This window comes from Variovorax sp. VNK109 (genome assembly GCF_049445855.1).
Lineage (GTDB): Bacteria > Pseudomonadota > Gammaproteobacteria > Burkholderiales > Burkholderiaceae_C > JAGOCV01.
The window spans coordinates 54,572-165,309 of sequence record NZ_JBMSDV010000007.1 but is presented as its reverse complement, the minus strand read 5'-3'; the positions used below and the strand labels follow the sequence as shown (position 1 = coordinate 165,309).

At 66.4% G+C, this 110,738-nt stretch carries 109 protein-coding genes (2 of these 109 running past the window's edge); 50 read left to right on the top strand and 59 right to left on the bottom strand.

What is annotated here, in order from left to right; translation table 11 throughout:
- The 5 genes from ACO2Q9_RS20150 to ACO2Q9_RS20130 form a co-directional block, all read right to left on the bottom strand.
- On the bottom strand, window positions 1–356 hold the 5' portion of the coding sequence (locus ACO2Q9_RS20150) for an ABC-type transport auxiliary lipoprotein family protein (protein ID WP_423314084.1). The gene continues 346 nt to the left of window position 1, outside the view; 356 of the gene's 702 nt are visible here — the first part of the coding sequence; the start codon lies at window positions 354–356; its stop codon lies off the left edge, out of view.
- A gap of 7 nt (window positions 357–363) precedes the next feature.
- On the bottom strand, window positions 364–1,338 hold the full coding sequence (locus ACO2Q9_RS20145) for an MlaD family protein (RefSeq protein WP_423314083.1): 975 nt from the start codon (window positions 1,336–1,338) through the stop codon (window positions 364–366).
- 11 nt (window positions 1,339–1,349) lie between these two features.
- The gene (locus ACO2Q9_RS20140) at window positions 1,350–2,183 is read right to left on the bottom strand and encodes an ABC transporter ATP-binding protein (protein ID WP_423314081.1); all 834 of its coding nucleotides are present in this window, start codon (window positions 2,181–2,183) and stop codon (window positions 1,350–1,352) included.
- 2 nt (window positions 2,184–2,185) lie between these two features.
- The gene (locus tag ACO2Q9_RS20135) at window positions 2,186–3,313 is read right to left on the bottom strand and encodes an MlaE family ABC transporter permease (protein WP_423314080.1); all 1,128 of its coding nucleotides are present in this window, start codon (window positions 3,311–3,313) and stop codon (window positions 2,186–2,188) included.
- Between the two features lie 153 nt (window positions 3,314–3,466).
- Window positions 3,467–4,408 (bottom strand): LysR family transcriptional regulator, encoded by a 942-nt coding sequence (locus ACO2Q9_RS20130; protein ID WP_423314077.1) that lies wholly within the window; start codon window positions 4,406–4,408, stop codon window positions 3,467–3,469.
- Between the two features lie 174 nt (window positions 4,409–4,582).
- Here ACO2Q9_RS20130 and ACO2Q9_RS20125 point away from each other — a divergent pair, with 174 nt between their 5' ends.
- On the top strand, window positions 4,583–6,121 hold the full coding sequence (locus tag ACO2Q9_RS20125; protein WP_423314076.1) for a CoA-acylating methylmalonate-semialdehyde dehydrogenase: 1,539 nt from the start codon (window positions 4,583–4,585) through the stop codon (window positions 6,119–6,121).
- Between the two features lie 133 nt (window positions 6,122–6,254).
- Window positions 6,255–7,952: a GMC family oxidoreductase gene (locus ACO2Q9_RS20120; protein ID WP_423314074.1), complete on the top strand. Its 1,698-nt coding sequence runs from the start codon at window positions 6,255–6,257 to the stop codon at window positions 7,950–7,952.
- Here the strand turns inward: ACO2Q9_RS20120 and ACO2Q9_RS20115 are convergent.
- Both ACO2Q9_RS20115 and ACO2Q9_RS20110 read right to left on the bottom strand, forming a co-directional pair.
- Window positions 7,926–8,336 (bottom strand): hypothetical protein, encoded by a 411-nt coding sequence (locus tag ACO2Q9_RS20115; RefSeq protein WP_423314072.1) that lies wholly within the window; start codon window positions 8,334–8,336, stop codon window positions 7,926–7,928. The two genes, ACO2Q9_RS20120 and ACO2Q9_RS20115, sit on opposite strands and share 27 nt — an antisense overlap.
- A 12-nt stretch (window positions 8,337–8,348) precedes the next feature.
- Window positions 8,349–9,719 (bottom strand): ammonium transporter, encoded by a 1,371-nt coding sequence (locus ACO2Q9_RS20110; protein ID WP_423314070.1) that lies wholly within the window; start codon window positions 9,717–9,719, stop codon window positions 8,349–8,351.
- A 416-nt stretch (window positions 9,720–10,135) separates the two neighbouring features.
- On the opposite strand from ACO2Q9_RS20110, the gene ACO2Q9_RS20105 reads away from it, so the two are divergent.
- The gene (locus tag ACO2Q9_RS20105; protein ID WP_423314068.1) at window positions 10,136–10,894 is read left to right on the top strand and encodes a sulfite exporter TauE/SafE family protein; all 759 of its coding nucleotides are present in this window, start codon (window positions 10,136–10,138) and stop codon (window positions 10,892–10,894) included.
- Here the strand turns inward: ACO2Q9_RS20105 and mrdA are convergent, their stop codons facing one another.
- Genes mrdA through ACO2Q9_RS20085 form a run of 4 tightly spaced genes read right to left on the bottom strand, consistent with a single transcriptional unit; the run spans window position 10,895 to window position 15,443 of the window.
- Window positions 10,895–12,865, bottom strand: a complete 1,971-nt coding sequence (gene mrdA, locus ACO2Q9_RS20100) for a penicillin-binding protein 2 (RefSeq protein ID WP_423314066.1) — start codon at window positions 12,863–12,865, stop codon at window positions 10,895–10,897.
- Window positions 12,866–12,922: 57 nt separating this feature from the next.
- Window positions 12,923–13,441, bottom strand: a complete 519-nt coding sequence (mreD, locus tag ACO2Q9_RS20095; protein WP_423314064.1) for a rod shape-determining protein MreD — start codon at window positions 13,439–13,441, stop codon at window positions 12,923–12,925.
- The gene (gene mreC / locus ACO2Q9_RS20090; RefSeq protein WP_423314063.1) at window positions 13,438–14,376 is read right to left on the bottom strand and encodes a rod shape-determining protein MreC; all 939 of its coding nucleotides are present in this window, start codon (window positions 14,374–14,376) and stop codon (window positions 13,438–13,440) included. Before mreC ends, mreD begins: the two co-directional genes overlap by 4 nt.
- 23 nt (window positions 14,377–14,399) lie before the next feature.
- The gene (locus ACO2Q9_RS20085; protein ID WP_423314061.1) at window positions 14,400–15,443 is read right to left on the bottom strand and encodes a rod shape-determining protein; all 1,044 of its coding nucleotides are present in this window, start codon (window positions 15,441–15,443) and stop codon (window positions 14,400–14,402) included.
- 225 nt (window positions 15,444–15,668) lie between these two features.
- On the opposite strand from ACO2Q9_RS20085, the gene gatC reads away from it, so the two are divergent.
- From gatC to gatB, 3 genes are read left to right on the top strand one after another with little or no spacing between them, the layout of a single operon-like run.
- Complete coding sequence (gatC, locus tag ACO2Q9_RS20080) at window positions 15,669–15,968, top strand: Asp-tRNA(Asn)/Glu-tRNA(Gln) amidotransferase subunit GatC (RefSeq protein WP_423314059.1); 300 nt, start codon at window positions 15,669–15,671, stop codon at window positions 15,966–15,968.
- Window positions 15,965–17,443, top strand: a complete 1,479-nt coding sequence (gatA, locus tag ACO2Q9_RS20075; protein WP_423314057.1) for an Asp-tRNA(Asn)/Glu-tRNA(Gln) amidotransferase subunit GatA — start codon at window positions 15,965–15,967, stop codon at window positions 17,441–17,443. The genes gatC and gatA overlap by 4 nt, the downstream gene beginning before the upstream one ends.
- A gap of 1 nt (window position 17,444) precedes the next feature.
- A complete protein-coding gene (gatB, locus tag ACO2Q9_RS20070) occupies window positions 17,445–18,920 on the top strand; it encodes an Asp-tRNA(Asn)/Glu-tRNA(Gln) amidotransferase subunit GatB (protein ID WP_423314055.1) in 1,476 nt (491 codons plus the stop codon).
- Between the two features lie 3 nt (window positions 18,921–18,923).
- On the opposite strand, the gene ACO2Q9_RS20065 is transcribed toward gatB, so the two are convergent.
- Window positions 18,924–19,589 (bottom strand): DUF4124 domain-containing protein, encoded by a 666-nt coding sequence (locus tag ACO2Q9_RS20065; RefSeq protein ID WP_423314053.1) that lies wholly within the window; start codon window positions 19,587–19,589, stop codon window positions 18,924–18,926.
- Between the two features lie 19 nt (window positions 19,590–19,608).
- Complete coding sequence (pyrE, locus tag ACO2Q9_RS20060; RefSeq protein ID WP_423314051.1) at window positions 19,609–20,301, bottom strand: orotate phosphoribosyltransferase; 693 nt, start codon at window positions 20,299–20,301, stop codon at window positions 19,609–19,611.
- Between the two features lie 10 nt (window positions 20,302–20,311).
- Between pyrE and ACO2Q9_RS20055 the strand changes: the two genes are divergently transcribed.
- Entirely contained in the window at window positions 20,312–21,115 is an 804-nt protein-coding gene (locus ACO2Q9_RS20055; protein WP_423314050.1) for an exodeoxyribonuclease III, read from the top strand.
- A gap of 69 nt (window positions 21,116–21,184) precedes the next feature.
- Here the strand turns inward: ACO2Q9_RS20055 and ACO2Q9_RS20050 are convergent, their stop codons facing one another.
- Window positions 21,185–22,195 (bottom strand): virulence RhuM family protein, encoded by a 1,011-nt coding sequence (locus ACO2Q9_RS20050; protein WP_423314048.1) that lies wholly within the window; start codon window positions 22,193–22,195, stop codon window positions 21,185–21,187.
- The gene (locus ACO2Q9_RS20045; RefSeq protein WP_423314047.1) at window positions 22,192–22,347 is read right to left on the bottom strand and encodes a hypothetical protein; all 156 of its coding nucleotides are present in this window, start codon (window positions 22,345–22,347) and stop codon (window positions 22,192–22,194) included. Before ACO2Q9_RS20045 ends, ACO2Q9_RS20050 begins: the two co-directional genes overlap by 4 nt.
- Before the next feature lie 107 nt (window positions 22,348–22,454).
- Between ACO2Q9_RS20045 and ACO2Q9_RS20040 the strand changes: the two genes are divergently transcribed.
- Window positions 22,455–23,165, top strand: coding sequence for a glutathione S-transferase N-terminal domain-containing protein (locus ACO2Q9_RS20040; protein ID WP_423314045.1), 711 nt, complete (start codon window positions 22,455–22,457; stop codon window positions 23,163–23,165).
- A gap of 9 nt (window positions 23,166–23,174) precedes the next feature.
- Here ACO2Q9_RS20040 and ACO2Q9_RS20035 read toward each other — a convergent pair whose 3' ends face one another.
- The 12 genes from ACO2Q9_RS20035 to atzF form a co-directional block, all read right to left on the bottom strand.
- Complete coding sequence (locus ACO2Q9_RS20035) at window positions 23,175–23,615, bottom strand: helix-turn-helix domain-containing protein (protein ID WP_423314044.1); 441 nt, start codon at window positions 23,613–23,615, stop codon at window positions 23,175–23,177.
- A 138-nt stretch (window positions 23,616–23,753) separates the two neighbouring features.
- Window positions 23,754–24,494 carry a GntR family transcriptional regulator gene (locus ACO2Q9_RS20030; RefSeq protein ID WP_423314042.1) on the bottom strand — a complete coding sequence of 247 codons (741 nt, stop codon included), beginning with the start codon at window positions 24,492–24,494 and terminating at the stop codon, window positions 23,754–23,756.
- A 26-nt stretch (window positions 24,495–24,520) separates the two neighbouring features.
- The gene (locus ACO2Q9_RS20025; RefSeq protein ID WP_423314041.1) at window positions 24,521–25,186 is read right to left on the bottom strand and encodes a cysteine hydrolase family protein; all 666 of its coding nucleotides are present in this window, start codon (window positions 25,184–25,186) and stop codon (window positions 24,521–24,523) included.
- A 63-nt stretch (window positions 25,187–25,249) separates the two neighbouring features.
- Entirely contained in the window at window positions 25,250–26,827 is a 1,578-nt protein-coding gene (locus ACO2Q9_RS20020) for an ABC transporter ATP-binding protein (protein WP_423314039.1), read from the bottom strand.
- 22 nt (window positions 26,828–26,849) lie between these two features.
- The gene (locus ACO2Q9_RS20015) at window positions 26,850–27,566 is read right to left on the bottom strand and encodes a cysteine hydrolase family protein (RefSeq protein WP_423314037.1); all 717 of its coding nucleotides are present in this window, start codon (window positions 27,564–27,566) and stop codon (window positions 26,850–26,852) included.
- Window positions 27,567–27,588: 22 nt separating this feature from the next.
- Complete coding sequence (locus ACO2Q9_RS20010; RefSeq protein ID WP_423314035.1) at window positions 27,589–28,509, bottom strand: ABC transporter permease; 921 nt, start codon at window positions 28,507–28,509, stop codon at window positions 27,589–27,591.
- A 13-nt stretch (window positions 28,510–28,522) separates the two neighbouring features.
- Window positions 28,523–29,617: an ABC transporter permease gene (locus ACO2Q9_RS20005; RefSeq protein ID WP_423314033.1), complete on the bottom strand. Its 1,095-nt coding sequence runs from the start codon at window positions 29,615–29,617 to the stop codon at window positions 28,523–28,525.
- Window positions 29,618–29,732: 115 nt separating this feature from the next.
- Window positions 29,733–30,845 (bottom strand): BMP family ABC transporter substrate-binding protein, encoded by a 1,113-nt coding sequence (locus ACO2Q9_RS20000; protein ID WP_423314031.1) that lies wholly within the window; start codon window positions 30,843–30,845, stop codon window positions 29,733–29,735.
- Between the two features lie 125 nt (window positions 30,846–30,970).
- The gene (gene hpxZ, locus ACO2Q9_RS19995) at window positions 30,971–31,363 is read right to left on the bottom strand and encodes an oxalurate catabolism protein HpxZ (protein WP_423314029.1); all 393 of its coding nucleotides are present in this window, start codon (window positions 31,361–31,363) and stop codon (window positions 30,971–30,973) included.
- Window positions 31,364–31,371: 8 nt separating this feature from the next.
- Window positions 31,372–32,793, bottom strand: coding sequence for an AtzE family amidohydrolase (locus ACO2Q9_RS19990; protein ID WP_423314027.1), 1,422 nt, complete (start codon window positions 32,791–32,793; stop codon window positions 31,372–31,374).
- Window positions 32,790–33,002 carry a DUF4089 domain-containing protein gene (locus tag ACO2Q9_RS19985; protein ID WP_423314025.1) on the bottom strand — a complete coding sequence of 71 codons (213 nt, stop codon included), beginning with the start codon at window positions 33,000–33,002 and terminating at the stop codon, window positions 32,790–32,792. Before ACO2Q9_RS19985 ends, ACO2Q9_RS19990 begins: the two co-directional genes overlap by 4 nt.
- An 18-nt stretch (window positions 33,003–33,020) precedes the next feature.
- Window positions 33,021–34,757: an allophanate hydrolase gene (gene atzF, locus ACO2Q9_RS19980; RefSeq protein WP_423314023.1), complete on the bottom strand. Its 1,737-nt coding sequence runs from the start codon at window positions 34,755–34,757 to the stop codon at window positions 33,021–33,023.
- A gap of 131 nt (window positions 34,758–34,888) precedes the next feature.
- Between atzF and ACO2Q9_RS19975 the strand changes: the two genes are divergently transcribed.
- Entirely contained in the window at window positions 34,889–36,139 is a 1,251-nt protein-coding gene (locus tag ACO2Q9_RS19975) for an ABC transporter substrate-binding protein (RefSeq protein WP_423314021.1), read from the top strand.
- 25 nt (window positions 36,140–36,164) lie between these two features.
- Here ACO2Q9_RS19975 and ACO2Q9_RS19970 read toward each other — a convergent pair whose 3' ends face one another.
- Window positions 36,165–37,010 carry a M48 family metallopeptidase gene (locus ACO2Q9_RS19970; protein ID WP_423314019.1) on the bottom strand — a complete coding sequence of 282 codons (846 nt, stop codon included), beginning with the start codon at window positions 37,008–37,010 and terminating at the stop codon, window positions 36,165–36,167.
- A 31-nt stretch (window positions 37,011–37,041) separates the two neighbouring features.
- Here ACO2Q9_RS19970 and ACO2Q9_RS19965 point away from each other — a divergent pair, with 31 nt between their 5' ends.
- From ACO2Q9_RS19965 to ACO2Q9_RS19950, 4 genes are all read left to right on the top strand, one after another.
- Window positions 37,042–38,394: an AmpG family muropeptide MFS transporter gene (locus ACO2Q9_RS19965; protein ID WP_423314017.1), complete on the top strand. Its 1,353-nt coding sequence runs from the start codon at window positions 37,042–37,044 to the stop codon at window positions 38,392–38,394.
- Between the two features lie 82 nt (window positions 38,395–38,476).
- Window positions 38,477–39,181: a response regulator gene (locus tag ACO2Q9_RS19960; protein WP_423314015.1), complete on the top strand. Its 705-nt coding sequence runs from the start codon at window positions 38,477–38,479 to the stop codon at window positions 39,179–39,181.
- 13 nt (window positions 39,182–39,194) lie between these two features.
- Complete coding sequence (locus ACO2Q9_RS19955; RefSeq protein ID WP_423314013.1) at window positions 39,195–40,394, top strand: sensor histidine kinase; 1,200 nt, start codon at window positions 39,195–39,197, stop codon at window positions 40,392–40,394.
- 289 nt (window positions 40,395–40,683) lie between these two features.
- A complete protein-coding gene (locus ACO2Q9_RS19950) occupies window positions 40,684–41,967 on the top strand; it encodes an O-antigen ligase family protein (protein WP_423314011.1) in 1,284 nt (427 codons plus the stop codon).
- Here the strand turns inward: ACO2Q9_RS19950 and ACO2Q9_RS19945 are convergent.
- Genes ACO2Q9_RS19945 through ACO2Q9_RS19935 form a run of 3 tightly spaced genes read right to left on the bottom strand, consistent with a single transcriptional unit; the run spans window position 41,881 to window position 43,941 of the window.
- The gene (locus ACO2Q9_RS19945) at window positions 41,881–42,756 is read right to left on the bottom strand and encodes a glycosyltransferase family 2 protein (RefSeq protein WP_423314009.1); all 876 of its coding nucleotides are present in this window, start codon (window positions 42,754–42,756) and stop codon (window positions 41,881–41,883) included. The genes ACO2Q9_RS19950 and ACO2Q9_RS19945 overlap by 87 nt on opposite strands.
- On the bottom strand, window positions 42,756–43,001 hold the full coding sequence (locus ACO2Q9_RS19940; protein WP_423314007.1) for a zinc-finger domain-containing protein: 246 nt from the start codon (window positions 42,999–43,001) through the stop codon (window positions 42,756–42,758). The genes ACO2Q9_RS19945 and ACO2Q9_RS19940 overlap by 1 nt, the downstream gene beginning before the upstream one ends.
- Before the next feature lie 4 nt (window positions 43,002–43,005).
- On the bottom strand, window positions 43,006–43,941 hold the full coding sequence (locus tag ACO2Q9_RS19935; protein ID WP_423314005.1) for a branched-chain amino acid transaminase: 936 nt from the start codon (window positions 43,939–43,941) through the stop codon (window positions 43,006–43,008).
- Window positions 43,942–44,063: 122 nt separating this feature from the next.
- On the opposite strand from ACO2Q9_RS19935, the gene ACO2Q9_RS19930 reads away from it, so the two are divergent.
- On the top strand, window positions 44,064–44,837 hold the full coding sequence (locus tag ACO2Q9_RS19930; RefSeq protein WP_423314003.1) for a glycosyltransferase family 2 protein: 774 nt from the start codon (window positions 44,064–44,066) through the stop codon (window positions 44,835–44,837).
- A 21-nt stretch (window positions 44,838–44,858) separates the two neighbouring features.
- On the opposite strand, the gene ACO2Q9_RS19925 is transcribed toward ACO2Q9_RS19930, so the two are convergent.
- The 3 genes from ACO2Q9_RS19925 to ACO2Q9_RS19915 form a co-directional block, all read right to left on the bottom strand.
- Window positions 44,859–45,275, bottom strand: coding sequence for a glycerate kinase (locus tag ACO2Q9_RS19925; protein ID WP_423314001.1), 417 nt, complete (start codon window positions 45,273–45,275; stop codon window positions 44,859–44,861).
- A gap of 62 nt (window positions 45,276–45,337) precedes the next feature.
- Entirely contained in the window at window positions 45,338–46,729 is a 1,392-nt protein-coding gene (gene radA / locus ACO2Q9_RS19920) for a DNA repair protein RadA (RefSeq protein WP_423313999.1), read from the bottom strand.
- An 11-nt stretch (window positions 46,730–46,740) separates the two neighbouring features.
- The gene (locus tag ACO2Q9_RS19915) at window positions 46,741–47,412 is read right to left on the bottom strand and encodes a hypothetical protein (RefSeq protein WP_423313997.1); all 672 of its coding nucleotides are present in this window, start codon (window positions 47,410–47,412) and stop codon (window positions 46,741–46,743) included.
- Between the two features lie 144 nt (window positions 47,413–47,556).
- Here ACO2Q9_RS19915 and hpaR point away from each other — a divergent pair, with 144 nt between their 5' ends.
- Genes hpaR through ACO2Q9_RS19835 form a run of 16 tightly spaced genes read left to right on the top strand, consistent with a single transcriptional unit; the run spans window position 47,557 to window position 61,847 of the window.
- A complete protein-coding gene (gene hpaR, locus ACO2Q9_RS19910; protein ID WP_423313995.1) occupies window positions 47,557–47,994 on the top strand; it encodes a homoprotocatechuate degradation operon regulator HpaR in 438 nt (145 codons plus the stop codon).
- Entirely contained in the window at window positions 47,991–48,656 is a 666-nt protein-coding gene (locus tag ACO2Q9_RS19905) for a fumarylacetoacetate hydrolase family protein (protein WP_423313993.1), read from the top strand. Before hpaR ends, ACO2Q9_RS19905 begins: the two co-directional genes overlap by 4 nt.
- Window positions 48,653–49,420, top strand: a complete 768-nt coding sequence (locus ACO2Q9_RS19900; protein WP_423313991.1) for a fumarylacetoacetate hydrolase family protein — start codon at window positions 48,653–48,655, stop codon at window positions 49,418–49,420. The genes ACO2Q9_RS19905 and ACO2Q9_RS19900 overlap by 4 nt, the downstream gene beginning before the upstream one ends.
- Complete coding sequence (gene hpaE / locus ACO2Q9_RS19895; RefSeq protein ID WP_423313989.1) at window positions 49,417–50,877, top strand: 5-carboxymethyl-2-hydroxymuconate semialdehyde dehydrogenase; 1,461 nt, start codon at window positions 49,417–49,419, stop codon at window positions 50,875–50,877. The genes ACO2Q9_RS19900 and hpaE overlap by 4 nt, the downstream gene beginning before the upstream one ends.
- Before the next feature lie 28 nt (window positions 50,878–50,905).
- Window positions 50,906–51,232: an aromatic ring-opening dioxygenase subunit LigA gene (locus ACO2Q9_RS19890; RefSeq protein ID WP_423313987.1), complete on the top strand. Its 327-nt coding sequence runs from the start codon at window positions 50,906–50,908 to the stop codon at window positions 51,230–51,232.
- Between the two features lie 25 nt (window positions 51,233–51,257).
- Window positions 51,258–52,085 (top strand): extradiol ring-cleavage dioxygenase, encoded by an 828-nt coding sequence (locus tag ACO2Q9_RS19885; RefSeq protein WP_423313985.1) that lies wholly within the window; start codon window positions 51,258–51,260, stop codon window positions 52,083–52,085.
- 14 nt (window positions 52,086–52,099) lie between these two features.
- A complete protein-coding gene (locus tag ACO2Q9_RS19880; RefSeq protein ID WP_423313983.1) occupies window positions 52,100–52,552 on the top strand; it encodes a 5-carboxymethyl-2-hydroxymuconate isomerase in 453 nt (150 codons plus the stop codon).
- A 4-nt stretch (window positions 52,553–52,556) separates the two neighbouring features.
- A complete protein-coding gene (hpaH, locus tag ACO2Q9_RS19875; protein WP_423313981.1) occupies window positions 52,557–53,357 on the top strand; it encodes a 2-oxo-hept-4-ene-1,7-dioate hydratase in 801 nt (266 codons plus the stop codon).
- 41 nt (window positions 53,358–53,398) lie between these two features.
- Window positions 53,399–54,232: an aldolase/citrate lyase family protein gene (locus tag ACO2Q9_RS19870; protein ID WP_423313979.1), complete on the top strand. Its 834-nt coding sequence runs from the start codon at window positions 53,399–53,401 to the stop codon at window positions 54,230–54,232.
- Between the two features lie 21 nt (window positions 54,233–54,253).
- Complete coding sequence (locus ACO2Q9_RS19865; protein ID WP_423313977.1) at window positions 54,254–55,078, top strand: SDR family NAD(P)-dependent oxidoreductase; 825 nt, start codon at window positions 54,254–54,256, stop codon at window positions 55,076–55,078.
- A 21-nt stretch (window positions 55,079–55,099) separates the two neighbouring features.
- A complete protein-coding gene (gene ilvD, locus ACO2Q9_RS19860; protein WP_423313975.1) occupies window positions 55,100–56,842 on the top strand; it encodes a dihydroxy-acid dehydratase in 1,743 nt (580 codons plus the stop codon).
- Window positions 56,843–56,871: 29 nt separating this feature from the next.
- Window positions 56,872–57,861, top strand: a complete 990-nt coding sequence (locus tag ACO2Q9_RS19855; protein WP_423313973.1) for a Bug family tripartite tricarboxylate transporter substrate binding protein — start codon at window positions 56,872–56,874, stop codon at window positions 57,859–57,861.
- 15 nt (window positions 57,862–57,876) lie between these two features.
- Entirely contained in the window at window positions 57,877–58,674 is a 798-nt protein-coding gene (locus tag ACO2Q9_RS19850) for a class II aldolase/adducin family protein (protein ID WP_423313970.1), read from the top strand.
- Between the two features lie 23 nt (window positions 58,675–58,697).
- Window positions 58,698–59,672, top strand: a complete 975-nt coding sequence (locus ACO2Q9_RS19845; RefSeq protein ID WP_423313968.1) for a 2-dehydropantoate 2-reductase — start codon at window positions 58,698–58,700, stop codon at window positions 59,670–59,672.
- Between the two features lie 46 nt (window positions 59,673–59,718).
- Window positions 59,719–60,630 carry a DMT family transporter gene (locus ACO2Q9_RS19840; RefSeq protein WP_423313966.1) on the top strand — a complete coding sequence of 304 codons (912 nt, stop codon included), beginning with the start codon at window positions 59,719–59,721 and terminating at the stop codon, window positions 60,628–60,630.
- A gap of 20 nt (window positions 60,631–60,650) precedes the next feature.
- A complete protein-coding gene (locus ACO2Q9_RS19835; RefSeq protein ID WP_423313964.1) occupies window positions 60,651–61,847 on the top strand; it encodes an MFS transporter in 1,197 nt (398 codons plus the stop codon).
- A 6-nt stretch (window positions 61,848–61,853) separates the two neighbouring features.
- Here the strand turns inward: ACO2Q9_RS19835 and alr are convergent, their stop codons facing one another.
- On the bottom strand, window positions 61,854–62,969 hold the full coding sequence (gene alr, locus ACO2Q9_RS19830) for an alanine racemase (RefSeq protein WP_423313963.1): 1,116 nt from the start codon (window positions 62,967–62,969) through the stop codon (window positions 61,854–61,856).
- 133 nt (window positions 62,970–63,102) lie between these two features.
- On the opposite strand from alr, the gene lplT reads away from it, so the two are divergent.
- Both lplT and ACO2Q9_RS19820 read left to right on the top strand, forming a co-directional pair.
- A complete protein-coding gene (gene lplT, locus ACO2Q9_RS19825) occupies window positions 63,103–64,386 on the top strand; it encodes a lysophospholipid transporter LplT (RefSeq protein ID WP_423314118.1) in 1,284 nt (427 codons plus the stop codon).
- Between the two features lie 11 nt (window positions 64,387–64,397).
- Complete coding sequence (locus tag ACO2Q9_RS19820) at window positions 64,398–64,892, top strand: glutathione peroxidase (protein ID WP_423313961.1); 495 nt, start codon at window positions 64,398–64,400, stop codon at window positions 64,890–64,892.
- Here the strand turns inward: ACO2Q9_RS19820 and ACO2Q9_RS19815 are convergent.
- Window positions 64,810–66,078 carry an acyltransferase family protein gene (locus ACO2Q9_RS19815; RefSeq protein WP_423313959.1) on the bottom strand — a complete coding sequence of 423 codons (1,269 nt, stop codon included), beginning with the start codon at window positions 66,076–66,078 and terminating at the stop codon, window positions 64,810–64,812. The genes ACO2Q9_RS19820 and ACO2Q9_RS19815 overlap by 83 nt on opposite strands.
- Window positions 66,079–66,219: 141 nt before the next feature.
- On the opposite strand from ACO2Q9_RS19815, the gene ACO2Q9_RS19810 reads away from it, so the two are divergent.
- Entirely contained in the window at window positions 66,220–67,173 is a 954-nt protein-coding gene (locus tag ACO2Q9_RS19810; protein ID WP_423313957.1) for a LytTR family DNA-binding domain-containing protein, read from the top strand.
- On the opposite strand, the gene ACO2Q9_RS19805 is transcribed toward ACO2Q9_RS19810, so the two are convergent.
- From ACO2Q9_RS19805 to ACO2Q9_RS19775, 7 genes are all read right to left on the bottom strand, one after another.
- Window positions 67,146–67,850 (bottom strand): helix-turn-helix transcriptional regulator, encoded by a 705-nt coding sequence (locus ACO2Q9_RS19805; RefSeq protein ID WP_423313955.1) that lies wholly within the window; start codon window positions 67,848–67,850, stop codon window positions 67,146–67,148. The genes ACO2Q9_RS19810 and ACO2Q9_RS19805 overlap by 28 nt on opposite strands.
- 56 nt (window positions 67,851–67,906) lie before the next feature.
- Window positions 67,907–69,148: a glycolate oxidase subunit GlcF gene (glcF, locus tag ACO2Q9_RS19800; protein WP_423313953.1), complete on the bottom strand. Its 1,242-nt coding sequence runs from the start codon at window positions 69,146–69,148 to the stop codon at window positions 67,907–67,909.
- Between the two features lie 17 nt (window positions 69,149–69,165).
- Complete coding sequence (glcE, locus tag ACO2Q9_RS19795; RefSeq protein WP_423313952.1) at window positions 69,166–70,248, bottom strand: glycolate oxidase subunit GlcE; 1,083 nt, start codon at window positions 70,246–70,248, stop codon at window positions 69,166–69,168.
- Between the two features lie 72 nt (window positions 70,249–70,320).
- Window positions 70,321–71,259, bottom strand: a complete 939-nt coding sequence (locus ACO2Q9_RS19790; RefSeq protein WP_423313950.1) for an SMP-30/gluconolactonase/LRE family protein — start codon at window positions 71,257–71,259, stop codon at window positions 70,321–70,323.
- Window positions 71,260–71,430: 171 nt separating this feature from the next.
- On the bottom strand, window positions 71,431–72,933 hold the full coding sequence (locus tag ACO2Q9_RS19785; RefSeq protein ID WP_423313948.1) for an ammonium transporter: 1,503 nt from the start codon (window positions 72,931–72,933) through the stop codon (window positions 71,431–71,433).
- A gap of 24 nt (window positions 72,934–72,957) precedes the next feature.
- The gene (gene glnK, locus ACO2Q9_RS19780) at window positions 72,958–73,296 is read right to left on the bottom strand and encodes a P-II family nitrogen regulator (RefSeq protein WP_423313946.1); all 339 of its coding nucleotides are present in this window, start codon (window positions 73,294–73,296) and stop codon (window positions 72,958–72,960) included.
- Window positions 73,297–73,351: 55 nt separating this feature from the next.
- Window positions 73,352–74,053, bottom strand: a complete 702-nt coding sequence (locus ACO2Q9_RS19775) for a TorF family putative porin (RefSeq protein WP_423313945.1) — start codon at window positions 74,051–74,053, stop codon at window positions 73,352–73,354.
- Between the two features lie 204 nt (window positions 74,054–74,257).
- Between ACO2Q9_RS19775 and ACO2Q9_RS19770 the strand changes: the two genes are divergently transcribed.
- On the top strand, window positions 74,258–75,796 hold the full coding sequence (locus tag ACO2Q9_RS19770) for a YifB family Mg chelatase-like AAA ATPase (protein ID WP_423313943.1): 1,539 nt from the start codon (window positions 74,258–74,260) through the stop codon (window positions 75,794–75,796).
- Here the strand turns inward: ACO2Q9_RS19770 and ACO2Q9_RS19765 are convergent, their stop codons facing one another.
- Window positions 75,797–76,549, bottom strand: coding sequence for an SDR family NAD(P)-dependent oxidoreductase (locus ACO2Q9_RS19765; protein WP_423313941.1), 753 nt, complete (start codon window positions 76,547–76,549; stop codon window positions 75,797–75,799).
- A gap of 106 nt (window positions 76,550–76,655) precedes the next feature.
- Here ACO2Q9_RS19765 and ACO2Q9_RS19760 point away from each other — a divergent pair, with 106 nt between their 5' ends.
- On the top strand, window positions 76,656–77,957 hold the full coding sequence (locus ACO2Q9_RS19760; protein WP_423313939.1) for a Rieske 2Fe-2S domain-containing protein: 1,302 nt from the start codon (window positions 76,656–76,658) through the stop codon (window positions 77,955–77,957).
- A gap of 65 nt (window positions 77,958–78,022) precedes the next feature.
- Window positions 78,023–78,655, top strand: coding sequence for a MarR family winged helix-turn-helix transcriptional regulator (locus tag ACO2Q9_RS19755; RefSeq protein ID WP_423313937.1), 633 nt, complete (start codon window positions 78,023–78,025; stop codon window positions 78,653–78,655).
- 16 nt (window positions 78,656–78,671) lie between these two features.
- Here ACO2Q9_RS19755 and ACO2Q9_RS19750 read toward each other — a convergent pair whose 3' ends face one another.
- Together ACO2Q9_RS19750 and ACO2Q9_RS19745 are read right to left on the bottom strand one after the other, a co-directional pair.
- Complete coding sequence (locus ACO2Q9_RS19750; RefSeq protein WP_423313935.1) at window positions 78,672–79,604, bottom strand: polysaccharide deacetylase family protein; 933 nt, start codon at window positions 79,602–79,604, stop codon at window positions 78,672–78,674.
- Window positions 79,601–80,587, bottom strand: coding sequence for a polysaccharide deacetylase (locus ACO2Q9_RS19745; RefSeq protein WP_423313933.1), 987 nt, complete (start codon window positions 80,585–80,587; stop codon window positions 79,601–79,603). Before ACO2Q9_RS19745 ends, ACO2Q9_RS19750 begins: the two co-directional genes overlap by 4 nt.
- Before the next feature lie 78 nt (window positions 80,588–80,665).
- Here ACO2Q9_RS19745 and ACO2Q9_RS19740 point away from each other — a divergent pair, with 78 nt between their 5' ends.
- The 4 genes from ACO2Q9_RS19740 to ACO2Q9_RS19725 are packed head-to-tail and all read left to right on the top strand — an operon-like array spanning window position 80,666 to window position 84,964.
- Entirely contained in the window at window positions 80,666–81,979 is a 1,314-nt protein-coding gene (locus ACO2Q9_RS19740; protein WP_423313931.1) for a Rieske 2Fe-2S domain-containing protein, read from the top strand.
- Window positions 81,979–82,302 (top strand): 2Fe-2S iron-sulfur cluster-binding protein, encoded by a 324-nt coding sequence (locus ACO2Q9_RS19735; protein ID WP_423313929.1) that lies wholly within the window; start codon window positions 81,979–81,981, stop codon window positions 82,300–82,302. The genes ACO2Q9_RS19740 and ACO2Q9_RS19735 overlap by 1 nt, the downstream gene beginning before the upstream one ends.
- Entirely contained in the window at window positions 82,299–83,522 is a 1,224-nt protein-coding gene (locus ACO2Q9_RS19730) for an NAD(P)/FAD-dependent oxidoreductase (RefSeq protein ID WP_423313928.1), read from the top strand. The genes ACO2Q9_RS19735 and ACO2Q9_RS19730 overlap by 4 nt, the downstream gene beginning before the upstream one ends.
- The gene (locus ACO2Q9_RS19725) at window positions 83,519–84,964 is read left to right on the top strand and encodes an amidase family protein (protein ID WP_423313926.1); all 1,446 of its coding nucleotides are present in this window, start codon (window positions 83,519–83,521) and stop codon (window positions 84,962–84,964) included. Before ACO2Q9_RS19730 ends, ACO2Q9_RS19725 begins: the two co-directional genes overlap by 4 nt.
- 10 nt (window positions 84,965–84,974) lie before the next feature.
- Here ACO2Q9_RS19725 and ACO2Q9_RS19720 read toward each other — a convergent pair whose 3' ends face one another.
- From ACO2Q9_RS19720 to ACO2Q9_RS19710, 3 genes are read right to left on the bottom strand one after another with little or no spacing between them, the layout of a single operon-like run.
- Entirely contained in the window at window positions 84,975–85,481 is a 507-nt protein-coding gene (locus tag ACO2Q9_RS19720) for an aromatic-ring-hydroxylating dioxygenase subunit beta (protein ID WP_423313924.1), read from the bottom strand.
- Complete coding sequence (locus ACO2Q9_RS19715) at window positions 85,478–86,887, bottom strand: aromatic ring-hydroxylating oxygenase subunit alpha (RefSeq protein ID WP_423313922.1); 1,410 nt, start codon at window positions 86,885–86,887, stop codon at window positions 85,478–85,480. Before ACO2Q9_RS19715 ends, ACO2Q9_RS19720 begins: the two co-directional genes overlap by 4 nt.
- A gap of 47 nt (window positions 86,888–86,934) precedes the next feature.
- Complete coding sequence (locus ACO2Q9_RS19710; protein WP_423313920.1) at window positions 86,935–87,924, bottom strand: LysR family transcriptional regulator; 990 nt, start codon at window positions 87,922–87,924, stop codon at window positions 86,935–86,937.
- Between the two features lie 143 nt (window positions 87,925–88,067).
- Here ACO2Q9_RS19710 and ACO2Q9_RS19705 point away from each other — a divergent pair, with 143 nt between their 5' ends.
- Window positions 88,068–88,886: an SDR family oxidoreductase gene (locus ACO2Q9_RS19705; RefSeq protein ID WP_423313918.1), complete on the top strand. Its 819-nt coding sequence runs from the start codon at window positions 88,068–88,070 to the stop codon at window positions 88,884–88,886.
- On the opposite strand, the gene ACO2Q9_RS19700 is transcribed toward ACO2Q9_RS19705, so the two are convergent.
- From ACO2Q9_RS19700 to ACO2Q9_RS19690, 3 genes are all read right to left on the bottom strand, one after another.
- Window positions 88,883–89,854, bottom strand: a complete 972-nt coding sequence (locus tag ACO2Q9_RS19700) for a Bug family tripartite tricarboxylate transporter substrate binding protein (protein ID WP_423313916.1) — start codon at window positions 89,852–89,854, stop codon at window positions 88,883–88,885. The two genes, ACO2Q9_RS19705 and ACO2Q9_RS19700, sit on opposite strands and share 4 nt — an antisense overlap.
- A 227-nt stretch (window positions 89,855–90,081) precedes the next feature.
- Window positions 90,082–92,853: a methionine synthase gene (gene metH / locus ACO2Q9_RS19695; RefSeq protein ID WP_423313914.1), complete on the bottom strand. Its 2,772-nt coding sequence runs from the start codon at window positions 92,851–92,853 to the stop codon at window positions 90,082–90,084.
- A 93-nt stretch (window positions 92,854–92,946) separates the two neighbouring features.
- Window positions 92,947–93,411, bottom strand: coding sequence for a PACE efflux transporter (locus tag ACO2Q9_RS19690; protein WP_423313912.1), 465 nt, complete (start codon window positions 93,409–93,411; stop codon window positions 92,947–92,949).
- A 126-nt stretch (window positions 93,412–93,537) separates the two neighbouring features.
- On the opposite strand from ACO2Q9_RS19690, the gene ACO2Q9_RS19685 reads away from it, so the two are divergent.
- On the top strand, window positions 93,538–94,449 hold the full coding sequence (locus ACO2Q9_RS19685) for a LysR family transcriptional regulator (RefSeq protein WP_423313910.1): 912 nt from the start codon (window positions 93,538–93,540) through the stop codon (window positions 94,447–94,449).
- Here ACO2Q9_RS19685 and ACO2Q9_RS19680 read toward each other — a convergent pair.
- Both ACO2Q9_RS19680 and ACO2Q9_RS19675 read right to left on the bottom strand, forming a co-directional pair.
- Window positions 94,446–95,213: a hypothetical protein gene (locus tag ACO2Q9_RS19680; RefSeq protein ID WP_423313909.1), complete on the bottom strand. Its 768-nt coding sequence runs from the start codon at window positions 95,211–95,213 to the stop codon at window positions 94,446–94,448. The genes ACO2Q9_RS19685 and ACO2Q9_RS19680 overlap by 4 nt on opposite strands.
- A 42-nt stretch (window positions 95,214–95,255) precedes the next feature.
- Entirely contained in the window at window positions 95,256–96,302 is a 1,047-nt protein-coding gene (locus tag ACO2Q9_RS19675) for a homocysteine S-methyltransferase family protein (RefSeq protein WP_423313907.1), read from the bottom strand.
- Between the two features lie 54 nt (window positions 96,303–96,356).
- Between ACO2Q9_RS19675 and recQ the strand changes: the two genes are divergently transcribed.
- Window positions 96,357–98,309, top strand: coding sequence for a DNA helicase RecQ (recQ, locus tag ACO2Q9_RS19670; protein WP_423313905.1), 1,953 nt, complete (start codon window positions 96,357–96,359; stop codon window positions 98,307–98,309).
- A 9-nt stretch (window positions 98,310–98,318) separates the two neighbouring features.
- On the opposite strand, the gene ACO2Q9_RS19665 is transcribed toward recQ, so the two are convergent.
- Window positions 98,319–100,664: an ATP-binding protein gene (locus tag ACO2Q9_RS19665; protein WP_423313903.1), complete on the bottom strand. Its 2,346-nt coding sequence runs from the start codon at window positions 100,662–100,664 to the stop codon at window positions 98,319–98,321.
- A gap of 146 nt (window positions 100,665–100,810) precedes the next feature.
- On the opposite strand from ACO2Q9_RS19665, the gene ACO2Q9_RS19660 reads away from it, so the two are divergent.
- From ACO2Q9_RS19660 to ACO2Q9_RS19645, 4 genes are all read left to right on the top strand, one after another.
- A complete protein-coding gene (locus ACO2Q9_RS19660) occupies window positions 100,811–102,013 on the top strand; it encodes a threonine ammonia-lyase (RefSeq protein ID WP_423313901.1) in 1,203 nt (400 codons plus the stop codon).
- Complete coding sequence (locus ACO2Q9_RS19655) at window positions 102,010–102,441, top strand: PaaI family thioesterase (RefSeq protein ID WP_423313899.1); 432 nt, start codon at window positions 102,010–102,012, stop codon at window positions 102,439–102,441. Before ACO2Q9_RS19660 ends, ACO2Q9_RS19655 begins: the two co-directional genes overlap by 4 nt.
- Window positions 102,442–102,512: 71 nt before the next feature.
- Window positions 102,513–102,662 (top strand): hypothetical protein, encoded by a 150-nt coding sequence (locus ACO2Q9_RS19650; protein ID WP_423313898.1) that lies wholly within the window; start codon window positions 102,513–102,515, stop codon window positions 102,660–102,662.
- A 293-nt stretch (window positions 102,663–102,955) separates the two neighbouring features.
- The gene (locus tag ACO2Q9_RS19645) at window positions 102,956–104,887 is read left to right on the top strand and encodes a phosphoenolpyruvate carboxykinase (GTP) (RefSeq protein WP_423313896.1); all 1,932 of its coding nucleotides are present in this window, start codon (window positions 102,956–102,958) and stop codon (window positions 104,885–104,887) included.
- A 188-nt stretch (window positions 104,888–105,075) separates the two neighbouring features.
- Here the strand turns inward: ACO2Q9_RS19645 and ACO2Q9_RS19640 are convergent, their stop codons facing one another.
- Window positions 105,076–105,354: a hypothetical protein gene (locus ACO2Q9_RS19640; RefSeq protein ID WP_423313894.1), complete on the bottom strand. Its 279-nt coding sequence runs from the start codon at window positions 105,352–105,354 to the stop codon at window positions 105,076–105,078.
- 127 nt (window positions 105,355–105,481) lie between these two features.
- Between ACO2Q9_RS19640 and ACO2Q9_RS19635 the strand changes: the two genes are divergently transcribed.
- The gene (locus ACO2Q9_RS19635) at window positions 105,482–106,450 is read left to right on the top strand and encodes a LysR family transcriptional regulator (RefSeq protein WP_423313892.1); all 969 of its coding nucleotides are present in this window, start codon (window positions 105,482–105,484) and stop codon (window positions 106,448–106,450) included.
- Here the strand turns inward: ACO2Q9_RS19635 and ACO2Q9_RS19630 are convergent.
- Window positions 106,443–107,426 carry a LysR family transcriptional regulator gene (locus ACO2Q9_RS19630; protein ID WP_423313891.1) on the bottom strand — a complete coding sequence of 328 codons (984 nt, stop codon included), beginning with the start codon at window positions 107,424–107,426 and terminating at the stop codon, window positions 106,443–106,445. The genes ACO2Q9_RS19635 and ACO2Q9_RS19630 overlap by 8 nt on opposite strands.
- A gap of 154 nt (window positions 107,427–107,580) precedes the next feature.
- On the opposite strand from ACO2Q9_RS19630, the gene ACO2Q9_RS19625 reads away from it, so the two are divergent.
- On the top strand, window positions 107,581–108,564 hold the full coding sequence (locus ACO2Q9_RS19625; protein ID WP_423313889.1) for a Bug family tripartite tricarboxylate transporter substrate binding protein: 984 nt from the start codon (window positions 107,581–107,583) through the stop codon (window positions 108,562–108,564).
- A gap of 9 nt (window positions 108,565–108,573) precedes the next feature.
- Here ACO2Q9_RS19625 and ACO2Q9_RS19620 read toward each other — a convergent pair whose 3' ends face one another.
- Complete coding sequence (locus ACO2Q9_RS19620) at window positions 108,574–109,554, bottom strand: ABC transporter substrate-binding protein (protein WP_423313887.1); 981 nt, start codon at window positions 109,552–109,554, stop codon at window positions 108,574–108,576.
- A gap of 87 nt (window positions 109,555–109,641) precedes the next feature.
- Window positions 109,642–109,812, bottom strand: coding sequence for a hypothetical protein (locus ACO2Q9_RS19615; protein WP_423313885.1), 171 nt, complete (start codon window positions 109,810–109,812; stop codon window positions 109,642–109,644).
- Between the two features lie 168 nt (window positions 109,813–109,980).
- Here ACO2Q9_RS19615 and ACO2Q9_RS19610 point away from each other — a divergent pair, with 168 nt between their 5' ends.
- On the top strand, window positions 109,981–110,738 hold the 5' portion of the coding sequence (locus ACO2Q9_RS19610; RefSeq protein ID WP_423313883.1) for a metallophosphoesterase. The gene runs 76 nt beyond the window's last position; only the first 758 of its 834 coding nucleotides appear in the window; the start codon lies at window positions 109,981–109,983; its stop codon lies beyond the right edge, outside the window.

Here is a 110,738-nt window from a genome sequence, read left to right as displayed (position 1 = left end):
GCGCGTCGCTGGCCCAGCGTCTCGCGCAGCCGCTGGCGGATCAGCTGGCCCGGCGACATGCTCCAGCGTGCCAGCGCATACGGGCGCAGCTGGTGCGGATCGTCGTAGCCCAGCCGGTACAGCACGGCCGTACTGTCGAGCAGGCCGTTGGCATCGATCTCGGCCAGCGCGAGCGCCGGCAGCGGCGCCATGCGGTTCGTTGGTTGAGGTGTCAGCGTGCCTGGGCCGAAGTCGAACAGCGCGGGGCGCGTCGGCTTGTCGGGCAGGGCGCAACCGGCAAGCGCCAGGGCAGCGGTCACGACCATCAGGGCCCTGGTGTGACGGCGCGGGAGGACGTTGTCTGGGTGGTTCTTCATGGCATGCTCACTTCGCGGCCGGAGCCTTGAATCCCTGCTCGCCCGGGCCGGGTGGCACCTGGCCATTGCCGAACAGCAGCGATTGCGGGTTGTCGTTGATGGAATTCGCAGCACGGCTGAGCTGGCGCGCCGCGCGCGAGGTTTCTTCCGTCACGCGGTTGATGCGCGGCAGCGTGGCGGAGTTGAACGAATCCGCCGCATGCGAGAGCGCCTGCGTTCCTTCCGCCAGGCGGTCGATCGGGCCGTCCTTCTCGTTCAGGCGCTGCGCGGTCTTGGCGATCTCGTCGGCGCTTTTCTCCACCGAGCTGGATGCCTCCTGCAGGGCCTTCATCGCGCTGCTGGTGTCGCGTGCGGCCGGCGCAAACGCATCGAGCGCCGGATCGAGCTTCTTCGTGATGGTGGCATCGAGGCGCTGCGTCAGCTGGTGCACGCCACCGGCGGCATCGCCGATGTTCTGCATCGCGCCGCTGAAGAGCTTCTGGTTGTCCTCGCCCAGGATCTGGTTGATGCGCTGCGTGGTCTGCTCCACCTGCACCAGGATCGCCTCGCCGCGATCGGTCAGGCGCGACAACAGCGAAGGTTTGAGGGGAATGCGCGCCGACTGACCTGCGCCTGGCGGCAATGCCTCGCTCGACTTGCCGTCGTCGTCGAGCTGGATGAAGGCCAGGCCCGTCACCCCCTGGTAGCTGAGCGTTGCGAAAGTGGAGCGCGTGATCGGCGTTTCGTCGTCCACCGAAATGCGCACGAGCACATTGCCTTTGGTCTGCGGGTCGAAGCCGATCTCCGTCACGCGCCCGACCGAGATGCCGCGGAAACGCACCGCGGCCTGCGGCTGCAGCCCGGCCACCGATTCGCGCGTGGACATCTCGTACACGTTACGCACTTCGGTATCGCGCATCAGCCAGAGGGCCAGCGCCACCATCAGCGCCGCGACGCCGAGGACGAAGGCGCCGGCTGCAAGGGCATGGGCTTTGTTTTCCATGTGAGGCCTTTCTACACTGCAAACGGATATTCGCGCAGCAGCTCCATGGCGCGCTGCCCGCGTTCTCCGAGGAAGAATTCGCGAATGAACGGGTGCGGGAAGGCGATGACGTCCTTCGGCGGCCCGTTGACGATGACTTTCTGCTGCGCCAGCACGGCGATGCGCGTGCTCAGCTCGTAAAGCGTATCGAGGTCGTGCGTGACCATCACCACAGTGAGGTCGAGTTCGCGGTGCAGCGACCGCAGCAGCGTGCAGAAGCCGTCGGAGCTTTCGGGGTCGAGGCCGGCGGTCGGCTCGTCCAGCAACAGCAACGGCGGGTCCATGATGAGCGCGCGAGCCAGGGCCACGCGCTTGATCATGCCGCCCGACAGATCGGCCGGCATCTTGTGCGCGTGCTTCACGTCCAGGCCCACCATCTGCAGCTTCACCAGCGCGGCGTCGCGGATCAGGTCTTCGGGCAGCGTGCGCAACTCGCGCAACGGGAATGAAATGTTCTCGAGCACGCTGAAGGCAGAGAACAGCGCGCCCTGCTGGAACAGCATGCCCACACGGCTGGCCGCGCCCTTGTCGCCCATCCGATCCACCGGTTGCCCGAGCACGGTGACGCTGCCGCGCGCCGGATGCTCCAGCCCGAGGATTTGCCGCAGCAACACCGTTTTGCCGGTGCCCGAGCCGCCGACGAGCGACACGACCTCGCCGCGCGCGATGGACAGATCGAGGTCGCGGTGGATCACGACTTCGCCGTCGTGTCCGTCGAACACGGTCCACAGGCCGCGGATGTCGACCATGGACGTCACATCGTCGAGCGGGACGGGGACGGCGCGCGGTGCGTGTGGTGGTCGCATGGTCAGACCCCCACGCCCTTGAACACCACGGCGAACAGCGCGTCCACCAGGATCACCACCGTGATCGACGTCACCACCGACGCCGTCGTGCCCTGGCCCAGGCTCTCGGTATTGGGCTCCACGCGCAGGCCGTAGTGGCAGCCGATGAGTGCGATCAGCACGCCGAACACCACCGACTTGGACAGCGCGAGCGCGAGATTGGAGAACTCCACCGCCTTCGGAAGCGCCGTGAAGAAGAAATTCGGTGTGATGCCCAGCGACAGGTCGGCCGCGAGCATGCCGCCCATCAGCGCCGCCAGCGTGGTCCACACGGTGATGAGCGGCATCGCCACCGCGAGCGCCATCGCGCGCGGCATGACGAGGCGGAAGCCATGCGGGATACCCATCACGCGCATGGCGTCGAGTTCTTCGGTGACGCGCATCACGCCGATCTGCGCGGTGATGGCCGAACCGGAACGCCCTGCGATGAGCACGGCGGCGAGCACCGGCCCGAGCTCGCGGATGAGCGAAAGGCCCAGGATGTCCACGATGAATGCGTCCGCGCCGAACTGCCGCAACTGCTGCGAGGTCAGGTACGCCAGCACCACGCCGATGAGGAAGCCCACGAGCGCGGTGATCGGCATCGCGGTCGCGCCGATGTGGTACAGGTGCCCCGACACGTCCCGCCACGGGCCTTCGTGCGGCGCGCGCGCGAGCTTCAGCAGGTCCAGGAAAAGCTGGCCGACGAGGCGCACGAGGTCTTTCAGGTGGTCGACCAGAAGCATCAAGCGCGCGCCGAGCGCAAGGTAGTGCGACTTCCAGCTGGGGCGCTGTTCTGCGGGCTGCTCCACGCTGTACTGCTCGACGTGTTTGAGCACCGCGCGCTGCGGCGCTTCGGCTTCGAGCTTCGCGGGCCAGCGACGACCCCAGTGGTTCCAGAGCAATTGCGCGCCGACGTGGTCCAGCCGCGTGATGCCGCGAAGGTCCCATGTCTCTGGCGCGCCGCCCTTGGGCGAAGCAGAAAGCGCATCGCGCAGGGGCTTCCACGCCGCGACCGCTGTCAGGCTCGCCGCCGTCCAGTCGCCCGTGGCCACGACGCTGCCGCCTTGCGGCGTGTCGTCACGGCGGATGCTCGGTGTTGATTCCCCCATTGAGTCTGTCGATGTGGCAGTCGCTATGGCCATGGTTACGGCTGTCGTTGCACTGGGAACAGGCAATCGTGCATCCTAACGTCTCCACAGGCGTGCGGTGTAGGCAAAAGACGGAATTTCCGCCGCCTCCCTGAAATGCGGTAGGCGGTCCGGTCAGGCAAAGCCGCCCGCCATGCTTTCGCGCAGATGGTCCACCAGCGCCTGCACCGCGCGTGGCACCTGGGGAGACCACGGGCGGATCGCATGGATGTTGCCGCCAAAGAAGCCTTGCGGACGCCAGTCGGGCAGCACGACCTGCAGGCCTTTTGCCAGCGTCCATGCCGGTGTCGTCGCGCCCTGCTGCACCATGGCGCTGAAGTCCGGCAGCAAGCCGATGCCGAGCCCGGCGACCACGGCATCGCGCAGTGCTTCGCTGTTGTTCGCCTTGAGCGGCCCGGTCACGGGAACGGTGACCGCCGGCACCCTGCGGCCCGTCGCCCGCTCGAACGACCAGTTCTGCCCCGCCCCGTCGCGCAGGTACAGCAGGCAGTCGTGTCCCGCGAGGTCGAGTGGCTGTTGCGGCGAACCTCGCCGGCGCAGGTAGTCGCTGCTGGCCACCAGCAGCGAGCGCGTCTCGCACAGCGTCCAGGCGACATGCGTGTCGGGCGGCACCTGGGTGTGGCGGATCGCGAGATCGAAGCCTTCCTGCGCGAGGTTGACGAAGCGGTCAGTCAGGTCGAGCTCGATGCGGATTTCCGGATAGCGGCGAAGGAACTTCGCCAGCAGCGGCGTGATGTGCTGGCGGCCCAGCGCCACCGGCGCCGTCACGCGCACCAGACCGCGGGGCGTGCTCGCCAGGTCGCGCACCGCGGCGAAGCTCTGCTCGATGCGGGTGAACGGCAACTCGGTGTCCGCCACGAGCTGCTGACCGGCGGCCGTGAGCGCGACGGAGCGCGTCGTGCGCCGCACCAGCGGCACGCCGGCCGCGCGCTCCAGCTCGCTGATGCGCAGGCTGACCGTCGCCTTCGACAGGCCGAGCCGACGCGCGGCCTGGGTGTAGCTGCGCGTCTGGCCAAGCACCACCAGCAGGTGCAGGTCGGCGATGACCGGGGCCATCCGGGTGATTCGGCTGTGCGTACTCATTCGGGTTTACCCTCTTATCCGGCCTTGGATTGTTCGGCGAATCGAACAATGTAGTCAGGTTTTCCGTATTTTCAAAGCGGGGCTTCGCGCCTAGACTTCCTGCGGAGTCCAGCACATCAACCGTCCCTCCCTCCAAAGGCCCGCACCGTGAACGCACCCGTTTCCAACCTTGCCAACAGCGCACCCGTCATCGCCCACTGGATCGGCGGCGCACCCGCCCTGCCCGCGGGCGGCCGTCATGCCGACGTGTTCAACCCCGCCACCGGCGCCGTGTCGGGCCGTGTCGCACTGGCCAGCAGCGCCGAGGTGGACAAGGCCGTGGCCACCGCGCAGGCTGCCTTCCCCGCCTGGGCCGACCTTCCGCCGCTGCGCCGCGCCCGCGTGATGTTCAAGTTCCTCGAGCTGCTCAACCAGAACCGCGACGCGCTCGCGAAGATGATCACGCTCGAACACGGCAAGGTGTTCACCGATGCGCAGGGCGAAGTGACGCGCGGCATCGACATCGTCGAGTTCGCCACTGGCATCCCGCAACTGCTCAAGGGCGACTACACCGAGCAGGTCTCCACCGGCATCGACAACTGGACCATGCGCCAGCCGCTGGGCGTGGTGGCCGGCATCACACCGTTCAACTTCCCGGTCATGGTGCCGATGTGGATGTTTCCCGTGGCCATCGCCTGCGGCAACACCTTCGTGCTCAAGCCCAGCCCGACGGACCCGAGCGCGTCGCTGTTCATGGCCGAGCTGCTCAAGAAGGCGGGCCTGCCCGACGGCGTGTTCAACGTCGTGCAGGGCGACAAGGAGGCGGTCGATGCGCTGCTGGTGCACCCCGATGTAAAGGCGGTGTCGTTCGTCGGCTCCACGCCGATCGCCAACTACATCTACGAAACCGGCGCGCACCACGGCAAGCGCGTGCAGGCACTCGGCGGTGCGAAGAACCACATGGTGGTGATGCCCGACGCCGACCTCGACCAGGCCGTGGACGCGCTGATCGGCTCTGCCTACGGCTCGGCCGGCGAGCGCTGCATGGCGATCAGCGTCGCGGTGCTGGTCGGCGACGTGGCGGACAAGGTGATCCCCAAGCTCATCGAGCGCACCAAGACGCTCAAGGTGCTGGACGGCATGAATCTGGACGCGGAGATGGGCCCGATCGTCACCGGCGCGGCGCACGCGCGCATCTCGGGCTACATCGACGTAGGCCAGAAGGAAGGCGCGAAGCTGCTGGTGGATGGCCGGGGCTTTGCGGGCAAGGTGGCAGGCAAGGGTTGCGACAACGGCTTCTGGATGGGCGGCACGCTGTTCGACCACGTGACCACCGACATGCGCATCTACAAGGAAGAAATCTTCGGCCCCGTGCTCTCGTGCGTGCGCGTGAAGGACTTCGCCGAAGCGGTGAAGATCATCAACGACCACGAGTTCGGCAACGGCGTGAGCTGCTTCACGCGCGACGGCCACGTGGCGCGCGAGTTCTCGCGCCGCATCCAGGTCGGCATGGTCGGCATCAACGTGCCGATCCCGGTGCCGATGGCCTGGCACGGCTTCGGCGGCTGGAAGCGCTCGCTTTTCGGCGACATGCACGCCTACGGCGAAGAAGGCGTGCGCTTCTACACGAAGCAAAAGAGCGTGATGCAACGCTGGCCCGAAAGCATCGGGAAGGGTGCGGAGTTCGTCATGCCTGTGAGCAAGTAATCCCCCCGAAGCGGCCTTTGGCCGCCTCCCCCCAAAGGGGGGCGCACCCGACGGCCCGACGGCCCGGCGGAGCCGGTTCCGTGGGTGCACTGGCCTTGAATCCCGGCGTGCGACCGGGGATGGAGACAAAGAAGTGAGTGAGACAACGTTTGACTACATCGTCATCGGCGGTGGCACGGCGGGCAGTCTGCTGGCGAACCGGCTGTCGGCGGACCGCCGGGTGCGGGTGCTGCTGATCGAGGCGGGGCGCAAGGACGACTACCACTGGATCCACATCCCGGTCGGTTATCTGTATTGCATCGGCAATCCGCGCACGGACTGGCTGTACCAGACGGAGCCGGACGCGGGTCTGAACGGCCGTGCGCTGCGCTATCCGCGGGGCAAGACGCTGGGTGGCTGTTCGAGCATCAACGGGATGATCTACATGCGCGGGCAGTCGCGCGACTACGAACAGTGGGCGCAGATCACCGGTGACGACACCTGGCGCTGGAACCAGGTGCTGCCTGCCTTCAAGGAGCACGAGGACTACTACCTCGGCGCCGACGAAATGCACGGCGCGGGTGGCGAATGGCGCGTGGAAAAGCAGCGCCTGCGCTGGGACATCCTCGACGCATTCGCACAGGCCGCGCAAGAAGCCGGCATTCCGCATTCCACCGATTTCAACCGCGGCAGCAACGAAGGCGTGGGCTACTTCCAGGTGAACCAGAAGAACGGCTTCCGCTGGAACACGGCCAAGGCCTTCCTGCGTCCCACCTGCTATGGCCGCAGCAACTTCGTGATGTGGACCACCGCGCAGGCCACGCGGCTCGTGCTGGAAAAGCAGCCGGACGGCAGCCAGCGCTGTACCGGCGTGCAGGTGTGGGACGGCCAGCAGATGGTGACGGCACATGCCACGCGCGAAGTGCTGCTGTCCGGCGGCAGCATCGGCTCGCCGCAGTTGCTGCAGCTCTCGGGCATCGGCCCGGCCGACCTGTTGCAGCAACACGGTATCGCGCCGGTGGTGGACCTGCCCGGCGTGGGTGCGAACCTGCAGGACCACCTGCAGATCCGTGCCGTCTTCAAGATCAACGGCGCGCCCACGCTCAACGTGCTGGCGTCCTCGTTGTTCGGCAAGGCGCGCATCGGCCTCGAATACGCGTTCAAGCGCACCGGGCCGATGAGCATGGCGCCATCGCAGCTGGGCGCGTTCACACGCTCTTCGGCCGACCATGAATGGCCCAACCTCGAATACCACGTGCAGCCGCTGTCGCTGGACGCATTCGGCGAGCCGCTGCACAGCTTCCCCGCATTCACCGCGAGCGTGTGCAACCTGAACCCGACGAGCCGCGGCACGGTGCGCATCCGCAGTGCGCGCTTCGGAGATGCGCCGGCCATTGCACCGAATTACCTGAGCACCGAGGAGGACCGTAAGGTCGCGGCTGATTCGCTGCGCGTGACGCGCCGCATCGCCGCACAACCGGCACTGGCGAAGTACAAGCCTGAAGAATGGAAACCGGGCCCGCAGTACGAGAGCGATGAAGACCTCGCGCGACTGGCCGGTGACATCGCAACGACCATCTTCCACCCGGTGGGCACGACGCGCATGGGCGCTGACGGCGACCGGATGGCCGTGCTCGACTCGCGCCTGCGCGTGCGCGACGGGCGCGGCGGACTGATCGCCGGCTTGCGCGTGGTCGATGCGGGCGCGATGCCCACCATCACCAGCGGCAACACCAACAGCCCGACGCTCATGATGGCCGAGAAGGCTGCGGGCTGGATTGCGGAGGACGGTGCTGCAGCGGCAACCGCTGCCGAAGTTCCTGCTTCAGCGCAGACCGCCGACGTAGCGTGAGCCACCCGCCGGTGGCGGCGGTGGCGGCCCCCCTGGCGGCTTGGGTGGCGGCGCGCCGGGAGATCCGGGCGGCGCCGGAGGCGGGGACGGTGCGTCCGCCGTCGGGTTCACGCGCATGCTCACCGTGCGAACCGCTGCCTCCATGAACGTGGCCCGCGCCTGCTCGATGGGTGCCGCCCAGGCGCGTTCGAGACGCGTGGCCCACTCCTCGAGCTCGGGCGCCTTGTCCTCCACGGCACGCTGGCGCGCGAACTTGATCATGGCCTGCGCATATTCGCTGTTGGTGGCCATCCACTCGGTATCGGTCACGCGGCCCGTGCGACGGCGCAGCAGCACGTGCAGGTGCGCTGCAACCGCGACACGATCGTTGGGCATCACGGACATGGACGCGCCTGGTCAGTGGCCGATGCGTTCGCGGTGCTGTGCGATGTCCAGGCCGGTCTGCTCGGCCTGTTCGTCAGCACGCAGGCCCACGATCACGATGGTCAACCCCAGCAACACCGCCGTGCCGATGGCACTGTAGGCAGCCACGGCCCCGACGCTGATGAGCTGTGTGAGGAAGTTGCCCTCCACGCCCGACACTGTCTTGCTGGCCAGCAGGCCGGTGAGCAGCGAGCCCACGATGCCACCGATGCCATGCACGCCGAACACGTCGAGCGAATCGTCCGCGCGCAGCAGGCGTTTGAGACCCGTGGCGCCCCAGTAGCAGGCCAGGCCCGCCACCACGCCGATGATCACCGCCGAGCCCGGCGTGATGAACCCTGCGGCAGGTGTCACCGCGACCAGTCCGGCCACCAGGCCCGAACACAGACCCAGCAATGAAGGCCTGCCACGCACCGTCCATTCACCCGCCATCCACGCCAGCGCGCCGGCCGATGCCGCCAGATGCGTGACCAGCATGGCCAGCCCTGCGCGACCATCGGCCGCCACGGCAGAGCCCGCATTGAAGCCGAACCAGCCGACCCACAGCATGCCGGCGCCGGCCATCGTCAGACCGAGGTTGAAAGGCTCGAAAGGTTCGCGCCCGTAACCCAGGCGCGGGCCGAGCATGTAAGCACACACCAGCCCCGATACGCCTGCGTTGATGTGCACCACCGCACCACCCGCAAAGTCCAGCGCTCCCATCTGGGCGAGCCAGCCGCCCGGCTCCCAGACCCAGTGCGCGATCGGCGCATAAACCAGCAGCGACCACATGCCGATGAACCACAACATGGCCGAGAAGCGCATGCGCTCCACGAATGCGCCGACGATCAGGGCGGCCGTGATGATCGCAAAGGTCAGTTGGAACATCGCGTAGACCGACTCGGGAATGTTCGGCGCCACATGACTCACCGACACCTTGCCGGCCTCCTTCATGTAGTCCATACCGGCGAACCACATGCGCGAGGTGTCGCCGATGAATCCGCTACCCGGCGTGAACGCCCACGAATAACCCGCCGCAAACCAGAGGATGGACACCAGCGCCGCGATGCCGACGACGCAGGCCATGGTGTTGAGCACGCTTTTCTTGCGCACCATGCCGGCGTAGAAGAGCGCGATGCCGGGCAGCGTCATGAGCAGGACCAGCGCCGTGGACACCAGCATCCAGGCGGTGTCTGCACCGTTGAGGGAACTCTGATCCACGAGACCGGGGCGTGTGACCGGTGCCGGTGCAGTTTCGGCCACCGCGGGCGCTGCAGCGACGACCACGGCAGGCGCGGCGGTTGCCGATGGCGCAGCGGGAGCAGAAGGTGCCTGCGCATGCGAGTGCCCCGTTCCTCCCAACATCCCCAATCCCAAGACCACGGTTCCCAACCCGACCGCCATACGGCGTATGGCTTTTTGCGCGAAATTCATGTCTGGCGCCTTTGTTATGACTACTTTGGTGCATGGAGCACAAGTCGTGCCAAAGCGGCCCAACCCCGCGCCAGTCCGCGACTTTTCTCACATCGCGGACAAAACGCACGCCGCGCCGACGCACGGGTAAGTCCTAATGCACAGACTCGGTGCAGCCGTTACAGTCATTCCACTCGCAAACGGGCCGACACGCTCGTGAGGACGAGGGACTGAGGAGACATTCCAAGAATTCGTCCAAAAATATTCCGGGCACTCCCATCGGGTTGCCCTTCAAAGGCGCCGTGACCGGCGCCTTTTTGTTTTCCGCGACAATCCCGGCTGCCTTTCTCCGCAGCACTTTCTCTCCCATGGAACTGATCATCGTCACCCTGGCCTCGCTGCTGGCCGGGTTTGTGGACTCCATCGTCGGCGGCGGCGGCCTCGTTCTGGTCCCCGCGCTCTTCGCAGTCTTTCCCAACACGCACCCGGCGACGCTGTTCGGCATCAACAAGAGCGCGTCGGTCTGGGGCACCGCCACGGCCGCGTGGCAGTACAGCCGCCGCGTCGAGATGCGCTGGACTGCGTTGCTGCCCGCCGCGGCGGCAGGCTTCATCGGGTCGTTCGCCGGCGCCTGGCTCGTGACGGTCATCTCTGCGGACTACCTGCGCAAGCTGCTGCCCTTCATCCTTGCCGCCGTGCTGGCGTACACCCTCGCCCGCAAGGACATGGGTCGCGTGCATGCACCGCGCTTTGCCGGCCGCACCGAGACCCTCGCGGCCGGCACCATCGGCCTGCTCATCGGTTTCTATGACGGCTTCTTCGGCCCGGGCACCGGCAGCTTCTTCGTGTTCCTGTTCGTGCGCTGGCTCGGTTACGACTTCCTCAATGCCTCGGCATCGGCCAAGCTCCTCAACACGGCCACCAACCTCGCCGCGCTCATCCTGTTCGCGGTGAAGGGACACGTGTGGTGGCACTACGCACTGGCGTTGGCCATCGCCAACGTCATCGGCAGCGTGCTGGGCACACGCATGGCGCTGAAGCACGGTGCGGGCTTCGTCCGCGGTGTGTTCGTGTTCGTGGTGAGTGCGCTGATCCTGAAGACGGGCTACGACGCGTTCTTCAGGTAATCACTGGGGCGCGGCCGTGCCCGCAGCCACTGGCCAGGCGGCCTCGGCGCCCTTGCGGGGCTTGCCGATGGGTGGGCCGCCCTGCCCGCGACGCACGGCGGCCATGTCTTCTTCGCTCGGGTACTGGTCCAGCAGCCAGTAGTCGAACACGCGCCGCGCGATCGGTGCCGCTGCTTCCGCGCCCCAGCCCGCGTTCTCGACGATGAGTGCGAGCGCGATCTTCGGGTTGTCGGCCGGCGCGAATGCCATGTAGAGCGCGTGGTCGCGCTGGTGCTCCTCCAGCCGCGCGGCGTTGTACTTGTCCTTCTGTCCGATCGTCACCGCCTGCGCCGTGCCGGTCTTGCCACCGGACACGTAGCCCGCGCCGCTGAAGACGCGCGTGGATGTGCCTTCCTGGGTCACGCCGACGAGCGCACGCTTGACGATGGCGACGTTCTCCGGCTTGTAGCCGAGGTCTTCCGCCGGCGAAGGCGGGGCCGGTACGCGCGTGTGCGAGAGCGAATCCTGCGTGGCGATGACGAGCTGCGGCTTGTGCTTGATGCCGTCGTTCGCAACGATGGCGGTGGCCTGCGCAAGCTGCAGCATGGTGAAGGTGTTGTAGCCCTGGCCGATGCCCAGCGAGATTGTCTCCCCCGCATACCAGCGCTTCTGCTCCGGCTTGCGGTAGGCATTGCGCTTCCATTCTTGGCTGGGCAGCACGCCGCGCACTTCGCCGTTGATGTCGATGCCGGTGATCTGCCCGAAGCCCAAGGGCTTCATGAAGTCGTGCATCGCATCCACGCCCATCTCGTTGGCGAGCGAGTAGTAATACACGTTGCTGGACTTCACGATGCTGCGGTACATGTCCACCGGGCCGAGCGCGGTGTCGCCATGACTGCGGAACGTATGACCCCCGAAGGTCCACGACGCGTTGTCCTGCACGATGACGTTGGCCGCGCGCGTGCCGGTCTGCAGTGCCGCGAGCGCCATGAAGGGCTTGTAGGTCGAGCCCGGCGGGTAAGTGCCGCGCAGCGCGCGGTTGAGCAGCGGCCGGTCGATCGACTCGTTGAGCGCGGTCCAGTTCTCCACGTCGATGCCGTCCACGAACAGGTTCGGGTCGAACGTCGGCTTGCTCACGAAGGCCAGCACCTGACCGGTCTTCGGGTCGATGGCGACCAATGCGCCGCGCCGGTCACCGTACAGGTCTTCCACCAGTTTCTGCAGCTTGATGTCGATCGACAACATGACCGTGTTGCCCGGTGTGGACGGGCTGCTGGCCAGGCGGCGCACCGCGCGGCCGCCCGCCGAGGTCTCCATCTGCTCGACGCCCGTGATGCCGTGCAGTTGCGACTCGAAACTCTGCTCCACGCCGAGCTTGCCGATGTATTCGGTGCCCTTGTAGTTGGCCTGCTCCTCGTCGCCCCACTCCTCCATTGCCTTCTTCTCCGCCTGGTTGATGCGGCCGATGTAGCCGATCACGTGGCTGGCAAGTTCACCATACGGATAGTTGCGGAACAGGCGTGCCTTGATCTCCACACCCGGGAAGCGGTAGCGCTGCGCAGTGAAGCGCGCGACCTCTTCGTCGGTCAGCTTGGTGCGGATGGGCACGGACTCGAAGTTGCGCGACTCCTCCATGAGCCGCTTGAAGCGTCGCAGGTCACGCGGCTGGATGTCGACGAGCTCGCCCAACTGTTCGATGGTGGCCTGCACGTCGCCGGCTTTGGATGGCGTGATCTCCAGCGTGTAGGCCGAGTAGTTCGTGGCCAGCACGATGCCGTTGCGATCGAGGATGAGGCCGCGGTTGGGCACGATGGGCACCACCGCCGTGCGGTTGCTTTCGGCCTGCGCGGCCAGATCGTCATGGCGCACCACCTGCAGGTAGATGAGCCGCGAGAGCAGCAACGCGAACGCGAACAGCACGACCGCGCCGATCACCAGCACCCGCGTGCGGAACCGCATCAGGTCGGCTTCGACATTGCGCAACTCGGTCATGGCAGTGGGACGGATTCGGGGGATGTTATCGCTGCGATGCGCGGATCACAACCGGCGTTACAGCGGACGATTCTCGTCCGGGTCCGGCGCGCGGCGCTGCGGTGCAAGCAGCAGCACCGACACGACGGGCCAGAGCAAGGCCTCGAACACGGGCGACAGCAGCAGCGAGAACCCCGGGAACGAATCGCCCGCGGCCAGGCGCACCATCCATTCGATGAAGCGCGCCGCCACGAACAGTGGCAACACCTGCAGCGCCTGCGAAGGCACGGTGAACCACAGCAGACGCCGGTGCACGGTGATCGCGAAGAATGACAACACGGTGTAGGCCAGTGCATGCTGACCGAGCAGCGCGGACTGGTGCACGTCCATCGCCATCCCGAAGATGAAGGCCGCACCGATGCCCACGCGCAGCGGCTGGTGCACGCTCCAGAACACGATGACGAGCGCGAGCACGTCGGGCATCCAGGGTGCGCGGCCCAGCGGCAGCATGTTCACGAACAGCGCGAAGACCAGGCTGCCCCAGATGAAAAGAGGGTTGGCAGGCAACAGCAGTTGCTGACCGGGGCGCATGATCATGGCGCGGGACCTTTCTTCGCGGGTGCCCTTGACTTTGCTGCACCTGCTGTACTTGCGGGCTCATCCTTCGGCAGCTCGATCTTGCCCACCGGGTCGAGCACGACCACGTAGCGTGCACCGCCCACCAGCGCGAGCGGCGTGCAGTAAATGCGCGCAAAGGCCGACTCGGCACGCCGCTCCACCTTGTCCACGCGCGCCACCGGCAAACCGCCGGGGTACACGCCATCCACACCGCTGGTGACGAGCAGGTCGCCTTCCTTCACATCGGCATTGGCGGCGATGAAACGCAACTCCAGCGCGCCGCCGTCGCGGCTGGGTTCACCGAAGGCGACGTTGCGCGCGTTGGTGCGCGTGTTGAGCACGGGAATGGAAAGATCGCGGTCGATGACGAGCGTCACCTCGCTCAGCAGCGGGTACACGCGCGTCACTTGCCCGAGCACACCGAATTCGTCGATGACCGCCGAGCCCGGCTGCACGCCCTGGCCGAGGCCCTTGTCGATGATCACCTTGCGGGAATACGGATCGGCTGCTTCGTGCAGCACCTCGGCTGCGCGGCCGGGTGCGGTCACGCGCTCGCGCAGACCCAGCAGGCGGCGCAGGCGCTCGTTCTCGCCGGCGAGTTCTTCGACCTGGTTGGCGCGCTGGGCCTGCTTTGCGAGGCGTTCGCGCGATTGCGCGTCGCTCTGCTGCGCCTGCTGCAGGTCGGCGAAATACTGGCCGCCCCCGCGCAGCAGCAGCACGGGACGCAAGGCGAGCCACTGCACGGGATAAAGCACCGTGGCCACCGCCGTGCGGATGGGTTGGGAAATGTTCAGGCGCGTGTCCGCGACCATCAGGAACAGCGCGAGCGCGCTGAATACGATCAGTTTGGACAGCGCCGAGGGCCCCTGCTTGAAGAAGGGGGGAGGCGTGCGGTCCAGGGTCCCCAGTGGCATGGCTCAGGACTGCAACGCGGGCGTCATTCGCTCGTGAAGATGCTTCCCAGTCGCTCCATGCGCTGCAGGGCAATGCCACATCCGCGGACCACGCAGGTCAGCGGGTCTTCGGCCACCAGCACGGGCAGGCCGGTCTCTTCGGCGAGCAGGCGGTCCAGATCGCGCAGCAGCGCGCCGCCGCCGGTGAGCATCATGCCGCGCTCGGCGATGTCGGCGCCCAGTTCGGGCGGCGTCTGTTCCAGCGCGTTCTTCACTGCCGACACGATGTTGTTCAGCGGATCGGTCAGCGCTTCGAGGATTTCGTTGGACGAGATCGTGAAGCTGCGCGGCACACCCTCGGAGAGGTTGCGGCCCTTCACTTCCATTTCCTTCACCTCGGAACCGGGGAAGGCCGAGCCGATGCTCTTCTTGATGGCTTCTGCCGTCGGCTCGCCGATCAGCATGCCGTAGTTGCGGCGGATGTAGTTGATGATCGCGTCGTCGAAGCGGTCGCCGCCCACGCGGACGCTGCCCTTGTAGACCATGCCACCCAGCGAGATCACGCCCACCTCGGTCGTGCCGCCACCGATGTCCACGACCATCGAGCCGGACGCTTCAGAGACCGGCAGGCCGGCCCCGATCGCGGCAGCCATCGGCTCCTCGATCAGGTACACCTCGGAAGCACCGGCACCGAGTGCCGATTCACGGATGGCGCGGCGCTCGACCTGGGTGGAGCCGCAGGGCACGCAGATGATGATGCGCGGGCTCGGCCTGAGCACCGAGCGCGGGTGGACCATCTTGATGAACTGCTTGAGCATCTGCTCGGTGACGGTGAAGTCGGCGATCACGCCGTCCTTCATGGGGCGGATGGCCTCGATGTTGCCGGGCACCTTGCCCAGCATGGCCTTGGCTTCGTGGCCGACGGCCTGGATGGTTTTCTTGCCCTGCGGGCCGCCTTCGTGGCGGATGGCGACGACGGAAGGTTCGTCGAGGACGATGCCCTTGTCGCGCACGAAGATCAGGGTGTTGGCGGTGCCAAGGTCAATCGCCAGGTCGGTGGAAAAGTACCGACGGAAAGCTCCAAACATTACAGTCCTCTCAGGCACAGACAGCACTTCGGCGGCCCATCGCCAGTATTCAGTGATCGAAAATCCGGTTTTTGGATGCGTAAACCCGTGTTTTGGCGGCATTTCCGCCATTCGAACCGAGCCATTGCACCAAAGGCGGGATAATACCCGATCCCCTGTGAATAACTTGGCTGCGCAGCCCCTTTCCGAGGGTGTTTCTGCCCGTGGCCCGACGTTTTCCCGATCATGTCCCTGACCTCTTCCGACATCGCACGCATCGCCAACCTTGCGCGGCTCGAACTGAGCCCCGACGAAAGCGAGCGCATGCTCACACAGATCAACGGCTTCTTCGACATCGTCGGGAAGATGCAGGCTGTGGATACCTCGGGTGTGGAGCCCCTGTCCCACCCCGTGGCAGCCATCCAGGATGTAACTCTTCGTCTGCGTGACGACGTCGCCTCCGAACCCGACATGCGCGAAGCCAACCAGCAAAGCGCGCCTGCTGTCGAACGTGGCCTCTTCCTCGTGCCGAAGGTGATCGAATGAGCGCGCTCAACAGCAAGGACCTGCACGTCCAGGGCGTCGCGCAGCTCGCGAAGATGCTGCGCGAGAAAGATGTCTCGGCCGTCGAAGCCACACAGCACTTCATCGCCCGCATCCGGCAGAACGACGGCCTCGGCGCATTCCTCTCGGTGAACGAGGACGCAGCGCTCGACGCGGCGCGCGCCGCCGACGCGCGCATCGCTTCCGGCAATGCCGGCGCACTCGAAGGCGTGCCGATCGCGCACAAGGACATCTTCGTCACGAAAGATGCGCCGACCACCGCCGGCTCGAAGATGCTCGAAGGCTATCGCTCGCCCTTCGACGCCACCGTGGTGACGAAGCTCGCGCAGGCTGGCGCGGTGTCGCTCGGCAAGCTCAACTGCGACGAGTTCGCGATGGGCTCTTCCAACGAGAACTCCGCGTACAAGCCGGTGAAGAACCCGTGGGATGTCTCGCGCATTCCGGGCGGTTCGTCGGGCGGCAGCGCAGCGGCCGTGGCCGCACGCCTGCTGCCCGCCGTGACCGGTACCGACACCGGCGGATCGATCCGCCAACCCGCGTCGTTCTGCGGCATCACCGGCATCAAGCCCACGTACGGACGCGCGTCGCGCTACGGCATGATCGCCTTCGCTTCGTCACTCGACCAGGCCGGGCCGATGGCGGTGTCGGCCGAAGACTGCGCGCTGCTGTTGTCGCAGATGTGCGGGCCCGATCCCGATCGCGACTCGACCTCGCTCGATGTGCCCGCTGAAGATTTTTCGTTGCGCCTGAACGATTCACTCGAAGGTTTGCGCATCGGCATTCCGAAAGAATTTTTCGGTGAAGGCCTGGCGCCCGACGTGCGCGCCGCCATCGATGCCGCGCTTGCCGAGTACAGGAAGCTCGGCGCGACGCTGGTGGACATCACGCTGCCGCGCACCGAGCTCTCGATTCCCGTGTACTACATCATCGCGCCCGCCGAAGCGAGTTCCAACCTGAGCCGCTTCGACGGCGTGAAGTTCGGCCATCGCGCGAAGGCCTACGACGACCTCACCGACATGTACAGGAAGACGCGCGCCGAAGGCTTCGGCGACGAAGTGAAGCGCCGCATCATGATCGGCACCTATGTGCTCTCGCACGGCTACTACGACGCGTACTACCTGCAGGCGCAAAAGATCCGCCGCATGATCGCGAACGATTTCCAGAGTGCGTTCGAGCAATGCGACGTGATCGCCGGCCCCGTCGCACCGACGGTGGCATGGAAGCTCGGCGACAAGGCCGACGACCCGGTCGCCAACTACCTTGCGGACATCTTCACGCTGCCCGGCTCGCTCGCGGGCCTGCCCGGCATGAGCGTGCCCTGTGGCTTCGGCGAAGGCGGCATGCCGGTGGGCCTGCAACTCATCGGCAACTACTTCGGCGAAGCGCGCCTGCTCAACGCGGCGCACCGCTTCCAGCAGGCCACCGATTTCCACCTCCGCCGCCCGGAGGGCTTCTGACATGACCGCCAAACTCGTCCAGGGCTATGAAGTCGTGATCGGCTTCGAGACACATACCCAGCTTTCCACCGCGAGCAAGATCTTCAGCCGGTCGTCCACCGGATTCGGCGCCGAGCCGAACACGCAGGCATCGCCGGTGGATCTCGCGCTGCCGGGCACGCTGCCGGTGATGAATATCGGCGCTGTGGAGCGCGCAATCCGCTTCGGCCTGGCCATCGGCGCGCACGTGGCACCGCGCAGCGTCTTTGCGCGCAAGAACTATTTCTACCCCGACCTGCCCAAGGGCTACCAGATCAGCCAGTTCGAAATCCCCGTCGTGCAGGGCGGCGAGATTTCGTTCTTCGTCGGCGACGAGAAGAAGACCGTGCAACTGGAACGCGCGCACCTCGAAGAAGACGCGGGCAAATCGCTGCACGAGGACTTCGTCGGCCAGTCGGGCATCGATCTCAACCGCGCAGGCACGCCACTGCTGGAGATCGTCACCAAGCCCGACATGCGTTCGTCGGAAGAAGCCGTCGCGTACGCAAAGGAGCTGCACAAGATCGTGACGTGGATCGGCATCTGCGACGGCAACATGCAGGAAGGCAGCTTCCGCTGCGACGCCAACGTGTCGGTGCGCAAACCCGGCCAGCCGTTCGGCACGCGCCGCGAGATCAAGAACCTCAACAGCTTCCGCTTCATGCAGCAGGCCATCGACTTCGAGGTCCGCTGGCAGATCGAGCAGATCGAAGACGGCCACGAGATCCAGCAGGCCACGGTGCTGTTCGACCCCGACACCGGCGAGACGCGCGCGATGCGCACCAAGGAAGACGCGGCCGATTACCGCTACTTCCCCGATCCGGATCTGCCGCCGCTGGCCATCTCGCGCGAATGGGTGGAGCGGGTGCGTGGCGACATGCCCGAACTGCCGCGTGTGATGGTGCAACGCTTCGTGGGCGACTACGGCCTGCCCGAGTACGACGCCGAAACGCTCACGCAGACCAAGGCGATGGCGGGCTACTTCGAGGCCACGGTCGCAGCCGCCGGCAAGGACAAGGCCAAGCTCGCGAGCAACTGGATCATGGGTGAGGTCTCGCGCCGTCTCAACGCCGAAGAGATCGGCGTCGATGCGGCAAAGGTCAGCGCCGCGCAACTCGCGCAACTCATTGTGCGAATTGCCGACGGAACCATTTCCAACAATGCTGCAAAACAGGTGTTGGATCTGCTTTGGGCCGCTGGCTCAATCGCCGGCGAACCCTTGCATGTCGACTATGTTGATCGCACGATCGAGGAACAGGGCCTCAAGCAGATGAACGACTCCGGCGCGCTGGAGAAAATCATCGACGAGGTGATTGCCGCCAATCCCGACAACGTCGCGCAGTTCAAGGCCGGCAAGGACAAGGCGTTCAACGCGCTGGTCGGGCAGGCCATGAAGGCCAGCAAGGGCAAGGCGAATCCGCAGCAGGTGAACGACCTGTTGCGCAGGAAACTCGGCTGAACCCTATTTCTTCGCTGGCGCAGCGGCGGCCGCGCGCGCTGCGGCCTGCGCGCCCCACAGTTCCTTGAGCTTGACCAGCTCTTCGTCGAAGCGCGCGTTCACGCGGGCCTTTTCGCCGTCCTGGTCGGAGATGAACTTGGCCTGGATGACGCGGCTGCGGTCGTTGTCGTCGCGCTGGCGCTTGAGCGAGTTCGGCGCCTTGGTCGGGTCCTTCTTGTAGAACTCGTACTCGGCGTCGATCTGGCCCTTCTGCTGGTTCAGTTCATCGGTGCGCTTCTTCGCGGCAGCGATGACGGCGTCAATCTGCGCAATCGCCTCGGCGCGTTCCTTCACGTGGACTTCGATGGTCGGATACCGCACGAGCAGTGCGCGGTCGCGCCGGCGCTCCTCGCGCACCCGCGCTTCCTCGGCAGCACGCTGCTTGGCCAGCTCTTCACGTTCGGCCTGCTCATGCGCGGTGAACGACGGATCGACCGTGCGGCGGATCGTGCCGGACGGGTTGAGTTCCTTCTGCTCGCGGTCGATGCACTCGATGATCGGGCGGTCGGAGGTGATCTTGCGGCCCCGGCTGTCGGTGCAGGTGTAGATGCCGGACTGCGCCCAGACGGGGACCATGCTTGCGCCCAGCATGAGGCCGAAAAATCGTCCCAAGGCGCCCAGGCGCAGCATGCGTTGCACAAGAATCCTTTCAATCCACGCCGTAGCGTTCCCTGTAAGCCAGCACGTTCTGGTGATGGATTCCGAGACCGCCGGAACCCTGATTCGCCAGATACTGCAATAAATCTGCCAGTCTCGCAATCGCGCAGACCTGTAACCCGAGCTGGGACCGGACATATTGCACTGCACTATGGGAAACATCCTGCCCGTTCTCGGTCGCCTTCTCCTGCCGGTCCAGCGCGATGGCCACCGCGTGCGGCACCGCACCTGCAGCCTGGATGATGCCGATGGACTCGCGCACCGCAGTGCCTGCAGACATCACGTCATCGACGATCAGCACGCGGCCCTTGAGTGGCGCACCCACCAGCGTGCCGCCTTCGCCGTGGTCCTTGGCTTCCTTGCGGTTGTAGGCGAAGGGCACGTTGCGACCCAGTCGCGCAAGCTCGATGGCGACCGCCGCGCCCAGCGGGATGCCCTTGTAGGCCGGGCCGAACAGCATGTCGAACTCGATGCCGCTGGCCGTGATGCGCTCGGCGTAGAACCGGGCCAGCCGGCCGAGCTTCGCGCCATCGTCGAACAGCCCGGCGTTGAAGAAATACGGCGACAGGCGGCCGGCTTTGGTTTTGAACTCACCGAAGCGCAAAACCCCCGATTCGACGGAGAATTGCACGAAATCCTGGGCCAGCCGGTCCATTTGTGCCGAACCTGCGCCTTCAACCGTCATGGGAAATTCCTTGTTCAGATTAACCAGCCTCAACCTCAACGGCATCCGTTCCGCGTCCACCAAGGGCGTCGCGCAATGGGTCGAAAGCCAGCGTCCCGATTGTATTTGCGTGCAGGAAGTGAAGGCCCAGGCGGCCGATCTGGCCGGCAAGTTCGAGGACATGGCCGGCATGAAGGGCCACTTCCACCTCGCGCAGAAGAAGGGCTATTCGGGCGTGGGCATCTACAGCCGCCACACGCCAAGCGACGTGGTCATCGGATGGGGCGACGAGGAGTTCGATGCCGAAGGCCGCTATGTCGAGTTGCGCTTCGACTCGCCCAAACGCAAGCTGTCCATCGTGAGTTGTTACTTCCCCAGCGGCTCTTCGGGCGAAGAACGGCAACTGGCGAAGTTCCGTTTCCTGGCCGGCTTCTTTCCTTATCTGCTGAAACTCAAGGCCAGCCGCGAGTTCATCCTGTGCGGTGACATCAACATCGCGCACCAGGAAATCGACCTGAAAAACTGGAAGAGCAACCAGAAGAACAGCGGCTTCCTGCCCGAAGAGCGGGCGTGGATGACAAAACTGTTAGACAAGTCTGGCGAAGGCGGCGGTCTGGTTGACGTTTATCGCCACCTCGAACCCACCGCGACCGACACCAGTTACACATGGTGGAGCAACCGCGGCCAGGCCTATGCGAAGAATGTGGGCTGGCGGCTGGACTACCACCTGGCCACGCCCACCATCGCCGACACCGCGCGCTCCGCGTCCATCTACAAGGACGTGAAGTTCAGCGACCACGCACCCCTGACCATCGACTACGACTGGAAACTCTGAGAACCGGATTGAAGCCGCCCGAGGCAGAAGATCCAGTCCCCGCTCTTTCAATATCCAAGGAAAACTCCGTCATTTTCTCGGGCGATTCCTGAGTGCGTTTTCCAGCGTCTTCAGCTCGGCTTCGTCCTGCTGATCAGCCTGGGCAGCTTCCTGTTGCTTGCGACGCTGGTCAAAGTCCAGATACAGCGCGTGAGTGCTGCTTTCCATCTGCGTATGGCTGATCGTGCCTGCATGTGTGAGAACTGGAAAGCCATTGCTGCCGATGATCTGGTCCACGTTCTGGCGCCAGAAGTGCATGCGGATTTCCTGGCGGTTCTTGGTGCGCAACTCTGCCGTTTCGAGAAAGATCACCACCAGCCGGTTCAGCGTGTCGATCTCGTCAGCATTCAGGTAATTCTTGGCGACAACGATGTCCTGCTTGCGAACCTGCGCACCTTTCCAATGCAGCAAGCCCAAGTGCGGGTCATCGGGATTGGCCCGCGCTGTGATGAGTTCGGCCGCGGTCTTCTGGGTCACCGCGTACAGCAGCAGGTTCTGGACGGTAGCAAAGAAGGTCTGAGTCGCCTGGTCCGTCTTGTCGTAGTCGCTGGAGAGCGCAAACAGATCGCGCACCTTCTGATAGAACCGCTTTTCCGAAGCTCGTATGTCCCGGATGCGCGCCAGCATCTCGTCAAAGTAGTCCGGGCGGCCGTCCGGGTTCTTCAGTCGCTCGTCGTCCATCACGAAGCCCTTGAGCAGGTACTCCTTGAGCGCAGTGGACGCCCAGCGGCGGAACTGCACGCCGCGAGGCGAGCGCACCCGGTAGCCCACAGCGAGGATGGCATCGAGGTTGTAGAGGGTCACGGGGCGATTGACCTGTCGGCTTCCCTCCGTTTGAACTACCGAGGATTCCTCGGTAGTTGCCTCCCGGCCCAGTTCACCGTCCTCATAGACATTTTTGAGGTGCAAGCCCACGTTGTCCGTACTGACATCAAACAATTCCGCCATTTCGCGCTGGGAAAGCCAGACGGTTTCATCTCTGGCTCGCAGCTTGATCTGACTGCGGCCGTCTTCTGTGGTGTAGAGAATCAATTCGCTCATGGCGCTGGCCCAATTGCTTGCTTGGCAGCAGGCTGGGCAAAAATGCCAAGGGGCTCGAATTTGTACCGCGTCAGGAACGCGTCCTGAATCTGCTTGAGCAATTGCTTATTGATCTTTGATCCGGACATTAAGGCGAAATGGATGGTTTTCACTTATTGTCGCCGCCCGCACACGCCGTGCCCAGCGCCATAAGCAGCTTGCTGCCAGAATGCGGACTTTCCCGAACACCTGCACGCATCTCCCCCTGAAGGACACGACCATGGCCGATCTCAAGAAATTCCCCATCACCCGCAAGTGGCCCGCAACGAAGCCCGACGTGCTGCAGCTTTATTCACTGCCCACGCCCAACGGCGTGAAGGTGTCGATCATGCTGGAGGAGCTCGGCCTGCCCTACGAAGTGCATCGCGTGGCGTTCGACACGAACGACCAGATGACGCCCGAGTTCCTCTCGCTCAGCCCGAACAACAAGATCCCGGCGATCCTCGACCCCAACGGGCCGGACGGCAAGCCCTTTGCGCTGTTCGAGTCGGGCGCGATCCTCGTGTACCTGTCGGGCAAGACCGGCAAGCTCATGCCGAAGACCGACACCGGCCGCTACGAGGCGTTGCAGTGGGTGATGTTCCAGATGGGCGGCATCGGCCCGATGTTCGGCCAGCTCGGCTTCTTCCACAAGTTCGCGGGCAAGGCGTACGAAGACAAGCGTCCGCGCGACCGTTACGTCGCCGAATCGAAGCGCCTGCTCGGCGTGCTGGACAAGCACCTCGCAGGAAAGAAATGGATTCTCGGCAACGAGTACAGCATCGCCGACATCGCGACGTTCCCGTGGATCCGCAACCTCGTGGGCTTCTACGAGGCGGGCGATCTGGTCGGCTTCGACGATTTCTCCAACGTCAAGCGCGTGCTCGCCGAATTCGTGAAGCGGCCCGCCGTGCAGCGGGGCCTGCTCATCCCCGCCACACCGAAGAATTGAGGAACCGGATTACTCGCCGCCGAGCTTGGCGGTGACTTCGCGCTTGCCGAGCTTGCGGGCAGCGGCCAGCGCGGTCAGTTGCGCGGCACGCGGACGCGCCTTGCCGGTTTCCCAGTTGTAGATGGTCTGGGACGAAACGCCCACGAGCTTGCCCATTTCGGCAGCCGACAGGCCCAACCGCTCGCGGCGCGTGCGCAGGCGGTCAGCGCTGAAGCGCAGGCGCGGGCCTTCCTCGTCCTCGCTGGCCTTGGCGGCCGTGCCGGCACTGCGTGCGGTGGTCTTCGCCAGCTTCTTGATCTGCGCTTCCAGCGCGGCGAGCCGGCGCTTGAGCGCTGCGATTTCCGAACGGTAATTGGCCGATGACTTTTTCAGCGCCGTGGTTTCGGTGCGCTGCTCCTTGCGGGCGACACGCGAGATTTCATCCTTGAGGAGCTTGGCGAAATTGGGCATAGGGTCTTCTTTGGGAACGAAGGCCCGATCTTAGCCGCCCGCCATGCAGCCACTTATAAACTTTGGTTCACGCTTACAAAGTCCGGGAATGCCGCACACCGCTACCAAAGGGCCCCGACCGGTGCCGTTCCACACAAATCAACGGCTGCGGTAATCGCCCTGGCGTGCCAGATGTACCTGGTGCAAAGTGATCTTGCGCACTTCGGCCTGGCTCGTCTCGATGTGCGCGCGCAGCAGCATCGCCGCCTGGTCCCCGCGCTTGGCACGGACAGCCTTGAGGATCTTCCCGTGCTCGTCGTAGGTCGCGTCGATGCGCGGCTGCTTGGTGAAATCCAGCCGGCGGATGATGCGGATGCGGTCGGTCACGTCGCGGTGCACGCGCGTCATCTCGGCATTGCCGGCGGCGGCGACCAGCGAGCAGTGGAAGGCTTCGTCCCACTGCGCGACCTGCACGGTGTCGGCACTGCGCGCTGCCACGGGCACGAGCCAGATCGACACCAGCTCGTCCAGCAGGGCCCGGTCCACGCGGCGACCGTGCAGGCCTTCCTCGCACAGGCGATGCACCGCCGTCGTCTCCAGCACCATGCGCAGGTCGTAGAGCTGCTCGAACTGCTCGAAGTCGAACGGCAGCACGCGCCAGCCGCTCCTGAACAGCACTTCGACGAAGCCCTCCTGCTGCAACCTGAACAGCGCCTGGCGCACGGGCGTTCGCGACACGCCCAGACGTTCGCTGATCTCGTTCTCGGTGAAACGGTCACCGGGCACGAGTTTGAACTCGGCCACGTCCTGCTTGAGCTGGTCGTACACCTCGTCCGCGCGCGAACGGAATGTCGTCGCGTCGGTCGCGGGGGCGGAGGGGCGTCGGATGGTGGTCTGCACGGGGAAATATTAGCCTGATTGCGGAATCAACCCGATTGCAGGGCCGCAAGAAGCGGGCCGCTCGGCGCGGTCCAGCCCACGATGCCGCCCTGCGCGCGCATCATGTCGATGGCCGACGCCTTGAAGTGCGGGAAGTAGCTTTCGGTGCAGTCCTCCAGCAGCAGGCAGTCGTAGCCACGGTCATTGGCCTCGCGCATGCTGGTCTGCACGCACACCTCGGTGGTCACGCCCATGAAGAGCAGGTGCGTGATGCCGCCCTGCTGCATGAGGTTGTGCATCGGCGTGGCATAGAACGCGCCCTTGCCCGGCTTGTCGATCACCACCTCGCCCGGCAGCGGCGCAAGCTCGGGAATGATCTGGTTCCCCGGCTCGCCCGCAATGAGGATGCGGCCCATCGGTCCTTCGTCGCCGATGCGCAGGCTCGGGTTGCCGCGGTTGCGCTTGGCCGGCGGACAGTCGAGCAGGTCGGCGCGATGCGCCTCGCGCGTGTGGACCACGAGCCCGCCCGCCGTGCGCCACGCCTCCAGCACCGACTTGCAGGCCGGCACGATGGCCGACAGCAACGCGACGTTGTTGCCCAGCGTCTCGCCGAAGCCGCCGGGCTCGATGAAGTCGCGCTGCATGTCGATGATCACGAGCGCGGTCTTGTCGACTTCGAATTCATAGGCGAAAGGACTTGCATCGATCTTCATTGCATCTCTCCAATTCCAGGTAGCCACGGAACCGGCTTTGCCGGGCTGCTTCAGGGGTGTTCATCAATGCCCTCCACCCATGTGGGCACCCAGCTCATGGCGTTGCGCGGTGGCGGCCTCCGTCTCGAACACGATGCGCCCCTCGCTCATCACGACGATGCGGTCGGCCAGTTCGAGCAACTCGTCCAGGTCTTCACTGATGAGCAGCACTGCACCGCCCTTGTCGCGTACCTGCACGATGCGCTGGTGGATTTCGCTCACCGCCTGGAAGTCGAGACCGAACACCGGGTTCGCCGCGATCAGCACGTTGATGTCGCCCGCGAGTTCGCGTGCGAGCACCGCGCGCTGCACGTTGCCACCCGACAGGCTGCGGATCGGCGCACCCTCGCCCTGCGTCTTCACGCCGTATTCCGCGATCCATTCGCGCGCACGCTGTTTCCAGGCACCGAACTTCAGCAGGCCGCCCTGCGCGAGCGGGGGCTGGTCGAAATCGCGCAGCGCCATGTTCTCGGCCACGCTCAGGTCGCCGACGCAGGCGTTGCGCAACGGCTCTTCGGGCAGGCTGCGCACCTTGAGGCTGCGGTTCTCCGCGCGCGTGGCGGCATAGGGTTCGCCCATGACTTCGACGCGGCCGGACGCGCGTGCACGCTGGCCGACCAACGCTTCCACCAGCTCGCGCTGTCCGTTGCCCGACACGCCCGCGACGCCGAGGATCTCGCCCGACTTCACCGCGAGATCCACGCCATGCAACGCAAGCGTGCCGCGGTCGCCCTGTGCGGTGAGCGCGCTCACCTTCAGCGCCACGCGCGCATCGGCTGCAGCGGGCGCACGCGATTGTTGGGGCTTGCCCTCGTCAGCCAGCGCCGAAGCGGACTCGCCCATCATCGCCTGCGCCAGCAGTTGCGGGTTGGTATCGGGCACGCGCGTGTGATGCACGGCCTTGCCACGGCGCAGTACCGTCACGCCGTCGGCATAAGCCATCACTTCCCGGAACTTGTGCGTGATGATGAGCACGGTGCACTGGCCGCTCCTGGCGAACTCGCGCACGTGGCCGAGCACTTCGTCGGCTTCCTGCGGCGTGAGCACCGAAGTCGGTTCGTCCAGGATCAGCAAGCGCGGCTTCAGGTACAGCTGCTTGAGCAGTTCGAGCTTCTGCTTCTCACCCGCTGCGAGTTCGGACGGGCGTGCATCGAGGTCGAGCGTGAATGGCGTGGTCGCCAGGAATGCCTTCAGTTCGGCGCGCTTGGCCGTCCAGTCGATGATGGCCGGCGTCTTGCCGCCCGCCATGAGCAGGTTCTCCGCCACCGTCATGCCGGGTGCGAGCGTGAAGTGCTGGTACACCATGCCGATGCCGAGCGCACGCGCGACGATGGGATTGGCGATGTCCTGCTCTCGCCCGTCGATGAGGATGCTGCCTTCTTCCGCACGCTGGAAGCCCGCCACGCACTTCACCAGCGTGCTCTTGCCTGCGCCGTTCTCGCCGAGCAGCGCATGCACCGTGCCGGGCTCCACGCGCATGGTCACGCGGTCCATCGCGGTGAAGCTGCCGAAGCGCTTGGTGAGTTCGTAGGTGTCGAGCGCGAGCGCGCCGGTGCCCGGCGGCAGGGCGCCGATGGGGCGGTCAAGGGTTTCTTCGGACATGGCGTCTTCCGGTTTCAGGACTTCACATCACCGACAGCGCATCGAGCAGCGCCTTCGATGTCGAATGCGCGCCGAACACGCCACCCTGCATGGTGATCATGTTGAGCGCGGCCTGGTGGTTGGCCGGGTCGGTAGCGGCGGTGCAGTCGGACAGCAGCAGGCATTCAAAGCCGCGATCGTTGGCGTCGCGCATGGTCGTGTGCACGCACACGTCGGTCGTGATGCCCGCGAGGATGATGTTCTCGATACCGCGCGTGCGCAGGATCATCTCCAGGTCCGTCGCATAGAACGAGCCCTTGCCCGGTTTGTCGATGACGACCTCGCCTTCGAGCGGCGCGAGTTCGGGGATCAGCTCCCAGCCCGGCTCGCCGCGCACGAGGATGCGGCCGCACGGCCCCGCGTCGCCGATGCCCGTGCCGTTGGCGCCGATCTGCCGCGAGCGCCAGCGCTTGTTGGCCGGCAGGTCCGACAGGTCGGGCCGGTGGCCTTCACGCGTGTGGATGATGTGGAAGCCCAGCGCGCGCATGCGCTCGAGCACCTTCGAGATCGGCCCGATCGGCGCGCGTGTGAGCGAGATGTCGTAGCCCATCACGTCGACATAGCCGCCTTTGCCACAGAAGTCGGTCTGCATGTCGATCACGATGATGCAGGTGTTGGCCGGATGCAGCGCGCCGTTGTAGGGCCACGCGTAAGGATTGGCCTGCACATAGAGCGCGGAAGAGAGCGTGACAGCGTTCATGGTCATCTCCTGATCTGTTTGTTCATCGCGTGGAAGACAGCTCGCCCGGCGTGCCGGCCGCCACACTGCCCGGCTTGCAGGTGAGCACGAGGATCACCAACGTGAGCACGTAGGGCACGGTGTTGAAGAGGTGGTAGCCCCAGCCGACGCCGATGGACTGCAGCGCCGGCCCGATCGCACCTGCTCCGCCGAACAGCAGCGCAGCCCCCACGCAGCGCAGCGGGCTCCAGCGCGCAAAGATGACCAGTGCCACGGCGATGAGCCCCTGGCCACTGGAGATGCCTTCGTTCCAGCTGCCCGGATAGAACAGCGTGAGCGACGCGCCGCCCAGGCCTGCGATGAAGCCGCCCGCCGCCGTCGCAGCGATGCGGATGCCCGACACCGAATAGCCGAGCGCGCGCGTCGCATTGGCGGAGTCGCCCGCCATGCGTACCAGAAGACCTGCGCGCGTCCTCGCAAAGCCCCACCACATCGCCACGGCCAGCAGCACGCCGATGGGCACCAGCGCGTTGATCTGCAGCGCCGCACGCACGGCGGAGATGTCGCTCCAGTTGCCCAGCGGGATCGACGGGATCTGCGGCGCCTGCGGCTGGATCAGCGGCTTGCCGAGGTAGAACGCGAGCCCGGTGCCCAGCAGCATCAGCGCGATGCCGGTCGCCACGTCGTTCACGCGGTTGAGTGAACACAGCACACCGTGCAATGCAGCGAGCAGCGCGCCCGCCAACGCACCGACGAGCACACCGATCCACGGCGAGCCGCTCAGGTACGCGCCGCCGAACGACGCCATGGCGGAAAGCACGAGCACGCCTTCCAGCCCGAGGTTGATGCGGCCTGATTTTTCGGTGAGGCATTCACCCAGGCTCACGAAGAGGAAAGGTGTGCCCACACGCAGCGCACCGCCGACGATGGCGGCGAAGAAGGCAATCCATTGATCGGGTGTCATGTGCACGGTCCTTTCACGACAGTTTGTCGCCCATGGCGGCCTGCACGGGCGTCGGGCCGGATTCCACGCGCTTGAACTTCCCAGCGAGCGCCTTCCAGTCCACATCGCGCAGCGCTTCGCTCGCGAGGATGAACACGAACGCGATGCCCTGCAGCACCAGCACCGATGCGTCGGGCAAGCCCACGCGCCGCTGCAGCAGGCTGCCCGCCGCGCCGAAGCCGCCGAAGAGGATGGCCACCGGGATGATCGCCACCGGGTTGTGCCGCGCGATGAACGCGACCAGGATGCCCGCGTAGCCGTAGCTCGCGATCAGCGACGCATTGGCGCTGGTGTGCACCGCCGCCACTTCCACCGCGCCCGCAAGGCCGGCACATGCGCCACCCAGACCGCAAGCAAGAAGGATGAGCTTCGACGCCGGTAACCCCACCAGCTGCGCCGTGCGCGGATTGCCGCCCACCACGCGGATGGAGAAACCCGAAGCCGTGAGCCTGAGCCACAAGCCCAGCCCGATGCAAGCCAGCACGCCGAGCGCCAGACCCCAATGCACGTCCGAACCGAACATCCCGCCGATGCGGATGCCCTCGGTCAGCGGCAGGGTAGAAGGCTTGTTGAGGCTCGACGGATCGCGCAGCGCCCCTTCCACCCAATGCTTGAAGAGGCCGATGGCCACGTACGCGAGAAGCAGGCTGCTGATGGTTTCGTTGATGCCGCGGAATTGCCGCAGCCAGCCAGCCGCCATGATCCAGAGACCACCGGCCATCGCTCCCGCAATGCACACGGCGAACGACCCCGCGATGCTGTCCGGCAAAGTCACCGCATAAGGCAGCGCCGCAGCCGCCAGTCCGCCGAGAACCAGTGCGCCCTCACCGCCGATGATCACCAGCCCCGCGCGCGCAGGTATGGCGACACACAGCGCAGTAAGCATCAGCGGTGCCGCGCGCTGCAACGTGTTCTGCCACGAGAACCAGTCCCCGAAAGCCCCACGGAACAACAGGAACCACACCTCGACCGGATCGACGCCGGCAAAGGCGACGAAGATGCCAAAGACACCCAGCGCAGCAAGAATTGCCGCGACAGGAAGAGCCACTTCACCAACAACGCTTCGCATACCACGCTCCAATTCCAGAGCGGTCACGGAACCGGCTTCGCCGGGCCGTAGACCGCGCCCCCTTGCAAAGGGGGGAGGCGTAGCGCGCAAAGCGCGCGCAGCCTGGGGGATGTCGTCAGATACTTCCGACGACGCCTTCCACGAGGTAGTTCATGCCCTCGAGCTTCAGGTCCGTCTGTTTGAGCGTCGTGCCCGCGGCGATGACGGTGTTGCCCTTGTTGTCCTTGAGCGGGCCCTTGAAGATGTCGAACGTGCCCGCGAGCATCTTGGCCTTGATGTCGTCGGCCTGCTTCTTGGCAGCGTCGGTCACGGCCGGGCCGTAGGCGGACATCTTCACGTAGCCTTCCTTCAGGCCACCGCGCAGGAAGTTGGGGTGCGGCTTGCCGGTCTGCGCGGCGTCCACGATCGTCTTGTACGCGGTGAGCCAGTTCCACTCCGCACCCGTCAGGTAGGCCTGCGGTGCGAGCTTGGCCTGGCTGGCGTGGTAGCCACAGACCATCTTGCCGCGCTTGGCTGCGGTTTCCACGACGACCTTCGGGCCGTCCACGTGCATGGTGAACACATCGACGCCCTGGTCGGCCAGGCTGTTGGTGGCTTCGGCTTCCTTCACCGCCATCGACCAGTCACCGGTGAAGATGACGTGGCAGGTGATGCCGGGCTTGACCGAGCGCGCCCCCATCAGGAATGCGTTGATGTTGCGCAGCACCTGGGGGATCGGCTTGGCGGCCACGAAGCCGATCTTTCCGCTCTTGCTCATGTGGCCGGCGACCACGCCGTTGAGGTACTGGCACTCGTCGATGTAGCCGAAGAAGCTGCTCACGTTCTTCGGGTGCTTGCCTTCGGTCCACATGCCGCCGCAATGCGAGAAGCGCACGTCGGGGTTCTTGGGGGCGAGTGCGAGGATGTGCGGATCGAAGTAGCCGAACGACGTGGGGAACAGCAGTTTCGCGCCGTCCTGCGCGATCATGCCGGTCATGGTTTTCTGCACGGCTGCGGTTTCGGGCACGTTCTCTTCTTCCACCACCTTGATGCCGGGCAGCTTCTTCAGTTCGGCCGCGGCCTGCGCGTGCGCCTGGTTGTAGCCGTAGTCGTCGCGCGGGCCGACGTAGATGACGCCCACGGTGAGCGGCTTCTGCGCGTGCGCGAACTGGCTGAGCGAGCCCAGCGAGGTGGCCGCCCCCAGCGCGGCGATGGTCTTGATCGAGTCCCGACGATTGATGCTGTTCATGATGAGCCCTCCGGCGAATTCACGAGGTGGTTGGAAGCAACACGCTCGTCCTGACCACCCCGGTCATCAAGACAGCGACGCAGGCGACATGCCGTGTTCGTTGGTTGTCTGCTTTCATGCGGGCCTCAGCCGAGCAGGCTCACATGGGCCGCGACGACGCGCCAGCCGTCTGCGGTGCGCAGCCAGGTCTGGCTCTGGCGGCCCGTCTTCGGGCTGCCTTCGCGGCGGAATTCGATGTTGGCCGTGGCGAAGTCGCGGCCGTACGTGGTGATGACGGTCTTCAGCACTTCACGCGCAAGGCCCTGCGAAGGCCGGGCTGCACGGAAGGCCTGGATCTCGTCGTAACCGTAGAGGTTTTCCGTTGCGCCATAACGCAACGTGTGCGGGCTCTTCCAGAAGAGCTCATCGAGCACGTCCACGTCGTTGGTCACGAGTGCGCGTTCATAACGCTCGAACTGCACCTTCACCTGCGCCAGCACTTCGGGCAGGTTGATCTGGGTATCGGGCAATGGACTCATGGTCGTGTTCATGCAAGGGCTCTCGGTGCACGCACGGCGGCGGCGCCGGCTTCTGCCAGCGCAAGCCCGGCACGCAGGACGACGTCTTCACGCCACGGCGCGGCAATGAGCTGAACACCCAGCGGCAAGCCGGGGATCGCGCCTTCGCCAGCGGGCCACATCGGCGCGGCGACCACCGGGCAACCGGCAAACGAGACGGGCTGTGTGAGCAGGCCCATCGATGGCCGCGTGGGCAGCGTCATGCCATTGATGTCGATCGTCTCCGCACCGATCACCGTCGCCTGCACGGGCGTGGCGGGCGCGATGAGCAGGTCCCAGTCCCTGAACAGCGCGTTGACACGGTCGCGGTAGACGCGGCGGAAGCGCTGGGCGCGCAGGTACCACGCCGTCGGCTGCAGCACGCCGGAGATGAAGCGGTCCACCGACAGCGGCTCGAAATCGTCCGCACGCGTGCGCAGATCGTCCAGATGCAGGTTGCCGCCCTCGCTGGCGGTGATGATGAACGCGGCGGCGCGACCGAGCGCGGCGTCGGGCCAGATGGCCTCGCCCTGCGCCCCCAGCGCGGCTGCGGCCTGCGCGACCACCTCGCGTGCCGCCGGCGTGGCGTTGTCGTGGAAGTAACCGCCGAGAACGCCGATGCGCAAGCCCTTCACGCCCTGCGTGAGTGTGGGCATCGCGGCCTGCACATCGAGCGCATGGCAACCGGGGTCAAGCGCATCGGGGCCTTGCATCGCGTCGTAGGAAAGCGCCAGTCCCTGCACGCTGTCCGCAAAAGGCCCCAGGTGGTCGATGCTGTGCACGAACGGATAGCTGCCGCGCCGCGTCAGCCGGCCGAAGGTGGGCTTGAGCCCCCAGACGCCGCACAGTGACGACGGGACGCGGATGGACCCGTTGGTATCCGAGCCCAGCGCAATCGGCACCTGTCCGGCCGCGACAGCTGCACCGGACCCGCCCGACGAACCGCCCGCGATGCGCGAGAGGTCGTGCGGGTTGTGGCACGGGCCTTCGTGGCTGTTCTCGGTGGTGAAGCCGTAGGCGTACTCGTCCATGTTGAGCGCGCCCACGAGCACCGCGCCCGCCGCCTGCATGCGCTGCACGAGCACCGCATCGGCCGTGGCTGGCGGATGCGTGCGGTTGATCCTGGAACCGGCCAGCGTGGTGATGCCCTGCACGTCGAACAGGTTCTTCACCGCATAGGGCACGCCCGCGAGAGGTGCCAGCTTCTCGCCGCGATGGCGCGCCTGGTCGACTGCACCGGCATCGGCCAGAGCGCGTTCGCGCAGCACGTCGGTGAACGCGTTTACACGTTCGTCTGTGGCGGTAATGCGCTCGATGGCCGCCGTGGCGAGCTCGACAGCGCTGACCTCGCCGCGCGCGACGGCATCGGCCATCTGCGTGGTGTTCATGCGCAGGCTGTTCTTCATCGTCATGCCTTGCTCTCCGGCGCCGGGTAAGGCGCAGGCCGGTAGATTTCGGCGAGCTCGTCTTCCGGTGTCAGCGGCTCTTTCTCGAGCGAGGCGGCCAGTGCCTGCGTGCGCTCGAAGTGTTCGGCCACGCGCTGCGCGCGCTCATCGTCCAGGTTGAGGCCCAAGGCCTTCGAAGCGGCCTTGACGTACTGCAGTGTGTCGGCTTTGCTCATGATGGTCTGTGTGCCTGCTCATTCCTTCGGTGCCAGCGAAGCGATGTACGCGCGCCAGCCACCGAAATGCGTGATGTCGAGTGCGCCCTCGAGCGCGAGCGGCTCGCACAGGAAGCCCTGCACACTCGCGCCGTCAGCCAGCTTCAGCGTGCCGATGCCCAGCGGACCGGGGATGAGCGCGACGAAGGACCCATAGTTCTCGACGGGCATCTCCCAGATTTCGAGCGCGATGCGCGCACCTTGCCCGGGCGCGACCCGTACGAGGCCCGGCTTGGGCGGCACGGTGCCGGCGAGTGCATAAAAGCGATAGTCCGGCGCGGTTTCCGTGGTGGCCACGAGCGTCGCGTTGCGTTCGGTGAGCTGTATGTTCAGCGGCATGCCCGACAGGTGCGCGCCAACCACGGCCACCCGCACGGTGGCGCTGGCATCCAGCCCGGGAATCGACACGGGCGCGGGCATGGGTTCGCCTGTCGCGCCGAGCGTGAGCCCTGTCGCATGGTGATAGCGCTGGCCCAGTTCCGCGAGCTGCAGATCGCTCCCGCAAGGGCCGATGAGCGTGATGCCGAACGGCAGGCCGTCCGGTCGCAGGCTGCTGGGCACGGCGATGGCGGCGTAGTCCAGCAGGTTGACGAAGTTGGTGTAGATGCCGAGGTTGCGGTTGAGCGCCACCGGGTCGGCCTGCATCTGCGCGATGGTGTAGTGCGTGGGTGCCGTGGGCACCAGCAGCACGTCGATGTCGGCCCACATGCCTTGTGCCTGCTGGCCGAGGCGACGCAACTGGGTCTGCGCCTCGTACAGGTCTGCCGCGCCGTATTTGCGGCCCTGCGCGATGATGCCGCGCACCGGCTCCATCACCTTGTCTTCATACGCGTCGAAGAACGCGCGCACGGCGGTATAGCGCTCCGCAACCAGCGCGCTTTCATACAGCAGCGTGGCAGCAGCACCGAGCGGCGCGTAGTCCACCGGCACGGCAACGCCGCCGAGTTTCTCCATCGCGCGGATGCCCTTTGCGAATTCGGCTTCGGCCACGCCGTCACCACAGAACTGCAGCGCAGCCGGTACGCCGAACCGGAAGCGCGCGCCGAACGGCGTGCGCGCCAGCGCGATGTCGCGCGAATACGGATCGAGCGGGTCGTATCCCATCGCGGCAGTGAGTGCCCTGACCGCCATGCCGACGGTGCGCGCGAAGATGGACACGCAATCCACGCTCTGCGCGGCCGGCACGACGCCACGGGCACTGATGAGACCCTTGGTCGGCTTGATGCCCACGATGTTGTTGAACCCCGCCGGCACGCGGCCCGAGCCCGCCGTGTCGGTGCCGAGCGAGAAGTCCACCTGCCCGGTGGCGACCACGTAGGCCGAGCCCGAGCTCGATCCGCCCGACACATAGTCAGGGTTGATGGCATTGGGCACCGCGCCGTAGGGCGAGCGCGTGCCGTTGAGTCCGCAGGCGAACTGGTCGAGGTTGGTCTTGCCTTCAAGGCGTGCACCAGCATCGAGCAGGCGCTGCACCGAGGCCGCGTTGTGCACGGGCGAGTAGGCAAACTCCGGACAGGCAGCCGTGGTCGGCAGGCCGGCCGCGTCGATGTTGTCCTTGGCCGCAAAGCGCAGGCCGGCAAGCGGGCCGACACTGGAGGGCACTGCCGGACCGGTAGCGGGCACGCGCGAAATCCAGGCCTGCGGCGCCCACGCAGCCCCGACGACGTGCGCGCCGTCTGACGATTGCTTTTCCGGACCTGCTGCCAAACGCACCATGTTGAAGCATCCAAACTTGTACACAACATGAGATGCAAAGGGCGTGCCACGGGAAACTACCCGATGCGGCAGCGGCGTTGTTCGATACGATGCCCCGGATCGCGCGGTACAGCGCCCCCTGGAGGAAACATATGCGGTTCGTTCCCGCCATCGCGGCACTCGGCGCTTCCCTTCTCGTTGCACAACTGCTCGCGGGCCCCGCCATGGCGCAGGCCCCCGCTCCGGCCCAGGCGCCGACGGCACCCGCCCCTGTGACCAATGCCATCAAGGTCGGCGTGATCGGCCCCATGTCGGGCGGCTCGGCGGACTTCGGCCGCGCGATGGTCAACGGCGTCGAACTCGCCGTGGCCGAGATCAACCCGCTCGGCGGCTACCTCGGCCGGCCGATCGAACTCGTGGTGAAGGACGACAAGGGCGACCCGGAAACCGGCCTCAAGCTCAGCGAAGAGCTGGTCACCAAGGACAAGGTCATCGCCACCATCGGGTTTTGCAACACGGGCGTGGCCATCAAGTCCATCCCGGTGTTCCAGAAGGCGCAGAGCCCGCTCATCGTGCCGTGCGCGGCCGGATCGCCTGTCACGAAAGTCGTGCCGCCTGCGGAAAGCTTCGTCTTCCGCGTGTCGCCCAGCGAGGAAATCAAGGCGCCCTTCATCGTGCAGGACCTGCTCAGGCGCGGGTGGAACAAGGTGGCGATCTTCGCGGACAGTACGCCGTATGGCGAGTCCGGCAAGAGCGACGTGACCAAGGCGCTGGAAGCCGCCGGCATCAAACCCGTGCACGTGACGAGCTTCGCGCTGGGCGTGCAGTCGCTGAATGCAGAGATGGAGAAGGCACGTGCCGCCGGAGCCAACGTCGTGTTCGCCTACACCGTCGGGCCGGAGAACGCGGTCATCGCGAAGAGCCGCACTGCCATCAACTGGAAAGTGCCGATGGTCGGGCCGTGGACGCTTTCCTTCCCCAACTTCATCCAGGGCGCGGGCGAAGCCGCCGAAGGCGCGCTGATGGCGCAGACCTTCATCGCAGAGCCCAGCAACGAGCGGCGCGCTTCATTCCTTGCGGCGTACTCGCGCAAGTACAACGCGCAGCGCATCCCGGTTCCGATGGCCGCGGCGCAGGCGTATGACGCCACCTACCTGCTGATGTATTCACTGTTCGGCATCCGCGACGGCAACCTGTCCGGCCCCCGCATCAAGCAGAGCCTGGAGAACATGCCGCGCATCTATTACGGCGTGGTGTCCACGTATGAAAAGCCGTTCACCGCCACGAGCAAGGATGCCGTCTCACCCAACATGCTGGTGATGGGCATGGTGAAGAACGGCGCGGTGACGTTCGCGTACCCGTCGGATGCGAAGCGCAACCTGATCGTGCAGCGCAAGCAGTAGGGGCAGGCGGAAAGGGGCCGGCGGCTCAGCGACGCCGTGCGGCCTGGTACAGGCCTTCCACGCGCGGCACGTTGGCCTTGAGCTGTGCGATGCGCTCGGGCCCGCTCGGGTGGGTCGACAGGAAGCTCGAGCCGTTGTTGCCCGAGGCCTTGCCCATCTTCTCCCACAGCGACACGGACGAATCCGGGTCGTAGCCGCCACGTGCGGCGAGCTCGAGACCCACCAGATCGGCTTCGCTCTCGTCTTGGCGGCTGAATTTCAGCGAGAGGAGCTGCGTGCCGATGTTGGCCGCCGCCTCGCCCAGGTTGCCCAGGCCGAGCAGTTGCGCACCGATGGACAGGCCGATGCCCGTGGCCTGCGTCTTGGCGATGCGAGCACGCGCGTGCTCGCGCAGCGCGTGGGCCATTTCGTGGCCCATGATCATGGCGGCCTCGTCATCGGTCAGCTGCAGCTGGTCGAGGATGCCGGTGTAAAAGGCGATCTTGCCGCCAGGCATGCAGAAGGCGTTGATCTGCTTGCTGCCGATGAGGTTGACTTCCCAGCGCCAGTTGGCCGCGCGGCTGTTCCAGGGCGGCGCAAACGGGATGAGCCGCTGGGAGATGACACGCAGCCGCTGCAGCTGCGGGTGGTTGTCGGGTGCCAGCGCCTTCTGCGCCTTGGCCTGCGCCATCATCTGCGAATACTGCTGCGTGGCCGACTTTTCGAGATCTTCCGCCGGCACGAGCTTGCGGATGCCGGACGAATTGCCGACATCCACCTGCGCGAGTACCGGTTCGGCCAGCGCCGCGCCGCTTGCGAGCAGGAAGCCCCGGCGCGCCTGCCAGGCCGAGTTCCTGGCAATGGATTGTTTGGCGTCGCAGAGAAAACACATGCGCCAATAATAGTCAGAATTCGAGTCATCCATGTCAGACAACATCCCAGCAGCAGCATCCCCCCCCGAACGCCGCCGTTCCTGGCGCGAGGCCATGCGGGTCTACCTCGAGCCGGCCAGCCTGCGCATGCTGGCGCTGGGCTTCGCTGCCGGCCTGCCGCTTTTGCTGGTGCTGGGCACGCTCAGCTTCCGCCTGCGTGAGGCGGGCCTGGACCGCTCGACGATCGGCCATCTCAGCTGGGTGGGCCTGGCCTACGGTTTCAAATGGTGCTGGGCGCCGCTCGTGGACCGCATGCCGCTGCCGGGCCTCACGAACACGCTCGGCCGCCGGCGCGGCTGGCTGCTGCTGGCGCAGGTCGCGGTGATGGCCGGCATCGCCGGCATGGCAGTGACCGACCCGAAGACGGCGCTGGGCACCATGGTCGCTTTTGCTCTGCTGACCGCCTTCGGCTCGGCCACGCAGGACATCGCGCTGGACGCCTACCGCATCGAATCCGCCGTGGCCGACAAGCAGGCCGCGCTGGCCGCCACGTACCAGACCGGCTACCGGCTCGCGATGATCTGGTCGGGTGCCGGCGTGCTCTGGCTCGCGGCGCGCGCCGAAGTGGCCAGCGCGGCGAACTACCAGCACGGCGCGTGGCAGGTGGCCTATCTGGCCATGGCCGCCTCGATGCTCGTCGGTGTGCTGACCGTGCTGCTCAGCCCCGAGCCCGCGCGGCGCGAACTGCCCCCCGCGCGCAATCCGCGCGAATGGCTGCAGTCGGCGCTGATCGAGCCCTTTGCCGACTTCGTCCGCCGCTACCGCTGGCAGGCGGCACTGGTGCTCGCGCTGATCGCGGTCTACCGCATCAGCGATGTGGTGATGGGCATCATGGCCAACCCGTTCTATGTGGACATGGGCTTCACCAAGGACGAAGTCGCCGCCGTGAGCAAGCTCTACGGCGTGGTGATGACGCTGGTGGGTGCCTTCGTCGGCGGTGTGCTGTCGATGCGGGTGGGCGTGATGCGCATCCTCATGCTGGGCGCGATGCTGAGTGCCGCCAGCAACCTGCTGTTCGCGTGGCTGGCCATGCGCGGGCACGACGTGACGGCACTGATCTTCGTCATCTCGGCCGACAACCTGGCGAGCGGCATCGCGTCGGCGGCGTTCATCGCCTATCTTTCCTCGCTCACCAACATCCAGTACTCGGCCACGCAGTACGCACTCTTCAGCTCGATGATGCTGCTTGCCCCCAAGTGGATCGCCGGCTTCTCGGGCGAGTATGTCGATGCCTTCGGCTACACGCAGTTCTTCGTCTCGACGGCCCTGCTGGGCGTGCCGGTACTGCTGCTGGTCTGGCTGGCCTCGCGCGTGCACGCCAGCCCCGTCAAGCCCGGGCCATGAGCGGTTTCCTTTCGATCGTTTACTTTTCTTTACCGGCGGTTCAAGCGGGGCTGATCGCCAGGCCCCAACATGCAGGAACACCATGACCACCCGACTCCTGATGATCGAAGACGACGCCCGCCTCGCGCAGATGGTGGGCGAATATTTGGGCCAGTCCGGCTTTGCGTTTTCGCACGCCGGCGACGGACAGGGCGGTCTCGCGCAGCTGCAGGAAGCGCCGCCCGACCTGGTCATCCTGGACCTGATGCTGCCCGATATGGACGGCCTGGAAGTCTGCCGCCGCCTGCGTTCGCTGCCCGGCGACCTGTCGCGCACACCGGTGCTGATGCTCACCGCCAAGGGCGACCCGATGGACCGCATCATCGGCCTCGAACTCGGTGCCGACGACTACCTGCCCAAGCCCTTCGAGCCGCGCGAGCTGCTGGCGCGCATCCGCGCCGTGCTGCGCCGCCGCACCGACGACCCGGCCGCGCCGGTGAAGAGCATGCGTTTCGGCTCGCTCGAGATCGACCGCGATGCACGCGTCGTCTCCGTGGCGGGCGCAGACGCCGACCTCACGTCCTACCAGTTCGACCTGCTGGTCGCGCTGGCCGAGCGTGCGGGCCGCGTCCTCTCGCGCGACCAGATCATGGAAGCCGTGCGCGGACGCGAACTCGAAGCATTCGATCGGTCGATCGACGTGCACATGGGTCGCATCCGTGCGGCCATCGAGGTGGATCCGAAGAACCCCAAACGCATCCTGACGGTGCGTGGCGTGGGCTACGTCTTTGCCAAGCAGCAGGACTGAAGGCCCGGCGCGCATGTTCGCCTCCAACCCCTTCACCCGGCGCCTGTATGTGCGCATCTGGCTGGCCATCGCCGGTGGCCTGCTGGTGCTCACGCTCGTGATCGGCTGGGCCTGGCGGGTGACCGCGGACGCCAACCGCCCGCCGCCGCAATCCGCGCCGCGCGACGTGGTGGTGCGCGATGCCAATGGGCACATCCTGAGCACAGGTTCGGCCCGCACGGTGCGGCCGCCCAACGCCACCGAAGGCATCGAGTTCGTGGTCAACCTGACCGACGGCGAAACACTGACACTCACGCTGCCGCCGCGGCCCTCACGCCGCCCGCCACCCCCGTTCTGGGCGCGGGAGCCCTTCGGATTCGCCTGGCTGCTGGCGCTGGTGGGCGTGGCTGTCACCGTTGGCGTCTACCCGGTCGTGCGCCGCCTGACCAAGGGGCTGGAGGGGCTGCAACGCGGCGTGCAACGCTGGGGCGAAGGTGATCTTTCGGTGCGCGTGCCGGTGACGGGCAAGGACGAAGTGGCCGATCTGTCGGCGCGCTTCAACGAGTCTGCCGAACGCATCGAGCGGCTGGTCAATTCGCACAAGGCACTGCTGGCCAATGCCTCGCACGAGTTGCGCTCACCGCTGGCGCGCATCCGCATGGGGCTCGAGCTCATGGGCTCGCAACCCTCGTCCGCGTTCAAGGACGAGATTTCACGCAACATCGCCGAGCTCGACCAGCTGATCGGCGAAATCCTTCTGGCCAGCCGCCTGGACGTGAAGGAAGCCGACATGGGTCCGCTGGAAACGGTGGACCTCACCGGTCTGGCTGCCGAAGAATGCGCACACAACGGTGCCGAGCTCGAAGCCGGCACGCATGGGCTGAGCGTGCAGGGCGTGTCACGCCTGCTGCGCCGTGTGATCCGCAACCTGCTGGAGAACGCACGCCGCTACGGCGGCGCGGGTGACGTGACCCTGACGCTGCTGCAGACGGGCCGCTTTGCCGAAGTCCGCGTGGCGGATCACGGTCCCGGTGTGCCCGCGGACCAGCGTACCCGGATCTTCGAGCCGTTCTACCGCCTGCCGGGCGCGAGCGAGCGCGAAGGCGGCGTGGGCCTGGGCCTGGCGCTGGTCAAATCCATCGTCGAGCGCCATGGCGGAACCGTGCATTGCGAAGACAACCCGGGCGGCGGCGCCTGCTTCGTCGTGCGGTTGCCGCTGCCGGACGTGGCCTGATCCGACCCGCATCCGGCGGTGTGACAAAGATCACGCCCCGCCCCACCAAAACACCCATTTGTGTTGCGCGGTCCCGCATATGGGGGATGCGCACTGCAGGGAGTCGGTCTAAAGTTCGCTTATCTGCTGTCACAGACATCAAAGCGCCGCACCAAGACGGCTGCAAGAACTCGAATCTTCAGTCTCCCAACGACGTCCTGCAAAGGACTTTCAAAGCCGCCGAAAGGCGGTTTTTTTTGTGTTTGTTCACCATCAAGCCTCGATAATCGGAGCAAACATTTCCGAACGCATGCAGTTCCGATTCAGTCTGGACACGCCCTCGCCTCGCCTCGATCTCTGGGCACGCTGGCTTCTCGTCGCCATGATTTTCATGGTACCTATCTCCACCGCTGGCACCAATCTTTTCAAGTTTGCGATGTTGCTTTGCTGGCTGCTCGCAGGGGGCTATCGTGCTCGTTGGGACGTCTTGCGGAGACACCCCCTGGCGTGGGCTGGGGTAGCCCTGTACGTGGTGATTCTTTTCAGCAGCACCTACTCCCCTGCGCCATTCGACGCGATTTTGTTCCAGTGGAGCAAGTACAACAAGATCCTGTTCCTGCTCCCCGCCATCACGCTGCTTCAGGACAGTTTGTGGCGCCGCCGGGCACTTCTGGCCTTCCTGGCTGCCATGGGTGTCACCCTGCTCGCGTCCTATCTGCACGTCTTCTGGGCTTTCCCCGGCGCGCAGGCGACACAGGCCGGCGTGCATGGAAACCACTACGTTTTCAAGAATCACATCGAGCAAAACATCATGATGTCGTTCTTCGTCCTGGCCTGTCTGCATGGTGCGGTCATGGCGAGCGACCTGCGCCACAGGTGGAGTCTGGCCGGGCTCGGGGCTGCAGGTGCAGTCAATATCCTCTTCTTCGTCAACGGACGGACGGGATATCTCACGCTCGCGGCCTGCTTTATCGTGCTGGTGATTTTCGGCATCCCGGCACGGTGGCGCTGGCGCGCACTTTCTGCCATCGTTGTGGCGGGTGTCCTGGCCGTCGCATCGTCCAGCAACTTGCAGAATCGTGTCGAAAGCGTGGTCCGGGAGGTGCAGACACACGAAATCAACGGGCTCGATACCTCCAGCGGACAACGCATCGAATTCTGGAGAAACTCGATCGAACTGCTCAGGGAGAAACCGCTGCTCGGCTGGGGCACCGGTGCCTATGGCCGGGCTTTCTGCAGCGTTGCCGACAACCCGCAATGGTGTCGCATCGGCGCTGAATCTCACCCACACAACCAGACGCTTTACCTCGGCGTGGAATCAGGCCTTTTGGGAATCATCGCCTTCTGGATTTTCCAGTGTGTGCCCCTCTGGTTGGCGCGCTGCTACCCGCCAACCACCCGCCTTCTGCTTGTCGGCCTGACAGCAATCCTGTGGATCGATGGGCTGTTTAACGTTCCCCTGTATGCGCTCACGGAGGCCTTCTTCTTCCTGATGATGTTCGCAACCCTAACGGCCGACTATCCGACCTGCCTGCAACAGTCCGACGATGCGGCCGAGCAGGCGGCCCAGATGGCGAGGAATGGGTATCAGTAGCCGCAAGGGAAGCGCGAGCAGCGCCAAGAGCAGAACCTTGCGACGCAAGGTCCGCGCATCGCCTGCCCGAGGGTATTTGCTGACAAACCGGATTTTGGATTGCGCATGGTGGTATCCGCGCAGGTATTCCGCACGCAGCGGGCTGTTGCCCCTCACCGATCCACGTGACGAATGCACGAGCCGCACCTGGGGTGCCAGAAGGATCGGCAAGCGGCGGTCGAAGATGCGCGTGCACAGGTCGTCGTCTTCGTAATAAAGGAAGAAACCCTCGTCGAAGAAGCCGACATTGCGCATGACCGCCATGTCGAGCAGCAAGGCCGCACCGCAGGCGAAACCGACGCAGCACAGGCCTTCCGCAGCCGGGCCGGCCGACTCCCATTCGGGCGACGGCCAGCGGTAGTTCACTTCGGGTGCGCCGCCGGAGCGCAACAGCTGCGGGGCGATCATGGCCGCGCCGGGGTTGTCGTGCGCGATCTGCAGCAATTGCAGCATGGCGTCCGCGCTGACTTCGCAATCGGGGTTGAGCAGGAAGGCGTAAGGCGTTTTCACGCGCTCGAGGGCGCGGTTGTTGGCGGCGCCGAAACCGAAGTTGCGCTCACCCGCGATCACTTCGGCCTGCGGCAGCGCCGCGCGCGCCTGTTCCACGGTGCCGTCGCCGCTGGCGTTGTCGAAGATGATGACGTTGGGAAAGCCGCCGAGCGCCGTTGCGAGCGCGGGCAGGCAATGCGCGCTGTTGAAAGTCACCAGGACGACGGTGACTTCGGACAGCGACGCGATGGCCGCGGTCATCAATGGTGGCTGCCCACCACTTCGCCTGCCTTCAGCTTGTAGGCGGTGCCGCAATAAGGGCACCGGGCCTGCCCGGTGCGCGCGACGTCCAGGTACACCTTGGGGTGGCTGTTCCAGAGCTTCATGTCGGCCTTGGGGTTCGGGCAGAACACGCCGCCTTGCGCGTTGAGGTCGGACGCGAGCAGTTCGACCGTGGCGATGGCAGGGGTGGACGTACCAGCGGTGGAGGTTTCAGGCGTGCTCATGGCGTCAGACCTTCGTGAGCCAGTGGGCGTACTTGGGGTTGCGGCCGTTCACGATGTCGAAGAACGCGCTCTGCAGCTTCTCGGTGATCGGGCCGCGCGAACCGATGCCGATCTCGATGCGGTCGAGTTCGCGGATGGGCGTGACTTCGGCGGCGGTGCCGGTGAAGAAGGCTTCGTCGGCGATGTACACCTCGTCGCGCGTGATGCGCTTCTGCACGATCTCCAGGCCCAGGTCCTTGGCGATGTGGAAGATGGTGTTGCGGGTGATGCCGTTCAATGCGCCGGCCGACAGGTCGGGCGTGTAGATCACGCCGTTCTTGATGATGAAGATGTTCTCGCCCGCGCCTTCGGACACGAAGCCCGAGCTGTCCAGTAGCAGCGCCTCGTCGTAGCCGTCATCCACGGCTTCCATGTTCGCCAGGATGGAGTTGCTGTAGTTGCTCACGGCCTTGGCCTGCGTCATGGTGATGTTGACGTGGTGGCGCGTGTAGCTGGAGGTCTTCACGCGGATGCCGCGCTTGAGGCCTTCTTCGCCAAGGTAGGCGCCCCAGGCCCAGGCGGCGACCATCGTGTGGATGGTGTTGCCCTTGGGGCTCACGCCCAGCTTCTCGGAGCCGATCCAGGTCAGCGGGCGCAGGTAGCAGCTTTCCAGCTTGTTCTCGCGCACGACGAGCCTCTGCGCTTCGTTCAGTTGCTCCGACGTGAAGGGGATTTTCATGCGCAGGATCTTGGCGCTGTTGATGAGGCGCTCGGTGTGCTCCTGCAGGCGGAAGATGGCCGTGCCGTTGACCGTGTTGTAGGCGCGCACGCCCTCGAAGGCGCCGCAGCCGTAGTGGAGGGTGTGGGTCAGCACGTGGATCCTGGCATCGCGCCAGTCGACCAGCTGGCCGTCCATCCAGATCTTGCCGTCGCGATCGGCCATTGTGGGAACTGCGCTCATGAGGGGTCCTTGTGAGATGGGATCGATTCAGGAGGGATCGATTCGAACCCGCCATTTTAAGGATTCGGCAGGAACCGGGGAAACGGCCGATGGGGCTGGCCCGGTCGCAGATAATCGCCGCCATGACACGCCTGACCGTCGGCATCCTCACGCTCAACGAAGAGCGCCGCATCGAATCCTGCATCCGCAGCTGCGCTTTCGCCGACCAGATCGTCGTCGTGGACAGCGGTAGCCAGGACAAGACGCAGGAGCTGGCACGGACCCTGGGCGCAGAGGTTTTCGTCTACCCGGACTGGCAGGGTTTCGGCGAGCAGCGCAACCGCATCCTCAAGCACGCCGCGGGCGAATACATCCTGTTCATCGATGCCGACGAGCAGGTGCCGCCCGAACTTGCCACCGAAATCCAGGCCGCCGTCGCCAGTGGGCAGGACTCCGTCTGGGAAGTGCTGTGGAACCAGGTCGCCTACGGCCGCCCGCTCACGCTCATGAAGAGCACTGGCGGCGTGCAGCGCATGTTCCGCCGCGAAAGCCTGGAACGCTACGAAGGTGTGGTGCATGAACACGCCGCCATGAAGCCCGGCAACCGGCCCGTGTTGCGTTTCAAGGCGAGGCTGCTGCACTTCTCGCGCGAGACGATCCACGGCAGCCTGCTCAAGCTCGCGCAGTACTCGCAACTGGGCGCCGCCAAGCGATTGGCCGCCGGCAAGCGCGGCGGCATCCTGCGCGGCATGGCCTCGGCCTTCGGCAACTTCGTGCGCCTCTACATCTTCCAGCGCGGATTCCTTTGCGGGCCGCAGGGCTTCCTGTTCTGCTTTTTCATCGCGCTGGAGTGCTTCTTCCGCTATGTGGCATTGCATTACGACCGCGAGCACCTGCAGGCGCTGAGCAAGCGCTGATGATTCATCGGGGCGGCCCGGCTAATCCAGCGGAGCCTCGCCCGCGGCTTCGCCCGGCCGCCACAGCTCCCACTTCGCCAGCTTGCCGTTGACGAATTCGCAGGTCACGTGCGAGTTCGTGCCGTCGGTCCAGCGGAACACTTCGGGCTGTTCGTCGGGCTTCGACAACTGGACGCCCAGTGCCTTGGTCATGGCGATCACGTGCAGCAGGTTCACGCCCGGCTTGAGCCTGGCATTGAGCATGACGGCGCTGCCCACGTGGCCGAGCGGGCGTTCGGACGCGCGCTTGAACGCCTGCATCATGCGGTTGAAGTGAAGCAGCAGGTACATGATGATGCCGCCGATCGCCAATGCGACGCCCTGCCAACCCCAGGCGCGCCAGGCAGCGGCCAGCAGAACGATGCCGCCCACGAGCGCGGAGACTTTTCGGAGATTCATGCCGGCATTTTCGCAGTCTGCCGCCAGCGCCGGCATGTGGCGAGTGCGTACATGAAAGCCGCTCAGCCCAGGCCGCGGACCACGTCCATGGCCTGCTCGATCCGCTCCACCGGGTGGATGGTCAGCCCCTCGATCTCGCGGCTGCCCTTCTTCGGCGCGTTGGCCTTGGGCACGACGGCCACGGAAAAGCCCAGCTTGGCAGCCTCGCGCAGCCGCTCCTGCCCGCGCGGTGCCGGACGCACCTCGCCGGCCAGCCCCACTTCGCCGAAAGCGATGAAGCCCTTGGGCAAGGGCTTGCCGCGAAGGGAGGACGTGATCGACAGCATGACGGCCAGATCCGCCGCCGGCTCGCTGATGCGCACGCCACCCACTGCGTTGACGAACACGTCCTGATCCATGCAGGCCACGCCCGCATGGCGGTGCAGCACCGCAAGCAGCATGGCCAGGCGGTCACGCTCGATGCCCACCGACAGGCGGCGCGGGCTCGGCCCACCGCTGTCCACCAGCGCCTGCACTTCCACCAGCATCGGCCGCGTGCCTTCGAGCGTCACCATCACGCAACTCCCGGGAACCGGTTCACTGTGCTGGCTCAGGAAGATCGCGCTCGGATTGGAGACACCTTTCAACCCCTTTTCGGTCATCGCGAAAACGCCGATCTCGTTCACCGCACCGAAGCGGTTCTTGATGGCGCGCACAAGCCGGAAGCTCGAATGCGTGTCGCCTTCGAAGTACAGCACCGTGTCCACCATGTGCTCCAGCACGCGCGGCCCGGCCAGCGCGCCCTCTTTCGTGACATGGCCCACGAGAACGATGCACACACCGCTGGCCTTGGCCACGCGCGTGAGGTGCGCCGCGCACTCGCGCACCTGCGCCACCGAGCCGGGTGCCGAAGTCAGCTGGTCGGAATACAGCGTCTGGATGGAGTCGATGACCGCCACGGCGGGCTTTTCCACTTCCAGCGTGCCGATGATCTTCTGCAGCTGGATCTCGGCCATCACGCGCACTTCGCTGTGGTCGAGTCCGAGCCGTCGCGAGCGCAGCGCGACCTGCGCGCCGCTCTCTTCACCCGTCACATACAGCGTCGGCATGCCGGTGCGCTGCAGCCCGTCGAGCGCCTGCAGCAGCAGCGTGGACTTGCCGATGCCCGGGTCGCCGCCGATCAGCACTACACCGCCCTCGACCATGCCGCCACCGAGCACGCGGTCGAGCTCGTCGATGCCGGTGGGCGTGCGCGCCACGTCGACCGCTTCGATCTGCGAGAGCATCGTCACCTCGGCCGTGCCGGCGAGCGACGCGAACGAATCGCCGAAGCGGTTCTTGCCGGGTGCCGCCGCCCCCTCGGACGCCGTTTCGACCAGCGTATTCCACGCGCCGCAATGCGGACATTTGCCCAGCCACCGCGGATTGGTGCCGCCGCATTCGGAACAGGTATAGAAGGATTTTTCTTTTGCCACGGATAACTTGTTCAGCGCAGGCTCCGGAGCAACTGCCCCAGCGTCACTGCTTCCGGCGCGAGACGATGCGCCGCATAACCCAGCCCCGCCGCGATGACCACGGCCAGCAGGCCGAGCCACCATGTACGCGCAGCCACGGCCGACGGAGAGTCATCGAGCGGACGGGGCCGCAGCACACGCCGCATGACCGCCGCGCCGATGACGAATTCGAGGATCAGCTCGGCCAGGAAGCCGGCGAGCATTTCGCTGACGAGCCACGGCAGCATCACCACGAGGAGGATCAGCGCCACAACGATGAGCGGCGCGACCACGATCAGCAGCGGCGGGAACAGTTCGGCCAGCGAACCGAGGTTCACCGCGTCGGCCAGCCATTCCATGCGCCGCTTCTTCGTGCGGTCTTCCTCGTCGTAGTCTTCTTCATCGGCCCGATCCGCGCGCGCGGGCGCCTGTCCGGTCTGCGCCGCATCCTGCTGCCAGCGCACGTAGAAGTAACAGCCGCCGATGAAGCCGAGGCCGTACATCACGAGCATCGCGAGCGGCCAGCGCCACATCGGCGACTCGACACCCAGCCGCAGCAACGCCCAGCTGGCCAGCCAGCCAACGGCAAACACCCAGGCCGCCAGCAGCCAGCCGTGCCAACGCACGACGCTGCGATGCATGGGGGCGATCTTTCCGAGCGACATGCCGGCAACTATACCGGGCCGAGCATGCGGGACAGGGTTATCACCTAGCCCTGCACGCCCGACGGGATTTGCAATTTAATTTAATATGTTAAATAATTTCCTGCGAGGCCGGTAGCGGCCTCTTTCCGTCTTTTCCACGACCCGATGGCCACGCCCTTTTCGCATCGAAACCTTCCTCGCCTGCTGCTGCAGGCGCGCGAAACCGTCATGACGCAGACGCGCCCCAGCCTGCGCGAGCACGGCCTGTCGGACCAGCAGTGGCGCGTGCTGCGCGTGCTTGGCGAGCACGGCGTGGTGGAGACGGGCCGCGTGGCGCGGGAGGCCTTCATCCTCGGCCCCAGCCTGACCGGCGTGCTCGCACGCATGGAGCGCGACGGCCTGATCCGCCGCGAGCGCGACGAGGCCGACCAGCGTCGCACCGTGGTGCAGGCCACACCCAAGGGCCGCAAGCTCGTGGAAAAACTCTCGAAGACCGTCGAGGCGCACTACGCCTGGATGGAACAGTCACTCGGCGCCCAGAAGCTCGCACAGCTGTATGTGCTGCTGGACGCCGTCATCGCATTGGAGCCACCCGAAGAATGACCACCACCGCAGTTCCCGCAGCCGGCGCCTACCTTCCGCAAGGAACGGTGTACGGCACGCTGCTCAATTTCAGGAGCGAGTTCGACGCCTGGGCGCCGAAGATGAACGAGGCCCCCTACAAGGCACCACCGAACGCGCCCATCCTCTACGTGAAGCCCGTCAACACCTGGAGCACCAGCGGCGCCGCCATTCCGGTACCCGCGAGCGCGCCGCAGGTGGAAGTGGGCGCAACCATCGCCATGGTCATCGGTGACAAGCCGAACACCGTGGCCGGCTACGTGCTGATGAACGACGTGTCGCTGCCGCACGCGAGCTTCTTCCGCCCGCCGGTGAAGTTCAAGTGCCTCGACGGTTTCCTCGGTATCGGCAACGAAGTGGTCGACGCCGCGAAGGCCGGCGACCCGTCCGCGTTCACGCTCGACGTGCGGGTCAACGGCGAAGTCCGCCAGTCCAGCCGGTTCTCCGGCCTCGTGCGCAACGCACAGCAGTTGCTGGCCGACGTCAGCAGCTTCATGACGCTGCAGCCCGGCGACGTGCTCATGCTCGGCTGCGACATCACCGCCGATGGCGCCCGCCCGCTCGTGAAGGTGGGTGATCGCGTCGAGATCCGCGCGCCCGGCTTCGCGCCGCTCGTCAACACATTCGTGGCGGAGGCCGCATGAAGCACGCACGCGTCATCCACCAGGGCCACACCTGTGAAGCCGTCGAGAAGGACAGGCAACTGCTGCTGACCTCCGGCCCGGCCAGGGGCCAGCTCGCTGCGTTCGACAGCGTCACCTGGCTGCCACCGCTCGCGCCCGTCACGAAGCCGCGCACCATCCTCGCGCTCGGCTTGAACTACGCCGACCACGCGAAAGAACTCGAGTTCAAGGCACCGGAAGAGCCGCTCGTCTTCATCAAGGGCGAGGCCTCGCTGATCGGCCACCGGCAGAAGACCATCCGCCCGGCCAACGTGAAGTTCATGCACTACGAGTGCGAGCTGGCCGTTGTCATCGGCCGCACTGCACGCAAGGTGAAGCAGGCCGACGCGTACGACTACGTTGGGGGCTACACCGTCGCCAACGACTACGCGATCCGCGACTACCTCGAGAACTGGTACCGCCCCAACCTGCGCGTGAAGAACCGCGACACCTGCACGCCGATCGGCCCCTGGTTCGTCGATGCGTCCGACGTGCCCGACCCGCACGCGCTCGCGTTGAGAACGCGCGTCAACGGGCAGGTCACGCAGTCGGGCAGCACACGCGACATGATCTTCCGCATCCCCTTCCTCATCGAGTTCTTCTCGAACTTCATGACGCTGCAACCCGGGGACCTCATCCTCACCGGCACGCCCGACGGCGTGGTGGACTGCAAGCACGGCGACGAGATCGTCACCGAAATCGAAGGCGTCGGTGCCCTCGTCAACACCATCCAGGAACAAGCATGAAAAAGATCGACCACCTCATCAACGGCAAGGCTGTCGCCGGAAGCGACTACTTCGAAACCGTCAACCCGGCCACGCAGGAGGTGCTGGCCGAAGTCGCCTCCGGCGGCGAGCAGGAAGTCAACGCCGCCGTCGCTGCTGCGAAGGAAGCCTTCCCCAAATGGGCGGGTATGCCTGCGCCGCAGCGCGCGAAGATCATCCGCAAGCTCGGCGATCTGATCGCCCAGCACGTGCCGGAAATCGCGCAGACCGAAACCAACGACTGCGGCCAGGTGATCGGCCAGACCGGCAAACAGCTCGTGCCGCGCGCCGCCGACAACTTCTACTACTTCGCCGAGATGTGCACACGCGTGGATGGCCACACCTACCCCACGGAGACGCACCTGAACTACACGCTGTTCCATCCGGTCGGCGTGTGTGCGCTCATCAGCCCGTGGAACGTGCCGTTCATGACCGCCACCTGGAAGGTCGCACCGTGCCTGGCCTTCGGCAACACCGCCGTGCTCAAGATGAGCGAGCTCTCACCCATGACGGCCGCCCGCCTGGGCGAGCTCGCACTCGAAGCCGGCATCCCGCCCGGCGTGCTCAACCTCGTGCACGGGTACGGCAAGGAGGCGGGTGAGCCGCTGGTGCAGCACCGCGACGTGCGCGCCATCTCGTTCACCGGATCCACGGCCACCGGCAACCGCATCGTGCAGTCTGCGGGACTCAAGAAGTTCAGCATGGAACTCGGCGGCAAGAGCCCGTTCATCGTGTTCGACGACGCGAACCTCGACCGCGCGCTCGACGCCGCGGTGTTCATGATCTTCTCCAACAACGGCGAGCGTTGCACGGCGGGCAGCCGCATCATCGTGCAGCAGTCGATCTACGCCGACTTCGTCGCGAAGTTCGTGGAACGCGCGAAGAAGATCGTCGTGGGCGACCCGCTCGACGAAAAGACCATCATCGGCCCGATGATCAGCCAGGGCCATCTCGCCAAGGTGCGCAGCTACATCGAACTCGGCCAGAAGGAAGGCGCCACCATGCTGTGCGGCGGCACTACTGTGGCCAACCTGCCCGATCGCGTGAAGAACGGCAACTACGTGCCGCCCACCGTGTTCGCCGACGTGGACAACCGCATGAAGATCGCGCAGGACGAAATCTTCGGCCCCGTGGCCTGCATGATCCCGTTCAAGGACGAGGCCGACGCGATCCGCATTGCCAACGACATCCAGTACGGCCTCTCCAGCTATGTGTGGTCCGAGAACATCGGTCGCGCACACCGCGTGGCAGCCGCCGTGGAAGCCGGCATGTGCTTCGTCAACAGCCAGAACGTGCGCGACCTGCGCCAGCCTTTCGGCGGCACCAAGGCCAGCGGCACCGGCCGCGAAGGCGGCACCTGGAGCTACGAAGTGTTCTGCGAGCCGAAGAACATCGCCGTGTCCATGGGTTCGCACCACATCCCGCACTGGGGCGTATAAGACATCCAGACACACCGGGAGCGGCATCATGAGCCTCTACAGCATGCAGAAATTCCTCTACCACCTCAACCGCGAACCGCAGGTGCTCGAGCGTTTCCGCAACGACAAGGAAGCGCTGCTGAAGGACTACGACCTCACCGACGAGGAACGCACGGCGATCCTCGAAGGCGACATCGGCAAGCTGTATGTGCTCGGCTGCAACGGCCAGCTGCTGATGCACTTCGCGCCGCTGCTGGGTGTGCCGTGGGCCGACTACATCGAGGCCATGCGCGAAGGCGTTCGCAAGTACGGCCCGGTGCGCGCCGGTGTGTACACCATGACCACCACCATGGACGAAAAGGTCGCGGGCGTCTGACGCCGGCGACAACTGGGAGACCGACATGAGTCTTGTATTCGCTGGCATCTGCAGCCATGCGCCGGGCATCACCGGCCGCGCGCATCTCGCCGACCCCGCCGTCAAGGACGAGTTCCACAAGCAGTTCCACCGCATGGGCGAGCAGCTGGAGGCCGCGAAGCCTGACGCCGTCATCGTGATTGCGGCCGAGCACTTCGCCAACTTCTTCATGAACAACATGCCTGCGTATGCGATGGGCATGGCCGACAGCTACGAAGGCCCGATCGAGGACCCGAAGTGGCTGGGCATCGAAAAGACGAAGATCCCCGGTGATGCCGCGCTGTCGCAGCGCATCATCCGCGAAGTGATGCAGACGGTGGACGTGGCTTTCGCCGAGGAATGGAAGTTCGATCACGGCATCATGGTGCCGCTCAACTTCCTCACGCCGAAGTACGACAAGAAAATCATCCCGGTGAACATCAACTGCCAGGGCCCGCCGCTCACGCCGCTGCACCGCGCCTGGGCGTTCGGCGAAGCGCTGCGCCGCGCCTGCGACAGCGTTCCCGAGCGCATCGCCATCATCGGCACTGGCGGCATCTCGCACTGGCCGGCCACGCCCGATTCGGGCAAGGTCAACGAAGCGTGGGACCGCGAGTTCATGGACAAGTGGTGCGCCAACGACAAGGACGCGCTGCTCTCGACCGAGCGCTACGGCGACGCGGCCACCTACCGCGAAGCCGGCCAGGGCGGCTTCGAGATCCGCACCTTCATCTCGGTCGCGGCGGCTGCTCGCGGCAAGGCCGAGGTGCTGCACTTCAAGCCGATCCCGATCTTCGCGGTGACCTGCACGGCCGCCGTGATGAACGTGGTCTGAACAGGAAATTTTCCATGCCCCACCTCGTGATCCTCTACACCGGCCAGCTCGACAGGGAGACCGACATGACAGCCCTGTGCCGCACACTCGCCGACACCATGCTCACGGTGAAGGACGAAGACGGCAAGCAGGTCTTCCCGACCGGCGGCACGCGCGTGCTGGCCTATCCTGCTGCGCACTACGCGATCGCCGACGGCGGCAAGGCCGGGCTTGCCGCCGGGACGCACGCGGCCGGCACGGGCGGCGCCGGCGACTATGCATTCGTGTACCTCAACGTGCGCATGGCCCGCGGCCGCACTGCCGCCACGCAGAAGCGCGCGGGCGACCTGCTGATCGCCGCCACGCGCGAGCACTTCGCGAAGCTGTTCGAGCAGCGCCGCATCGGCATCACGCTGCAGGTGGACGAAGGCCACGAAGTCTTCGACGCCAAGCACAGCAACCTCCACCCGCTTTTCAACAAGGCCTGACGCCATGTTCACCCCCGAACTCATCGCGCAACTCGCAAACGAACTCAACGAGAGCGAAAAGTCGCGCAGGCAGATCGAGCACTTCTCCAAGCGCTTTCCCGGGATGACCATCGAGGATGGTTACGCCATCTCGCGTGAGTGGGTGAAGATGAAGATCGCCGGGGGCCGCACGGTGCGTGGCCACAAGATCGGCCTGACCTCGCGCGCCATGCAGCAGTCCAGCCAGATCGACGAGCCCGACTACGGCACGCTGCTGGACGACATGTTCTTCGAGCCGGGCGACATCCCGTTCGACCATTTCATCGCGCCGCGCGTGGAAGTGGAAATGGCCTTCGTACTCAAACGCAAGCTGCAGGGCGACCGGATCAGCGTGGAGGACGTGCTCGACGCCACCGACTACGTGACGCCGGCCATCGAGATCATCGACTCGCGCATCGAGCAGTTCGACCGCCACACCAAGGTGCCGCGCAAGGTGTTCGACACCATCTCCGACAACGCGGCCAATGCGGGCATCGTGGTGGCTGGAAAGAAAGTCAAGCCGCGCGAGGTGAACCTGCCGTGGTGCGGCGCCATCCTCCGCCAGAACGGGGTGGTGGAAGAGACGGGCCTTGCCGCCGGCGTGCAGGGCAACCCCGCCATCGGCGTGGCCTGGCTCGCGATGAAGCTCGCCCCCTGGGGCGAGTACCTGGAAGCCGGCGAAGTCGTGCTGTCGGGTTCGTTCACCAAGCCGGCACCGGCGAAGCGCGGTGACCTGTTCAACGCTGACTACGGCCCGCTGGGCAGCTTCGATTTCCGTTTCGTCTGATACTGCCGGCAAGAGCAAGCGCACCCACGAGAAAGCACCACATGCAGACACCGCCGAACCGTTTCAAGCAGGCCATCGCCGCGAAGACACCGCAGATCGGTCTCTGGCTCAGCCTCGCCAGCGCCTATACCGCCGAGATCTGCGCGGGTGCGGGCTTCGATTGGGTGTTGATCGACGGCGAGCATTCGCCCAACGACGTGCCGTCCATCCTTGCGCAGCTGCAGGCCATCGCGCCCTACAGCGACACGCACGCGATCGCGCGCGTCCCGATGGGCCACGGCCATGTGGGCGAGATGCTGATCAAACAGTACCTCGATGTCGGCGTGCAGACCATCCTCGTGCCGATGGTGGACACCGTCGAGCAGGCCGAGACGCTGGTGCGTGCCATGCGCTACCCGCAGGCCGATGGCAAGGGCGGCATCCGTGGCATGGCCGGAGCCCGTGCATCGCGCTGGGGCCGCTACCCCAACTATGTGAAGGAAGCCAACGAGCGGGTCTGCCTGCTGGTGCAGGCCGAGACGCGTACCGCGCTCGACAACCTCGACGCGATTGCCGCCGTGGACGGCGTGGACGGTGTGTTCATCGGCCCGGCCGACCTGTCGGCCTCGATGGGCCATGTCGGCAACCCCGGCCACACCGAAGTGCAGGGTGCCATCGAAGATGCCATCCGCCGCATCCTGGCGGCGGGCAAGGCCCCGGGCATCCTCACGCCCGACGAGAAGCTGGCGCGCCGCTATCTCGAACTCGGTGCGCTGTATGTCGCCGTGGGGCTGGACACCTCGATCCTCGTGCGCGGCATCACCGAGCTCGCGGCGAAATTCAAGTCGAGCGCGGCCGCACCGGCCGTGACATCGACGACCAACAAGGTGTACTGAGCCGTCACGGGAAACAACGCCATGCCCGACGCCATGCCGGACACCCGCACGTTCGCCGACAGCCGCAGCGCCCCCGTGTGCGTGGTGACGGGTGCCGCCACCGGCATCGGCGCAGCGTGCGCGCGCGAGTTCGCGCGACGCGGCTGGAATGTGGTGATCTGCTGGTTCGGCGACACACAGGCCACTGAAGCGAATGCGGTGGCGAACGAATGCACAGGCGCAGGCGCCAGCGTGCTGCTGCAGCCACTCGATGTGCGCAGCGACGACAGCTGCAGGGAAGCCGCACGCGCCACGCTGCAACGCTTCTCGCGCATCGACGCGCTGGTGAACTGCGCGGGCACGACGCGGTTCATCCCGCACGCAGACCTCGACGCGCTGGACGCCGAAGAGTTTCACCGCACCTACGACGTGAACGTGGTCGGCATGCACCAGATGACGCGGGCCTGCGCCGATGCGCTGCACGCGAGCGCTGCCGACTCCGGCTCCAGCGCGGTCGTGAACATCTCTTCCATCGGCAGCGTGCTCGGGCGCGGTTCGTCGGTGGCGTATGCCGCCTCGAAGGGCGCGGTGAACACGATGACACTCGCCATGGCCCGCGCACTCGCGCCGCACATCCGCGTGAACGCCATCGCGCCGGGTTTCGTCGAAGGCGGTCTTCCGAGCCGCGTCCTGGGTGAAGCGGACCATGCGCGCGTGGTCGCCATGCAGACGGAAAGCTCCGTGCTCAAGCGCGTCTCGCAGCCCGAAGAGGTGGCCGCGCTGGCCTGGTTCGTCGCTGCGCGCATGCCCGGCATGACGGGCGAGGTGATCAAGATGGACAACGGCCTGCACCTCAATGCGGGCTGAAGAAAAAAACAAGGAAGAGACATGACCACGAAGAAATTCCGCTCCGCCACCATCTACGAAGGCACCATCCGCGCGACCACGCGCAGCTTCCTCTATGGGCTGGGGCTGGACGACGAGGACATCGAGCGCCCGCACGTCGGCGTGTTCCATACGGGCGGCGAGATGAGCCCCTGCAACATGAACCTGCGCGACCAGGCGCAGCATGCCAAGACCGGCATCTACGCGGCCGGCGGCATGCCGCACGAATGCCCGGTGGTGTCGGTGAGCGACGGCCTGACCATGGCGCATTCGGGCATGCGCTTCTCGCTCATCTCGCGCGAGCTCATCGCCGACAGCGTCGAGGCCTCGGTGCGCGGGCATCAATGGGACGGCATCTTCGCCATCGGCGCGTGCGACAAGAACCTGCCGGGCCTGATGATGGGCATGGTGCGCTGCAACGTGCCCAGCGTGTTCGTGCACGGCGGCTCCGCCCTGCCCGGCCAGACGCCCGGTCCCGACGGCCGCGACCTGAACGTCGTCGACACCTACGAGGCCATCGGCAAGGTGCTCGCGGGCGACGCGACGATGCAGGAACTCAGCGACGTGAGTCACGCCTGCCTGCCCACCGCCGGCGCGTGCGCAGGCCAGTTCACCGCCAACACCATGGGCATGGTGAGCGAGGCGCTCGGCCTCGCACCGATCGGCTCGAGCATGGTGCCCGCCGTCTTCAGCGAACGCGCGCCGCTGATGCGCCGCACCGCGAAGAAGCTGATGGACGCAGTGATGAAGAGCGTCGAAGGTGGCGGCCCGCTGCCGCGTGACATCGTGACGCGCAAGGCGCTGGAAAACGCCTGCGCGCTGGTTTCGGCTACAGGTGGCTCCACGAATGCAGCGCTGCACATCCCGGCGATCGCGCACGAGGCCGGCATCAGGTTCCACCTCGACGATGTGGCCGAAATCTTTGCGCGCACGCCGCTCATCGCCGATCTGCGCCCGGGGGGCAAGTACCTGGCGCGCGACGTGTATTACATCGGCGGTGCCGGCGTGATCCTGCGCGAGCTGATGAACCAGGGTTTCGTGCACGGCGACGTGCTCACCTTCACCGGCCGCACGCTGGCCGAGGAGCTGGCCGAGGCCAACGCGCCGGACGGCAAGGTGGTGCGCGACGTGGCGAACGCCCTCACGCCCGACGGGGGTCTGGCCGTGCTCAAGGGCAACCTCTGCCCCGACGGCGCGCTGCTCAAGACCGCCGGCCTCAAGACCCTCGCCCACACCGGCCCGGCCCGCGTGTTCGAGAACGAGGAAGAAGCCCAGACCGCCGTGCAGAACATGCGCTACGAACCGGGCGACGTGATCGTCATCCGCAACGAAGGGCCCAAGGGCAGCCCCGGCATGCGCGAAATGCTGGGCCTTACCGCCCTGCTCTACGGCCAGGGCATGGGCGACAAGGTCGCGCTGCTGACGGACGGGCGCTTCTCGGGCGCGACGCGTGGGCTATGCATCGGCTACGCCGGGCCCGAGGCGGCGGACGGTGGGCCGATCGCCATCCTGCGCAACGGCGACATCGTGCGAATCGATGCGCGGCCGGATGCAAGAAGCATTTCGGTCGACCTGACGGAAGAGGAAATCGCGAAACGGCTGGCAGAACTGAAGGCCGGACGTGGCGTAAACACGGGGGCGCCGCTGGGCGGGCTGCTGGAAAAATACGCGGCAACGGTCCGTCCGAGCCATCAGGGGGCCGTCACCCATTCGGGCGCGGTCACCTGGCTGCGCGACGAATCCTGATCCACACAGATATTTCCAGGAGACAAGCCATGAACGTATCCCGTCGCCAGATCATCCAGTCCGCAGGCGCTTCGGCGCTGCTCGCGGGCATCGGCCAGGCCGCCTGGGCGCAGGCACAAGTCGAAACGCTGAAGATCATCACCGGCTTCACCGCCGGCGGCACGTCCGACACCATCTGCCGCCGCGTGGCCGAGCGCGTGGTGCCCGGCTATGCCAAGGCCGCGTTCGTGGAGAACCGCACCGGTGCGGGTGGCCAGATCGCCGTGCAGTTCGTGAAGTCCGCGCCGCCGGACGGCAACACCATGCTGCAGACGCCGATGTCCATGCTCGGCATCTATCCGCACATCTACAAGAAGCTTCCCTACGACCCGGTGGCCGACCTGTCGCCCGTGTCGCTCGGCTGCACGTTCGACTTCGGCTTCGGCGTCGGCCCGGCCGTGCCGGCCTCGGTCAAGTCGATCCCCGAGTTCCTCGACTGGTGCCGCGCCAACCCGGGCCAGGCGAGCTACGGTTCACCCGCGGCCGGCTCCACGCCACACTTCATCGGCGACCTGATCGGCAAGCACGGCAAGGTGGACCTGAAGCACGTGCCGTACCGTGGCACGCAGCCCGCCATCCTCGACATGATCGGCGGCCAGATTCCTGCGGTGAGCGGCCCGATCGGCGAATTCACGCAGCATGTGCAGGCCGGCAAGTGCCGCCTGCTCGCCGCGTCCGGTGCCAAACGCAGCCAGTTCGCGCCCAACACGCCCACGCTGGTCGAGCAGGGCCTGAAGGACTTCGTCTATGACGAATGGTTCGGTTTCTACGTGCCCGCGAAAACGCCGACCGACGTCGTCACGCGCCTCAATGCCGCCGTGCGCGCCGCGCTCGCCGCGCCAGAGACGGTCAATGGCCTCGCAGCCATGGGCCTCGAAGCGAAATCGTCCACCCCCGCCGAACTCGCGGCCCGCCTCAAGGCGGACACCGATCGCTGGGGTCCCCTCGTGAAAATGATCGGCTTCACCGCCGAGAGCTAGCCAACCGGAGTTGCCATGAACGCTGTCCTCAAGCCCGCCACCTCACCCCGCTCGGCCGCCCCGGCCGGCATGCATCCGGACGAATGGTCCGCGCGCCTCGACCTGGCCGCGTGCTACCGCGTCTTCGCGATGCTGGGGTGGACCGAGATGATCTACAACCACATCACGGTGCGGCTGCCGGACAGTGTTTCGGGCAACGAGAAGCAGTTCCTCATCAATCCTTTCGGCCTGCATTACTCCGAAGTGACCGCCAGCAACCTGGTGAAGATCGACCTGCAGGGCAAGGTGCTGGACGGCTCGCCCTACCCGGTGAACCCGGCCGGTTTCACGGTGCACGCAGCCATCCATGACGGATTGCCCGGCGCGCACTGCGTGATGCACACGCACACGACCGCCGGCGTCGCCGTGGCCTGCGTGCAGGGCGGTTTGCAGCAGACCAACTTCTACACCGCGCAGCTGCACGGCATGCTGGCGTACCACGACTTCGAAGGCATCACCATCCATGCCGAGGAAGGGCCGCGCCTGCTCAGGAGCATCGGTAACTGCAACGCCGTCATCCTGCGCAACCACGGCCTGCTGGCTTGGGGCAAGACGCTGTCGCAGACGTTTGCCGTGCTGTGGACGCTGCAGCGCGCCTGCGAAATCCAGCTGGCCACGCTGTCGATGGGTGCGCCCATCCCGATCCCTGAAGACATCGCACAGAAGTGCACGCGCGATTCGCTCCAGTTCAACCCCAACCACGGCGCAGGCCGTGACGTGTTCGACGCCCTCGTTCGCCAGGTCGACCGCATCGACGCCAGCTACAAGCAGTAAATCAACGCAAAGCAGTCCAGAGAATGAAAGTCTGTATCTACGGCGCCGGTGCGATCGGCGGATGGGTCGGTGTGCGGCTCGCGCAGGTGGGTTGCGACGTGAGCGTGGTCGCACGGGGTGCGACGCTCGAAGCGATCCGCAAGGACGGGCTGCGGCTCGAGCAGAACGGTGAAGTGCTCACAGCGCAGGTGAAGGCCTCTGAAAACCCCGCCGACCTCGGTGTGCAGGACCTTGTCATCGTCGCGGTGAAAGCGCCGGCGCTCGCCTCCGTCGCCAAGGCCATCGGCCCGTTGCTCGGCCCGGACACCATGGTGCTCACCGCGATGAACGGCGTGTCGTGGTGGTTCTTCGAAGGTTTCGGCGGCCAGTACGCGGGCACGCGGCTGAAGGCGGTCGACCCCGAAGGCGCGATTGCCGCGGCCATTCCCGCGAAGCACATCATCGGCGGCGTGGTGCATGCGAGCTGCGCGCTCCACGGACCGGGCTTCGTGCGGCATCACTTCGGCAACCGCATCATCATCGGCGAGCCTTCCGGGCAGAAGACGGAACGGGTGCAAGCGCTCGCCGCGCTCATCGGGAAATCCGGCATCGAGTCACCGGTGTCCGAACAGATCCAGAAAGACGCCTGGTACAAGCTCTGGGGCAACATGACGGTGAACCCGGTGAGCGCGATCACCGGCGCGACCACCGACCTCATCCTGGCCGATCCGCAGGTACGCGGCTTCATCTCGAACGTCATGCTGGAGGCGCGCGAGATCGGCGCGCGCATCGGCATCCCGATCGACCAGGACCCCGAAGACCGGCACGCGGTGACCATGAAGCTCGGCGCGTTCAAGACCTCGATGCTGCAGGACGTGGAAGCCGGCCGCCCGGTCGAGCTCGACGCACTGGTGGGCGTCGTGAAGGAACTCGGCGAGATCACGAAGACGCCGACGCCGTTCACCGATGCGCTGATGGGCCTGGCGCGTTTGCATGCGCGTGTGCGCGGGCTGTACTGAGCGCGGGCGGGCGTCAGCATCGCGCAGCCTCGGTTAACCTCACCGGATGTCAAGCAACACCAACGCCCGCGCCCTGAGCGGGGCCGCCTTCGCCACCCTCATGCTCATCGCATTGATGATGGGCGCGAACCATGTGGCGGCCCGCATCGCCTTCAACCATGGTGCGGACGTTTCGACGGCGGTGGTGTTCCGCAGCATCGTCACGGCGCTCGTGGTGTCGGCGCTGATCTTCATCCAGCGCGTACCGCTGTCATTCAAGCCGGCGCACCGGAAATTCCTGCCGCTGATCGGTCTGCTCATCGGTGTGCAGAGCCTGTGTCTCTACTCCGCCGTGGCGCGGCTGCCGGTGGCGCTCGCGCTGCTGGCCTTCAATACCTATCCGCTGTGGACCGCGCTGTGGGATCGGCTTTTCTACGGTCGCAAGCCCGAACGCGCCGTGCTCATCGCAATGCCCGTCATCCTGATCGGGCTCGCGCTCGCGCTCGACGTGTTCGGTGCGGCGTCGGGACTGGGCGCCGCCGGGCAGTGGGGCCAGATCGGCACGGGCGTCGCGTTCGCGCTCGCCGCGGCCGGCACCTTCGGCCTGGCGCTCGTGGTGACGCAGCATGAAGCGGCAGACGTGGATGGCCGCGTGCGCACCGCCACGACGATGATCATCGCGGGCCTGGTGGCGCTTGCCAACGTGGGCTTCAAGGGAGGCTTCCACCTGCCGCAGGCGGCGGCCGGCTGGTGGGGCCTGGCAGCGCTCACCTTTCTCTACGGCACCGCCTTCACCATCATGTTCACCGTGCTGCCCAAGCTCGGCGTGGCGGGCAACTCGGCCATCATGAACGTGGAGCCCGTGTTCGCGCTCGTGCTGGCCTGGCTCATCCTCGGGCAGGCGATCGCGCCCGTGCAGGTGGCGGGCGCGCTGGTCGTCGTGGCCGCCGTCATACGGCTGGGGCTGCGCAAGCGCTGAAGACCAGGAAGCCGGAATCCATGCAGCACGCACATCCGGCCGCGCCAGACAATGCCCGGCTGCGATTTGCGATTGCGATCCTTGTGGTCTCGGAGCTGTTCGGGACTTCGCTCTGGTTCAGCACCAACGGCGTTGCGGCGGAATTGCGTGCCGCACTCGATCTCTCGCCGGCCGGCATCGGCTGGCTGACCAATGCGACGCAATCCGGCTTCATTGCGGGCACCCTGCTGGTGGCGCTCACAGGTCTGGCGGACCGCTTCGCGGCAAGTCGCGTCTTCTTCGTGTCGTGCCTGCTGGGTGCAGGCGCCAACGCCGTGTTCGCCTTGAACACGCAATCGCTCGCGTTCGCCGTCGCCTTGCGTTTCCTCGTCGGCGTTTCGCTCGCGGGCATCTACCCGCTGGGCATGAAGCTGGTGGTGAGCTGGACGCCGGGTCGGGCCTCGACGACGCTGTCGCTGCTGGTGGCGATGCTGGCCATCGGCACCGCACTGCCGCACGGCGTGCGTGGCGTCGCCGGCGCGCTGCCCTGGCAAGGCGTCGTGCTGTCCTCGTCGCTGCTGGCGCTGGTCGCGGGCGCGACCGTGCTCTGGCTGGGGGACGGGCCGCATCTGCCGTCAGTCGGCCGACAACCCGTGCGGCTGGGTGTGGCGCTGCAGGCGTTCCGCGTCCCGGCTTTCCGTGCCGCGGCATTCGGCTACTTCGGGCACATGTGGGAGCTCTACGCGTTCTGGGCACTGCTGCCCTTTCTCATCGTCGGCACCCTGCCCGCCGCGGCTGCATCGCCGTCGATCGTTTCGCTGCTGAGCTTCACGGTGATCGCCATCGGCGGTGCCGGCTGCATCGCAGGTGCAGCCCTGGCGCGTCGCTCCGGCAGCCAGCGCGTGGCGGCCGTGTCGCTCGCCGTGTCCGGGCTGTGCTGCCTGCTGTTTCCGCCAGCCGCGCTCGCGGGTCCCATGGCCGTGCTCGCATTGCTGCTGTTGTGGGGTGCGACGGTAGTCACCGACTCGCCGCAGTTTTCCGCATTGAGTGCTGCCGCCTGCCCGCCGCATGCGGTAGGGAGCGCGCTGGCACTGCAGAATGCCATCGGCTTCCTGATCTCGATGGTGTCGATCGCGCTGGCGTCTGCCTTACTCGACCGATGGGGAACGCAGGTGACGTGGCTGCTGCTGCCCGGCCCGATCCTCGGCGTCATCGCCATCCTGCGATGGCGCGGGTGAAAGGGGTCAGGCGTCCACCGCGAACGGCACGCGCGGCGCGACTGCGCACATGAGTTCGTAGCCCACGGTGCCGCCGGCACGCGCCACTTCATCGATCGACAGCAACGTGTCCCCGTGCAGACCGTCGGCCTTCGCGGCGCGTCCCCACAGCGTGACCGGCGTGCCGATGCCGGCCTGCGGCACGGGTGTGAGGTCCACGGTCAGCATGTCCATGCTCACGCGGCCGACCATGCGGGTGCGCACGCCGTCCACCAGCACCGGCGTGCCGGTGGCGCAGTGGCGCGGGTAGCCGTCGGCGTAGCCGCAGGCGACGACGCCGATGCGCATGGGCACGTCTGCAGTGAAGCTCGAACCGTAGCCCACGGTGTCGCCCGGCTGCAGCATCTGGGTGCCGATGATGCGCGACGAGAGCGTCATTGCCGGCTGCAGCTTCCATTCGTCGGCGGTGTGCTCGGGCGCATCGGGCGCGCTGCCGTAGATCGCGATGCCGGGACGCACCCAGTCGGCGCGCACACCCGCCGCTTCGGCATGGCGCAGCACGGCGCCGCTGTTGGCCAGCGAGCGTTCACCCGGCAGGTCCTCGGTGGTCTGGCTGAACACCGCCATCTGATGCGCGATGCCCCGCGGGCCGTCCGAATCGCTGAAGTGGGTGATGAGCGAAATCTCGTCCACCTGCGGCAGCGCGTTCAGGCGCGTCCATGCCGCGCGGTAGCGCTGCGGTGCGAAGCCCAGGCGGTTCATGCCCGAATTCATCTTGAGGAAGACACGGTGCGGCTGGTGCGTCTTGTGGGCGGCGAGCATGTCGATCTGCTCGTCGCAGTGCACCGTGTGCCAGAGGTTCAGGCGCGAACACAGCTCCAGGTCACGCGGCTCGAACACGCCTTCCAGCAGCAGGATGGGGCCGCGCCAGTCCAGTGCGCGCACGCGCTCGGCCTCGGCCAGGTCCAGCAGCGCGAAACCATCCGCACCGCGCAGGCCCGCGAACGCGCGCTCGATGCCGTGTCCGTAGGCGTTGGCCTTGACGATGGCCCAGACGTTCGCATCGGCGGCGTTCTGTCGCACGCGCGAGAGGTTGTGGCGCAGGGCTTCGGTGTGGACAGTGGCAAGGATCGGACGGGGCATGGGAAAGTTGCGAAGCCCCGGGCGAAATGCGGGGCCTTTGGGGATTTTGGCACTGTGGGCCATGCTATAACCCCTGATCGTTCGGAGACACCACCACTTGATACTGCCATTAGCCTGACTGATGGCTTCCCCGATGAAGCGCGGTTTCTACACCATCATGTCAGCGCAGTTCTTCTCGTCGCTGGCAGACAACGCATTGTTCGTCGCCGCGGTCGAACTGTTGCGCACCAGTGGTGCCGCCGAATGGCAGCGCGCGGCACTCGTGCCGATGTTCGCGCTCTTCTACGTCGTGCTCGCCCCCTTCGTGGGCGCGTTCGCCGACTCGCGGCCCAAGGGCCAGGTCATGTTCGTCAGCAACTTCATCAAGGTGGCGGGCTGCCTGATGATGCTGTTCGGCAGCCATCCACTGCTCGCCTATGCCATCGTCGGTCTCGGCGCCGCCGCGTACTCGCCGGCCAAGTACGGCATCCTCACCGAGCTGCTGCCGCCGTCGCAGCTGGTCAAGGCCAACGGCTGGATCGAGGGGCTGACCATCGCCTCCATCATCCTGGGCGTGTTGCTGGGCGGCCAGCTGGTCGGCCATCACGTGTCCACTGCACTGCTCTCGGTGGACCTGCCCTACATCGACACCGGCATCGACACGGCGGCAGAAGCGGCCATTGCCATCCTGATCGTCGTCTACGCGCTGGCCGCCTGGTTCAACACGCGCATCCCGCACACCGGCGTCGAGATGCGCCCCATGCCGCGAAACCGCCTCGAGCTGCTGCCCGACTTCTGGAGCTGCAACGCCCGCCTGTGGCGCGACCGGCTCGGCCAGATCTCGCTGGCCACCACCACGCTGTTCTGGGGCGTGTCGGGCAATCTTCGCTACATCGTGCTGGCCTGGAGCGCGGCAGCACTGGGCTACAGCACCACGCAGGCCTCGTCGCTTGTGGGCGTGGTCGCGATCGGCACGGCCGTCGGTGCAGTGGTCGCGTCGGTACGCATGAAGCTGGACATGGCCACGCGCGTCATCCCGCTGGGCATCGGCATGGGCCTGCTGGTCATCCTGATGAACTTCATCAACAACGTGTGGGTGGCTGCGCCGTTCCTCATCCTGCTGGGCGCGCTGGGCGGCTTCCTCGTGGTGCCGATGAACGCGTTGCTGCAGCACCGCGGCCACAACCTCATGGGCGCGGGCCGCTCGATTGCCGTGCAGAACTTCAACGAGCAGGCCTGCATCCTGGGTCTGGGCGCGTTCTACAGCCTCTCGACGGGCATGGGCCTGTCGGCCTTCGGCGCCATCACGGCCTTCGGCATCGTGGTGGCCGGCTTCATGTGGATCATCCAGCGCTGGCACGCCAGCAACTGCGTGAAGCACCGCGACGAGGTCGAGCACCTGCTCGAGATAGCGCGCAGCGACAAACATCACGGTTGAAGGAGCCCGCCATGGCCAGTGTCTACGACTTCGAAGCCCAGCAGATCAACGGGAGCCTCACCCCGCTGTCCACCTACAGAGGCAAGGTGCTGCTGATCGTCAACACCGCGAGCAAGTGCGGCTTCACGCCGCAGTTCGCCGGGCTGGAGGAACTGCACAAGAAGTACGCGGACAGCGGCCTGCAGGTGCTCGGCTTTCCCTGCAACCAGTTCGGCAGCCAGGACCCGGGCAGCAATGGCGAGATCGCCGAGTTCTGCTCGCTCAACTACGGCGTGAGCTTCCCGATGATGGAGAAGATCGACGTCAACGGCCCGAACGCGTCGCCGCTCTACAAGTGGCTGGTCAGCGAAGCGCCGGGCATCCTGGGCACCAAGGCCATCAAGTGGAACTTCACCAAGTTCCTCGTCGGCAAGGACGGGCAGGTCATCGAGCGCTACGCGCCGACGGACAAGCCGCAGGATCTGCAGAAAGACATCGAGAAGGCGCTGGCTGCGCAGCCGGCCTGATCGCTTTCAACCCGAACAGCGGACGCAGCCAGCGCACGCGGCGCACCAGGCCGTCGGTGACCAGCCAGCAGCCGCCCAGCGCGCACACCAGTACCGCCAGCGGCTCGATCCATGGGCCCAGGTGCAGCGGCATCAGCCACACCAGCGCGACGATGATCAGCGTCTGGTGCAGCATGTACCACGGATAGACGGACTCACCGGCCCAGCGCAGCCAGGGCCACGGCCGGTTCAGCCAGCAGTGCGCGGCACCGAGCACGGCGACGATGACGAACCACAGATACGCATTCGCGACCAGCCGGGCCAGCATCCGCACGGCAGGCCGGAAATCCGCCAGATCCGCAGACAGCACCGCCCAGCGCAAGCCGCCATACACGACGAACGCCAGCACGGCCAGAAGCAGTGCGCGCCTGGCAATTCGCGTGAGCTCCGCCCAGAGCCCCTTGTCCAGCCCGATCCACACACCATAGCCGAACAGCGTGAAATACACCGCGTGCAGCCACAGGTCGTGCACGAGGTCGTGCGACTGCGGGAAGTACGGCCAGAGCGTCAGTGAATAAAGCATGAGTGGCAGCATCGGCAACACCAGCAACCGCGTGCCGCGCAGTTGCCGGAATGCCCCGGCCAGCCGCGCGACCGGTCCGGACTGGAGCAGGGGAAGCGCCAGGCACCACACGGCGGTGTAGGCCCACAGGTAGGGCAGATACCAGAGGTGGTTCCAGGTCACGCCGATGTCCCAGCCGTCGAACGCGCCGCGCGGCCACCGGCCACCCGTGAAGTAGCGCGCAAGGAAGGCGCTGAATCCGGGTTCGATCAGCCCGTTCGCCACACCTTGTGCATACGGTTGATAGGGCACGACCACCGCCATGCCGAAGGCCAGCGGCAGCAGGAGCCGCCAGCTGCGCTGGCCCAGCAACCGGAAGCGGCCCCGCGCTTTGTCCGCGACGGGAGGCGCGCCTTCTTTCATGCGTTGTTGCAGCAGGATGCTGAACGCCAGCCCCGACACGAGGAACACGAGGTCCATGCGCCAGATGTTGAGCGCCTGCATCGGCCATTGCAGCCACGTGGCGGCATGTTCGCTCTTGAGGTGCCAGTGCCAGCCCGCCACGTAGGCCATGCCCACGTGATAGAGAATGACCAGGGCGAAGGCCAGTGCGCGCAGGGCGTCGATGTCATGGCGTCGTTGCATGGACGGTGCTCCGTTGGAAAACCGCGATGCTCGCGCCGGCAGGCCCGCCGTGGCGGCGGATTGGGACGGCCCGTTCCCGATTTGTGACGAGTGGCGGCCCCGCCGGGACGAAATCCCATCGACCGGCCCTAGACTCGTCGCATGTTGCAACCCCCGCCGCCCCCTGAACAGATCTGGTTCGAGCGCTATCAGCCGGTGCGGCGGCAGGCCGAGGTGGCGTTCTGGGTGTTCGTGCTCGTGCTGCAGGCCGTGGCGAACACCGTGGTCGTCTCGCTCGATCTGGCGCGGGTGGGTCGCCCGCTCCCCTGGTGGCAACCGGCGCTGTGGGAGGTGTCGAGCAATCTCGCCATCGGCCTGCTGCTGCCAGCCGTGGTGGCGTTCGAGCGCCGCCATCCGCTGCGCTGGGGCACCTTGCGCAGCGCCTTGCCCCGCCACTTTGCGGCCAGCGTGATGTTCTGCGCCTTCCATGTGCTGCTCATGTTCGGCATGCGGCAGGCCGCGTATGCACTGGTGGGCGAGACGTACATCCTCGGCGCGATGCCGCAGGTACTCTTCTACGAGTACCTGAAGGATGTGCGCACTTATGTGCTCATCCTCGCCGCGCTGGTCTCCTACCGTCTGGTAATGCTGCGTCTGCAGGGCGAGGCACGTGTGCTGGACGCCGCACCCGAACCTGCTGGCGAAGCGCCCGCCGGGATCCCGTCACCGACGGCAGGGCCGGCAGAGCCGGCGCGTCCCGAGCGCTTTCTCGTGCGGCAACTGCGCAAGGAGTTCCTCATCGCCGCCGCCGACATCGAATGGCTGCAGGCGCAGGGCAACTACGTGGCGCTGAACGTGAACGGCCACGTCTACCTGTTGCGCTCCACACTGGCCGATTTCATGGAAAAACTCGATCCGGCGAAGTTCGCGCGCATTCATCGCAGCCACGCCGTGCACCTGGACCGCGTGGCCGAGATCGAGCCGCTGGAGGGCGGCGATGCGCGCATCCGCATGAAGAGCGGCGCACTGGTGCCGTGCAGCCGGCGTTACCGCGGCGCGCTGGATCCATCCGCGCCACCGCGGAACGTTCAGCCCGCCCCGTCCGATTCGCGATAGCGCCTCTCTTCTTCGCGCAGCAGGTCGGCCAGCGTGCGGCCGGGTTCGTCGCGGAAGGTGTCGGGCAGCGTGCGCACATAGCGGATCCGGTCCACGCGGAAGCTGCGGAACGCCTCACGGTGTTCGCACCAGGCCGCGAGCGTCCACACCTTGCCCCAGTAGAAGCAGCCCAGCGGCCGCACGGTGCGCTGCGTCTGCTGCTCGCTCACGTCTTCGTAGGTCATGTAGAGCTTGCGACGTGCCTGGGCGGCTTCGCGCAAGGTCTGCAGCGCCCGCTGCGTCGCCTCGGGCAGGCCGGTGTAGGGCGCATAGATCACCAGGCTTTCGGCAGCCGCGCGCGCATCCAGCGGCAGCACCGACATGATCTTGCCCAGCCCCGCCTGCGCCTGCAGCGCCAGCGCCGGGTCCAGCCAGGCCTGCGCCAGCCGCACGGCAGCCGCCAGCGCCTTGGCTTCTTCCTGCGTGAACATCAGCGGCGGCAGGTCGAAGCCGGGGCCGAGGCGGTAGCCAACGCCCGCCTCGCCTTCGATGGGCACGCCCTGGCGCTGCAGATCGGACACATCGCGGTAGATGGTGCGCTCGGACACCTCGAGCCGTTCGGCAAGGAACGCCGCCGTGGTCAGGCGCCGGCCGCGGATGAGCTGGATGACGTGGAACAGGCGATCGGATCGGCGCATGCGGATCATCGTAGCGGCCCCTTCCCCCGCATTCTGGAGGTTACTGACAGGAGATGTCAGGAGTCTTGGATGGCCGCGTCCAGCATTTCCACCCAGTGGCGCACGGGCGTGGCCGTGCCGCTCTGCAGGTGCGTGATGCAGCCGATGTTGGCCGACACGATGACCTTCGGCTCGAGCTCGGCCAGGTGCCCCAGCTTGCGGTCGCGCAGCGCCTTCGACGTCTGCGGCTCCAGCACCGAATACGTGCCGGCCGAACCACAGCACAGGTGCGATTCGTTCGTCGCCACGCGCAGCTGGAAGCCGAGTTCGTTCAGGTGCTGCTCGACGACGCCACGGACCTTCTGGCCGTGCTGAAGCGTACAGGGCGGGTGGAAGGCGAGCAGCCCCTCTGGCGCTTTCACGCGGTCGCGCAGCGCCGGCACGATCTGCGGCAGCAGTTCACCGATGTCCCGCGTGAGCGCGCTGATGCGCTGCGCCTTGTCCGCATACGCCGCATCGTGCTTCAGATGGTGCCCGTACTCGCGCACGGTAGCCCCGCAGCCGGAGGCGTTCATCACGATGGCTTCGACAGGCGCTGCACCGTTCACGCCTTCGACATGCGGCCACCATGCATCGATGTTCGCGCGCATCTGCGCGAGCCCGCCGTCCTGGTCGTTCAGGTGGAACTTCACCGCACCGCAACAACCAGCCTCGGGTGCGACGATGGTCTCGATGCCTGCGGCGTCGAGCACGCGTGCGGTGGCGGTGTTGATGTTGGGCATCATCGCCGGTTGAACGCAGCCGGTGAGCATCAGCACCTTGCGCGCATGGCTGCGCCCGGGCCAAGCGCCGGCTGGACGCGCCTCGGGCACCTTGGCCTTGAGCGCTTCGGGCAGCAGGCCGCGCACGCCCTGGCCGAGCTTCATGGCCGGCGCAAACAGCGGAGAGGTGAGGCCTTCCTTCAGCAGCCAGCGCAGTGCTCGCTCGCCGGCGGGACGCGGCACGCGCTCGTCCACCAGCTTGCGGCCGATGTCCACGAGATGGCCGTACTGGACCCCGCTGGGGCAGGTGCTTTCGCAGTTGCGGCAGGTGAGGCAACGGTCCAGATGCATCTGCGTGCTGCGTGTCGGTGCTTCGCCTTCGAGCACCTGCTTCATCAGGTAGATGCGGCCACGCGGGCCGTCCAGTTCGTCACCCATCAGCTGATAGGTGGGGCAGGTGGCGGTGCAGAAGCCGCAGTGCACGCACTTGCGCAGGATGGCTTCGGCCTCGCGGCCTTCCGGCGTGTCCTTGAATTCGGGTGCGAGCTGGGTCTGCATGGATCAGAAGCCGATGATCAGAAGCCGGCATACAGGCGGTCACGCCCGAAGATGCCATGGGGGTCGAACTGCTGCTTGAGCGCGGTGTGGATGCGCGCCAGCGGTTCGGCCAGCGGCGTGAAGACCGCGTGGCGCGGCGCGCCGGATGCGGCGCGGAACAGCGTTGCGTGCCCACCCGCGCGCGTCGCCGCCTGCCGTACTTCGGCGAGCCCGGTTGCCGGACGGCGCAGCCAGCGTTGCGCGCCGCCCCATTCGAGGAGCGTGTCGCCCATGCCAAGCGGCGGCGCGGTGTCCGGCACGCTCATGCGCCAGAGGCACTCGTCGCCACCGATGCGGAAGAAGTCGTGCGACTGTTCGCGCAAGGATTGCCACGGTGTCTGCGCATCGTCCACGCGCTCGCCGCCCAGCACCTGCCGCGCGGACGCCACGGCGGCCTGCGCACCGCGCAGGCGCAGCCACAGCATGCCCCCCTGCCAGCACGACGCGTTGAGCGGAAGCGGCCGCCCGGCCCAGCGATTGAGCTGCGTGATCGCCTGCGCTTCGTCCATCGCAAAGCGCAGCGTGCATTCGGCCGGCGGCACGGGCAGCACCTTGAGCGAGACCTCGGCGATGAGCGCGAGCGTGCCGAGCGAGCCCACCATGAGGCGGGACACGTCGTAGCCCGCGACATTCTTCATGACCTGGCCGCCGAAGCTCAGCACTTCGGCGCGGCCGTTGACGAGCGTGACGCCGAGCACGAAATCGCGCACCGCCCCCGACGATGCGCGCGCCGGGCCGGACAGGCCCGCCGCCACCATGCCGCCCACCGTGGCCGCGCCGCCGAACGAAGGCGGCTCGAACGGCAGGCACTGGCCGCGCGTGGCCAGCAGCGCTTCGAGCTCGGCCAGCGGCGTGCCCGCGCGCGCGGTGACGACGAGTTCACTCGGCTCATAGCTCGTGATGCCCGACAGCGGCCGGGTGTCGAGCACCTCCCCCGCAGGTTCGTTCGCCGGCGAGCCGCCGTAGAAGTCCTTGCTGCCACCACCCCGCAGACGCAGCGGCATGCCGCTGGACGCGGCGGCAGCAATGCGGTCGGTGATCTGGCGAAGGGCTGGATCCATGCCGGCGATGGTAGCGGGGCTCCCGATGCAGCCTTGTGATTTTTTTGAACGGGTCTTGTGAAACGGCTCGGTTCAGTCCACGAAGTAGTTGACCGGCAACCCCGGCACATCCACCCGCATCGACAGCACGCGCCCCGACAGCGGGTGTGCTTCGAGCTCTTTCCCGCTGCGACCGTGGCTTGCGGTCGTGAGGTAGAGCGTGCGCAGGTCATCGCCCCCGAAACACGGCATGGTGGGGCACTTCACCGGGACGGGAATTTCGGCCAGCACGTCGCCTGCCGGGGAGAGCTTGAGCACCCGCGCGCCTTCGTACATGGCGACCCAGTAGTTGCCTTCCGCGTCCACGGCAGCGCCGTCGGGCCGTCCACCGTAAGCGCTACCGGAAGCGTCATCGGCCGTCCAGCCCTTGGGCTTCGACGGGAACTGGTGGAACACGCGGTGGTGCTTCAGCACATTGAGCCCGCCCTCCCAGTCCCACGCCTGGATGACGTGGTGCGTGGTGTCGGTCCAGTAGAGAGTGCGGGCGTCGGCCGACCACGCGAGGCCGTTGGCGACGACGACGTTGTGCGCCTTCAGCGCCACCTGCGGCTTGCCGCCGTTGCCGTTGTCGGGCCGGCAGTCGATGCTGTAGAGGTCACCCTTGCGCGCGTCGCGCGGCTCGTAGATGGTGCCGGCCCAGAAGCGACCCAGGGGATCGCATTTGCCGTCATTGAAGCGCGTCGTCCGTGGGTCGTGGTTGAAGCGCGCCAGCACCGCAAGCGGGCCACCCCAGCTGCGCGCGCGGTACACGCCGTCGCGCAATGCAATGACGAGGCCGCCGCTTTGCGCCGGCGCAATGCAGCCCGGCTCGCTGGGCATCGGCCAGCTCTCGACCGTGCCCATGAAGACGTTGGCACGCAGGACGCGCTGACCCGGAATATCCACCCAGTACAGGGTGTTCTCCACCGGATGCCAGAAGGGGGATTCGCCGGTCCCGAAGCGCTCGGGAACGACGGCTTGCCAGTTGCTCATTCGCATGTCTCCTCAGGTTGCCGCATCAGTCTGGGCTGTGCTGGGGCCATTGTGCACGAGCCAAAAAAAAATGGCCCACCTTGCGGGTGGGCCAAACATCCAAAGGAGACTCTCGCTTGTATTCGTTGACCCGGCAGCCGCCTGCGACGGCGGCTGCCGGTGGCTGACGGATCAGCGGTTGTAGGCGGTTTCGCCGTGGGACGTGATGTCCAGGCCTTCGCGTTCGGCTTCTTCCGACACACGCAGACCGACCACCAGATCGGCGATCTTGAAGGCGATGAACGAGACGATGGCAGACAGGACCACCGTGGTCAGCACGCCCTGGAACTGGATCCAGACCTGGCTGCCGATGGAGTAGCCTTCGCCGACCTTGTTGGCGACGTAGTCGTACACACCGGTACCACCCAGGGACGGGGAAGCGAACACGCCGGTCAGCAGTGCGCCGACGATACCGCCCACGCCGTGGACACCGAAGACGTCGAGCGAGTCGTCCGCGCCCAGCATCTTCTTGAGACCGCTGACACCCCACAGGCACACGAAACCGGCGATCAGGCCGATGATGATCGCGCCCATCGGGCCCACGAAGCCGCAGGCCGGGGTGATGGCCACCAGACCGGCAACGGCGCCGGAAGCGGCACCCAGCATGGAAGCCTTGCCCTTGGCCAGCGCTTCACCGGCGATCCACGACAGCGTGGCGGCGGCGGTTGCGAACACGGTGTTGATCAGCGCGAGCGCGGTCAGGCCGTTGGCTTCGAGGTTGGAGCCGGCGTTGAAGCCGAACCAGCCTACCCACAGCATGGAGGCACCGACCATGGTCAGCGTCAGGCTGTGCGGCGTGAAGGCTTCCTTGCCGAAGCCCAGGCGCTTGCCGATGACATACGAACCCACCAGGCCGGCAACACCAGCGTTGATGTGGACGACGGTGCCGCCTGCGAAGTCGAGCGCGCCCTTGGCCCACAGCCAGCCGGCGTTGCCAACCACGGTCTCGAGCGAAGCAGCGTCGGTGATCGCATCCGGGCCGTCCCAGTACCAGACCATGTGGGCCATGGGCAGGTAGCAGAACGTGAACCAGATCACCGAGAAGATCAGCACGGCGCTGAACTTCACGCGTTCTGCGAAGGCACCGATGATCAGCGCGCAGGTGATGGCAGCGAACGTGGCCTGGAAGGCGATGAACGACAGCTCGGGGATCACCACACCCTTGCTGAAGGTGGCCGCGACGGAATCGGGGGTCACACCGCTCAGGAAGAGCTTGCTGAAATTGCCATAGAAGGTACCAGCGCCGCCGAATGCCAGCGTGTAGCCGTAGATGGCCCACAGGACATAGATCAGCGAGCTGACGACGAAAACCTGCATCAGGACCGACAGCATGTTCTTGCTGCGGACCAGGCCGCCGTAGAACAGGGCCAGGCCGGGCAGGGTCATGAAGATCACGAGCACGGTGGCCACGGTCATCCATGCGGTGTCACCCTTGTTCGGGGTGGGTGCAGCAGCGGGTGCGGCTTCGGCAGCGGCCGGGGCAGCAGCGGGTGCGGCTTCGGCGGCCGGTGCGGCAGCGGGTGCCGCCGGGGCTTCGGCAGCCGGTGCGGAAGGTGCGGGAGCCTGGGCGATTGCGGCGGTACCGCCGGCAATCAGGCTCATGCCCAACAGGAGGGAGGCAAGCAGTTTTTTCATATCTGTCTTCTTTCTAAAGGACGCTTACAGCGCTTCCTTGCCGGTCTCGCCGGTACGAATACGGACAACCTGCTCGAGGTTGTAGACAAAAATCTTGCCGTCACCGATCTTGCCGGTGCGGGCTGCGCCTTCGACGGCTTCGATCACGCGCTCGACCAGGTCATCGGACACGGCGGCTTCGATCTTGACCTTCGGCAGGAAGTCGACGACATATTCCGCGCCGCGGTACAGCTCGGTATGGCCCTTCTGACGGCCGAATCCCTTCACCTCCGTCACGGTAATGCCCTGCACGCCGATGCCGGAGAGGGCTTCGCGCACTTCGTCAAGCTTGAACGGCTTGATGATCGCTGTCACCAGTTTCATGTTCTTTTCCTTCAGGTAATACACAAAGGGCCTGCTCTCGCAGGCCCTGCCGAAATTACATTGCCTTCGTGATCGTCAGGACGAAGCGGTTCTTGTTGACGAAACCGTAGAAAGCCTTCTCGTTGGCACCAACCAGCGCGCCGGACAGAGAGAAGCCGTCGCCCAGATCGTAGCTCGCGCCGATGCTGTAGTCGGTGTAGTCCTCAGCGCCGGTAGCCGTCTTGAAGTTGGTGAACCCAACCGATGCCTTCAGCGTCAGCTTGGGCATGATTTCCTGGGCGATGGCCAGGTTCAGGTAGCCCGTACCCTTGCCGTCTCCAGCGGGCTGGCCCCATCCGAAGTAGCCGTCAGAGACAGTGTGCGAGTACTTGGCCGAGAAGGGGCCGTAGCCAACGCCGAAGTAGGCTTCCGTGGTGTTCACCATGGAATTGCCCGAGTACTGGTAGCGCAGCAGACCGACGTCGGCAGCCAGAGGGCCGAGCGGGAACTTGTAACCACCGTAGAAGTCGCTTTCCAGGCTGTTGTTGGCTGCCCAGTCGACGGAAGAGTTCCAGTTGCCAATGTAGAAACCATTGGCGAAGGCATAGTCGAAACCGCCTTGCAGGGCCGGCTTGAAGGCGCTGGTACGGCCGATGTCCTGGTCTTGACCGCGGAACTTGTAGTTGCTCGTGAGGCTGACGTTGGCGCTCAGTTGTGCGCTTGCAATCATCGGCAGGGCGGCGACAGCGGCAACTGCCAGGGTCTTCGCGAATTTCATCAAATGCTCTCCATTGGTGGTTAAAAGACAGCCGCTACAAAGCATGGAGCGTGCCAAAGTGCACACGCCTTGTAGGGTTGTGCACGCTATCGGCGCTTTGCGCGTTGCTTCTCCCGGTTCAGCCCGCTTTTATGCACATTTCTAGTGCATTCTTGGATTTTTTCCAGCACTAGTTGCGGGCGCGCACCTGAATAGGGAGTCTGTTTGAGTCTTGCTTGTATACAGAGCCGCGCGCTTCTGGGTCTGGAAGCGCGTGCTGTCACCGTCGAGGTGCATCTGGCCAATGGCCTGCCCAGCTTCACCCTGGTGGGGCTGGCCGATGTGGAGGTGAAGGAGGCGCGCGAGCGCGTGCGGTCCGCCCTCCAGAACGCCGGTCTCGAATTTCCGAACAACAAACGCATCACCGTGAATCTCGCGCCGGCGGACCTTCCCAAGGATTCCGGCCGGTTCGACCTGCCGATCGCGCTGGGCATCCTTGCCGCCAGCGGGCAGGTGGATGCCGCCCAGCTCGCCGGGCATGAATTCGCCGGCGAGCTCTCGCTGTCGGGCGAACTTCGGCCGGTGCGCGGGGCGCTGGCCATGAGCCTCGCGCTGCAGGCGCAGGGCGTGGACACCCGGCTGGTCCTGCCCGAATGCGGCGCGAAGGAGGCGGCGCTGGTCCCGGGCTCGCACGTCTATGGCGCCAGGCACCTGCTGGACGTCGTCTCGCGGTTCCGCCCGGCCTCTGATCAGGAAGACGCCGGCATCCCGGCCAGTGCATGGGTCCGCGTGCTGCCGGCCGAACCTGCCGCGGCGGCGCAAGGCCCCGACCTCGCGGATGTGAAAGGCCAGGCCGCCGCGCGGCGGGCGCTCGAGATCGCCGCGGCGGGCAACCACAGCGTGCTGATGGCCGGCCCGCCCGGCTCGGGCAAGTCGATGCTGGCGCAGCGCTTCGCGGGCCTGCTGCCCGTCATGTCGGTGCAGGAGTCGCTGGAAAGCGCCGCCATCGCGAGCCTGGGCGGTCGCTTCGCGCTCAATCGATGGGGCCAGCGCGCGACTTGCAGCCCGCACCATTCGGCGAGCGCCGTGGCGCTGGTCGGCGGCGGATCACCGCCGCGGCCGGGCGAGATATCACTGGCCCATCACGGCGTGCTGTTCCTGGACGAACTGCCCGAGTTCCCGCGTGCAGCGCTCGAGGCGTTGCGCGAGCCGCTGGAGACGGGCCGCATCCGCATCTCGCGCGCGGCGCGGCAGACGGAGTTTCCGGCGCGCTTCCAGCTGATCGCGGCGATGAACCCGTGCCCCTGCGGTTACCTCGGCGCGCGAGGACGCAGCTGCCGCTGCTCACCGGATCAAGTCGCGCGCTACCAAGCCAAGCTGAGCGGCCCGCTGCTGGATCGCATCGACCTGCACGTCGAAGTGCCCGCGCTCACCACGGATGAACTGCTGGAGGCCGCCCCCGGCGAGCCGACTGCCGCCGTGCGCGAACGTTGCACGCGTGCCCGCGATGTCGCCATGGCGCGCCAGGGGTGCGCCAACCAGGCGCTGCAGGGCATGGAGATCGACGCGCACGTCACGCTCGACGACGCGGCCACGCAGTTCATCCGCAAGGCTGCCACGCGGCTGGCCTGGTCGGCGCGCGCCACGCATCGGGCGCTGAAGGTAGCGCGCACGATTGCCGATCTGGACGGATCCACACAGACACGTGCCGAGCACGTCGCCGAAGCGGTGCAATACCGGCGCAGCCTGACGGCCACGGACTGATCAGCCTGCCTGGGTCGAAGTGAGCACGCCGGCATCAACCGGCAACCGCTGCCCTATCTGGCGGACCACCGCCGGCGGATCCTGCAGCAGCGCGGCATGCAGCGCACCTGCGGCACCCGGCCAGGTCTCGTCGTCCCCCGCGAGCAATGCGCGCACGACGTCGGCGGCCACATCGTCCGGCGACAGCTTAGCGCCGGTCACGCCCGCGCTCATGCGCGTGTCCACCACTGGCGGATAGGAGCCAATCACGCGGACGCCGCGCGGCGCGAGTTCGGCGCGCGCGGCCTGCGTGAGCGAATGCATGGCGGCCTTGCTCGCGCAATAGCTGCCCATGGCCGGCAAGGCCACATGCGCCAGCACGCTCACCACATGCACGATGCAGCCGTGTCCGCGCCGGGCCATGGCGGGCGCGAACGCATGCAGCAGCGCCAATGCGCCGAAATAGTTGGCGTCGATCTCGCGGCGTGCGTTCGCCAGCGCGTCGAGGTCAAAGATTCCCGCACCCGCATTGACGCCCGCTGCATTGACAAGAATGTCGATGCTGCCCGCAAGCCGGTCAGCGGCCGTACGCAACGACGCCGCGTCGCCCAGATCGAGCGGCAGCTCATCGGCCTGGCCGGTGGGCGTGCGAACGCCGCGCAACACGCGGGCGGCACCTGCGCCGCGCATGGCCGCACACAGCGCCTCGCCGATTCCTCCGCCAGCACCCGCGACCAGCACGGTGCGGCCTGCAATCGCCCGGTTGTCCTTCATCGTCGTCCCGCACTCCACAAAATCAATCCATCGATAATAGTTGCAATTCTCAATACTTGCAAAACGAGACTATCTGGGCGCACAATGCCGCCCAGGAACACACCCCATGCTGAACAACGAAAACTCCAGGCTCCTCACCCAGACCGGCCCCGGCACCGCCATGGGCCAGCTCATGCGCGCGTACTGGCTGCCCATCCTCATGTCGAGCGAACTGCCCGGCCCCGACTGCGACCCGGTGCGCGTGCGGCTGCTCGGCGAACCGCTGATCGCGTTCCGCGATTCGGGTGGGCAGGTCGGCCTGCTCGACGAGTTCTGCCCGCACCGCCGCGCCTCGCTCTACCTGGGCCGCAATGAGGAAGGCGGCCTGCGCTGCGCCTATCACGGCTGGAAGTTCGACATCCACGGCCGCTGCACCGACCTGCCCAGCGAGCCGCCGGAAAGCAGTTTCTGCAAGCGCATCAAGACCGTCGCCTACCCCTGCATCGAACGCGGCGGCGTGGTCTGGGCCTATCTGGGCGAAGGCACGCCGCCCGAGGCGCCGGCCTTCGAATGGGCATCGGTGGACGCCAGCCATGTCTACATGAGCAAACGCGTGATGGACTGCAACTGGGCGCAGGCGCTCGAAGGCGACATCGACAGCAGCCACGCGTCGATCCTGCATTCGCGGCTCGACCCGGCTGACTACCAGCAGTTCGAAGGCGCACGCGAACTGCTTTATTTCGACCGCGACCGCTACCCGCGCTACGAGGTGCTAGACACCGACTACGGCCTGATGATGGCCGCACGCCGCAACGCGGAAGAAGACACCTACTACTGGCGCGCCGCGCAGTACGTGATGCCGGTGTTCGTGATGATCGCGCCCTTCGACGACCCGTTGCCGCAGTTCAACATGTGGGTGCCGATGGACGATCACACGACGATGGTCTGGGCCATCCACTGGCACCCGGACCGCCCGCTCACCGCCACCGAGCGTGCCAAGCGCGACACCGGCCTGTTCTTCCACTGCACCGAGTTCATGCCGGCCACGGCCGAGGCGGGCGGCGCATGGCGGCCGGTGCGGCACGCGGGCAACGATTACCTCGGCGACCGGCAGATCCAGCGCTCACGCATGTTCTCCAGCATCGAGCCGCTGTGGTGCCAGGACAAGGCGGTGCAGGAAAGCATGGGCCCGATCGCGGACCGCCTGCACGAACACCTTGCGCCCAGCGACCTCGCCATCTCGCGCTGGCGGCAGAAGGTGCTGGCCGCGGCACGCGCGTATGGCGAAGGCACCAAGCCCGTCGGTCTCGACCCGCGCAGCCACCGCATCCGCCCCGTGGGCCTGGTGCTCGACCGCGAGGCCGACTGGCGAGAGCACATCACGCGTTGCATGACCATTGATCCAGCGCAGGACACCGCGGCCACGTGACAACAGCGCGGGCATGTGGGGGACATGTGGCTGCCGTATGATTTGCGTTTCGCAATGATTTCGCCATGAAGCGCGGCCGCACCGGCCGTGCCATGCGTGCAGAGGAACACATGTCTATCAAGAGCGCGGCAGGCCTCACCGAGGAAGACCTTGACCTGGAACACCGGACGGCCTACCGTTTCGCCATCCTGGCCGACGGCAGCATGCGCTGCCTGGCGGGCATGTTCGGACCCAAGTTCGGCCTCACTGTCGCGGGATGGAAGATCATGGCGATCATCGGCCGCTACGAGCCGATCTTCCCGGTGGACGCCGCGCATCACGCCACCATGGACGCCGACAAGGTCACGCGCGCTGTCGACCAGCTGGTGAACGCCGGCTGGGTCACGCGCACGGTGGACTCGGAAGACCGCCGCCGCGTCGCGCTGAACCTCACGAAGAAAGGCCGCGCCATCTACGAAGAGATCGACCACGCGCGCCGCGTGATCGAACGCCGCTTCCTCTCCGTGCTCGACACGCGCGAACTCAAGTCTTTCTACCAGGTGATGGACAAGCTCGAAGCGCAGGGCCGCAAGATCTTCACCGGCAAGACGGCCTGGAAGGCCATCGCCGAGGCAGAAGGCCTGGCCGCCCCCCCGGCGCGCGCACCGCGTGCCGCTGCAAAGACGACGGCGCCGCGCAAACGCAAGGTTACCGACTGAAGCCTGCCGGGGTGTCTCATCCGGCAGCCTGATCGCTCGCGCGCCAGGCCAGCGCGATTTCCTGTGGCGTCGCGCGCCACACACCCTCCATGCCGGACAGCGCAGCCAGCAACTCGCGCAGGTAGGTCGCGCGCCACGGCTGGCCGATGAGCCACGGATGCAGGTTGATCACGAGGCAGCGCCCGCTGGTCTTCCCGTCTTCGGCGAGTCGCGTCGCGGCTTCGAGCACCATGGCGCACCAGCGCGCCATATCGACCTTGCGGTGCCAGTGCGCAAACACGTCGTCGAGATCGATCGCCACGGGCACCGCAACCACGCGGCCCGAGCCTGACTCGATGGCGAAGGGCTGTTCGTCGTTGGTCCAGTCGAGCAGGCAATGGATGCCCAGGCCGGCCAGCAAACCCGGCGTGCGCATGCTCTCGCCGTACTCGGCGCCGTGCCACGCCGTAGGCCGGATGCCGCAGGCCTGTGCGATGTCGTCGATGGCCGACGACAGGTGTGCATGCTCGGTGGCTTCGTCCATCTCCGACGACACCATCTGCGTCACGCTGCGGCCGTGCGCCGCAATGTCCCAGCCGAGCGACTGCGCGCGCCGTATGACTGGCGCCCGATGCATCGCCGTGAGCGCATCGACGGCGAGCGTCGCACGGAAGCCGTGGCGCGCCAGTTCGTCCGCCACGCGGAAGAAGCCGATGCGGTTGCCGTATTCGCGTGTGGACCAGGCGCGCAGGTCCGGATACGGGCCACGGCCGAAGCCGCCCGGCAGATTGGGCGGCTGGTGCGCGCCGTCGGGCGGTGCGATCTCATAGGTTTCCGCGCTGACCATGAAGGCCAGCGCCAGCGGCTTGTTACCGGGCCAGCGCAACGCGGGCCGCAGATGGATCGACGAGGGCGCATGGCCGAAGCCGAGCGGATGACCCTGCGCCTGCAGGCGGGGCTGGTTGCTCATGCGTCACCGCCTTGCCGTGCGGCCTTTCCGGAACCGCAGGCGTGCGCGAGCATCGCATCGTGGCAGTTCGTCATGTACCAGCCCGCGATCTCCGCGCCAGTGGCCTGCCAGATCAGTGGGTGCGACAGCACATGCGACAGCACGCGGTCGAACGCGGCAATGCGCTGGGGCTGCCCGATGAGCGCCGGGTGCACCGACAGGCAGAACACGCGGCCGCTGTGCGCACCCTCTTCATACAGCCGGTCGAACTGGCGGCAGCAGGCGTCGGCGAACTGGTCGGCCTCGAACGCTGCACCGAAGAACGGTGCATCGTTGGTTTCCTGCGCATAGGGCATGGAGATCAGCTTGCCCGCGCGCACGCGCAGCGGGAACGGCTGGTCGTCGTGGAACCAGTCGCCGTGGTAGAGGAAGCCTTCTTCCGCCAGCAGGTCTGGCGTGCTCTCCGTCGCGGCCTGCGGGCCGGGGCCGCCGGTGCCCGCCATGCGCACGCCGGTCAGTTGCTCCACGCCGTCGCGCATCTCGCGCCAGTAGGCGCGCTCCTGCGCTTCGTCCAGGCCGTAGATGAAACGCGTGTTGGCGATGCCGTGGCCGATGAAGTCCCATCCGCGCGCCACGGCGGCCGCGCGGATGTCCGGGTACGCCGCGAGCGCCGCAGAGTTGACCACGGCGGAGCAGCGTGCGCGGTGTTTGTCCAGCACCTCCAGCATGCGCCAGAAGCCCACGCGCGGACCGTACTCCTGCCGGCCGAAGGCCAGCACATCCGGCGCTGCCGTGCGTGACCACGCGTTGAGCCACGCGTCGCGCGGCGGGTCGGGTTCGTAGAGCAGCACGTTCGGGCAGATCCAGACCGCCACGCGCGCGCCACCCGGCCACTTCAGCGGCGGGCGGCCCTCGATCGGATCGTAGGGTGACCAGGTGGGCAGGGTGCCGGCGCGCTCGCGGCGGGTGGCCGGCGCCTGGGGCCGGTAGGTGAATTGCAGCATGGCCGGCATGTTGCCAGATATTTGCGATTCGCGACTTTTTATTTGTATAATGCAACTATTATTTCGAGAGGTCCTCCGATGCTTTCCAAGCGAGACAATGAAATCCTGACGCGCGTGGACGCGAGCGAACCGCTCGGCCGCTTCCTGCGCCGTTACTGGATTCCCGCCTGCGTTTCCAGCGAGATCGCCGAGCCCGGCGGCAAGCCGGTGCGCGTGGGCCTGCTGGGCGAGAAGCTCGTCGCCTTCCGCAGCCCCGATGGCACGCCCGGCCTCATCAAGGAGTTCTGCCCGCACCGCGGCGCTTCGCTGGTCTATGCGCGCAACGAGCCGGGTGGACTGCGTTGCCTCTATCACGGCTGGAAGATGGCGGCCGACGGCGCTGTGGTCGAGACACCGGCCGAGCCGGCCAACAGCAAGATCACGCGCAACCTCTGCCATGGCAACTACCCGGTGCGCGAAGCCGGCGGCGTGCTCTGGACGTACATGGGTCCGCGCGAACTGGAGCCGCCCTTCCCCGACTTCCCGTGGACACACCTGCCGCCCGAGCAGTTGCTGGTGGTGAAGATGTACCAGGACTGCAATTTCCTGCAGGGCCTGGAGGGCGACCTCGACCCGGCGCACCCCAACTACCTGCATCGCGACTTCAGCGACGAAGCCAAACAGCGCAGCTGGACCGGCGCGGGCTGGCAGTCCATCAGCGATCTGATGTTCGACGGCGCGCCAGTCATCCACTGCGAAGAAACACCGCACCTCATGCGCGTGGGCGCCGTGCGCAAGACGGCGGACCCGGCACAGAGCTACGTGCGCCTCACCGAATGGGTCGCGCCGTTCTACACGCACATCGCCACCGGCCCGCACGAGTCGGCGCTGTTCAAGGCCTGGCTGCCGATCGACAACGAGCGCTGCTTCACGTTCTACATCCACTACGACCCGTTGAAGCCCATCAACGTGTCGGCCATCTACGAGAACTGGGGCCACTACACCGAAGGCCCGGATTTCAGGACGCCGCACACGCTGGAAAACATGCACCTGCAGGACCGCGTCAAGATGGCGACGATCAATTTCTCCGGCGTGGACGGTGCGGCCGTGCAGGACCGCGCGGTGCAGGAAAGCATGGGTCCGATCTACGACCGCACGCAGGAGCACCTGGGCACGAGCGACAAGGCCGTCATCTTCTACCGGCGACTCGTGCTGCGGAAGATCGCAGAGATGGACGAAGGCAAGCCGCTGCCGGCCACCGACCCCGGGCTCGACTTCTCGCAGCGCGCGGCCTCGGTGTTCATGCCGTCGGACATGTCGTGGCGCGACGCGCGCCAGTGGCAGGAGAAGGTGGAGCGGGAGCGGCCCCTTCCGGACCCCGTCGAGACCTCCGACGCTGGCGCGCCACGCTGATGCCCGAGATCACCTACATCCTGTCCGACGGGACGCGCCGGACCGTGAGCGCGTCGGCCGGCGACTCCGTCATGCGTGCCGCCGTGATGAACGACGTGCGCGGCATCGACGGCGAATGCGGCGGTTGTCTCTCGTGCGCCACCTGTCATGTCTATGTGGACGCTGAATGGCTCGCGAAGTTGCCTGCGTGCGATCCGATGGAGATCGAACTGCTCTCCACCGTCGCCGACGAGCGCCGCGAAGGCAGCCGGCTCGGCTGCCAGATCACGCTGGACGCAACGCTCGACGGCCTCGTCGTCACCATGCCCGGGCGCCAGACATGACCGGCAGCGCGCGCCTCGTCGTGATCGGCGCCTCGCATGCGGGCGTGCAGCTCGCGGCGAGCGCGCGCGATCTGGGCTGGAGCGACCCCATCACCCTGATCGGCGATGAGGCCGATGCACCCTATCAGCGCCCGCCGCTGTCCAAGGCGTATCTCACTGGCAATGCTGCCGAGGAATCGTTGCCGCTGCGCGGCCCCGCTTTCTACAGGGAGCGGCAGATCGATCTGCTCACCGGCACCCGCGCGTTGACGGTCGACACCGCAGCGCACACGGTGACGAACGGCGACGGAACCGTGCTGCCGTGGGACAAGCTGGCCTTCGCCACCGGCACACGCGCACGGGCCCTGCCCTGCGTGCCGCCCGGCACACGCGGCGTGCTGGCGCTGCGCACGCTGGACGATGCCCGCCGTCTGCGCGACGCCTGGGCTGCGCGCGATGTCGTGATCGCGGGCGCTGGCTACATCGGCCTCGAGGTGGCCGCAGCGCTGGCACAGGAGAAGCGCCACGTGACCGTGATCGAAGCGCAGCCGCGCATCCTCTCGCGCACCACGCCCGCGCCCGTGGCGCAGTGGATGACCGATCTGCACATGCGCCACGGTGTATCGCTGGCGCTCTCGACCACCATCCAGTCGGTGCAGACCGACGCTGGTGCCATCCGCGCCGTGGCATGCAGCGACGGGCGCGTACTGCCGGCCGACCTTCTCGTGGTCGGCATCGGCGTGCTGGCCAACGACGACATCGCACGCGCGGCCGGCATCGACTGCGACGATGGCATCCTGGTCGACGAGTTCGCGCGCACCAGCCATCCGGACGTGGTGGCGGCGGGCGATTGCACGCGGCACTTCAGCCTGCATGCGGGCCGCAAGGTACGCCTCGAATCCATCCAGAACGCGACGGATCAGGCACGCACCGCTGCGGCCACGCTCGTGGGGCAAAGCCAGCCCTATCGCGCGGTCCCGTGGTTCTGGACGGACCAGTTCGGCTTCAAGCTGCAGACGGCGGGCATCGCGGGCGACGCGGCGCAATCGGTGGTGCGTGGCGACGTGCAGGGCGGGAAGTTCTCCTGGTTCCACTTCACGGACAACCGCCTCGTCGCGGTGGACACGATCAACAAGCCCGCCGAGCACATGCTGGCGCGCAAGCTGCTTGCCGCCCGCACCGCGCTCACGCCCGCGCAGGCAGCAGACCCCCTCTTCGAACTCGGAAGCGCCTTGTCATGACCATTCCCCTCGACCTCGATACCGCGGGCATTGCGCAACTCGGCGAAGCATTGCGCTCACGCCAGCTCACGGTGCGCGCGCTCGTGCAGCATGGCCTCGACCGCATCGCGCAGCACAACGCGGCTGGCGCGAACCTCAACGCGGTGCGCACCCTGTCGCCCGATGCATTGGAGGCCGCCGACGCAATGCAGGCCGAACTCGACGCCGGGCGGGACCGTGGGCCGCTGCATGGCATTCCCTATCTGGCCAAGGACAACATCATGGTCGCCGGCCTGCGCGCGAGCTCGGGCGTGAGAGCACTTGCCGAGTTCGTGCCGTCCGCCGATGCGACGATCGTGCGCCGCCTGCGCGATGCGGGCGCCATCCTGCTCGGCAAGACCAACATGACCGAGCTCGCCGACTACGTGTCCGACGTGATGCCATCCGAATTCAGCGGAGCCGGCGGCGTGGTGAAGAACCCGCATGGCCCGCGCTACGACCGCGGGCAAGGTTCGAGCGTGGGCTCGGCCAGTGCGGTGGCAGCAGGCTTCGCGCCGTTCGCCATCGGCTCGGAAACGCAGAACTCCATCCAGACCCCGGCCACGCGCTCTTCGCTCGTCGGCTTCAAGCCGACGGTGGGCTTTGCCAGCCGCGCGGGCATCGCACCGCTCGTGGCGAGCCAGGATTCGCCGGGCCCTCTCGCACGCAGCGTGGCCGATGCGGCGCTGGTTTCCGCCGTGCTCTGCGCGCCCGATCCGCGCGACGGCCTCACGATGCGCTGGGTGCATGAGCGCCGGCAGGCCATCGCCGCCACCGCCGCGCCACTCGGGGGACTGCGCATCGGTGTGCCGCGCCGCGCCATGGCCGACAAGCCCGCGTATGCCGATTCGATAGGCAGTTTCACGCGCGTTCTCGACGCCTTGCGCCAGGCCGGCGTGACGCTGGTCGACCCGTGCGACGTACCGTCGTCCGAGCAATTGCTCGACGTGGTGTCGTCCGTGTTCCGCGCCGAGTTCAAGGCGTCGTTCGACGCATTCCTGCAGGAGCACGGCTCGCCCTGCGGCATCGATTCGCTGCAAGCGCTGGTGACATGGAATGCGTCGCACCCCGAAGCCATCCCCTACGGCCAGGTACTGATGGAACGCGCCGCTGCCACGGGCCCGCTGCACGAAGACACGTACCTCGCCGACCGCGCGCGCGATCTCGCGCTGGCGCTGCACGGCGGCATCGAAGCCGCGCTCGACCTTGGCCAGGCCGACGCCCTGCTGCTGCCCATGGACGCCGCCGCGCGCATGACAGGCAAGGCCGGTGCACCGGTGCTCGCGATCCCGATGGGTAAGGGCGACGACGGCCAGCCTTTCGGCGTCACGCTCGTGGCACGGCCAGGTGCGGATGCGCAACTGCTTTCCATCGGCATGGCCGTGGAGGGCGTGTGCGGTCAGCGCCTGCTGCCGCGCCTCTGACCACTGCCTTTCAGACGCAGTAGAAGTCGAGCAGGCTCGGCACGCGGTCGTTGAGCAGCGTCGCCGTCTTGCGGCGGATACCGAGCCCGCCCCGGCCGGCATCGCGGCGCACGAGCTCATAATCGGCGGTGCCGAAGAACACATGCTGCTGCGCATTGCGCACGTTGAAGACATGACAGGCCCAGCTTGAGAACGCCTTCACTTCGCCGCCCACGCCCTCTTCCACCATGACCGAGCCGCTGACGTGCGAGGTCCGCAGCAGCGGCGCCGATGCGAGCGAGCGTCCCGTGCCCAGCCGCCACGCGCGGTCTTCGAGCGCGCCGCGCGATTCGAGATAGATCATCGATGTCTCGCGCGCCGGGTCCGTCGTGGGCTCTTCATCCGAACGCCAGGCCGGCACCCAGAACACCGCGTCTTCTTCGTAGAGCGTGAGCCAGCGATCCCATTGCCGCCGGTCGAGCAATGCACCTTCCATGTCGATGAGGCGGCGCGCAGCTTCGTGCAGATCCACGCTCATGCCCCGGCCTCCGCGCTCATCAGATGACGCCACTGCCTGAAGCCGTGCTGATGGCCCGTCTCGTCGCCGAGGTCGAAGCCGCCGAACACCCACTCGTGCGGCTGGATGCCGATCTCCGCGCCGTGCGGCGACGGACCGTTCTGGACGATGGCCATGCCGCGCGCGTAGTCCACCCATGCATCGGGTTGGTGGGCCAGGCCGGTCTGGCAGGCCTCGTAGCAGGCGATGTCGTCCGGGTTGGCGATGCCCAGGTTGAGGAACTGCTCGCAATGGCGGATGCGGCGCTTGCGCGCATCAGGCGCCTCGCCTTTCGGACCGACGCAGTACGTGATCATCTCCGTGCAGCCCGCCGAGACCGGCCGGATCATGCCGATGAGCGAGGCGATGTTGTCGTAGAGCTGCAGGTTCGGCCAGATGTTCACGTTGCGCGTGTAGAGCATCCATTTCGCGCGCGTCTCACCGACGCGCGCCTGCAGGGCTTCGAGCGACTGGTGCAGCGGCCTTGCTTCGGGCGTCGGGGTCGGGCCCCACATCGCGCTGTGCCCGTTGCCGAGGTCGAACGCGCCGCGTCCGATCTCCCTGCGGTGCTGCGCGAAGCCCACGTAAGACGACACATGGGTGTCCGTGAGCTTCGTGCCGGCTTCGTCGGCCTTGCGCTTCTGCCGCTCCAGCGTGTCGATGTAAGTGCTGTGCGCCGACTGGAAGTGGTAGCTGTCCGTGGCGTTCTCGATCTGCCATTTCCAGTTGGCGTTGAAGGTGTAGCGCACACGACCCGGGATCAGCTCGATGCCGTGCTCGCCCTGATCGACCAGCAGGTCGATGAATGCGCGCGCCGGCCCCAGATGCTCTTCAAGCGGCGGCACAGCAGCGGCGAGGCTGCCGAACAGGAAGCCCCGGTAGTTGCCGAAACGTGCGATCGGGCGCAAGTCCTGGCTCCGCGCCTCGAAAGCGGGGACATACGCGCCGGTCGCCTTGCCATTGATCGACAGGTTGCGCCCGTCGCTGCCGTAGGACCATGCGTGGTACGGGCACACATGCACGCGCTTGTTGCCGCAGGTACTGCTGGTGAGCAGCGCGCCCCGGTGGCTGCAACTGTTGTGCACCGCGCGCAGCACGCCCGCACCGTCGCGCATCACCAGCACCGGCTGCCGGCCGATGGAGGTCGCGAGCCAGTCGTGCGGTTGGGCGACTTCACTTTCGTGCCCGAGGAAGACCCAGGTCTTCTCGAAGATGAGCGCCATCTCGGTGTCGAACACGTCTTCGCTGGTGAACGCGCTGCCATGCACGCGGAACACGCGCTCGTCAGGCCGCTCGTCGATGAGCGAGCCGATATCGACATGGGGCGTCGCTCCGGCTGGCGCTCCAGCAGCCGCGTTGCACCGGATGGGGATGTTTTCTCTGCTCATGCGGCCAATGCTAGGAGCAAGGCCATCGTGAAGCGAGTGAAGTTTGGTCAGCGCGCGCGTGCATCGCGTGCACTCGCGGCCTCGATCACATCGCGCATCCAGGCGTTGCCCGGGTCCGCATCGGCGCGTTCGTGCCAGACGATGGAATACGGAAACGATGGCGAGCCCTGCGGGTCGTCATGGATCTGCAGGCCCCACACCGGCGCCAGGCGCTCGGCCATCTGGCGCGGCAGCATGCCCACTGCGCCGGAGGACTGCACGATCGCGGGCACCGCCAGCGGATGCGAGACCACCGCGCAGATCGTGCGCGCCTCGCTCCGCGCGGCCAGCGCCTGATCGAGACGCGGCGAATCGCCCATGTTGATGTGACGGCGCAGGCCTTTCTCGACGATGCATTCGTCCACCACCACACGCTCCTGCGCGGTCGCCAGGCGCACCACCACGTGGGGCAAAGCGGCCAGGCGCTCCAGCGTCAGCGGGCCGGGGCCGGCGCTTTCGGGCAGCACGTAGACCTGGTCGGTGTCCATCAGCTTGCGCATGCGAAAGCGCGGACCGGCTTCGAGGAAGGTACCGATGGCCAGGTCGATTCGGCCCGCCTCCAGCGCCTCGGAGACGTTGAGCGCGTTGGACGGCAGCAAACTGACCTGCACGCCCGGCGCCTGCGCGCGCACGCTGGCGATCAGCGGCGCGAACAGAACGACACTCGCGAATTCGCTGCACGCGATGGTGAACACGCGATCGCTCGACTCGGGGTGGAAGGCATCGTCGCTGAGCGCGGTGCGCAGGCGCCGCAAGGTGTCGTGCACGGCCACGCCGAGTTCGCGCGCGAACGGCGTGGGTTTCATGCCGTCCTTCTCGCGCGTGAAGAGGTCGTCCTTGAGCGCATGACGTAGCCGGCCGAGACCATGGCTGATGGCTGACGGGCTGAGCGACAACCGGCGGCCCGCCTGCACGACGCTGCCTTCTTCGAGCACGGCGTCGAAGATGCGCAGCAGGTTCAGGTCGAGCCGGTCGAATCGTGGCGGTGCTGTGGGCATGGGGGAAGCTGCATGCGGTTCACGCGGGGGCTGACGCAAAATCATTATGCGGCCGCGGGTTGCCCGCCTACGATGGCGCAGCGACGGCGTGGGTCGTGGCCGCACGGCGCGGCCGCGCGTGTCCGTGCAGGAGAAACAACGGCATGCGAGGCTTGGACGGCAAAGTGGCGATCGTGACCGGCGCAGCGACGCTGCTGGGCGCCGAAGTATCGGCAGGGTTGGCGCGGCGCGGCGTACACGTACTGCTGGCCGATGTGAACGAGGCCGACGGCCGCGCCGCGGCGGAACGCATCGGCACGCGGGCGCGCTTTTGCCGCACCGACCTGCGCGACGACGCGCAGATCGCACAGGCGGTCGCGATGGCCCGCTCGCTCTGGGGCGGCCTGGATTTCGTGGTGAACCTCGCCACCGTGTACATGGACAACGGCATCGAATCGCCACGCGCCGACTGGTCGATGGCGCTGGACACCAACATCACCGGCGCGGCGATGCTGCTGCAAGCCGCCGTGCCGGCGATGATCGCGCGCGGCGGCGGGTCGGTCGTGAACTTCGGCAGCATCAGCGCGCATGTGGCGCAACCGGGCCGCTGGGTGTACCCGGCCTGCAAGGCCGCGATGCTGCAACTCACGCGCAACGCGGCGGCTGATCTGGCGCAGCACAACATCCGCGTGAACACGGTGTCCCCGGGTTGGGTGTGGTCCAGCGCCTTCGAGCGGCGCACCGGCGGTGACCGCGCCACCGCAGACGCCGTAGCCGCGCCGCTGCACATGCTGGGCCGCATGGGCGACCCGGCAGAAGTGGCGGACGCCGTGGCTTTCCTGCTGAGCGACGAGGCGCGCTTCATCACCGCAGCCGAGTTGCCGGTGGACGGCGGTTACGCCGCCCTCGGCCCCGAGCAGGGCATCAGCGTGGCCGAGCGCTTCGAGGCGCATGCTGCGCACGCGTCCCCGTCGACGCGTTAGTCGAGCTTGACGCCGGCAGCCTTGATGATCGGCCCCCAGCGTTTCGCCTCGGCACGCACATGCGCCGTGAACTGCTCGCCGGTGAACGGTGTCGGCTCGAGGCCGATTTCAGTCAGGCGGCGCAACACGGCCGGGTCTTTCAGCGCGGTGATCAGCGCATTGGACAGCTTGGCCACCACCGGCGCGGGCATGCCCGCCGGCCCTGCAAGCCCCTGCATGCCGACCACGTCGCTGTTGGCATACCCGGCTTCCGTGAATGTCGGCACGTCGGGCAGCAGCGCCGAGCGTTTTGGCGTGCTGATGGCCAGTGCGCGCACCTTGCCGGCACGGATCGCCTGCACGCCGCCGGCCATGTCCAGGATCATGCATTTCACCTGGCCACCCATCAGGTCCTGCAGCGCCGGTGCGCCGCCACGGTACGGGATGTGCGTCATGAAGAGGTTGTTCTGATGCTTGAGCATCTCCATCGTCAGGTGGTGCGGCGAGCCGTTGCCCACCGACGCGTAATCCACCTTGCCCGGATTGGCCTTCACATAGTCCATCCACTCGCGCATGGTCTTCGCCGGGAAGTCCGGGTGCACCACGAGCATGAGGGGCAGCACGCCGATGCCGCCGATGTACGTGAAGTCCTTGGCCGGATCGAACGGCAGCTTGCTGAACAGGTGTTCGTTGAACGAGCAGATCGCCGGGTCCACCGACATCACGGTGTAGCCGTCCGGCCGGGCCTTGACGGTGAGGTCGCCCGCGATATTGGTCGCCGCCCCGGGACGGTTGTCGATCAGCAGCGGCTGGCCGAGCGTCGCGCGCATCGAATCGGCGAGCGTGCGGGCCGTGATGTCGCTACCGCCGCCGGCGGGGTAACCGAGGATCCAGCGGATCGGCTGCGAGGGGTAGGCGTCCTGCGCGAACACGGTGGCAGGTGCGGCGAGACCGGCGGCCAGCAGGCCGGAGAAAGAACGTCGTTGCATCGTGGACCTTTCGAATCTGAATGAGCCAATTAATTGGAATTTGCATTTATCGTAACTCACGACTACCGTGAAACACAACATAAATGTGAAAGTGGACGACGCAGGCGCAGCGGCTCCGCTGCTGCGGGGGGGCGATATGGTCCCGCGAGGCGGGCTACACGTGGGGTTGTGGCTGCTGCTCGCCGCGAGGGCGGTGGCCGTGGCGATTGAACGCGCCCGAGGCCGGATCAGAGATTGGGGGCCAGCAGGCGCTGCAGTTCCTGTTCGCCCATGCCGCGCCGCTGCGCGAGGTCGTGCAGCTGGTCTTCACCGATCTTGCCGACGTTGAAATACGTGCTGTCGGGGTGGCCGAGGTAGAAGCCGCTCACGCTGGCCGCCGGCGTCATGGCCAGCGATTCGGTCAGGCCCATGCCGATCTCCTCGCATTGCAGCAGGCGGAACATGTCGGCCTTCACCGAATGATCCGGGCAGGCCGGATAGCCGGGCGCTGGTCGGATGCCCTTGTACTTCTCGTGGATCAGGTCTTCGTTCGACAGTTGCTCGCCCGCAGCGTAGCCCCACAGGTCGGTGCGCACGCGCTGGTGCATGCATTCGGCAAACGCTTCTGCAAGACGATCGGCCAGCGCCTTGAGCATGATGGCCGAATAGTCGTCGAGGTCATCGGCGAAGTACTTCTCCTTCTTCTCTACACCGATGCCGGCCGTCACCGCGAACATGCCGGCGTAGTCGGCGATGCCGCTGTCACGCAGCGCGACGAAGTCGGCCAGGCAACGGCTCGGGCGCATCACGCCGTCGACACTCTGCTTCTCGGTCTGCTGGCGCAGGCCGTGCCATGTCAGGATGGGCTGCGCACGCGACTCGTCGGCGTAGAACGCGATGTCGTCATCGTTCACCGTATTGGCGGGGTAGAGCGCGACCACCGCATTCGCCGTGAGCCAGCGCCCCTCGATCAGCCGCTGCAGCATGCGCTTGCCGTCGGACATGACGCGCTGCGCTTCGGCGCCGACGATCTCGTCCTTCAGGATGGCCGGAAACGGACCCGCGAGATCCCAGGTCTGGAAGAACGGGCCCCAGTCGATGTACTTCGCAAGTTCGGCGAGGTCGAAGTTTTTGAACACGCGGCGGCCGATGAACTTCGGCTTCACCGGCACGAAATTCTTCCAGTCCACCGGCGTCCTGTTGGCGCGCGCTTTCGCGAGCGGCCACAGCGGCACCTGCTTCTTGTTGGCGTGCTGGTCGCGCACCTTGTCGTAGTCGGCGTTCAGTTCGTCGATGTACTTCGCCGCCTGCTCCGACAGCAGGCTCTGCGCGACGCTCACGCTGCGCGAGGCATCGGGCACATAAACCACCGGGCCTTCGTAATGCGGCGCGATCTTCACTGCCGTGTGCACGCGGCTCGTCGTCGCGCCACCGATCAGCAGCGGGATTTTCCGGATGCGGAAATGGTCGTCCTTCTGCATCTCGCCGGCCACGTACTGCATCTCCTCCAGGCTCGGCGTGATCAGGCCCGACAGGCCGACGATGTCCGCGCCCTCGACCTTCGCCTTCGCCAGGATCTCGTGGCACGGGACCATCACGCCCATGTTCACCACTTCGAAGTTGTTGCACTGGAGCACGACGGTGACGATGTTCTTGCCGATGTCGTGCACGTCGCCTTTCACCGTGGCGATGATGATCTTGCCCTTGCTGCGAACGTCGCGGCCGGCCGCTTCGTCCTGGCGCTTTTCTTCCTCGATGTAGGGGATGAGGTGAGCCACGGCCGACTTCATCACGCGCGCCGACTTCACCACCTGCGGCAGGAACATCTTGCCGGCACCGAACAGGTCGCCCACGATGTTCATGCCCACCATCAGCGGACCTTCGATCACATGCAGCGGACGGCCGCCCTTGGCCAGGATGGCCTGGTAGGCCTCTTCCGTGTCTTCGACAATGAAATCGGTGATGCCGTGCACCATGGCGTGCGAGAGGCGCTGCTCCACGCTCACCGGCGCTTCGGGCGTGCCACGCCATTCGAGCTTCCTGCTTTCGTCCCTGGCACCGCTTTTGGCTGTCTCGGCGATCTCGACGAGGCGCTCGCCGGCGTCAGGGCGGCGGTTCAGCACCACGTCTTCCACGCGCTCGCGCAGCGTCGGCTCGAGGTCGTCATACACACCGACCATGCCGGCGTTGACGATGCCCATGTCCATGCCGGCCGCGATGGCGTGGTACAGGAACACGGTGTGGATGGCTTCGCGCACCGGGTCGTTGCCGCGGAAGCTGAAGCTCACGTTGCTCACGCCGCCCGACACCTTGGCACCCGGCAGGTTCTGCTTGATCCAGCGCACCGCCTCGATGAAATCGACCGCGTAGTTGTTGTGTTCCTCGATGCCGGTGGCCACCGCGAAGATGTTCGGATCGAAGATGATGTCTTCCGGCGCAAAGCCCACTTCATCCACGAGCACGCGGTAGGCGCGCTCGCAGATCTCGATCTTGCGAGCGAAGGTGTCCGCCTGGCCGGTTTCGTCGAACGCCATCACCACGGCGGCCGCCCCGTAGCGCCTGACGAGCCGTGCCTCGTGCTTGAACTTCTCGATGCCTTCCTTCATGGAGATCGAGTTCACGATGCCCTTGCCCTGGATGCAGCGCAAGCCGGCCTCGATCACGTCCCACTTCGACGAGTCCACCATGATCGGCACGCGCGCGATGTCCGGCTCGGACGCGATCAGGTTGAGGAAGCGCACCATCGCGGCCTTGCTGTCGAGCATGGCTTCGTCCATGTTCACGTCGATCACCTGCGCGCCGTTTTCCACCTGCTGGCGCGCGACGGCCAGCGCCTCCTCGAACTGGCCGTTGAGGATCATCCGCGCGAAGGCCTTGGAGCCGGTGACGTTAGTGCGCTCGCCGATGTTGACGAAGAGCGAGCCCTTGCCGATCAGCACGGGCTCGAGGCCCGACAGGCGCATCGGCGCCGGTTGCGGAGCCTGTTCGGCGGTGTCTTTCGGAAGGTTCGGATCGCTCATGGACTCACTCTCGTGGAGAGCGCCACGCTGCAGCGCTCCTTGCGGAAGCCCGCAATTTTACCGGCGCGGGTCCGGTGCGTGCGAAAGATCAGCTCAGACCGCGCCGGTCACGGTGCTTTCGGCGCCGTGTCGGTCACCGCCCGTCACCGAAGCCGGCAGGCCGAACACGCGGTCGAAGATCCAGTTGAAGCAGAAGGTGTAGACGAGGAAGAAGATGAGCAGCGCGATGTCCATCCAGAGCGCCGTCCAGAGGTCCACGCCCAGCCACCACGCGAACACCGGCACCAGGATGGCCGCCAGACCCCCTTCGAAACCGATGGCATGCGCCACGCGGCGCGCCACGCTTCGGTGCCGCTCGGGGCGGCGCGATTCCCAGGCTTCGAAGATCGTGTTGTAGGTCAGGTTCCAGACAACGGCGATGGCCGAGCAGATGGCAGCGAGCGCGGTCGAATGGCCCGCGCCGTGCCCCGACATGGCTGCCAGCCCGATGCTGGCGAACAGGATGGCGAAGCCTTCGTACAAGGTGACGTAGACGACTTTGCGCTTGATGCCCTGCATTTCCGATGTCCTTACCGAGGTGCTTTGAGTGACGATGGCTGGACTTTATGACTGATCGACTGATATAAAAAGTCAGAAGCTTTCAGTTTTTCTGATGATTCACAACCATTCCCGGATAATCCAGCGATGGCTTTCACCAGTGACAGCGTCCAGGTCTTCCTCGCGGTGCTCGACCACGGATCGTTCTCCGCCGCCGCGCGGTCGCTGCGGCGTGTGCCTTCGGCCGTCAGCATGGCGATGGCGAACCTGGAGGCAGAGCTGCAGCTCACGTTGTTCGACCGCGGCGGCCGCGAGCCGGTGCCCACGGCTGCCGCCCGCGCGCTGGAGCCGCAGGCGCGGCAACTGGCGGCGCAGTTGCGGCAACTCGACGCACACGCGCTCGCACTGACACAGGGCCTGGAGGAACGCCTGGCCATCGCCATCGCGCCGGAGTTGCTGTCGGCCCCGTGGAGCGCGCCGCTTGCGCAACTGGCCGCGGAATATCCGCTGCTTCAGGTCGAAGTGCTGGTCGCGCCGCAGGCCGATGCGCTCGCGCTGCTGCACGCCGGGCGTGTGCAGTTGTCGCTGGTGTTCGAGCGGCCCAGCCTCGACGGACGTGAGAGCTTCCAGGAAGTCGGCAACGAAACGCTGGTGGCCGTGATGGCGCCGACGCATCCTGCGCTGGTGGCCGCCGGTCCCGGTGGCACGCTGCGCGAAGAACACCTGACCAACACGCGGCAGATCATCGTGGCCGGTCGCGACACCGGCAGTTCGGACCCGCGCGTGATCTTCGCGCGGCACATCTGGCGCACCGACAACCCGGTCGCCGCACTCGGCCTGCTGGAAGCGGGCCTCGGCTGGGGCTGGCTGCCGCGCAGCTTCGTGCGTTCGCAACTGGCCGGCGGCACGTTGGTGGAGATTCCGCTGCTCGGCCTGACGAATTCGATGGCGCTGTATGTCGACGTGGTGTGGTCGCTGGAAAGGCCCATGGGCCTGGGCGCGCGGCGCTTCGTGGAACTGATGCAACAGGCGCGCGAAGCGCGGCACGCAGGCCGTTAGAGCAGCCCCTGCGTTTCCGCGTCGAGCCCCGTGACGGGCGTCGCCCTGGCCAGCGCGATCCATGTGCCGAAGGACACGGTCTTCGCGCGGCGCGGCGCGTTGCGCACGACGATGAGACGACCCTGCTCGCACAGCATCACGCCGCATTCGGCGGGGATTTCGTCCTCCGACGCGATGGGACGGCCTTTCGCGTCGCAGCCCAGCACGTACCAGCACTCGCTGCTCAGGTCCAGGTAGGCGGCGCGCTTGGCGGGGTTGCGCAGTTCGCCCAGCAGGTCGGCGCGTCGCACCTTCACCTCGTGCACGATGGGCTGCGCATACGCTTCGACCGTGGTGTTGCGAATGGAAAAGACGTCGGGCATGGCGATGCACCAGCGGCGCGCGTCGGCAACCGGAGCGCCTTCGCCGGCGGTTCCCATCGCAGATGCATCCGTCGGATCCGTCGCATCTTGCGGCATATCGGCCGGCACGAGCGCGCGCAACGACAACCCGCGCCACGCGATGCGGCCCGCGCGCACCATCTCGCGCGCCACCTGCTCGACCAGCGCTTCGTGCGCCGAGCGCGCGGCGCGGTTCTTCACGAGTGTGTCGGCGAGCAGACGGATGCCGGCTTCGGTCACGCGCAGGCATTCGTGGCCTTCCGCCGTGCGCATGCGTTCGAGCAGGCCTTCGGCCAGCAGCTCGACTTCGATCAGATCCTGCGACGGCCAGCCGGCCGAGCGGTAAATTTCGCGAAGACGACGGGCGTGGACTTTGGTGAGCACGGCGCGCCTGCTACGAAGGTTTCGGAAATGTGCCGCGCTGCGTCAGGCCGCTTCCGCGTAGAAGCGGTTGCGCGCCACTTCGCGCGCAGCCATCGGCGCGACCGCACGGGCGATGGCCCCGATGTGGTCCGGCGTTGTCCCGCAGCAGCCGCCGACGATGTTGACCAGGCCTTCGGCTGCGAACTCGTGCAGCAGCCGCGACGTATCGGCCGGCGTTTCGTCGAAACCGGTGTCGCTCATCGGGTTGGGCAGGCCCGCGTTCGGGTAGCAGCTGATGTAGGTGTCGGGCGCCGCGCGGTTGAGCTCCTGGATGTACGGGCGCATCAGCGCCGCACCCAGCGCGCAGTTCAGGCCGATGGCCAGCGGTTGCGCATGGCGCACGCTGTGCCAGAACGCGGTGACGGTCTGGCCGGAGAGGATGCGGCCCGACGCGTCGGTGACGGTGCCGCTGATGATGATGGGCAGGCGCTCACCCGACTGGTCGAAGAACTCGTCGATGGCGAACAGCGCTGCCTTGGCGTTGAGCGTGTCGAAAATCGTCTCGACCAGCAGCACGTCCGATCCGCCTTCGACCAGCCCCCTGACCTGCTCGAAGTAGGCCGCGCGCAGTTCCTCGAAGTTCACGTTGCGCGCACCGGGGTCGTTCACGTCGGGACTGATGCTTGCGGTCTTGGGCGTGGGGCCGAGCGCGCCGGCCACGAAACGCGGTTTGTCCGGCGTGGAAAACTTGTCGCAGGCCGCGCGGGCGAGCTTCGCCGATTCGACGTTCATCTCGTACGCCAGGTCGGCCATGTCGTAGTCGGCCTGCGCGATGGTGGTCGCGCCGAAGGTGTTGGTCTCGATCAGGTCCGCGCCGGCGGCGAGGTAGCCTTCGTGGATGTCGCGGATGACATCGGGCCGCGTGAGGCTCAGGAGCTCGTTGTTGCCCTTGACGTCCTTGGGGAAGTCCCTGAAGCGCTCGCCCCGGTACTGCGCCTCCGTGAGCTTGAAGCGCTGGATCATCGTGCCCATGGCGCCGTCGAGGATGGCGATGCGTCGGGACAGGATGCCGGGCAGGGCCTGGCCACGGGTGTACGGAGCGGGTTTCATGTGAAGGATTGTAGAAAGGCCGGGCTGTCCGGGCGATTTGCCAGCACAATCGGCATGCCGGCACCAGGGCCTCGGCCTCCTGCAGATGCACGCCGCCCGCACCGCTTTCAAGTCAACCCCGCCCGCTTTCCTGCATCCCGCCCCTTGAAGTCCGCCTCTCCCCAGTCCATCCTGCAGGAAGTCTTCGGCTACGACCACTTCCGCGGCCCGCAACAGGCCATCGTCGAACACGTCATCGGTGGCGGTGACGCGCTGGTGCTCATGCCCACCGGCGGCGGCAAGTCGCTGTGTTACCAGATCCCGGCGATTGCCAGGCAACGGCTCGGCCAGGGCATCACCGTCGTCGTCTCGCCGCTGATCGCGCTGATGCACGACCAGGTCGGCGCGCTGCACGAAGCCGGCGTCGAAGCCGCGTTCCTCAACTCCACGCTCGACAGCGACGAGGCCTGGCGCGTCGAGCAGCGCCTCTCGCGCGGCGACATCACACTGCTGTACGCCGCGCCCGAGCGCGTCACCACGCCCCGCTTCCTCGGCTTGCTGGACAAGTTGCACGAGCGCGGGCAACTGGCTTTGTTCGCCATCGACGAAGCCCATTGTGTGAGCCAGTGGGGTCACGACTTCCGCCCCGAGTACCGCGCGCTCACCGTGCTGCACGAGCGCTTCGCGTCCGTGCCACGCATCGCGCTCACCGCCACGGCGGATGCGCTCACGCGCGCAGACATCGTCGAGCGCCTGCAACTGCAGGACGCCGGCCAGTTCGTCAGCAGCTTCGACAGGCCGAACATCCGCTACACGATCGTCGAGAAGAAAGACGCGTCGCTTCAGTTGCTGCGCTTCATCGAGCGCGAGCACACGGGCGATGCGGGCGTCGTGTACTGCCAGTCGCGCAAGCGCGTGGAAGAAGTGGCGCAGATGCTGGCCAACGAAGGATTGAACGCGCTGCCCTACCACGCAGGCCTGGATGCCGCCGTGCGCCAGCAGCACCAGGACCGGTTCCTTCGCGAGGAAGGCATCGTGATGGTCGCGACCATTGCGTTCGGCATGGGTATCGACAAGCCCGACGTGCGCTTTGTCTGCCACCTGGACATGCCCAAGAACATCGAAGGCTACTACCAGGAGACCGGCCGCGCGGGCCGCGACGGGGAACCCGCGAACGCGTGGATGACCTACGGCTTGCAGGACGTGGTGAACCAGCGCCGCATGATCGACGAAAGCCCGGCGGGCGAGGAATTCAAGCAGGTCATGCGCGGCAAGCTCGACGCGCTGCTGGGCCTGGCCGAAGCGACCGATTGCCGGCGCGTGCGGCTGCTCAAGTATTTCGGCGAAGACAGCCAGCCGTGCATGAACTGCGACAACTGCCTGAAACCGCCGGCCGTGTGGGACGGCACGGATGCCGCGCGCAAGCTGCTGTCCACCATCTACCGCGTGCAGCAAAGGAGCGGCATCGGGTTCGGCACGGGCCACATCATGGACATCGTGCGCGGCAAGAAGACCGAAAAAGTCGCACAGCATGGGCACGACACGCTCTCCACCTTCGGCATCGGCGCGGAGTACAGCGAAGCGCAGTTGCGTGGCGTGTTGCGCCAGCTCATCGCCATCGGCGCGGTGGCGGTCGATTCCGAAGCCTTCAACACGCTGGCGCTGACCGACGCGTCGCGCGCCGTGCTCAAGGGCGAGGTGACCGTTCAGTTGCGCGAATCGGTGTCGCAGCCTGCGGGACGCAGCCGCACGCGCACGGGTTCGGGTTCGGCGGGCAGCAAGCCCTCCGCTGCTGCAGCACTGGATGCGGACGGGCAGCGTCGCTTCGACGCGCTCAAGTCATGGCGTGCCGAAGTCGCGCGCGAACACAACCTGCCGGCCTACGTGATCTTCCACGACGCCACGCTCGCGGCCATCGCCGACATCGCGCCGCAGTCGCTCGACGACCTGCGCGGCGTCAGCGGCATCGGCGAGAAGAAGCTGCAGGCTTATGGGGAAGAGGTGTTGCGCGTCGCTTCGGCCGTCTGAAGGTCGCTGCTACTGCACGAACCCCATGCCGCGCGCTTCGCGCACTTCGGGTTTGATGCGGTGCTCGGCTTCGAGCTGCTCGAGGAATTCCTCGGTGGTGAAGCTCGCGTCCAGGATGTCGACCTGACGTTTCACCGCCGCAAAATCGCCCGGGCACAGTTGCTCGAGCTTCGCCAGCCGCGCGCGTGCCGCATCGGTGAACGCAGCCGCGTCGCCGGCCAGCGCTTCGTTGATGAACATCTTCTCGCGCTGCTGCAGGGTCAGCGGATTGAACCGGATCTTGAACGTGAAACGCCGCAGTGCCGCCTGGTCGATGCGGTCCAGCAGGTTCGTGGTGCACACGAAGATGCCGGCGTAACGCTCCATGCCCTGGAGCATTTCGTTGACCTCGGTCACCTCGTACGTGCGCTGCGCGCCGCGACGGTCCTGCAGGAACGAATCGGCCTCGTCGAGCAGCAGCACGGCTTTCTCGTTCTCCGCCTCGCGGAACATCGCGGCCATGTTCTGCTCGGTCTCGCCGACGAACTTGCTCATCAGGTCGCTCGCCTGCTTGATGATGAGCGGCTTGCCGAGTGCGGTGGCGATGTGCTCGGCCAGCGCCGTCTTGCCGGTACCGGGCGCGCCGTAGAAGCACAGCGTGCCATGGCCGCGCGCGCGCAGGGCCTGCACGATGCGCGGCACCTCGAAGCGCGACTCGACGTTGAGCATGTCCAGGTCGTACGTCGTCACGCTGCGCCGCGCGCCGCGTGCCTGCTCGCGGCTGCCGAGCGCGAGGTCGGCATTGCGCAACTGGCGCTCGATCAGCATCTCGGTAGCCGATGCTGCGGTCGAGGCATCCTGCCCCTCCACCTGCGCGAGGCCGGCGAAGCGCAGCGCCGTGCGGATCTGCGCCGGCGTGAGGCCCTTGCGCTCGGTGAGCTTCGCGACGAAGCCTTCGGATACCGGCACACCGTCGAGCGCTTTCCGCACGAGTCCTTCGCGCGCGCCGGGCGGCGGCGACTTCAGTTCCAGGTGGTATGCAAAGCGGCGGCGGAACGCCGGATCGATCTGCTCGATGCGGTTGGTGACCCAGATGGTCGGCACCGGATTCGACTCGAGGATCTGGTTCACCCATGCCTTGCCGCTGACCGAGCCGCTCACCGGCATCGCGACCTGTTCGGCGCGCGCCATGAGTTGCGCGGCCTCGCTGGAGATCGGCGGGAAGACATCTTCCACTTCGTCGAACAGCAATGCGGCCTGCGCACTGCCCTTGAGGAACACCTGCGCGATCTGCAGCGACCGGTAGCGGTCCCGGCCCGACAGGGAGTTGCCGTCGCGGTCGGCATATTCCACTTCGAAGAGTTCGAGCCCTGCTGCCTGCGCCACGACTTTCGCCAGCTCCGTCTTGCCCGTGCCGGGCGGGCCGTAGAGCAGCACGTTGACGCCTGGCTCCTTGCGCGTAACGGCGTTGCGCAGCAGCGTGCAGAGCACCTGCGCATCGTCCGCCACGAAGGAGAAGTCGTCCACGCCCAGCGTGCTCTTCGCCGACGGCCGCGTGAACACGGCCATGAGCTCGTTCTGGTCGCGGTATTCACGCATCAGCACCGGCGGCAGCTTCTCGCTGACCTTCATCAGGTCGGCCAGGTCGGTGATGTTGTGTTCGGAAATCAGGTTCTCGACGAGGCCGATGCGCTCGAGCCGCGAGCCGGCGCGCAGCGCTTCGCCGACCTCGGTCGCATTGACGCCCGCCACTTCCGCGATGGCGGCATAGGCTTCGGGCGCGTTGCTCACCTTGAACTCGACCAGCAGCGAGCGCAGGTCGCGCTGGTAGCGCGCGAGCGTGCCGTAGAGCAGCAGCGCGCGCTCGGCCCGGTTGAGCTGCAGCAGCCCGGACAGGGCATCGATGTTCTTCTCCACACGTGTGGACTGCTTCTTGAGCGTATGCGTGAGCCAGCTGCCCGTGACCGACAGCACCGACAACAGGTCACGCGGGCTGTCCTTGGCGTATTCGTCCAGATAGAAATACAGCGTGCCTTCTTCGTACGGGCCGCGCCAGACGCCATAACGGTCGAGGAATTCGCGTGGCTCGAGCGCTTCGTGGCCACGCCAGAAGTCGTTGCCCGCACAGCGACGCGCCAGGAAGCCGCGCAGGCGCGTGAGCACCGGCGCCGGCCAGACGAGGTGACGGCCCGCCAGCGAGAGCAGGCCGTTGAGGTCGCGGCGCACATTGAACTTGGGCCCCTGCTTGGCCGCAAGCGTCAGCACGAAGTGCGAACACATCAGGTCGAGCACGGGCGCGTCCTTGAGGCCGGGCGAAGGCAAGGCCTGGCCGCGGGGCTGCGAGCCAGTCACTTCAACTGCCATGCGTCTGACCATGCAAGAACCTCCTGCAACGACGAGTGAATTCCACGATAACGCAGCTTTTGCATGGAGGGAAGACGCCCGCACGGAAATATGCCGCGCATGGCTGAATATTTGCTGTCGCTATTTCGCGACGACACGCGGCCCGGCACAATCCGCCCATGCTGGAAATCCATGACATCCGTGCCGCAGCGGAGCGCCTGCACGGGCAGGTGCTCGACACGCCGTGTGTCGAATCGCGCACGCTCTCGCAGATCACCGGCGCGAACGTCTACCTGAAGTTCGAGAACCTGCAGTTCACCGCGTCGTTCAAGGAGCGTGGCGCGTGCAACAAGCTCGCGCAACTCACGGCCGAAGAGGGCGCACGGGGCGTCATCGCCATGTCCGCCGGCAACCATGCGCAGGGTGTGGCTTACCACGCGCAACGGCTCGGCCTGCGTGCGGTCATCGTGATGCCGCGTTTCACGCCCGGGGTGAAGGTCGAGCGCACACGCGGCTTCGGCGCCGAGGTGGTGCTGCATGGCGATACGCTGGACGAAGCGCGTGCCTTCGCGCTGGAGAAAGCGCAGGCGGAAGGGCTGGTGTTCGTACACCCCTACGATGACGAAGCCATTGCAGCCGGCCAGGGCACCGTGGGCCTGGAGATGCTGGAGGCCGTGCCGGACCTGGACACGCTGGTCATTTCAGTGGGCGGCGGCGGCCTGATCGCAGGCATTGCAACCGCAGCGCAGGCCTTGCGCCCGGGCATCGAGGTGATCGGCGTGCAGACCATGCGATTTCCGGCGATGGTGAACGCCATCAAGGGCACGCATCATGCGCAGGGACAGAGCACGATCGCGGAAGGCATCGCCGTCGGCACACCGGGCGTGATCACGCGGGAAGTGATTGCGCGCCGCGTCGACGATCTGCTGCTGGTCGACGAAGGGGACATCGAGCAGGCCATCGTGATGCTGCTCGAGATCGAGAAGACGCTGGTGGAAGGCGCTGGCGCTGCGGGTCTTGCGGCATTGCTGCGCCACCCCGAGCGCTTCCGCGGACGCAAGGTGGGCCTGGTGCTGAGCGGCGGCAACATCGACCCCCTGCTGCTGGCTGCGATCATCGAACGCGGCATGGTGCGCGCCGGGCGGCTGGCGCGCATCCGCGTGGGGGCGCGCGACGTGCCGGGCTCGCTGGCACGCATCACGGCGACCGTGGCCGAAGCGGGCGCCAACATCGACGAAGTGCATCACCAGCGCGCGTTCACGATGCTGTCGGCGCAGAACGTGGACATCGAGATGGTCATCCAGACACGCGGCAAGGCGCACATCGCCGCCGTGATCGACGCACTGAAGACCGCAGGTTATGAAGCCGAGGAGCAGAAATGAGCGAGACGACACAGGACATGCCCGTCACCCCGCAGACGCTGGACGCCGCGCTGGCCGAATACTTCGCGCCCTGGGTGCAGGAGCTCGGCCTGCGCGTGGACAGTCTGGATGCGGACAGCGTGACGCTGCGCCTGCCGCACAGTGCCCGCCTGTCGCGCGTGGGCGGCATGCTGTGCGGCCAGGCCATGATGGCCGCCGCCGACACGGCGATGGTGCTGGCACTGATCCGGCACTTCGGCGCGTTCCGGCCCTGCACCACGGTGCAGCTCAACGCCAGCTTCCTCAAACCCTTGTCGAACCAGGACGCCCTGGTGCAGGCGCGTGTGCTGCGCGCCGGCAAGGCGCTGGCGTTCGGCGAGATCGACATCCGTGGCGCACAGGATGGCAAGAGCGTGAGCCGTTCAAGCACCACTTACGCCCTGCTCTGAGCGCCGGGCGGCTAGAATCCCGCTGACGCCCACGTTTCCGGGCATTTCCACAGTTTCCACGAGGCCAAGCCATGTCCAGCGCACCGTCCCACGACACGCACGCAGAATCGCACGAACAAGACGTCGTCGAATCCATCGTTCCGGCCATGCCCATCGTGTTGCCCATCGTCGGCGGCGTGCTGATGTTCCTGCTGGCCTTCATCGCGATCTACATGGCCTGATAGAGGCACGCATCAGGAAGCCGGGTCACCGGCTCCCCCTGAATCCGGTGCACCGGCACCGCCCCGAAAACCCTGTGAGCCATTGGCCAACAGGGTTTTTCCGTTTCGGGAGGGCTGCAATGGTCATGCATAACCCTATGCTGGTTTTGCATGGAATTAGGTCGTAACCCGGAAGGTCGGTTCATAAAATCGTCATCCGGGGCGGGTTGTGCCGCTCCAGAAAATGTCTCCCGCAAGGCGCGCGCGCACCACAAGGCTTGCGAAAGACAGTTTTCAATCTCAGGAGCTTTCCGATGAACTCACCCGTGATGCAGGGCCTCAACCTGAACACGCCGGCTTACGTGAAGAACGCCAGGCTGATCGCCTGGGTGGCCGACATGGCCGCCCTCTGCAAGCCCGAGACCATCTACTGGTGCGACGGCAGCGAAGACGAATACAACCGCCTCTGCCAGCAACTGGTCGATGCCGGCACCTTCATCAAACTCAATGAGGCCAAGCGCCCGAACTCCTACCTCGCCTGGTCTGATCCGGGCGACGTGGCGCGCGTGGAAGACCGCACCTACATCTGCTCGAAGAACAAGGAAGACGCCGGCCCGACCAACAACTGGGTCGCTCCCGCCGAGATGCGCCAGACCCTCGAGACCGGGAGGTCTCCTTCGGAGCCCGCGCTGTTCGACGGCTGCATGCGTGGCCGTACGATGTACGTGGTGCCGTTCTCGATGGGCCCGCTGGGTTCGCCCATTGCCCACATCGGCGTGGAACTCTCCGACAGCCCCTACGTGGCCGTCAACATGAAGATCATGACCCGCATGGGCCGCGCCGTGTTCGACGTGCTCGGCACCGACGGCGAGTTCGTGCCTTGTGTGCACACCGTGGGCGCACCGCTCGAAGCCGGTCAGGCCGACGTGAAGTGGCCCTGCAACAAGACCAAGTACATCGTCCACTACCCCGAGACGCGCGAGATCTGGTCGTACGGTTCGGGCTACGGCGGCAACGCGCTGCTGGGCAAGAAGTGCTTTGCGCTGCGCATCGCGTCCACCATGGGACGTGCGGCCTCGCAGGGGCCCTCCGGTGGCCTGGGCTGGCTGGCCGAACACATGCTGATCCTCGGCGTGACGAACCCGCAGGGCAAGAAGTACCACGTGGCCGCCGCCTTCCCCAGCGCCTGCGGCAAGACCAATTTCTCGATGCTCGTGCCGCCCGCCGGCTTCGAAGGCTGGAAGGTCACCACCATCGGCGACGACATCGCCTGGATCAAGCCGCAAGCCGACGGCAAGCTGCGCGCCATCAACCCCGAAGCGGGCTACTTCGGCGTCGCCCCCGGCACCAACTACAAGACCAACCCGAACTGCATGGCCAGCCTGGACAAAAACGTGATCTTCACGAACGTCGCGCTGACCGACGACGGCGACGTCTGGTGGGAAGGCATGGAAGCCGACGCCCCGGGTAAGGCCTACCCCGAGCACCTGATGGACTGGCAAGGCCGTGACTGGACGCCCGAGATCGCCAGGCAGAACGGCGAGAACGGCAAAATGCGCCCCGCCGCACACCCCAACGCCCGCTTCACCGTCGCCGCCGTCAACAACCCTGCGCTGGACGCTGCGTGGGACGACCCGGCCGGCATGCCGATCGACGCCTTCATCTTCGGCGGCCGCCGCTCGACGACCGTGCCGCTGGTGACCGAAGCCCGCAACTGGACCGAAGGCGTCTACATGGCCGCGACCATGGGGTCGGAAACCACGGCTGCAGCCACGGGCCAGGCGGGCATCGTGCGCCGCGACCCGTTCGCCATGTTGCCTTTCGCCGGCTACAACATGGCCGACTACTTCCAGCACTGGCTGAACATGGGCGACAAGCTCACCCGGTCCGGCGCCAAGCTGCCGCGCATCTACACCACCAACTGGTTCCGCAAGGGTGAGGACGGCAAATTCGTCTGGCCCGGCTACGGCGAGAACATGCGCGTGCTCAAGTGGATGATCGACCGCATCGAAGGCCAGGCCAATGGCCAGGACCACGTCTTCGGCGTGAGCCCCGCGTACGACGAACTGAACTGGACCGGCCTGGACTTCAGCGCCGCACAGTTCCAGTCCGTCACCAGCATCGACAAGGCCGCGTGGCAGGCCGAACTGAAGCTGCACGAAGACCTCTTCAAGCAGCTGCAGCACAACCTGCCGAAGGAACTGACCGACACGAAGGCTGCCATCGAGCAACGCCTCGCCGCGTAAAGGCAAATGGTGGCGCTGTCGCGCCCCATAGAAAAAGGCCGTGGCGAAAGCTCACGGCCTTTTTTTTATGCGCGCCAAGTGGCGCGCCGACTAAACCCGGAGTGCACGGATCCGGCTCCGCCGGTCCGTAGCACTGCCCCCTGGGGGGAGGCGCCGAAGGCGCTTCGGGGGGTTCAGTTTCGGGGGGGTCAGTAATACTTCCGCAGATCGCTGGCGGCGTCGCTGCTCATCGCGCGGCTGAGTTCAGCCATCACGCGGGCATCGGTCAGCGCCAGCTTCCACAGCTTGTCGTCTTCGGCGGCCTGGCGGCGGCTTTCGAGCCAGGCGCCATAGCTCTTGCGCACGGCCTGACCCAGCGAGTGGGCGAGGGCGACGATGCCGGAGCCCTTGATCGTGTCCACGGCACGACCGGCGCGAGTCACGCCGGGGTGTTGCATGGAGTATTCGAGGTGAACAAAGCTGGCCATGATGATTTCCTTTTCCCTGTGTAGACCGGGCACGCGCCCGGTCGATGGGATGAATCTTAGGGTTTACCCTTTGATCTTTCCACTTTATATTTCTGATGCATATCATTCACATCAGTGATGAATTGCCATGAAGCCGCTCAATTTCCGAACCCTTGACCTGAACCTGCTGCGCGTCTTCGACGAGGTCATGTCCGAGCGCAGCCTCACCCGGGCCGCGCGCAACCTGTCCCTCACGCAGCCGGCCATCAGCAATGCCATGCGCCGGCTGCGCGATTCGCTGGGCGACGAACTGGTGCGCCGTTCGGGACAAGGGGTCGAGCCGACGCCCCGTGCCCTGGCGCTCTGGCCTTCGGTGCGTGAGGCGCTGCGGCAACTGCAGGATTCGCTGGCTCCCACCGAATTCGTGCCTGCGCTGGCGCAGGACACCTTCGTGCTCGCCATGGCCGACGCCACCGCGGCCGAACTGATCCCCGGTCTGGTCGCCATCGTGGAGGCGGAGGCACCCGGCGTTTTCCTGCGCGTGGTTCCCCTCACCACGCGCGACCCGCGCCGCCTGCTCGATGAAGAGACAACCAACCTCGCGGTCGGCTACTTTCCCGCCGTGATGGCCGACCTCACCGCGCGCAACCAGGCCGACGAAGGCCTGAGCTACGAACATGAACGCCTCTACGACGGCGAGTACGTCTGCGTGATGCGACGCGGCCATCCGCTGGCCAGGGGCGCGCTCACCGTGGACCGTTTCTGCGAGGCGCGCCACCTGCTGGTGAGCTTTTCAGGCCGGCCCTTCGGCTTCATCGACGAAGCGCTCACGGCCATGGGCCGCAACCGTCGCATCGTGCTCACCGTCAACCAGTTCTTCACCGCCGGGCGCGTGGTGGCCAATTCGAACCTGCTGACCGTGCTGCCCCGCCACTTCGTGCGCACCACCGGCATTGCCGACGAACTGGTGCAGCGCGACCTGCCGTTCGAAGTCCCGACCGTGCATGTGGACTCGCTGTGGCATCGCCGCATGCAGCAATCGCCCGGCCACCGGTGGCTGCGCCAGGCGATGACGCGTTCTGCGCTTCAGGCCTTCGGCCCGGCACGCATCAGCTAGCGGCTGATCCGGTCGGGCGTTTGGCCGGGACGGCGATGCCCTGCCGCAAGGCCTGCGTCGCACCCGCCGTGCGCGCCACCGCCGACAGCAGCGAGCGCAGCCACGCATGCGCCTGCGAATGCTGTGTTCGGCTGTGCCACAGCTGGTAGAAGCGCATCGGCGGGAAGTTGATCGGCGAATCCACCACCGCGAGCGGCAGTGTCTTTGCGAAATGGTCCGCGAAATGCCGGCTCGTGGTGAAGATGAGGTCCGTGCCCACCAGCAGATGCGGCGCCAGGCTGAAGAACGGCACCGCCACCGTGTGCTCGCGCGACATGCGCATCGCCGCCAGGTGCGACTCCACCACGCCGCGTTGCGTCACGCTGTACATCAGCGGCACGATGTGCGCGCCGTTGAGGTACTGCATGGCCGTCATGCCGGCTGCCAGCGGATGGTCGCGCGCGACCAGGCAGACCACGTCGTCCTCCAGCAGGATGGTCATGCGCAGGTGCTCGGGCGGCTGCGGCCAGTTGCCGATGACCACGTCCAGCTCGCCCGCGGCCATCGCGGCTTCGTAGTCGAAGTCGGGCGACAGCGGCTGGATCACCAGCTTCGCGCGAGGTGCGGTCATGCGCATGTACGCCACCATGCTGGCCATGAGCGGCGGAGCGATGTAGTCGGGCGTGCCCACGCGGAACACCTGCCGTGTGGTGGCGGGCTCGAACACGTCGGCAGGCGCGAGCAGGCCGTCGATCTCCGCGAGCACGATGCGCACCGACGCCTCGAGTTGCATGGCGCGCTCGGTCGGCACCATGCGCTGCTTGTCTTTCACCAGCAGCGGGTCGCCCAGGATGTCGCGCAGGCGCTTCAATGCCGCACTCACCGCCGGCTGAGACTGCCCGAGTTTCGCCGCTGCACGCGAGACGCTGCGCTCGGTCATCAATGTACTGAAGACGCGCAGCAGATAAGTGTCGAACGGATCGTGGGCACGGGACATGCGTGAAACCTGCTCCTGTGAGCCCGCACAAGTTTGGTGCCAACCCGGCATCGGACCGGCGCCGTTTACTTATGCGATGAATAACTCGCTAGCGATTGGCGTGCCAGAAGCAGCGCCGTACATTGAAAAGCATCCCCTCCCATCAGGATCCGCCATGCGCCACACACTGCCCACCCTCTCCCGCCGTACGCTGCTTCGTGCAGCCGGTGCCACCGCCGCCTCGCTGGCGCTGCCCGCCTTCGCCAACTGGCCGGACAAGCCGATCAAGATCGTCGTCACCTTCCCGCCCGGCGGATCGAGCGACATCCTGGCCCGGGTGATGGCCGAACAGCTGACCAGGAAACTCGGCCAGAGCGTGGTGGTGGACAACCGCCCCGGCGCGGGCGGCACCATCGGCGGCATGGCCGTGGCCCAGGCACCAGCCGATGGCTACACCTTCATGCTGTCCAACACCACGCCGATCGCGCTGGGCCCGTTCACGCTGGAAAAGCAACCCTACGACCCGGTGGAGGCGTTCACGCACGTGGCCTATCTCGGTTCCGCGCCGCTGGTCATCATGGCCAACCCCAACGTGCCGATCAAGACCGTGTCCGATCTGGAAGCGCAGGCCCGCAAGCAGGGCCGGCTCGACTTCGGCTCCGGCGGCCCCGGCTCCATCGGCCACATCCACGGCGAACTGATGAAGAAGACCATGGGCGTGAACCTGGTGCACGTGCCCTACCGCGGCGGCGCGCCGATGACGACCGACCTGATCTCGGGCGTCATCCCCGTCGCCATCGACGTGATCACGGCGTATGTGCCCTTCTTCAAGAGCGGCCAGCTCGTGCCGCTCGCCGTCACCTCGCCCGGCCGCTCGCCGCTGATGCCCGACGTGCCGTCGGTCACCGAGTTCGGCTACCGCAAGCTGGTGCTGGAAAACTTCTTCGGCCTCACCGGCCCCGCCAAACTGCCGACGGACATGGTGACGAAGCTCAACACCGCGTGCAACGAAGTGCTGGTCATGCCCGATATCAAGAAGAAGCTGGTCGAGCTCGGCATCACCGCGGTGCCGACGAGCGTTGCGGGCTTCAACAGCTTCGTGAAAGAGCAGGTGTCGGTACTCGGCCCCACGGTGAAGGGTGCGGGCATCAAGCTCTGACGGATCGCTTCAGCGTTCGCGCGCGAGTTGCGTCACGCGCTCTTCAAGCGGCGGCAGCCATGCCGGGTTGAAGAGCTGCGAAGCCAGCGGTGTGTGCGGCAAGCCGCGCGTCGCGCAGATCAGGTCGATCGAACGCTGGAAGCGCGCCATGTCCATCTGGCCGATGCCCAGCGCCGCGCCTTCGCGGTGCGCCATCTCGAGCTTCAACGTGCCTTCAAGCCGGCGGCGGTCGGACTCCCGGTTCATGCCCGGCTTGCGACGCGCGAGCGAATCGATGGCGGCGTCGATGTCGTCCACCGTGTCCTGCAGGCCCCGGTTGAGCGCGCGCAGCAGGCGCTCGATGGTCTCGGGCTCATCGCGCACCAGTTGCGGCGACGCGAGCACCGCCATGCCGTAAAGATCCGGCAGGTGGTCGTTGTATTCCATGAAATGCAGGCGCTCGTTCGGATCGATGCCCGCTTCGATGGACGCGGCGATCAGCGTGTTGACGAAGCCGAACATGCCGTCCCAACGGCCCCTGAGCAGGTCCGGCACCATGTCGCTGTGCGGTGCAGGGCAGATCTCGATGCCGACCGCCGATGCGTCGAGCCCGCTCAGGCGGCACAGCTCGGGGAACAGCATCATCGCTGCGTCGTTGGGGTGTGCCGAGAGCTTCAGGCCCGCGAGCTTCAGCGGGTCGGTGACAGCCGATTCGCGAGGGAAGGCAATCGTGTAAGGCGACGCGTTGTAGCTCGCGAAAACGGCCAGCGGCGCATTGCCAAGGCCCTTGCCGGCGTGTTCGATCAGCGCATTCAGGTCGCCGTAGCCGACGTCGAAGCCACCCGCCGCCATGCGCGGCACGACGTTGGCCGCCGTGTCGCCCTCGGTGAAGGCAATCGTCAGGCCTTCGTCACGCAGGTAGCCGCGGTCTTCCGCGAGGAAGAGCCAGGCCTGGGGACCCGAGAAGAAGGTGTTGAGCTGCATGCGCAGCGGCGCGGAGCGTGCGTTCATGCGGGGCATTGTTGCCGCGCGGGCTCCAGGCAGCCATAGCTGCGCGTTTATGAACGGTATTTGGTTCGCGACGCACGCGAACGCAGGTCAGCGCACGACGCTGAGGTAGGCGCGGGCGGCCTCGCGCAGTTCACGCGCTTGATGGGGATTCAAACCGGCGCGGGCTTCGGCGCTTTCGAGGAGCGAACGGGCCACGCTCTGGCGACGGGCTGCGGCAGGGCGCAGGAACTGGGAAATCCGGGCGATGAGGGCAAACATGATGGGTGCGCCTGGGGCGCGTTGTTGGGATGAAAGAAGAATAAGGGTTTTCCCTAGATCATCAAGGGCGACTTCATGCGCTTCATGCATAACGTCGGGAGCGGCGCTTCATAACCCGGCGGGAACAGTCCGGCTGCGCCTCTAAACTCGGGCCTCAGACCTCGCCCCATGAAGCTCCAACTCCTGTCCGACCTGCATCTGGAAACGCAACCCGGCTTCATTGCCGAGCCGGCGCCGCAGGCCGATCTGCTCGTGCTGGCCGGCGACATCGGCTCCTACCAGTACGGCTCGCGCCTGGGCGACGCCGATTTCGGCCTGCGCCAGTTCTCGCCCCTGCCCCAGTACGGCGGCTGGCCGGTGCCGGTGCTTTACGTACCCGGCAACCACGAATACGACGCCCTCGATTTCGACGAAACCCACGTGCGCCTTCGCCAGACCTGCGACCGGCTGGGCATCACGTGGCTGGAGCGCGAGTCGCTGGTGATCGACGGTGTGCGCTTCATCGGCACCACGCTCTGGAGCGATTTCGACGCGCTGGCGGCCGAAGGTTCTCTGGCATCACGGCTCAAGGCGCGCGAGAAGGCCTTCCGCGCCGCCAACTTCTACCTGCGCACCACCGGGGGGACGCGGCATGGCAAGCCCTGGCTGGCCGAAGGCGTGCGCGAACAGTGCCAGGTCTGCCGCGACTGGCTCGAAGCGGCGCTGCGCGAACCGTTCGAAGGCTCGACGGTAGCGGTCACCCACTTCGCGCCCAGCCTGCGCAGCATGGACCCGCGCTACGGCCTGACACCGGGCACCGCAGGCTTCTGCAACAGCCATGACGACCTGCTTGCCCACGCCCAGCTCTGGCTCCATGGCCACCTGCATGCGCCCAGCCTCTACGAGCATCTCGGCTGCCGCGTCGTCGCCAACCCGCTCGGCTATGC

Coding starts and splice junctions, on each gene's coding strand:
- ACO2Q9_RS20145 (WP_423314083.1), bottom strand. CDS start 1,338: ATGGAAAACAAAGCCCATGCCCTTGCAGCCGGCGCCTTCGTCCTCGGC.
- ACO2Q9_RS19850 (WP_423313970.1), top strand. CDS start 57,877: ATGAACGCTGTCCTCAAGCCCGCCACCTCACCCCGCTCGGCCGCCCCG.
- ACO2Q9_RS19815 (WP_423313959.1), bottom strand. CDS start 66,078: ATGCAACGACGCCATGACATCGACGCCCTGCGCGCACTGGCCTTCGCC.
- ACO2Q9_RS19880 (WP_423313983.1), top strand. CDS start 52,100: ATGCCCCACCTCGTGATCCTCTACACCGGCCAGCTCGACAGGGAGACC.
- ACO2Q9_RS20025 (WP_423314041.1), bottom strand. CDS start 25,186: ATGAAGATCGATGCAAGTCCTTTCGCCTATGAATTCGAAGTCGACAAG.
- glcE (WP_423313952.1), bottom strand. CDS start 70,248: ATGGATCCAGCCCTTCGCCAGATCACCGACCGCATTGCTGCCGCCGCG.
- ACO2Q9_RS20135 (WP_423314080.1), bottom strand. CDS start 3,313: ATGGGGGAATCAACACCGAGCATCCGCCGTGACGACACGCCGCAAGGC.
- ACO2Q9_RS19820 (WP_423313961.1), top strand. CDS start 64,398: ATGGCCAGTGTCTACGACTTCGAAGCCCAGCAGATCAACGGGAGCCTC.
- ACO2Q9_RS20040 (WP_423314045.1), top strand. CDS start 22,455: ATGGCCGATCTCAAGAAATTCCCCATCACCCGCAAGTGGCCCGCAACG.
- ACO2Q9_RS20010 (WP_423314035.1), bottom strand. CDS start 28,509: ATGACACCCGATCAATGGATTGCCTTCTTCGCCGCCATCGTCGGCGGT.
- ACO2Q9_RS19990 (WP_423314027.1), bottom strand. CDS start 32,793: ATGACGATGAAGAACAGCCTGCGCATGAACACCACGCAGATGGCCGAT.
- ACO2Q9_RS19845 (WP_423313968.1), top strand. CDS start 58,698: ATGAAAGTCTGTATCTACGGCGCCGGTGCGATCGGCGGATGGGTCGGT.
- ACO2Q9_RS19975 (WP_423314021.1), top strand. CDS start 34,889: ATGCGGTTCGTTCCCGCCATCGCGGCACTCGGCGCTTCCCTTCTCGTT.
- ACO2Q9_RS19615 (WP_423313885.1), bottom strand. CDS start 109,812: ATGTTTGCCCTCATCGCCCGGATTTCCCAGTTCCTGCGCCCTGCCGCA.
- ACO2Q9_RS19705 (WP_423313918.1), top strand. CDS start 88,068: ATGCGAGGCTTGGACGGCAAAGTGGCGATCGTGACCGGCGCAGCGACG.
- hpaR (WP_423313995.1), top strand. CDS start 47,557: ATGGCCACGCCCTTTTCGCATCGAAACCTTCCTCGCCTGCTGCTGCAG.
- ACO2Q9_RS19690 (WP_423313912.1), bottom strand. CDS start 93,411: ATGCAGGGCATCAAGCGCAAAGTCGTCTACGTCACCTTGTACGAAGGC.
- recQ (WP_423313905.1), top strand. CDS start 96,357: ATGCCGGCACCAGGGCCTCGGCCTCCTGCAGATGCACGCCGCCCGCAC.
- metH (WP_423313914.1), bottom strand. CDS start 92,853: ATGAGCGATCCGAACCTTCCGAAAGACACCGCCGAACAGGCTCCGCAA.
- ACO2Q9_RS20140 (WP_423314081.1), bottom strand. CDS start 2,183: ATGCGACCACCACACGCACCGCGCGCCGTCCCCGTCCCGCTCGACGAT.
- ACO2Q9_RS19950 (WP_423314011.1), top strand. CDS start 40,684: ATGCAGTTCCGATTCAGTCTGGACACGCCCTCGCCTCGCCTCGATCTC.
- mreD (WP_423314064.1), bottom strand. CDS start 13,441: ATGATCATGCGCCCCGGTCAGCAACTGCTGTTGCCTGCCAACCCTCTT.
- ACO2Q9_RS19855 (WP_423313973.1), top strand. CDS start 56,872: ATGAACGTATCCCGTCGCCAGATCATCCAGTCCGCAGGCGCTTCGGCG.
- lplT (WP_423314118.1), top strand. CDS start 63,103: ATGAAGCGCGGTTTCTACACCATCATGTCAGCGCAGTTCTTCTCGTCG.
- ACO2Q9_RS19760 (WP_423313939.1), top strand. CDS start 76,656: ATGCTGAACAACGAAAACTCCAGGCTCCTCACCCAGACCGGCCCCGGC.
- ACO2Q9_RS19735 (WP_423313929.1), top strand. CDS start 81,979: ATGCCCGAGATCACCTACATCCTGTCCGACGGGACGCGCCGGACCGTG.
- ACO2Q9_RS19625 (WP_423313889.1), top strand. CDS start 107,581: ATGCGCCACACACTGCCCACCCTCTCCCGCCGTACGCTGCTTCGTGCA.
- ACO2Q9_RS19935 (WP_423314005.1), bottom strand. CDS start 43,941: ATGAGCGCAGTTCCCACAATGGCCGATCGCGACGGCAAGATCTGGATG.
- ACO2Q9_RS20065 (WP_423314053.1), bottom strand. CDS start 19,589: ATGCTGCGCCTGGGCGCCTTGGGACGATTTTTCGGCCTCATGCTGGGC.
- ACO2Q9_RS20000 (WP_423314031.1), bottom strand. CDS start 30,845: ATGAACAGCATCAATCGTCGGGACTCGATCAAGACCATCGCCGCGCTG.
- ACO2Q9_RS19660 (WP_423313901.1), top strand. CDS start 100,811: ATGCTGGAAATCCATGACATCCGTGCCGCAGCGGAGCGCCTGCACGGG.
- ACO2Q9_RS19885 (WP_423313985.1), top strand. CDS start 51,258: ATGAGTCTTGTATTCGCTGGCATCTGCAGCCATGCGCCGGGCATCACC.
- ACO2Q9_RS19765 (WP_423313941.1), bottom strand. CDS start 76,549: ATGAAGGACAACCGGGCGATTGCAGGCCGCACCGTGCTGGTCGCGGGT.
- ACO2Q9_RS19730 (WP_423313928.1), top strand. CDS start 82,299: ATGACCGGCAGCGCGCGCCTCGTCGTGATCGGCGCCTCGCATGCGGGC.
- gatA (WP_423314057.1), top strand. CDS start 15,965: ATGAGCGCGCTCAACAGCAAGGACCTGCACGTCCAGGGCGTCGCGCAG.
- hpaH (WP_423313981.1), top strand. CDS start 52,557: ATGTTCACCCCCGAACTCATCGCGCAACTCGCAAACGAACTCAACGAG.
- ACO2Q9_RS19835 (WP_423313964.1), top strand. CDS start 60,651: ATGCAGCACGCACATCCGGCCGCGCCAGACAATGCCCGGCTGCGATTT.
- ACO2Q9_RS19635 (WP_423313892.1), top strand. CDS start 105,482: ATGAAGCCGCTCAATTTCCGAACCCTTGACCTGAACCTGCTGCGCGTC.
- ACO2Q9_RS19805 (WP_423313955.1), bottom strand. CDS start 67,850: ATGCGCCGATCCGATCGCCTGTTCCACGTCATCCAGCTCATCCGCGGC.
- glnK (WP_423313946.1), bottom strand. CDS start 73,296: ATGAAACTGGTGACAGCGATCATCAAGCCGTTCAAGCTTGACGAAGTG.
- ACO2Q9_RS19915 (WP_423313997.1), bottom strand. CDS start 47,412: ATGTCGCTCGGAAAGATCGCCCCCATGCATCGCAGCGTCGTGCGTTGG.
- ACO2Q9_RS20020 (WP_423314039.1), bottom strand. CDS start 26,827: ATGTCCGAAGAAACCCTTGACCGCCCCATCGGCGCCCTGCCGCCGGGC.
- ACO2Q9_RS20115 (WP_423314072.1), bottom strand. CDS start 8,336: ATGTCCGTGATGCCCAACGATCGTGTCGCGGTTGCAGCGCACCTGCAC.
- ACO2Q9_RS20110 (WP_423314070.1), bottom strand. CDS start 9,719: ATGTTGGGAGGAACGGGGCACTCGCATGCGCAGGCACCTTCTGCTCCC.
- ACO2Q9_RS19675 (WP_423313907.1), bottom strand. CDS start 96,302: ATGAAACCCGCTCCGTACACCCGTGGCCAGGCCCTGCCCGGCATCCTG.
- ACO2Q9_RS19620 (WP_423313887.1), bottom strand. CDS start 109,554: ATGAACGCACGCTCCGCGCCGCTGCGCATGCAGCTCAACACCTTCTTC.
- ACO2Q9_RS19925 (WP_423314001.1), bottom strand. CDS start 45,275: ATGAATCTCCGAAAAGTCTCCGCGCTCGTGGGCGGCATCGTTCTGCTG.
- ACO2Q9_RS19865 (WP_423313977.1), top strand. CDS start 54,254: ATGCCCGACGCCATGCCGGACACCCGCACGTTCGCCGACAGCCGCAGC.
- ACO2Q9_RS19650 (WP_423313898.1), top strand. CDS start 102,513: ATGTCCAGCGCACCGTCCCACGACACGCACGCAGAATCGCACGAACAA.
- ACO2Q9_RS19960 (WP_423314015.1), top strand. CDS start 38,477: ATGACCACCCGACTCCTGATGATCGAAGACGACGCCCGCCTCGCGCAG.
- glcF (WP_423313953.1), bottom strand. CDS start 69,148: ATGCAGACCCAGCTCGCACCCGAATTCAAGGACACGCCGGAAGGCCGC.
- atzF (WP_423314023.1), bottom strand. CDS start 34,757: ATGGTGCGTTTGGCAGCAGGTCCGGAAAAGCAATCGTCAGACGGCGCG.
- ACO2Q9_RS19640 (WP_423313894.1), bottom strand. CDS start 105,354: ATGGCCAGCTTTGTTCACCTCGAATACTCCATGCAACACCCCGGCGTG.
- ACO2Q9_RS19645 (WP_423313896.1), top strand. CDS start 102,956: ATGAACTCACCCGTGATGCAGGGCCTCAACCTGAACACGCCGGCTTAC.
- hpxZ (WP_423314029.1), bottom strand. CDS start 31,363: ATGAGTCCATTGCCCGATACCCAGATCAACCTGCCCGAAGTGCTGGCG.
- ACO2Q9_RS19930 (WP_423314003.1), top strand. CDS start 44,064: ATGACACGCCTGACCGTCGGCATCCTCACGCTCAACGAAGAGCGCCGC.
- ACO2Q9_RS19940 (WP_423314007.1), bottom strand. CDS start 43,001: ATGAGCACGCCTGAAACCTCCACCGCTGGTACGTCCACCCCTGCCATC.
- ACO2Q9_RS20005 (WP_423314033.1), bottom strand. CDS start 29,617: ATGCGAAGCGTTGTTGGTGAAGTGGCTCTTCCTGTCGCGGCAATTCTT.
- ACO2Q9_RS19840 (WP_423313966.1), top strand. CDS start 59,719: ATGTCAAGCAACACCAACGCCCGCGCCCTGAGCGGGGCCGCCTTCGCC.
- ACO2Q9_RS20035 (WP_423314044.1), bottom strand. CDS start 23,615: ATGCCCAATTTCGCCAAGCTCCTCAAGGATGAAATCTCGCGTGTCGCC.
- ACO2Q9_RS19890 (WP_423313987.1), top strand. CDS start 50,906: ATGAGCCTCTACAGCATGCAGAAATTCCTCTACCACCTCAACCGCGAA.
- ACO2Q9_RS19785 (WP_423313948.1), bottom strand. CDS start 72,933: ATGAAAAAACTGCTTGCCTCCCTCCTGTTGGGCATGAGCCTGATTGCC.
- ACO2Q9_RS19665 (WP_423313903.1), bottom strand. CDS start 100,664: ATGGTCAGACGCATGGCAGTTGAAGTGACTGGCTCGCAGCCCCGCGGC.
- ACO2Q9_RS19810 (WP_423313957.1), top strand. CDS start 66,220: ATGTTGCAACCCCCGCCGCCCCCTGAACAGATCTGGTTCGAGCGCTAT.
- ACO2Q9_RS19685 (WP_423313910.1), top strand. CDS start 93,538: ATGGCTTTCACCAGTGACAGCGTCCAGGTCTTCCTCGCGGTGCTCGAC.
- ACO2Q9_RS19715 (WP_423313922.1), bottom strand. CDS start 86,887: ATGAGCAGAGAAAACATCCCCATCCGGTGCAACGCGGCTGCTGGAGCG.
- ilvD (WP_423313975.1), top strand. CDS start 55,100: ATGACCACGAAGAAATTCCGCTCCGCCACCATCTACGAAGGCACCATC.
- ACO2Q9_RS19775 (WP_423313945.1), bottom strand. CDS start 74,053: ATGAAATTCGCGAAGACCCTGGCAGTTGCCGCTGTCGCCGCCCTGCCG.
- mreC (WP_423314063.1), bottom strand. CDS start 14,376: ATGCCACTGGGGACCCTGGACCGCACGCCTCCCCCCTTCTTCAAGCAG.
- ACO2Q9_RS19900 (WP_423313991.1), top strand. CDS start 48,653: ATGAAGCACGCACGCGTCATCCACCAGGGCCACACCTGTGAAGCCGTC.
- ACO2Q9_RS19965 (WP_423314017.1), top strand. CDS start 37,042: ATGTCAGACAACATCCCAGCAGCAGCATCCCCCCCCGAACGCCGCCGT.
- ACO2Q9_RS20015 (WP_423314037.1), bottom strand. CDS start 27,566: ATGAACGCTGTCACGCTCTCTTCCGCGCTCTATGTGCAGGCCAATCCT.
- ACO2Q9_RS19955 (WP_423314013.1), top strand. CDS start 39,195: ATGTTCGCCTCCAACCCCTTCACCCGGCGCCTGTATGTGCGCATCTGG.
- ACO2Q9_RS19870 (WP_423313979.1), top strand. CDS start 53,399: ATGCAGACACCGCCGAACCGTTTCAAGCAGGCCATCGCCGCGAAGACA.
- ACO2Q9_RS19985 (WP_423314025.1), bottom strand. CDS start 33,002: ATGAGCAAAGCCGACACACTGCAGTACGTCAAGGCCGCTTCGAAGGCC.
- ACO2Q9_RS19710 (WP_423313920.1), bottom strand. CDS start 87,924: ATGCCCACAGCACCGCCACGATTCGACCGGCTCGACCTGAACCTGCTG.
- alr (WP_423313963.1), bottom strand. CDS start 62,969: ATGCCCCGTCCGATCCTTGCCACTGTCCACACCGAAGCCCTGCGCCAC.
- ACO2Q9_RS19740 (WP_423313931.1), top strand. CDS start 80,666: ATGCTTTCCAAGCGAGACAATGAAATCCTGACGCGCGTGGACGCGAGC.
- gatB (WP_423314055.1), top strand. CDS start 17,445: ATGACCGCCAAACTCGTCCAGGGCTATGAAGTCGTGATCGGCTTCGAG.
- ACO2Q9_RS19755 (WP_423313937.1), top strand. CDS start 78,023: ATGAAGCGCGGCCGCACCGGCCGTGCCATGCGTGCAGAGGAACACATG.
- ACO2Q9_RS20050 (WP_423314048.1), bottom strand. CDS start 22,195: ATGAGCGAATTGATTCTCTACACCACAGAAGACGGCCGCAGTCAGATC.
- ACO2Q9_RS19725 (WP_423313926.1), top strand. CDS start 83,519: ATGACCATTCCCCTCGACCTCGATACCGCGGGCATTGCGCAACTCGGC.
- ACO2Q9_RS19720 (WP_423313924.1), bottom strand. CDS start 85,481: ATGAGCGTGGATCTGCACGAAGCTGCGCGCCGCCTCATCGACATGGAA.
- ACO2Q9_RS19905 (WP_423313993.1), top strand. CDS start 47,991: ATGACCACCACCGCAGTTCCCGCAGCCGGCGCCTACCTTCCGCAAGGA.
- ACO2Q9_RS19790 (WP_423313950.1), bottom strand. CDS start 71,259: ATGAGCAACTGGCAAGCCGTCGTTCCCGAGCGCTTCGGGACCGGCGAA.
- ACO2Q9_RS19970 (WP_423314019.1), bottom strand. CDS start 37,010: ATGTGTTTTCTCTGCGACGCCAAACAATCCATTGCCAGGAACTCGGCC.
- ACO2Q9_RS19945 (WP_423314009.1), bottom strand. CDS start 42,756: ATGACCGCGGCCATCGCGTCGCTGTCCGAAGTCACCGTCGTCCTGGTG.
- hpaE (WP_423313989.1), top strand. CDS start 49,417: ATGAAAAAGATCGACCACCTCATCAACGGCAAGGCTGTCGCCGGAAGC.
- mrdA (WP_423314066.1), bottom strand. CDS start 12,865: ATGACCGAGTTGCGCAATGTCGAAGCCGACCTGATGCGGTTCCGCACG.
- ACO2Q9_RS19700 (WP_423313916.1), bottom strand. CDS start 89,854: ATGCAACGACGTTCTTTCTCCGGCCTGCTGGCCGCCGGTCTCGCCGCA.
- gatC (WP_423314059.1), top strand. CDS start 15,669: ATGTCCCTGACCTCTTCCGACATCGCACGCATCGCCAACCTTGCGCGG.
- ACO2Q9_RS20105 (WP_423314068.1), top strand. CDS start 10,136: ATGGAACTGATCATCGTCACCCTGGCCTCGCTGCTGGCCGGGTTTGTG.
- ACO2Q9_RS19745 (WP_423313933.1), bottom strand. CDS start 80,587: ATGCTGCAATTCACCTACCGGCCCCAGGCGCCGGCCACCCGCCGCGAG.
- ACO2Q9_RS19750 (WP_423313935.1), bottom strand. CDS start 79,604: ATGAGCAACCAGCCCCGCCTGCAGGCGCAGGGTCATCCGCTCGGCTTC.
- ACO2Q9_RS19630 (WP_423313891.1), bottom strand. CDS start 107,426: ATGTCCCGTGCCCACGATCCGTTCGACACTTATCTGCTGCGCGTCTTC.
- ACO2Q9_RS20130 (WP_423314077.1), bottom strand. CDS start 4,408: ATGGCCCCGGTCATCGCCGACCTGCACCTGCTGGTGGTGCTTGGCCAG.
- ACO2Q9_RS19655 (WP_423313899.1), top strand. CDS start 102,010: ATGAGCGAGACGACACAGGACATGCCCGTCACCCCGCAGACGCTGGAC.
- pyrE (WP_423314051.1), bottom strand. CDS start 20,301: ATGACGGTTGAAGGCGCAGGTTCGGCACAAATGGACCGGCTGGCCCAG.
- ACO2Q9_RS20085 (WP_423314061.1), bottom strand. CDS start 15,443: ATGTTTGGAGCTTTCCGTCGGTACTTTTCCACCGACCTGGCGATTGAC.